Annotated in this window: 108 protein-coding genes and 1 pseudogene (2 of these 109 only partly in view); 47 read left to right on the top strand and 62 right to left on the bottom strand. The window is 66.4% G+C overall.

Annotated features, from left to right (window positions below):
• From ACV7JP_RS13075 to ACV7JP_RS13065, 3 genes are all read right to left on the bottom strand, one after another.
• Positions 1–253: the 5' portion of an NADH-quinone oxidoreductase subunit A gene (locus ACV7JP_RS13075; RefSeq protein ID WP_457796110.1), read on the bottom strand. The gene continues 113 nt to the left of window position 1, outside the view; only the first 253 of its 366 coding nucleotides appear in the window; it begins with the start codon at positions 251–253; its stop codon lies beyond the left edge, outside the window.
• 177 nt (positions 254–430) lie between these two features.
• Entirely contained in the window at positions 431–1,255 is an 825-nt protein-coding gene (locus ACV7JP_RS13070; protein WP_457796109.1) for an ATP12 family chaperone protein, read from the bottom strand.
• 143 nt (positions 1,256–1,398) lie between these two features.
• Positions 1,399–2,457 (bottom strand): RluA family pseudouridine synthase, encoded by a 1,059-nt coding sequence (locus tag ACV7JP_RS13065; protein WP_457796108.1) that lies wholly within the window; start codon positions 2,455–2,457, stop codon positions 1,399–1,401.
• A gap of 284 nt (positions 2,458–2,741) precedes the next feature.
• Here ACV7JP_RS13065 and ACV7JP_RS13060 point away from each other — a divergent pair, with 284 nt between their 5' ends.
• The gene (locus ACV7JP_RS13060; protein ID WP_457796107.1) at positions 2,742–4,517 is read left to right on the top strand and encodes a sodium:solute symporter; all 1,776 of its coding nucleotides are present in this window, start codon (positions 2,742–2,744) and stop codon (positions 4,515–4,517) included.
• A gap of 4 nt (positions 4,518–4,521) precedes the next feature.
• On the opposite strand, the gene ACV7JP_RS13055 is transcribed toward ACV7JP_RS13060, so the two are convergent.
• Positions 4,522–5,088, bottom strand: a complete 567-nt coding sequence (locus ACV7JP_RS13055; protein ID WP_457796106.1) for a hypothetical protein — start codon at positions 5,086–5,088, stop codon at positions 4,522–4,524.
• 458 nt (positions 5,089–5,546) lie between these two features.
• Here ACV7JP_RS13055 and rpsO point away from each other — a divergent pair, with 458 nt between their 5' ends.
• From rpsO to ACV7JP_RS13025, 6 genes are all read left to right on the top strand, one after another.
• A complete protein-coding gene (rpsO, locus tag ACV7JP_RS13050) occupies positions 5,547–5,816 on the top strand; it encodes a 30S ribosomal protein S15 (protein ID WP_457796105.1) in 270 nt (89 codons plus the stop codon).
• 206 nt (positions 5,817–6,022) lie between these two features.
• On the top strand, positions 6,023–8,176 hold the full coding sequence (pnp, locus tag ACV7JP_RS13045) for a polyribonucleotide nucleotidyltransferase (protein WP_457796104.1): 2,154 nt from the start codon (positions 6,023–6,025) through the stop codon (positions 8,174–8,176).
• Between the two features lie 169 nt (positions 8,177–8,345).
• Positions 8,346–9,419 (top strand): AI-2E family transporter, encoded by a 1,074-nt coding sequence (locus tag ACV7JP_RS13040; RefSeq protein WP_457796103.1) that lies wholly within the window; start codon positions 8,346–8,348, stop codon positions 9,417–9,419.
• Between the two features lie 109 nt (positions 9,420–9,528).
• Entirely contained in the window at positions 9,529–9,759 is a 231-nt protein-coding gene (locus tag ACV7JP_RS13035) for a hypothetical protein (protein ID WP_457796102.1), read from the top strand.
• 20 nt (positions 9,760–9,779) lie between these two features.
• Complete coding sequence (gene thiD, locus ACV7JP_RS13030; protein ID WP_457799085.1) at positions 9,780–10,583, top strand: bifunctional hydroxymethylpyrimidine kinase/phosphomethylpyrimidine kinase; 804 nt, start codon at positions 9,780–9,782, stop codon at positions 10,581–10,583.
• An 81-nt stretch (positions 10,584–10,664) separates the two neighbouring features.
• Positions 10,665–11,387, top strand: coding sequence for a hypothetical protein (locus ACV7JP_RS13025; protein ID WP_457796101.1), 723 nt, complete (start codon positions 10,665–10,667; stop codon positions 11,385–11,387).
• Between the two features lie 37 nt (positions 11,388–11,424).
• Here ACV7JP_RS13025 and ACV7JP_RS13020 read toward each other — a convergent pair whose 3' ends face one another.
• Positions 11,425–11,874 carry a GatB/YqeY domain-containing protein gene (locus ACV7JP_RS13020; RefSeq protein WP_457796100.1) on the bottom strand — a complete coding sequence of 150 codons (450 nt, stop codon included), beginning with the start codon at positions 11,872–11,874 and terminating at the stop codon, positions 11,425–11,427.
• A gap of 246 nt (positions 11,875–12,120) precedes the next feature.
• Between ACV7JP_RS13020 and carA the strand changes: the two genes are divergently transcribed.
• A complete protein-coding gene (gene carA, locus ACV7JP_RS13015) occupies positions 12,121–13,311 on the top strand; it encodes a glutamine-hydrolyzing carbamoyl-phosphate synthase small subunit (RefSeq protein WP_457796099.1) in 1,191 nt (396 codons plus the stop codon).
• 365 nt (positions 13,312–13,676) lie between these two features.
• On the opposite strand, the gene ACV7JP_RS13010 is transcribed toward carA, so the two are convergent.
• Entirely contained in the window at positions 13,677–14,294 is a 618-nt protein-coding gene (locus tag ACV7JP_RS13010) for a hypothetical protein (protein WP_457796098.1), read from the bottom strand.
• 143 nt (positions 14,295–14,437) lie between these two features.
• On the opposite strand from ACV7JP_RS13010, the gene ACV7JP_RS13005 reads away from it, so the two are divergent.
• Genes ACV7JP_RS13005 through ACV7JP_RS12995 form a run of 3 tightly spaced genes read left to right on the top strand, consistent with a single transcriptional unit; the run spans position 14,438 to position 16,135 of the window.
• Positions 14,438–15,013: a DUF2975 domain-containing protein gene (locus ACV7JP_RS13005; RefSeq protein WP_457796097.1), complete on the top strand. Its 576-nt coding sequence runs from the start codon at positions 14,438–14,440 to the stop codon at positions 15,011–15,013.
• Complete coding sequence (locus ACV7JP_RS13000) at positions 15,013–15,249, top strand: helix-turn-helix domain-containing protein (RefSeq protein ID WP_457796096.1); 237 nt, start codon at positions 15,013–15,015, stop codon at positions 15,247–15,249. Before ACV7JP_RS13005 ends, ACV7JP_RS13000 begins: the two co-directional genes overlap by 1 nt.
• A 16-nt stretch (positions 15,250–15,265) precedes the next feature.
• On the top strand, positions 15,266–16,135 hold the full coding sequence (locus ACV7JP_RS12995; protein ID WP_457796095.1) for a hypothetical protein: 870 nt from the start codon (positions 15,266–15,268) through the stop codon (positions 16,133–16,135).
• On the opposite strand, the gene ACV7JP_RS12990 is transcribed toward ACV7JP_RS12995, so the two are convergent.
• From ACV7JP_RS12990 to ACV7JP_RS12980, 3 genes are all read right to left on the bottom strand, one after another.
• Positions 16,120–17,748: a copper resistance D family protein gene (locus tag ACV7JP_RS12990; RefSeq protein ID WP_457796094.1), complete on the bottom strand. Its 1,629-nt coding sequence runs from the start codon at positions 17,746–17,748 to the stop codon at positions 16,120–16,122. The genes ACV7JP_RS12995 and ACV7JP_RS12990 overlap by 16 nt on opposite strands.
• 1 nt (position 17,749) lies before the next feature.
• Positions 17,750–18,109, bottom strand: coding sequence for a copper resistance CopC family protein (locus tag ACV7JP_RS12985; RefSeq protein ID WP_457796093.1), 360 nt, complete (start codon positions 18,107–18,109; stop codon positions 17,750–17,752).
• 98 nt (positions 18,110–18,207) lie between these two features.
• Positions 18,208–18,906: a GyrI-like domain-containing protein gene (locus ACV7JP_RS12980; RefSeq protein ID WP_457796092.1), complete on the bottom strand. Its 699-nt coding sequence runs from the start codon at positions 18,904–18,906 to the stop codon at positions 18,208–18,210.
• Positions 18,907–19,044: 138 nt separating this feature from the next.
• Here ACV7JP_RS12980 and dapF point away from each other — a divergent pair, with 138 nt between their 5' ends.
• Together dapF and ACV7JP_RS12970 are read left to right on the top strand one after the other, a co-directional pair.
• On the top strand, positions 19,045–19,905 hold the full coding sequence (dapF, locus tag ACV7JP_RS12975; RefSeq protein ID WP_457796091.1) for a diaminopimelate epimerase: 861 nt from the start codon (positions 19,045–19,047) through the stop codon (positions 19,903–19,905).
• Positions 19,906–19,967: 62 nt separating this feature from the next.
• Entirely contained in the window at positions 19,968–21,086 is a 1,119-nt protein-coding gene (locus ACV7JP_RS12970; RefSeq protein ID WP_457799084.1) for a MiaB/RimO family radical SAM methylthiotransferase, read from the top strand.
• On the opposite strand, the gene ACV7JP_RS12965 is transcribed toward ACV7JP_RS12970, so the two are convergent.
• Positions 21,070–21,273, bottom strand: a complete 204-nt coding sequence (locus ACV7JP_RS12965; protein ID WP_457796090.1) for a hypothetical protein — start codon at positions 21,271–21,273, stop codon at positions 21,070–21,072. The genes ACV7JP_RS12970 and ACV7JP_RS12965 overlap by 17 nt on opposite strands.
• 214 nt (positions 21,274–21,487) lie before the next feature.
• Between ACV7JP_RS12965 and ACV7JP_RS12960 the strand changes: the two genes are divergently transcribed.
• Positions 21,488–22,192 (top strand): S24 family peptidase, encoded by a 705-nt coding sequence (locus tag ACV7JP_RS12960; protein WP_457796089.1) that lies wholly within the window; start codon positions 21,488–21,490, stop codon positions 22,190–22,192.
• A 150-nt stretch (positions 22,193–22,342) separates the two neighbouring features.
• Here the strand turns inward: ACV7JP_RS12960 and ACV7JP_RS12955 are convergent, their stop codons facing one another.
• The 3 genes and pseudogenes from ACV7JP_RS12955 to ACV7JP_RS12945 all read right to left on the bottom strand — a co-directional run bounded on the left by ACV7JP_RS12955 (position 22,343) and on the right by ACV7JP_RS12945 (position 25,013).
• Positions 22,343–23,518, bottom strand: a complete 1,176-nt coding sequence (locus tag ACV7JP_RS12955; RefSeq protein WP_457796088.1) for a PQQ-dependent sugar dehydrogenase — start codon at positions 23,516–23,518, stop codon at positions 22,343–22,345.
• A 130-nt stretch (positions 23,519–23,648) separates the two neighbouring features.
• A pseudogene (locus ACV7JP_RS12950) lies at positions 23,649–24,408 on the bottom strand (IS5 family transposase).
• Positions 24,409–24,608: 200 nt separating this feature from the next.
• The gene (locus ACV7JP_RS12945) at positions 24,609–25,013 is read right to left on the bottom strand and encodes a PRC-barrel domain-containing protein (protein WP_457796087.1); all 405 of its coding nucleotides are present in this window, start codon (positions 25,011–25,013) and stop codon (positions 24,609–24,611) included.
• 216 nt (positions 25,014–25,229) lie between these two features.
• Here ACV7JP_RS12945 and ACV7JP_RS12940 point away from each other — a divergent pair, with 216 nt between their 5' ends.
• Both ACV7JP_RS12940 and ACV7JP_RS12935 read left to right on the top strand, forming a co-directional pair.
• Positions 25,230–25,937: a TerC family protein gene (locus ACV7JP_RS12940; RefSeq protein ID WP_457796086.1), complete on the top strand. Its 708-nt coding sequence runs from the start codon at positions 25,230–25,232 to the stop codon at positions 25,935–25,937.
• 100 nt (positions 25,938–26,037) lie between these two features.
• Positions 26,038–27,237, top strand: a complete 1,200-nt coding sequence (locus ACV7JP_RS12935; RefSeq protein WP_457796085.1) for an integrase core domain-containing protein — start codon at positions 26,038–26,040, stop codon at positions 27,235–27,237.
• 167 nt (positions 27,238–27,404) lie between these two features.
• Here the strand turns inward: ACV7JP_RS12935 and ACV7JP_RS12930 are convergent, their stop codons facing one another.
• The 3 genes from ACV7JP_RS12930 to ACV7JP_RS12920 form a co-directional block, all read right to left on the bottom strand.
• Positions 27,405–28,274 carry a tetratricopeptide repeat protein gene (locus ACV7JP_RS12930; protein WP_457796084.1) on the bottom strand — a complete coding sequence of 290 codons (870 nt, stop codon included), beginning with the start codon at positions 28,272–28,274 and terminating at the stop codon, positions 27,405–27,407.
• A gap of 93 nt (positions 28,275–28,367) precedes the next feature.
• Entirely contained in the window at positions 28,368–28,601 is a 234-nt protein-coding gene (gene rpsU / locus ACV7JP_RS12925; RefSeq protein ID WP_457796083.1) for a 30S ribosomal protein S21, read from the bottom strand.
• Between the two features lie 243 nt (positions 28,602–28,844).
• Positions 28,845–29,108 (bottom strand): ribbon-helix-helix domain-containing protein, encoded by a 264-nt coding sequence (locus ACV7JP_RS12920; protein ID WP_457796082.1) that lies wholly within the window; start codon positions 29,106–29,108, stop codon positions 28,845–28,847.
• Between the two features lie 98 nt (positions 29,109–29,206).
• Between ACV7JP_RS12920 and ACV7JP_RS12915 the strand changes: the two genes are divergently transcribed.
• From ACV7JP_RS12915 to ACV7JP_RS12890, 6 genes are all read left to right on the top strand, one after another.
• Positions 29,207–29,404, top strand: a complete 198-nt coding sequence (locus ACV7JP_RS12915) for a hypothetical protein (protein WP_457796081.1) — start codon at positions 29,207–29,209, stop codon at positions 29,402–29,404.
• Positions 29,405–29,406: 2 nt separating this feature from the next.
• Positions 29,407–30,174 (top strand): metal ABC transporter ATP-binding protein, encoded by a 768-nt coding sequence (locus ACV7JP_RS12910; protein ID WP_457799083.1) that lies wholly within the window; start codon positions 29,407–29,409, stop codon positions 30,172–30,174.
• Positions 30,164–31,033 carry a metal ABC transporter permease gene (locus ACV7JP_RS12905; RefSeq protein WP_457796080.1) on the top strand — a complete coding sequence of 290 codons (870 nt, stop codon included), beginning with the start codon at positions 30,164–30,166 and terminating at the stop codon, positions 31,031–31,033. The genes ACV7JP_RS12910 and ACV7JP_RS12905 overlap by 11 nt, the downstream gene beginning before the upstream one ends.
• Before the next feature lie 4 nt (positions 31,034–31,037).
• The gene (locus ACV7JP_RS12900; RefSeq protein ID WP_457796079.1) at positions 31,038–31,910 is read left to right on the top strand and encodes a metal ABC transporter substrate-binding protein; all 873 of its coding nucleotides are present in this window, start codon (positions 31,038–31,040) and stop codon (positions 31,908–31,910) included.
• A 171-nt stretch (positions 31,911–32,081) separates the two neighbouring features.
• Positions 32,082–33,155, top strand: coding sequence for a CobW family GTP-binding protein (locus ACV7JP_RS12895; RefSeq protein ID WP_457796078.1), 1,074 nt, complete (start codon positions 32,082–32,084; stop codon positions 33,153–33,155).
• A gap of 166 nt (positions 33,156–33,321) precedes the next feature.
• Entirely contained in the window at positions 33,322–33,873 is a 552-nt protein-coding gene (locus ACV7JP_RS12890) for a YqhA family protein (RefSeq protein ID WP_457796077.1), read from the top strand.
• Between the two features lie 203 nt (positions 33,874–34,076).
• Here the strand turns inward: ACV7JP_RS12890 and ACV7JP_RS12885 are convergent, their stop codons facing one another.
• On the bottom strand, positions 34,077–34,601 hold the full coding sequence (locus tag ACV7JP_RS12885; protein ID WP_457796076.1) for a DUF6101 family protein: 525 nt from the start codon (positions 34,599–34,601) through the stop codon (positions 34,077–34,079).
• Positions 34,602–34,821: 220 nt separating this feature from the next.
• Here ACV7JP_RS12885 and ACV7JP_RS12880 point away from each other — a divergent pair, with 220 nt between their 5' ends.
• From ACV7JP_RS12880 to lpxK, 4 genes are all read left to right on the top strand, one after another.
• A complete protein-coding gene (locus tag ACV7JP_RS12880; protein ID WP_457796075.1) occupies positions 34,822–35,646 on the top strand; it encodes an inositol monophosphatase family protein in 825 nt (274 codons plus the stop codon).
• On the top strand, positions 35,643–35,885 hold the full coding sequence (locus ACV7JP_RS12875) for a DUF4170 domain-containing protein (protein WP_457796074.1): 243 nt from the start codon (positions 35,643–35,645) through the stop codon (positions 35,883–35,885). Before ACV7JP_RS12880 ends, ACV7JP_RS12875 begins: the two co-directional genes overlap by 4 nt.
• Positions 35,886–36,023: 138 nt before the next feature.
• A complete protein-coding gene (locus tag ACV7JP_RS12870; RefSeq protein ID WP_457796073.1) occupies positions 36,024–37,301 on the top strand; it encodes a 3-deoxy-D-manno-octulosonic acid transferase in 1,278 nt (425 codons plus the stop codon).
• Complete coding sequence (gene lpxK, locus ACV7JP_RS12865) at positions 37,302–38,459, top strand: tetraacyldisaccharide 4'-kinase (protein ID WP_457796072.1); 1,158 nt, start codon at positions 37,302–37,304, stop codon at positions 38,457–38,459.
• On the opposite strand, the gene ACV7JP_RS12860 is transcribed toward lpxK, so the two are convergent.
• Positions 38,443–38,664: a DUF2093 domain-containing protein gene (locus ACV7JP_RS12860; RefSeq protein ID WP_457796071.1), complete on the bottom strand. Its 222-nt coding sequence runs from the start codon at positions 38,662–38,664 to the stop codon at positions 38,443–38,445. The two genes, lpxK and ACV7JP_RS12860, sit on opposite strands and share 17 nt — an antisense overlap.
• 321 nt (positions 38,665–38,985) lie before the next feature.
• On the opposite strand from ACV7JP_RS12860, the gene ACV7JP_RS12855 reads away from it, so the two are divergent.
• On the top strand, positions 38,986–40,059 hold the full coding sequence (locus ACV7JP_RS12855; protein ID WP_457796070.1) for a DGQHR domain-containing protein: 1,074 nt from the start codon (positions 38,986–38,988) through the stop codon (positions 40,057–40,059).
• On the opposite strand, the gene ACV7JP_RS12850 is transcribed toward ACV7JP_RS12855, so the two are convergent.
• Complete coding sequence (locus ACV7JP_RS12850) at positions 40,060–40,695, bottom strand: glycosyltransferase family 2 protein (RefSeq protein ID WP_457799082.1); 636 nt, start codon at positions 40,693–40,695, stop codon at positions 40,060–40,062.
• A gap of 62 nt (positions 40,696–40,757) precedes the next feature.
• On the opposite strand from ACV7JP_RS12850, the gene ACV7JP_RS12845 reads away from it, so the two are divergent.
• Positions 40,758–41,240 (top strand): hypothetical protein, encoded by a 483-nt coding sequence (locus ACV7JP_RS12845; protein ID WP_457796069.1) that lies wholly within the window; start codon positions 40,758–40,760, stop codon positions 41,238–41,240.
• Positions 41,241–41,246: 6 nt separating this feature from the next.
• Here ACV7JP_RS12845 and ACV7JP_RS12840 read toward each other — a convergent pair whose 3' ends face one another.
• From ACV7JP_RS12840 to ACV7JP_RS12830, 3 genes are read right to left on the bottom strand one after another with little or no spacing between them, the layout of a single operon-like run.
• The gene (locus ACV7JP_RS12840; protein ID WP_457796068.1) at positions 41,247–41,390 is read right to left on the bottom strand and encodes a hypothetical protein; all 144 of its coding nucleotides are present in this window, start codon (positions 41,388–41,390) and stop codon (positions 41,247–41,249) included.
• 37 nt (positions 41,391–41,427) lie between these two features.
• Positions 41,428–41,958 carry a hypothetical protein gene (locus tag ACV7JP_RS12835; protein WP_457796067.1) on the bottom strand — a complete coding sequence of 177 codons (531 nt, stop codon included), beginning with the start codon at positions 41,956–41,958 and terminating at the stop codon, positions 41,428–41,430.
• 32 nt (positions 41,959–41,990) lie between these two features.
• Complete coding sequence (locus tag ACV7JP_RS12830; RefSeq protein ID WP_457796066.1) at positions 41,991–42,959, bottom strand: IS1595 family transposase; 969 nt, start codon at positions 42,957–42,959, stop codon at positions 41,991–41,993.
• Positions 42,960–43,130: 171 nt separating this feature from the next.
• Between ACV7JP_RS12830 and ACV7JP_RS12825 the strand changes: the two genes are divergently transcribed.
• Complete coding sequence (locus ACV7JP_RS12825; RefSeq protein ID WP_457796065.1) at positions 43,131–43,322, top strand: hypothetical protein; 192 nt, start codon at positions 43,131–43,133, stop codon at positions 43,320–43,322.
• Between the two features lie 214 nt (positions 43,323–43,536).
• Here the strand turns inward: ACV7JP_RS12825 and ACV7JP_RS12820 are convergent, their stop codons facing one another.
• The gene (locus ACV7JP_RS12820; RefSeq protein ID WP_457796064.1) at positions 43,537–44,004 is read right to left on the bottom strand and encodes a hypothetical protein; all 468 of its coding nucleotides are present in this window, start codon (positions 44,002–44,004) and stop codon (positions 43,537–43,539) included.
• 549 nt (positions 44,005–44,553) lie between these two features.
• Positions 44,554–45,882 carry a glycosyltransferase gene (locus tag ACV7JP_RS12815; RefSeq protein ID WP_457796063.1) on the bottom strand — a complete coding sequence of 443 codons (1,329 nt, stop codon included), beginning with the start codon at positions 45,880–45,882 and terminating at the stop codon, positions 44,554–44,556.
• A gap of 108 nt (positions 45,883–45,990) precedes the next feature.
• Between ACV7JP_RS12815 and ACV7JP_RS12810 the strand changes: the two genes are divergently transcribed.
• Entirely contained in the window at positions 45,991–46,845 is an 855-nt protein-coding gene (locus ACV7JP_RS12810) for a transporter substrate-binding domain-containing protein (RefSeq protein WP_457796062.1), read from the top strand.
• Positions 46,846–46,857: 12 nt separating this feature from the next.
• Here ACV7JP_RS12810 and ACV7JP_RS12805 read toward each other — a convergent pair whose 3' ends face one another.
• Positions 46,858–47,262: an Hpt domain-containing protein gene (locus ACV7JP_RS12805; RefSeq protein WP_457796061.1), complete on the bottom strand. Its 405-nt coding sequence runs from the start codon at positions 47,260–47,262 to the stop codon at positions 46,858–46,860.
• A 273-nt stretch (positions 47,263–47,535) separates the two neighbouring features.
• Here ACV7JP_RS12805 and ACV7JP_RS12800 point away from each other — a divergent pair, with 273 nt between their 5' ends.
• Positions 47,536–55,323, top strand: coding sequence for an apolipoprotein A-IV repeat region-like domain-containing protein (locus ACV7JP_RS12800; protein WP_457796060.1), 7,788 nt, complete (start codon positions 47,536–47,538; stop codon positions 55,321–55,323).
• Between the two features lie 234 nt (positions 55,324–55,557).
• On the opposite strand, the gene ACV7JP_RS12795 is transcribed toward ACV7JP_RS12800, so the two are convergent.
• A complete protein-coding gene (locus ACV7JP_RS12795) occupies positions 55,558–57,087 on the bottom strand; it encodes an FAD-dependent oxidoreductase (RefSeq protein ID WP_457796059.1) in 1,530 nt (509 codons plus the stop codon).
• A gap of 355 nt (positions 57,088–57,442) precedes the next feature.
• Between ACV7JP_RS12795 and ACV7JP_RS12790 the strand changes: the two genes are divergently transcribed.
• Positions 57,443–58,918, top strand: a complete 1,476-nt coding sequence (locus ACV7JP_RS12790; RefSeq protein WP_457796058.1) for an outer membrane beta-barrel protein — start codon at positions 57,443–57,445, stop codon at positions 58,916–58,918.
• Between the two features lie 96 nt (positions 58,919–59,014).
• Here the strand turns inward: ACV7JP_RS12790 and ACV7JP_RS12785 are convergent, their stop codons facing one another.
• A complete protein-coding gene (locus ACV7JP_RS12785) occupies positions 59,015–60,001 on the bottom strand; it encodes a hypothetical protein (RefSeq protein WP_457796057.1) in 987 nt (328 codons plus the stop codon).
• 37 nt (positions 60,002–60,038) lie between these two features.
• Positions 60,039–60,710, bottom strand: a complete 672-nt coding sequence (locus ACV7JP_RS12780; RefSeq protein ID WP_457796056.1) for an aldolase/citrate lyase family protein — start codon at positions 60,708–60,710, stop codon at positions 60,039–60,041.
• Between the two features lie 186 nt (positions 60,711–60,896).
• Here ACV7JP_RS12780 and ACV7JP_RS12775 point away from each other — a divergent pair, with 186 nt between their 5' ends.
• Positions 60,897–62,147: a DUF2336 domain-containing protein gene (locus ACV7JP_RS12775; protein WP_457796055.1), complete on the top strand. Its 1,251-nt coding sequence runs from the start codon at positions 60,897–60,899 to the stop codon at positions 62,145–62,147.
• Positions 62,148–62,445: 298 nt separating this feature from the next.
• On the opposite strand, the gene ACV7JP_RS12770 is transcribed toward ACV7JP_RS12775, so the two are convergent.
• Positions 62,446–63,234, bottom strand: coding sequence for an NAD kinase (locus tag ACV7JP_RS12770; protein WP_457799081.1), 789 nt, complete (start codon positions 63,232–63,234; stop codon positions 62,446–62,448).
• A gap of 190 nt (positions 63,235–63,424) precedes the next feature.
• On the opposite strand from ACV7JP_RS12770, the gene ACV7JP_RS12765 reads away from it, so the two are divergent.
• On the top strand, positions 63,425–63,583 hold the full coding sequence (locus tag ACV7JP_RS12765; RefSeq protein WP_457796054.1) for a hypothetical protein: 159 nt from the start codon (positions 63,425–63,427) through the stop codon (positions 63,581–63,583).
• On the opposite strand, the gene ACV7JP_RS12760 is transcribed toward ACV7JP_RS12765, so the two are convergent.
• The 7 genes from ACV7JP_RS12760 to ispH all read right to left on the bottom strand — a co-directional run bounded on the left by ACV7JP_RS12760 (position 63,584) and on the right by ispH (position 70,047).
• A complete protein-coding gene (locus ACV7JP_RS12760; protein WP_457796053.1) occupies positions 63,584–64,492 on the bottom strand; it encodes an ROK family protein in 909 nt (302 codons plus the stop codon).
• The gene (locus ACV7JP_RS12755) at positions 64,489–65,265 is read right to left on the bottom strand and encodes a pentapeptide repeat-containing protein (protein ID WP_457796052.1); all 777 of its coding nucleotides are present in this window, start codon (positions 65,263–65,265) and stop codon (positions 64,489–64,491) included. Before ACV7JP_RS12755 ends, ACV7JP_RS12760 begins: the two co-directional genes overlap by 4 nt.
• On the bottom strand, positions 65,262–65,960 hold the full coding sequence (locus ACV7JP_RS12750; protein ID WP_457796051.1) for a hypothetical protein: 699 nt from the start codon (positions 65,958–65,960) through the stop codon (positions 65,262–65,264). Before ACV7JP_RS12750 ends, ACV7JP_RS12755 begins: the two co-directional genes overlap by 4 nt.
• A 22-nt stretch (positions 65,961–65,982) precedes the next feature.
• Complete coding sequence (locus ACV7JP_RS12745; protein ID WP_457796050.1) at positions 65,983–67,392, bottom strand: OmpA family protein; 1,410 nt, start codon at positions 67,390–67,392, stop codon at positions 65,983–65,985.
• A 265-nt stretch (positions 67,393–67,657) separates the two neighbouring features.
• Complete coding sequence (gene rnhA / locus ACV7JP_RS12740) at positions 67,658–68,107, bottom strand: ribonuclease HI (RefSeq protein WP_457796049.1); 450 nt, start codon at positions 68,105–68,107, stop codon at positions 67,658–67,660.
• Entirely contained in the window at positions 68,104–69,051 is a 948-nt protein-coding gene (gene thrB / locus ACV7JP_RS12735; RefSeq protein ID WP_457796048.1) for a homoserine kinase, read from the bottom strand. Before thrB ends, rnhA begins: the two co-directional genes overlap by 4 nt.
• A 27-nt stretch (positions 69,052–69,078) precedes the next feature.
• The gene (gene ispH / locus ACV7JP_RS12730; RefSeq protein ID WP_457796047.1) at positions 69,079–70,047 is read right to left on the bottom strand and encodes a 4-hydroxy-3-methylbut-2-enyl diphosphate reductase; all 969 of its coding nucleotides are present in this window, start codon (positions 70,045–70,047) and stop codon (positions 69,079–69,081) included.
• A gap of 270 nt (positions 70,048–70,317) precedes the next feature.
• On the opposite strand from ispH, the gene ACV7JP_RS12725 reads away from it, so the two are divergent.
• Positions 70,318–71,184 (top strand): DUF937 domain-containing protein, encoded by an 867-nt coding sequence (locus ACV7JP_RS12725; protein ID WP_457796046.1) that lies wholly within the window; start codon positions 70,318–70,320, stop codon positions 71,182–71,184.
• 53 nt (positions 71,185–71,237) lie between these two features.
• Here ACV7JP_RS12725 and ACV7JP_RS12720 read toward each other — a convergent pair whose 3' ends face one another.
• Positions 71,238–71,402, bottom strand: coding sequence for a Flp family type IVb pilin (locus ACV7JP_RS12720; RefSeq protein ID WP_457796045.1), 165 nt, complete (start codon positions 71,400–71,402; stop codon positions 71,238–71,240).
• Positions 71,403–71,697: 295 nt separating this feature from the next.
• Between ACV7JP_RS12720 and ACV7JP_RS12715 the strand changes: the two genes are divergently transcribed.
• A complete protein-coding gene (locus ACV7JP_RS12715; RefSeq protein WP_457796044.1) occupies positions 71,698–73,086 on the top strand; it encodes a glutamate--cysteine ligase in 1,389 nt (462 codons plus the stop codon).
• A 308-nt stretch (positions 73,087–73,394) separates the two neighbouring features.
• The gene (locus ACV7JP_RS12710) at positions 73,395–74,138 is read left to right on the top strand and encodes a class I SAM-dependent methyltransferase (protein WP_457796043.1); all 744 of its coding nucleotides are present in this window, start codon (positions 73,395–73,397) and stop codon (positions 74,136–74,138) included.
• A 61-nt stretch (positions 74,139–74,199) separates the two neighbouring features.
• Here ACV7JP_RS12710 and ACV7JP_RS12705 read toward each other — a convergent pair whose 3' ends face one another.
• Entirely contained in the window at positions 74,200–74,499 is a 300-nt protein-coding gene (locus ACV7JP_RS12705; protein ID WP_457796042.1) for a hypothetical protein, read from the bottom strand.
• A gap of 240 nt (positions 74,500–74,739) precedes the next feature.
• On the bottom strand, positions 74,740–75,492 hold the full coding sequence (locus tag ACV7JP_RS12700; RefSeq protein ID WP_457796041.1) for a 16S rRNA (uracil(1498)-N(3))-methyltransferase: 753 nt from the start codon (positions 75,490–75,492) through the stop codon (positions 74,740–74,742).
• 153 nt (positions 75,493–75,645) lie between these two features.
• On the opposite strand from ACV7JP_RS12700, the gene ACV7JP_RS12695 reads away from it, so the two are divergent.
• Together ACV7JP_RS12695 and ubiA are read left to right on the top strand one after the other, a co-directional pair.
• Positions 75,646–76,098 (top strand): hypothetical protein, encoded by a 453-nt coding sequence (locus tag ACV7JP_RS12695; RefSeq protein ID WP_457796040.1) that lies wholly within the window; start codon positions 75,646–75,648, stop codon positions 76,096–76,098.
• Positions 76,095–77,045 (top strand): 4-hydroxybenzoate octaprenyltransferase, encoded by a 951-nt coding sequence (ubiA, locus tag ACV7JP_RS12690; RefSeq protein WP_457796039.1) that lies wholly within the window; start codon positions 76,095–76,097, stop codon positions 77,043–77,045. The genes ACV7JP_RS12695 and ubiA overlap by 4 nt, the downstream gene beginning before the upstream one ends.
• A gap of 260 nt (positions 77,046–77,305) precedes the next feature.
• Here ubiA and ACV7JP_RS12685 read toward each other — a convergent pair whose 3' ends face one another.
• From ACV7JP_RS12685 to ACV7JP_RS12665, 5 genes are all read right to left on the bottom strand, one after another.
• On the bottom strand, positions 77,306–78,700 hold the full coding sequence (locus ACV7JP_RS12685) for a cytochrome B6 (RefSeq protein WP_457796038.1): 1,395 nt from the start codon (positions 78,698–78,700) through the stop codon (positions 77,306–77,308).
• Between the two features lie 157 nt (positions 78,701–78,857).
• Positions 78,858–79,070, bottom strand: coding sequence for a hypothetical protein (locus ACV7JP_RS12680; protein ID WP_457796037.1), 213 nt, complete (start codon positions 79,068–79,070; stop codon positions 78,858–78,860).
• 54 nt (positions 79,071–79,124) lie between these two features.
• Positions 79,125–80,306 carry an ABC transporter permease gene (locus ACV7JP_RS12675; protein ID WP_457796036.1) on the bottom strand — a complete coding sequence of 394 codons (1,182 nt, stop codon included), beginning with the start codon at positions 80,304–80,306 and terminating at the stop codon, positions 79,125–79,127.
• The gene (locus ACV7JP_RS12670; protein ID WP_457796035.1) at positions 80,303–81,244 is read right to left on the bottom strand and encodes an ABC transporter ATP-binding protein; all 942 of its coding nucleotides are present in this window, start codon (positions 81,242–81,244) and stop codon (positions 80,303–80,305) included. The genes ACV7JP_RS12675 and ACV7JP_RS12670 overlap by 4 nt, the downstream gene beginning before the upstream one ends.
• An 85-nt stretch (positions 81,245–81,329) precedes the next feature.
• On the bottom strand, positions 81,330–82,316 hold the full coding sequence (locus ACV7JP_RS12665; protein ID WP_457796034.1) for an HlyD family secretion protein: 987 nt from the start codon (positions 82,314–82,316) through the stop codon (positions 81,330–81,332).
• 233 nt (positions 82,317–82,549) lie between these two features.
• Between ACV7JP_RS12665 and ACV7JP_RS12660 the strand changes: the two genes are divergently transcribed.
• Complete coding sequence (locus ACV7JP_RS12660) at positions 82,550–84,229, top strand: electron transfer flavoprotein-ubiquinone oxidoreductase (RefSeq protein ID WP_457796033.1); 1,680 nt, start codon at positions 82,550–82,552, stop codon at positions 84,227–84,229.
• Between the two features lie 167 nt (positions 84,230–84,396).
• Entirely contained in the window at positions 84,397–85,194 is a 798-nt protein-coding gene (locus tag ACV7JP_RS12655; RefSeq protein ID WP_457796032.1) for a YdcF family protein, read from the top strand.
• A gap of 34 nt (positions 85,195–85,228) precedes the next feature.
• Here ACV7JP_RS12655 and ACV7JP_RS12650 read toward each other — a convergent pair whose 3' ends face one another.
• A complete protein-coding gene (locus ACV7JP_RS12650) occupies positions 85,229–85,996 on the bottom strand; it encodes a LuxR C-terminal-related transcriptional regulator (protein WP_457796031.1) in 768 nt (255 codons plus the stop codon).
• 839 nt (positions 85,997–86,835) lie between these two features.
• Here ACV7JP_RS12650 and ACV7JP_RS12645 point away from each other — a divergent pair.
• Complete coding sequence (locus ACV7JP_RS12645) at positions 86,836–87,234, top strand: DUF1190 domain-containing protein (RefSeq protein ID WP_457796030.1); 399 nt, start codon at positions 86,836–86,838, stop codon at positions 87,232–87,234.
• A gap of 179 nt (positions 87,235–87,413) precedes the next feature.
• On the opposite strand, the gene ACV7JP_RS12640 is transcribed toward ACV7JP_RS12645, so the two are convergent.
• Positions 87,414–88,244 carry a DUF3108 domain-containing protein gene (locus tag ACV7JP_RS12640; protein WP_457796029.1) on the bottom strand — a complete coding sequence of 277 codons (831 nt, stop codon included), beginning with the start codon at positions 88,242–88,244 and terminating at the stop codon, positions 87,414–87,416.
• A 49-nt stretch (positions 88,245–88,293) separates the two neighbouring features.
• Positions 88,294–88,977: a hypothetical protein gene (locus tag ACV7JP_RS12635; RefSeq protein ID WP_457796028.1), complete on the bottom strand. Its 684-nt coding sequence runs from the start codon at positions 88,975–88,977 to the stop codon at positions 88,294–88,296.
• On the opposite strand from ACV7JP_RS12635, the gene sseA reads away from it, so the two are divergent.
• The 3 genes from sseA (at position 88,964) to glnA (ending at position 91,865) form a co-directional block, all read left to right on the top strand.
• A complete protein-coding gene (gene sseA / locus ACV7JP_RS12630; protein WP_457796027.1) occupies positions 88,964–89,824 on the top strand; it encodes a 3-mercaptopyruvate sulfurtransferase in 861 nt (286 codons plus the stop codon). The genes ACV7JP_RS12635 and sseA overlap by 14 nt on opposite strands.
• A gap of 187 nt (positions 89,825–90,011) precedes the next feature.
• Positions 90,012–90,350, top strand: a complete 339-nt coding sequence (locus ACV7JP_RS12625; protein WP_457796026.1) for a P-II family nitrogen regulator — start codon at positions 90,012–90,014, stop codon at positions 90,348–90,350.
• Positions 90,351–90,455: 105 nt separating this feature from the next.
• Positions 90,456–91,865, top strand: a complete 1,410-nt coding sequence (gene glnA / locus ACV7JP_RS12620) for a type I glutamate--ammonia ligase (protein ID WP_457799080.1) — start codon at positions 90,456–90,458, stop codon at positions 91,863–91,865.
• Positions 91,866–92,047: 182 nt separating this feature from the next.
• Here the strand turns inward: glnA and ACV7JP_RS12615 are convergent, their stop codons facing one another.
• Positions 92,048–94,390: a sulfatase-like hydrolase/transferase gene (locus ACV7JP_RS12615; protein WP_457796025.1), complete on the bottom strand. Its 2,343-nt coding sequence runs from the start codon at positions 94,388–94,390 to the stop codon at positions 92,048–92,050.
• 192 nt (positions 94,391–94,582) lie between these two features.
• Between ACV7JP_RS12615 and ACV7JP_RS12610 the strand changes: the two genes are divergently transcribed.
• Positions 94,583–94,906: a polyhydroxyalkanoic acid system family protein gene (locus tag ACV7JP_RS12610; protein ID WP_457796024.1), complete on the top strand. Its 324-nt coding sequence runs from the start codon at positions 94,583–94,585 to the stop codon at positions 94,904–94,906.
• A 7-nt stretch (positions 94,907–94,913) separates the two neighbouring features.
• Here ACV7JP_RS12610 and ACV7JP_RS12605 read toward each other — a convergent pair whose 3' ends face one another.
• The 5 genes from ACV7JP_RS12605 to ACV7JP_RS12585 form a co-directional block, all read right to left on the bottom strand.
• A complete protein-coding gene (locus ACV7JP_RS12605; RefSeq protein WP_457796023.1) occupies positions 94,914–95,348 on the bottom strand; it encodes a hypothetical protein in 435 nt (144 codons plus the stop codon).
• 104 nt (positions 95,349–95,452) lie between these two features.
• Positions 95,453–96,133: a response regulator transcription factor gene (locus ACV7JP_RS12600; RefSeq protein WP_457796022.1), complete on the bottom strand. Its 681-nt coding sequence runs from the start codon at positions 96,131–96,133 to the stop codon at positions 95,453–95,455.
• Positions 96,134–96,268: 135 nt separating this feature from the next.
• The gene (locus ACV7JP_RS12595) at positions 96,269–97,192 is read right to left on the bottom strand and encodes a prephenate/arogenate dehydrogenase family protein (protein WP_457796021.1); all 924 of its coding nucleotides are present in this window, start codon (positions 97,190–97,192) and stop codon (positions 96,269–96,271) included.
• The gene (locus ACV7JP_RS12590; RefSeq protein ID WP_457796020.1) at positions 97,185–98,297 is read right to left on the bottom strand and encodes a pyridoxal phosphate-dependent aminotransferase; all 1,113 of its coding nucleotides are present in this window, start codon (positions 98,295–98,297) and stop codon (positions 97,185–97,187) included. Before ACV7JP_RS12590 ends, ACV7JP_RS12595 begins: the two co-directional genes overlap by 8 nt.
• 4 nt (positions 98,298–98,301) lie before the next feature.
• Positions 98,302–99,180, bottom strand: coding sequence for a chorismate mutase (locus ACV7JP_RS12585; protein ID WP_457796019.1), 879 nt, complete (start codon positions 99,178–99,180; stop codon positions 98,302–98,304).
• Between the two features lie 463 nt (positions 99,181–99,643).
• On the opposite strand from ACV7JP_RS12585, the gene ACV7JP_RS12580 reads away from it, so the two are divergent.
• A complete protein-coding gene (locus ACV7JP_RS12580) occupies positions 99,644–100,084 on the top strand; it encodes a cupin domain-containing protein (protein WP_457796018.1) in 441 nt (146 codons plus the stop codon).
• Positions 100,085–100,178: 94 nt separating this feature from the next.
• Here ACV7JP_RS12580 and ACV7JP_RS12575 read toward each other — a convergent pair whose 3' ends face one another.
• The 9 genes from ACV7JP_RS12575 to ccoN all read right to left on the bottom strand — a co-directional run.
• Positions 100,179–101,300, bottom strand: coding sequence for a hypothetical protein (locus ACV7JP_RS12575; protein ID WP_457796017.1), 1,122 nt, complete (start codon positions 101,298–101,300; stop codon positions 100,179–100,181).
• Positions 101,297–101,452, bottom strand: a complete 156-nt coding sequence (ccoS, locus tag ACV7JP_RS12570) for a cbb3-type cytochrome oxidase assembly protein CcoS (RefSeq protein WP_457796016.1) — start codon at positions 101,450–101,452, stop codon at positions 101,297–101,299. The genes ACV7JP_RS12575 and ccoS overlap by 4 nt, the downstream gene beginning before the upstream one ends.
• Positions 101,449–103,803 (bottom strand): heavy metal translocating P-type ATPase, encoded by a 2,355-nt coding sequence (locus tag ACV7JP_RS12565; RefSeq protein ID WP_457796015.1) that lies wholly within the window; start codon positions 103,801–103,803, stop codon positions 101,449–101,451. Before ACV7JP_RS12565 ends, ccoS begins: the two co-directional genes overlap by 4 nt.
• 411 nt (positions 103,804–104,214) lie before the next feature.
• Positions 104,215–104,748 (bottom strand): FixH family protein, encoded by a 534-nt coding sequence (locus ACV7JP_RS12560; protein ID WP_457796014.1) that lies wholly within the window; start codon positions 104,746–104,748, stop codon positions 104,215–104,217.
• Positions 104,749–104,769: 21 nt separating this feature from the next.
• Positions 104,770–106,221: a cytochrome c oxidase accessory protein CcoG gene (ccoG, locus tag ACV7JP_RS12555; protein WP_457796013.1), complete on the bottom strand. Its 1,452-nt coding sequence runs from the start codon at positions 106,219–106,221 to the stop codon at positions 104,770–104,772.
• Between the two features lie 162 nt (positions 106,222–106,383).
• Complete coding sequence (gene ccoP / locus ACV7JP_RS12550; RefSeq protein ID WP_457796012.1) at positions 106,384–107,283, bottom strand: cytochrome-c oxidase, cbb3-type subunit III; 900 nt, start codon at positions 107,281–107,283, stop codon at positions 106,384–106,386.
• On the bottom strand, positions 107,267–107,455 hold the full coding sequence (locus ACV7JP_RS12545; protein WP_457796011.1) for a cbb3-type cytochrome oxidase subunit 3: 189 nt from the start codon (positions 107,453–107,455) through the stop codon (positions 107,267–107,269). Before ACV7JP_RS12545 ends, ccoP begins: the two co-directional genes overlap by 17 nt.
• A 4-nt stretch (positions 107,456–107,459) precedes the next feature.
• The gene (gene ccoO, locus ACV7JP_RS12540; protein WP_457796010.1) at positions 107,460–108,215 is read right to left on the bottom strand and encodes a cytochrome-c oxidase, cbb3-type subunit II; all 756 of its coding nucleotides are present in this window, start codon (positions 108,213–108,215) and stop codon (positions 107,460–107,462) included.
• Between the two features lie 11 nt (positions 108,216–108,226).
• Positions 108,227–109,222, bottom strand: the 3' portion of a protein-coding gene (ccoN, locus tag ACV7JP_RS12535) for a cytochrome-c oxidase, cbb3-type subunit I (RefSeq protein ID WP_457796009.1). 660 nt of this gene lie beyond the right edge of the window; 996 of the gene's 1,656 nt are visible here — the last part of the coding sequence; its start codon lies beyond the right edge, outside the window; the stop codon is at positions 108,227–108,229.

Below are 109,222 nucleotides of genomic sequence, written 5' to 3'. Positions count from 1 at the left end.
CGGCCCAGGGGAAGAGGAAGGCCACTTCCAGGTCGAACACGATGAAGAGCAGCGACACCAGATAGAAGCGCACGTCGAATTTCATGCGCGAATCGTTGAACGGGTTGAAGCCGCACTCATAGGCGGAGAGCTTCTCCGGATCCGGCGCCTTGAAGGCGAGCAGGAAGGGCGCGACGAGCAGCGCGCCGGCGATGACGGCGGAGAGCGCCATGAAGATCGCCAACGGCATATATTGTTCGAGCAGCATCGGCATTGGGTCGTGTCCGGTCGGTCCGACGTTGCGGCGGGGCGAAGGCCGCTTTCGCGGGAGCTTGCAAACTTGGAAAAGCTCCAGGCCGCGCGTTCCGTAACGCAGCCCCTTGTGCAAAGCAAGAGACAAGGACGGCCGGGCTGGCGTTATGCGTGGATTCATCCGGAAAATCGCGGATGATCAGGCGTCGCGCCGCCTGGCCGCCACGCAGTCGGAGAGAAAGGCCGCCGCCGCCATTTCCTTGAAGCGCGCGTCGCGGCGCGCCAGCGCCTCCGCATCGGCGCCCCAGGCCCGCATCTGGAAATCCTCGTCAATGTGGGCTGCCGCCCAGGCGGTCGCAAGATCTATTTCGTTCAACGACTTGGCGAGAGCGAGAATCAGCGACCCGGTCAGCGACGTCATCACATGGAGGGATGCGAGCCGCAGCGGCGCGCCCGGCCCCTCGCCCGTCTGGGCGCGGATCGCCGAAGCAAGCGCCTGGATGGCCGCCTCCGGCTGGGCCGCGAACATCACGCCCTCCGCCAGGATCAGCCTCGCGCCGAGCTTGTCGCGCGCAAAGGCGAGGAGCGGATCCCATGCGGCCCTTTGCGCCGCAGCAAGGCTCTCGGGCTCGCCAGCGCGGTAGCAGATCATGTCGGAGCCCGCATATTTGACCAGCTCCGCCGCGACCTCGTCCATCCGCTGGGCGACGCCGTCGATCGCCGAGTTCACCAGCCTGGCGAGCGGCATGGCGGCGGGGTCGATCGTCTCCCCCTGCCCCGCCCATTCCGCCGCGAGGGCCTCGGCGAGCGCCCGCGAGGGGACGACGACCCGGCGCCTGGCGGGGGTGTTGACCGGACGGCCGTCGAGCAGGACGGAGAAGCCGCCCTCGCTCTCTTCGACGGCCGCTTCCTTATAAAATCGCTTCGGCGGCCGCCGCGCGGGGTCGCGCGCGGCCTTGACGGGATCGCGCTCGCTCTCCGGCACAAAGAAGTCGGCTCCGAAGCCGGTGGGTTCATTGGTCATTCTATCATCCCCACGTCATGCCCGCGCTTGTCGCGGGCATCGACGCGATGCGGCGCCGGCGGTCTCGCCGATCATCCCCAAAACGTCCCGGCGTGGACGGCCGGACAGGCCCGGCCATGACGCCCGAGAGGCAACGGGCGCGCTCATTCGTCGGGCGCGTCCTCGATCGGGTCATATTGCTTGACGTCGAAGCCGAACGTCTCCCAACTCTTCTTCATATGGTCCGGCAGCGGGGCGGTGACGTCCAGCACGCCGCCCTTGGGGTGCGGCAAGACGAGGCGGCGCGCCAGAAGATGCAGCTTCTTCTCCAGCCCCTCCGGCATCGCCCGAAGCGGGTCGCGGCGGCGAACGTCGTCCTCGGGGCGGCGGCCATATTTCGGATCGCCGAAGATCGGATGGCCGATGGCCTCGGCATGGGCGCGGAGCTGATGGGTGCGGCCGGTGAGCGGCTTCATGGAGAGCCAGGCGCATTTCGGCGCCACCTTGTCGACGATGGCGTAATAGGTCAGCGAATGCTGGGCGTCGGCGTCGCCATGCTTCGCGACCCGCATCCTCTCCAACTCCCGGCCGCCTCCCCGGGCCTTCTCCATCCCCGCCCCCTTGGCGAGATAGAGCGAAATCCGGCCCTGCGCGGGCCTGGGCACGCCCTCGACGAGCGCCCAATAGATCTTCTTCGCCTGACGCGAGCGGAAAATCTCGCCGAGATCGGCCGCCATGCGCCGCGACTTTGCGATCAGCAGCACGCCGGAGGTGTCGCGATCGAGCCGATGAACCAGCACGGGGCGCGAATCGCCTTTCGCGAGCGCTTCCAGCATGCCGTCAATGTGCCGATTCTGGCCGGAGCCGCCCTGCGTCGCGAGTCCGTAAGGCTTGTTGAGGACCATCAGCTCCTTGTCCTCGAAAAGCGTCATGGCCTTGACGGCCTCGGCGTCCTCCGGGCTCGCGCGCTTCACGGCCGGGCTCGCGGGCGCCTCAATCTTCAAGGGCGGCACGCGGACCTTCTGGCCTTCCTTCAGCCGCGTCGATGTCTCGACGCGCCCGCCGTCGACGCGCACCTCGCCCTTGCGGCAGATTTTGGCGAGGTGGGAGAGCGCGAGCGCCGGGTAGCGCCGCTTGAACCAGCGGTCGACGCGCATCCCCGCCTCGTCTTCGCTGACGATCGTCGTGGTGACGCCCACGCCCTTGGCGTCGGACGCGCTCATGCGGCGCCTCGCGGCGGCGGAGAGATAAGAAGAAACGGCATACGGGCCTTATGAACCAAAGGACGCCTCCTTGTCGATGGCGGGCCGCCCTTCCGGGAGCGAAAGGGGAAACAGGGCGGAATCAGGACAATCGGGTGAAGGTTTCCTCATCCTGAGGAGCCGCCGGAGGCGGCGTCTCGAGGACGAGGAAACCTTCACCCGATCGCCCTGGAGGCGGAACCCTCCTCTCTTCCCCCCTCTCCCGCCCTCCGTTAATGTCTCGCGCAACGATCCCAAGAGGCCCCATGCGAGAGCGTTCCGGCGAAGCCTTTCTGTACGACCGCGCCATTCTCGACGCCCGCATCGCCTTCGTCTCGGCGAGCTTTCTGCTCGCCTATGGCTTTACGGCGCTGCTCGACCGCATCGGCGCGCCGGAGCGTTTCGTGGCGGCGGCGCCGCCCTGGTTCACGCTGCTGGCGCTCGCCACGATCGGCTTCCTCCTGCATTCGATGCGGGTCTCCTTCTATTACGCCGGCGCCCGCGCCGTGCCGGCGGCCTATTCCGGCTTCGCCAACGCCGCCATCGCCGTCGCGCTGCTATTGCCTTTCGCGACGCGGCTCGCCGGCCGCTCCTGGGGAATCGGCGTCGTCTGCGGCGCCTTTCTCGGCCTCGCGGCCGCGGCGCTTTTCCTCGCGCCTCTGCTGCGCAGGACGGGCGCCTTCTCGCTTTCGGGGCTTCTCGCCGCGCGCTTCCCCAGCGCAGCGACCCGTTTCGGGCTCATCGCCGCCGTCGCCGTCGCTTCGGGCCTTCTCGCCGTCGCGGGCGGACAGATGGCGGTCGACGCGCTTGTGGACCTCACCGGCGCGGGCCGCGCCTTCGCGGCTTTCGCGGTGGCGGCGGCGGGCCTTGTCATCGCCGGCCCCGGCGGGCTTGGCGGCGCGGTCTGGGTGGCGGCCGCCGCGGCGGGCGTGGCGCTGCTCGGCTTTGGCTGGCCCATCGCCGCGCTCGGCTTTCAGGGGGAGCTGCCCGTCGGCCTGCTCGGGGGCCCCGGCTGGCCGGAGGCGGCCGGCCTCCTCGCCGGCTGGCGGCTCATGCCCGACCCGATGGGGCTCGAGGTCGAGATCGGGGCCACGCTCGCCATGGCGATGGGCGTCGGCGCCCTCGCGCCCATCCTCGCCCCCGCCGTGACGACGGAAAGCGCCGCCGGCGCGCGCGCCTCGGGCGTCGCGACTCTGGGATGGAGCGTCGTCTTCTCCCTGCTCATCGCCGCCGCGATTGCGGCCTCGGCCATGAGCCTCGCCGCCTCCGTCTCCGGCCAGACGGCCGAGCGCCTGCCGGAGCCGATCTATGCGGCGAGCGGGCGCGGCCTCGTCGCCGTCTGCGACGCCAAGGCGCGCACGCCGTCACAAGCCCAGCGCGCCTGCGCGGCGCAAAAAATCGCGCCGGGAACGCCGCTGCGTCCCGTCGACGTGCGTCCAGCGGACGGCTTCTATCTGCTCGGCGCGCTCCCCGGCGCGACCGATCTCGGCGCGGCGGCTTCCGGCCTTCTCGCCTCGGCCATCGTCGCCTTCGGCCTCGCCCTCGCGGCGATGGGCCTGCAGGCCTGCAGCGCGGCCGTGGGCCATGACGCCCTCTATCGCCTGCGCGGCGAGATCGACCTCACCAGCCGGCGCCTCGCCATCACGCGGCTCGCTCTGGTCGCCGTGGCGACGGCGAGCTATGCCGCGAGCGTCACGCAGATCGTGACCCCGGGCGGGCTCATCGCGCTCGCGCTCGCCGTCTCCGCCGCCTGCGTCGCGCCGGCGCTCGCTTTGGCCTTCTGGAATCGCGCGGGCGACAGAGAGGCGCTCGCGGCGCTCGCCGCCGGCCTGGCGGGCCTTGCGGCCGCGCTCGTCATGGCGGGGCCGGCGCGCAAGATCGAGGTCTACGGGCTCTCGGCGCTGGCGGGCGCGACGCTGGGCGTCGCGGCGGGCGTCATGTCCGGCCTGGCGTCGAACGGCGTAAAGCCGGAGGCCGAGGCGTTCGTGCGCCGCCTGCTGCATGGCGACGGCGAGATCGTCGCGCCCGACAAAGGCGCCTGACCGACTATTTCAATTCCGGCCCCGCCTTGCCGAGGACGACCGCCTTGTCCTTGCCGCAGACGAAATTCTTCGCATGCTGATCGGCGATCTCGCGCGCAAGTTCGTTGGCGTTGGGATTGGCGCGCGCATCGACATAGCCGACATGGCAGACCGCGCCGGGCGGCAGCCGCGTGACGACCAGCGCCCGGCCGCTCGTCGTACGCTTGTCCATCTCCGCCGGCGTCTTGTAGTTCCAGCGCATGATCGTCGCGAAGGGCTTCCCGTCCAGGAGCCGCCATTCGATTACGCCCTCGTAGAAATCGTTGAACGGCCCGAGCGTCTCGCCCGCCGCCGGCTCGTCGGCGGCCTTTTTGCCGAAGCTCACATACATGCGCTGGTCGCCGGCGCCGAACCATATGGGAACGCCCACATGGCCCCGGCAGCGCCAGTCGCCATAATCCTCCTCGGCGCGGCCCGCGCGATGCGTGCAGTCCTTGCGGATGTCGATCCGGGTATAGGCGGAGGAAAGGTCCTGGGCGCGGGCCGCCAAGGCGACGAGGCAAAGCGACAGGCTGAACAACAGGCGTTTCATGATCCTCTCCTCGCGGCGGGGGACCGCGAGAATAGAATGCCAAAAGCCACACAGGCGCTAAATGCGCCGGCTCACATGAGGGAATTTTCTCCGGGGCGTAACAGCGCCCGAAGGTTCTGGAGGAGGCGCAAACGCTGGGCGTGAGCTTATCACCAACGCCGTCATGGCCGGGCTCGTCCCGGCCATGACGGCTCCTGGAGAGTGTGACCTCCTTAGCGCCCGACGGTCTTCGACCGCCGACCTCCCCGTAAAGGGGAGGTATGGGGCGCTGGCCATCCGAGATTGTCGTTCGCCCGATTCCTCTCGCGCGACGGCCCCTATCCTTCCCTGCGATTTCTGCTATAAGGCCCTCGCACGCCCGGCCCCGCCGGGCGGCGCCGCTTTGGGGCGACCTCGCTGGACGACATCCCGGCCTTGGCCGTTCCTCGCGGAAAACTCCCAATCATAAGGAAGAACGGATGTCGATCACGGCCGAGCGCAAGCAGGCGCTCATCAAGGAATACGCCACGAAATCCGACGACACGGGTTCGCCCGAGGTTCAGGTCGCGATCCTCACGGAGCGCATCGTCAACCTCACCGAGCACTTCAAGACGCATGTGAAGGACAATCACTCGCGTCGCGGCCTGCTGAAGCTCGTCTCCCAGCGCCGCCAGCTTCTCGACTATGTGAAGAAGCGGGACGAAGCCCGCTACAAGACCCTGATCGAGCGGCTCGGCATTCGCCGTTAGGCAAGCCTTACGAAGGCGGCGCGACGCAAGCGCCGCTTTCACTTTTTGACGGGGCGCTCAGACGCCCGCAACGAAAGACCCGACGCGAAAAAACGTCATGGCAGGATCGCCGGACGCTGCGTGGACGATAACGAGAATCAACGCTTCCGCAGCCTCTCGCCGTCTTGCTCATGGCGAACCGCCGGGTTCCCCGGAGAAGACCGAACATGTTCCAAATCCATCGCGAAGAACTCGACTGGGCCGGCCGCAAGCTCGTCCTCGAGACCGGCAAGGTCGCCCGCCAGGCCGACGGCGCCGTCGTCGCCACCTGGGGCGAAACCACCGTGCTCGCCACCGTCGTCTCCGCCAGGGCCCCGAAGCCGGGCCAGGACTTCTTCCCCCTCACCGTCAACTATCAGGAGAAGGCCTTCGCCGCCGGCCGCATTCCGGGCGGCTATTTCAAGCGCGAGGGCCGTCCTTCGGAGCGCGAGACGCTCGTCTCCCGCCTCATCGATCGCCCCATCCGTCCGCTCTTCCCGGACGGCTACCGCAACGACACGCAGGTGATCGTCACCGTGCTGTCGCATGATCTCGAGAACGATCCGGACATTCTGTCCATGGTCGCGGCCTCCGCCGCCCTGACGCTTTCGGGCGTTCCCTTCATGGGCCCCATCGGCGGCGCGCGCGTCGGCTATGTCAACGGCCAGATCAAGCTCAATCCGACCATCGAGGAGATGAAGCTCTCCGACCTCGATCTCGTCGTCGCCGGCACGCATGACGCGGTGCTGATGGTCGAATCGGAAGCGAAGGAGCTTTCGGAAGAAGTCATGCTGGAGGCCGTGATGACTGGCCATCGCGGCTTCCAGCCGGTGCTCGACGCGATCATCCGCCTAGCCGAGCGCGCCGCCAAGGACCCGCGCGAGCTCGTCGCGCCGGATCGCTCGGAGGTCGCGGCGCTCGTCTCCAAGATCGCCGAGGCCGAGCTGCGCGAGGCGTACAAGATCACCGTCAAGCAGGATCGCTACGCCGCCGTGGACGCGGTGAAGGCCAAGGTGACGGCGGAAATCTTCCCCGAAGGCGTCGAGGCGGAGTTCACCAAGGAAGAGGTCGCCGAAGTCTTCAAGGAGCTGCAGGCCAAGGTCGTCCGCTGGAACATTCTCGACACGGGCGTCCGCATCGACGGCCGCGACGTGAGGACCGTGCGCCCGATCGTCGCCGAGGTCGGCGTCTTGCCGCGCACCCACGGCTCCGCCCTCTTCACCCGCGGCGAAACGCAGGCGCTTGTCGTCGCGACGCTCGGCACGGGCGAGGACGAGCAGTTCGTCGACTCGCTCGAGGGCACCTATAAGGAGCGCTTCCTGCTCCACTATAATTTCCCGCCCTACTCGGTGGGCGAGACGGGCCGCATGGGCTCGCCGGGACGCCGCGAGATCGGCCATGGCAAGCTCGCCTGGCGCGCCATCCGGCCGATGCTGCCGGCGGCGGCCGAGTTCCCCTACACGCTGCGCGTGGTCTCCGAGATCACCGAATCGAACGGCTCGTCCTCGATGGCGACGGTCTGCGGCACGTCGCTCGCGCTGATGGACGCCGGCGTGCCGATCAAGGCGCCGACCGCCGGCATCGCCATGGGCCTCATCCTCGAAGGCGACCGCTTCGCGGTTCTCTCCGACATTCTCGGCGACGAGGACCATCTCGGCGACATGGACTTCAAGGTGGCGGGCACGTCGAACGGCGTGACCTCGCTGCAGATGGACATCAAGATCGCCGGCATCACCGAGGAGATCATGCGCGTCGCCCTCGGCCAGGCGAAGGAAGGCCGCCTGCATATCCTCGGCGAGATGGCCAAGGCCATCACTTCCTCGCGCGCCGAGCTCGGCGAGTTCGCGCCGCGCATCGAGACGATGAAGATCCCGACGGACAAGATCCGCGACGTCATCGGCTCGGGCGGCAAGGTGATCCGCGAGATCGTCGAGAAGACCGGCGCCAAGATCAATATCGAGGACGACGGCACGGTGAAGGTCGCCTCCTCCGACGGCAATTCGATCAAGGCCGCGATCAACTGGATCAAGTCCATCGCCTCCGACCCGGAAGTCGGCATGATCTATGAGGGCACCGTCGTGAAGACCGCCGATTTCGGCGCCTTCGTAAACTTCTTCGGCGCCAAGGACGGCCTCGTCCATATCTCGCAGCTCTCCAAGCAGCGCGTGGCGAAGACGACCGACGTGGTGAAGGAAGGCGACCGCGTGAAGGTGAAGCTGCTCGGCTTCGACGATCGCGGCAAGGTGCGCCTTTCCATGCGCGCCGTCGACCAGGAGACGGGCGAGGATCTCGAAGCCAAGGAAAAAGCCGAGAAGGAGGCCGCCGCCGCGAATGGCGAGTGAGGCCGCCGCATATCAGAAAAACCGAGCCGCCCGCCTTTGTCGGGCGGCTTTTTCATTTCCAGCCGCGCGCCGCTCCGGACGCGAGGCTGCGTCTTATAGCGCCTTGCGCGCGCCGCGCTATCTGTGACTTGCTCCAGCTTATCGAGACGCGCGACGCGACGGGGGACCCATGACGGAACCGAAGAAGTCCGAGAACGCGCCGGCGGGCGCGCTTTTCGCGCCGCCTCAACCGGTGGACATCTTCCTCGTCGCGCGGCTCGGCTTCACCTTCATCTTCGTCGTCCTCACCGCGCTCATCGCGGAGCCTTATCTCGCAAGCCTCACTTGGGCCCTCGTTCTCGCCGTGGTCTTCATCGATCCGCATCGCTGGCTCGAAGCGCGCATCGGGGCCAACGCGGCCGCGGCGATCTCGGTTTTTCTCATCGCGGTCATCATTGTCGGGCCGCTCCTCTTCGTCTCGGAACGGTTGATCAACGAGGCCCTTTCGGGCGTCGGCTATCTCCAGAACAGCATATCGGACGGTAGATGGAGCGCCTTTCTGCAGGCGCATCCGTGGCTGAAATGGATCGGCGGCCAGGTGGACCTGCGCGCCCTCGCCGGCCGCTTGGGGGAATTCGTCACCAATCTTGGCGGCGCCGTGCTCCGACAGTCGACCGGACAGGCCATCACGGTCCTTCTCGCCTTCTACATGCTGTTCTTCTTCCTGCGCGACCGCCGCGCCGGGCTCGACGCGATCGTGCGCCTGTCGCCTTTTTCGCCGCTTGAAACGGGCAAGCTGATGGTGCGGGCGCGCGACACGATCTACGCGATGATCTACGGCATGCTCGCCGTCGCTGCGCTGCAAGGCGCGCTCGGCGGCCTCATATTCTGGTGGCTCAACTTCCCCTCGCCGGTCTTCTGGGCCCTCGTCATGGGCGTGCTGGCGATCGTCCCGGTGCTGGGCACATTCGTTATCTGGGTGCCGGCGACGATCTATCTCGCGATCGAGGACCGCTGGGCCGACGCGATCACGCTCGGCCTGTGGGGCGGCGTCGTGATTGCGTCGGCGGACAATCTGGTGCGCCCGCTCCTCGTCGGCGAAACGTTGCGCCTGCACACCGCGCCGGCCTTCATCTCCATGCTGGGCGGGCTCCAGCTTTTTGGTCCGTCCGGCCTGATCCTCGGTCCGCTCGCCTTTACGACGACGACCTTGATGCTCGAATTCTGGCGCCGCCGAGCGGAGCCGGATCCGCAATCCAGGTAAGCGGCCGTCCGGTCGCGAGGACCAAGTCACAGGCGGGCCAGGGAACGCCCTCGCTTCTATCGGGTTGAAGAGCCATCCGTTGCAATCGGCGACGAGCGCGAGTCGATCCATGACCAACAAAGCCGAAAACGATCCCCACCAGCATGTCCACAAAATGGCCGCCTATCTTCAGGAGACGATCAACCGCCTCCGCGAGGATATAGAGAAGGTTGACGAACCGCAGCTCAAGGCCATGTTCGAAACCTCGGCGGAAGTGTTGAGCGGCCTCAAAAAGGCCTATCGCGACTACGAAGAGAAGAAGGAGCCGGCCTGGCCCGGCGGGCGCGAATTGCATAGCTGAGTCGAGAGAGGAGCCGCGAGATCGCGACGAAAATCCCCAAGCTTCTCTCCATCGCCGGCTCCGACCCCTCCGGGGGCGCCGGAGCGCAGGCGGATCTGAAGACCTTTTCCGCCTTAGGCTGCTACGGCATGGCGGCGCTCACCGCGCTGACCGCTCAGAACACGCGCGGCGTGACCGCCGCCTACCCGCTCGCGCCCGACATTGTCGCGGCGCAGATCGCGGCCGTCCTCTCCGACATTCCGCCGGACGCCGTCAAGATCGGCATGGTCGCGACGCCGGAAATCGTGGCGGCCGTCGCCGGCGCGCTGGGCGGCGCGCCGCGCAATGTGGTCCTCGACCCCGTGCTCGCGCCCACCCAAGGCGCGAGCCTCGCCTCCGCCGGGCTGGAGCGGGCGCTGATCGCGACCCTGCTGCCCCTCGCGCGTCTCGTCACGCCCAATCTCCTCGAGGCGGCCGCCCTCACCGAGACGCCGCAAGCGAAAGCGGTAGAGGAAATGGCCGCTCAGGGGGCGCTCCTCGTGGAAGCCGGGGCCCGGGCCGCGCTGGTCACGGGCGGCGATCTCGCGGGCGATCCTGTCGACGTGCTCGTCGCGGAGGGCGAGACCCGCCTCTTCCACGGCCGCCGAATCGAAACGCGCCACACCCATGGCACGGGCTGCGCGCTTTCCGCCGCCATCGCCGCCGGCCTCGCCAAGGGCGAGCCGCTCATCGACGCCGTCGCGGCCGCCAAAGCCTGGCTGGAGGGTGCGCTCGAAGCCGCCGAGGCGCTGGAGATGGGCGAAGGCCGCGGCCCGCCGCATCATTTTTATGCGCTTTGGCGGTGAGCGCACGGCCCGGCTTGGACGCAAAGCGAAATTTGTATTATCTGGCCTAGCGTTACGATTAAGACGCTTGGAGGGCTGGATATGAGCTTGGCGACGCCGACGCTTGCGGTCGGCACCGGCGACAAGGACAAGATTTTTTATGTCGCCATGGCCGTCGCGATGGCGGCGACCGTCTTCATCGGCTTCGGGCCGACCTTCTTTTTCAAGCTCTTCTCCGATTCCCCGCCGCTTCCGCCGCTGCTGCATCTCCACGGCGCGGCCTTCGCGGCCTGGTATGCGCTCTTCTTCACCCAGGCGGCGTTGATCTCCAACAACCGGCCCGACCTGCATCGCAAGCTCGGATTCGCCGGCTTCGGCCTCGCCATCGTCATGGCGGTCCTCGGCGTGCTGGCGGCGGTCCACGCCATCCGCGCCAATCACACGCCGCCGGGCCTCGACCCGCGGTCCTTCCTCGTGCTGCCCTTCTTCGGCATCTCCGTTTTCGCGACTCTTGCGGGCGCGGGCTTTCTGACGCGCAAGCGCCCGGAGACGCATAAGCGGCTGATGCTGCTCGCCAGCATCGCCATGCTCGACGCCGCCATCGCCCGCATTCCCGGCGTCTTCATGGTTGGCGGCCCCCTCGCCTCCTTCGGGCTTCAGGACCTCTTCGTGATCGCCTGCATCGGCTACGACTTCGCCTCGCGCCGGCGCGTCCATCCCGCCTATCTCTTCGGCGGGCTGTTCATCCTGGCCATGCAACCCATGCGGATCATCGTCTCGACGACTCCCTGGTGGCTCGCCTTCGGGGATTGGCTGAAAGGGTGACGACGCCCCCTCTTCCCGCCTGCGGGGAGAGGGAAAATCACGCGTTCAGCGCCGCCTTCACCGCCGCGCTCGCCTTCGCGAAATCCATGCGGCCGGTATATTTCGCCTTCAGCGCGGCGACGACCTTGCCCATGTCCTTGATCGACGCGGCGCCCGTCTCGGCGACCGCGGCCTTCACGACCTCGGCGACCTCGGCCTCCGAGAGCTGCTGGGGCAGATAGGCGGAGATGACCGCGATCTCGCCCTTTTCCTTCGCGGCGAGATCGGCGCGGCCGGCCTTCTCATAGATGTCGAGCGATTCCTGCCGGCTCTTGATCATCTTCTGCAGCAGCGCCAGCACGTCGTCCTCGGTCAGCGCCTTGCCCGCGCCGCGCGCCTCGATGTCCTTGTCCTTGAGGGCCGCGTTGATCATCCGCAACGCGTCGACCTTGGCGCTGTCGCGGGCCTTCATGGCGTCCTTGAGGTCCTGGTTGATCTTCTCGCGCATGGGGTTCCCTTTTTGCGGCGGAATGGTCTAAAGCATGGGGACCGTCATCAATCGACGAGGCTTTCCCTCACCTTCCCCTTGAGGGGGAGGGTCGAACCGCGCCAGCGGTTCGGGGTGGGGTGAAGCCTCTTGGTGCGATGGCGTCACCCCCTCCCGATCGCCTTCGGCGATCGATCTCCCCCCTCGAGGGGGAGGTGGGCGCGCCTCGCCAATGGCGGCGGCCGATGCAACGGGCATAGAACGGACATGACCCTCGATCAAGACAATGGCTGGACCAAACCCGTTCACACCGGCCTGCTGGTGCTCGCGAGCGGCGAGGCGATCGCGGGCTACGGCCTCGGCGCCGTGGGCGAGGCCGTGGGCGAGGTCTGCTTCAACACCGCCATGACCGGCTATCAGGAAATCCTGACGGACCCCTCCTACGCCGCGCAGATCGTCACCTTCACCTTCCCGCATATCGGCAATGTCGGGACGAATGACGAGGATATCGAGACCGTCGATCTCGCGCATGGCGCCGGCGCCGTCGGCGCGATCTTCGGCCAGAAAGTGACCGAGCCTTCCAATTTCCGCGCCGAGACGACGCTGACCGACTGGCTCGCCAGGCGCGGCGTCGTCGCGCTCTACGGGATCGACACGCGCGCGCTGACGGCGCTGATCCGCGAACGCGGCATGCCGAACGCCGTCATCGCCCATTCGCCCGAGGGCAAGTTCGACATTCCCGCGCTCAAGGCGAAGGCCGCTGGCTGGCCGGGGATCGACGGCATGGATCTCGTGCCGAGCGTCGGCGCCAGGGAGCGCTATGACTGGAAGGAGACGCCCTGGAAGCTCGGCGCCGGTTACGGCGCGCGCGACGGGCAGGCGAGATTCCGCGTCGTCGCGATCGACTACGGCGTAAAGCGCAATATTCTGCGCCTTCTCGCCGATCAGGGCTGCGAGGTGATCGTCGCTCCCGCCACGGCGACGAGCGCCGAAATTCTGGCGCTCGAGCCCGACGGCGTCTTCCTCTCCAACGGCCCCGGCGACCCGGCGGAGACCGGCAAATACGCCGCGCCGGTGATCCGCGAGCTGCTCGCGAAGAAAGTCCCCACTTTCGGCATTTGTCTCGGCCATCAGATGATGGCGCTGGCCGTCGGCGCGAAGACCCGGAAGATGCCGCAGGGCCATCACGGCGCGAACCATCCGGTGAAGGATTTCACCACCGGCAAGGTCGAGATCGTCTCGATGAATCACGGTTTCGCGGTCGATCGCGACAGCCTGCCGGAAAACGCCGTCGAGACGCATCGCTCGCTTTTCGACGGCTCCAATTGCGGCATCGCGCTCACCGACCGGCCGGCTTTCTCGGTCCAACACCACCCCGAGGCCTCGCCCGGCCCGCAGGACAGCCATTATCTCTTCCGCCGCTTCGTCGAGATGATGGAAAAGGCGAAGGCGGCGTAAAAATCGGCCGCGCGCCTTCAGGCGCGCTCAGGCTGCTTACAAAGCCGGTTGACGCCCCTCGTGCTTCGAGAAGCCTGCGCAAGTCGGGCAAGAAGCCCGACTTGCGCGCGCTCCTCAGCATGAGGGGCTCTTCTTCTACGCGAGACACTTATACGGTTTCCGCTTGATCACTTCGTTCGCGCGTCCCGTCATTGCAAGCCGAAGGCGAAGCAATCCAGAGCGTCGCCGCGGCCCTGGATTGCTTCGCTTCGCTCGCAATGACGGCCAAACGGAACCGGTGTTAGGCCTCATCCCGAGGAGCGCGCGCGCAACGCGCGTCTCGAAGGACGAGGCCGCCTCGGAGGCTTGTCAAAGCGGCGCGCGCTTCAGGCGCGCTTCGCATGTTTTTCGCAACGGGGAACGCTCCGCGCGATTTCCTCCCAGCTTTTTGTTTGCGTCAACTGCGGCTTGACGTCGAATCCCTCCAGGAGGGGCAGCCAGCCGATCTCGTCCGACGCATGGAGATAGGCGTCAAGGACGACCGGCCCCTCGGGAATCTCGTCCTTGCGGCACGCGAGCTCGCCGCCGATCTCGACCCCACCCTTGCCGTGACGGCCGGCGGCCTTGGCGCTTTGCGTTTCAGCCTGAAAGGCGCGCACCGCCGCAAGATCGCGCGGGACGACCTCATAGACGACAAGCGCCGACGACGGCGCCGCGAGACGCGCCAGCGCGTCCCGATCCTGCTCGCGCTCGGCGCGCTGCAGATGGATGTCGAGCGTTCGTCCCGCGCCGCCATCCTCGGACGCGTATTTCGCCAGCAAGATCGTCTTTTCGGGCGTCAATGTCGCCCAGTCCGGCGCCCGCACCGCGACCCGGATTTGCGCGACATCCGCTGTTCCGAGATCGAAGCTGCGCAACTTCCATTGCGTGGAGAAGGGCGCGCCATTGCAGCCCGCAAGGGCGACAGCCGAAAAGAGACCGGAAATCCACATGGTCCTGCGCATGATTTGATTCATCCTCTGCTATATTTTTTTAATGTGTTGCATTAAAATTTTTATGCGTCAATATTGGCGCGGTCGCTCGCCGGCATGGCGAAGCCGGCCAGATCATCCCGCCTTCGGCGCTAGAGCCATTTTGGAGACGCACAATGACCCATTCCGCCGCATTTCCTTTCGCGGAAAGCCCCCGTTTCGCCGCCTTGCGTGCGAAAATAGGCTGGCTTTGCCATGCGATCCGAACGCTTGCGATCGGCTACGCCATGCTCACGCTGTGGGGCTTCTATCACTCCTGGGCGGCGCGCTCGCCCTATGAGCTCACGACGATGCGCCTCTTCGGGCTCGACGTTTCGGGCGCGTCTGCGGCCCAATGGAATGCGGTGCTGGCGATGAGCCTCGTCTTGTGGCTGTTCGTCGCCGCGCTCGCCTTCTGCGTCTGGCGGCTCTTTTCAACCTACCTCAAGGGCGCCGTATTCTCGCTGGAAGCCGCCCTTTGGCTGCGTCGGACGGGCATTGCGGGCCTCATGGCGATCGTCGCCGATTTCGTCGAGCGCTCCGCCGTCGTCTATACGCTCGCCGCGCATCTGCCGGAGTCGGCGAAGGCCAGACACATGTTCATCGGAACCGAGGACTTCGTGCACATCATCCTCGCCCTCATGCTGCTCGCCCTCGCCCACATCCAGAAAACCGCAGCCGAGATCGCCGACGACAACGCCCAGATCGTATAATGCCGATCATCGTCAATCTCGACGTCATGCTCGCCAGGCGCAAAATGCGCTCGCGCGACCTCGCCCAGCAGATCGGCATCGCCGAGCAGAATGTCAGCCTGCTGAAATCCGGAAAGGTGAAAGGCGTTCGCTTCGACACGTTGGAGAAAATCTGCGAGGCGCTCGATTGCCAACCGGGCGATATATTGGAATATCGCCCAGAGGATATGTCGAAGCGTCAAAACCTCGGCGAATAGTTTCGGAGAAGATCAAATGAGCGCTTCGAGGGTCATGAAAGCCGTCGCCCTCGGCGCGCTCGTTCTCGTCTCCGCCGCCGCCTTGTCCTTCACCATCCGGCCCCAGCTCCGCGCGGCGCTGCTGGCGCAATTGCACGATCCGGTCGATCTGCCTGCTCTCGCGGCCGATTCGCGGATTCATTACGAGCCGAAGGCCCGGGCCTGCGCGGAAATCGTCGCGGCCGTCCTGCCCGCCGCCATCGCCAAGATCGAGGCCGGGCACGGCCGCCCCTTCGGCAAGCCGCCCATCGTCGGCGTCTATGACGAATATGACGCCTATTCCCGCGCCAACGGCCTGGGCGATCCCGACATTGTCGGCGTCTCCCGCGCCGGACGCGCCATGCTCTCGCCTGTCCTCTGCAAGGATGAAATCTACCGAATGACCGGCGTGCTGACCCACGAATTGTCGCATGTCCACTTCTTCGGCTGGCGTCCGCGCAGCGCGGCGCGGCCGCCGCAATGGTTCACCGAAGGCCTCGCCGTCATGGCCTCCGACGGCGGCGCGGCCGAAAGCGTCGGCGACAGGGAGGCGGCGGAGGCGATACGAAAGGGCTATGGCGTCATTCTCGACGCGACGCCCTGGTCGAACTTCATGGCCATTCCCTTCGCCGCGGAGCCCCCTTGCGACAAAGGCTGCGATCTGAGGAGCTTCCGCCAGCGCATGGCCTATCGGCAGGCGGCGCTTTTCGTCGCCTGGCTTCGAAAAAGCGACCGGGACGGCTTCTCGCGCCTGATGCGGGCGCTTGAAGGCGGAGAGAGTTTCGGCGAAGCCTTCAAGGCGGCCCTCGGCGGCACGCCTTGGGAGCGCTGGAAAGACTTCTCCCTTGGTCTTCAGGCCTCGCGATAGAAGACCAGCGACAGGCCAACGACCATGAAGGCGACCGGCCAGACGAAGCCCGCGATCTTCCGGGCGTCGCCGTCGAGCCGCAGCTCCAGCCAGCGCGACCAGCCCGCCGCCACGCCCGCGAGCGCCAAGGGCGTATGGGTGATTTCGATCAGCGTCTCTTCCTTGAGATTGCTGAGCGCATGGGAATGGGTGAGCAGAAAGGCCGCCGCCGTCGCCACGCTGATGGGGAAGACATAGGCCGCCCACCGCGCCTTGACGCGCCCGAGCCGCACCCGCCACTCGAACAGGCCGAAGGCGACGATGAGCAGCGTCAGCAAACGGTGCTGGGCGATCTCGGGATCGCGCAGGCTCTCGATGAGGCCGAGGCGCCCGAGCGGCCAGACCGTCTCGTCCGCGCGCAGGAAGAGGAAGCCGGCGAGTCCCACAAAGACGAGCGGCCAATGCCGCATATAGGGGGCAAGACGCCGGCTGGCGCGCTCGAGCAGCGCCATCGCGCCCATGACGAAAACGAAGATCCCCGCCCAGTGATGGTTATATTCCGACCAGGCGATGTCCGCGGGAGAGCGCGGCGGATAGGCGCCGGGCGGCAGCTCCTTCAAGGCTTCCGGCGGCAGCGCGGCGGAGAGCGCCTCGAAATCCGGGCTGTCGAGACGGATGGGCAGGCGCGGCTCGAGCCGGTCGACGATCTCGGCAAAGCTCGCGCGGTCGTTTTGAAGATCACGCGCCGGCGGCAGCGAGGCGAGCGACGCCGCGCAAAAGATCACGGTGAGGCCGACGCCGATCTCCGTCTCGGCGAAGCGGCGCGTGCGCAGCAACGGGCCGGCGGGCTCGTTTTCGAGCTTGCGTACGGCCAGGAAATTCAGGCCGCCCAGGAAAAGCAGTCCCAGCAGCAGCATGATCTTGGCGCCGAGCATGACGCCGTAAGACGTGCCGTACAGGGCCGGGGGCGTCCCGACATAGAAGACCGCCATCAGCACGCCGCCCAGGAGCAGCGCCGCGACCGCGCCGACGGACATATGCGAGAAGCGGCGGGCGACCCGCGCCCGCGCGCGCGGATCCGGGACGTCGGTCAGCGCCATCAGAAAATAGGGGATGCCGCCGATCCAGACGGCGGCGCCCAGCATATGGAGAAACTCGGCGGCGGCCAGCGCGGCGGCGCCGTCGAGCTGGCTGACGGCGTGGGTCGATCCGGCCTGCACGCCGAGGAGCAGCGCCGACAGCACCGGCGCCGCCGAGCGGATGGCGACGCCGCCGCGTTGCGCGCGCCAGGCGGCGAGCGCGATGGCGGCGGCGAGCGCGCCGGCCATGAGATCGACCGCGACGGCGCGCGCCCCCGCGGCCTCATGGACAGGAATTTCCAGCGTGCCGGCCAGCATGACGGTGAGCGAGGCGGCGGCGAGCGCCTCCGCCGCAAGGAGCGCGCAGGCCGCGCGGCATACGAGCCGCAATACGCGGCGCTCCAGCGTCTCGGCCGCGCCGGCGAGCCGCGGCCGGAGCGGCCAGACCAGCATCAGCAAGAAGGCGAGGCCGCCCGCCGTGACGCTCTGCGCGGCAAGGATGAGTCCCCGCAGCACGACGCTGAGGAAGCCGTAAATATCGACGAAGAGCTGCATGTCAGCGGCTCACCGCGAAGGGAATGTCGCCCTGCGTGATGTGGCCGTCCGGGCTCAGAGTCTGCCAATGCAGCCGGTAGCGCCCATTGGTCAGGCCCGTCGCCCTGGCCCTCAGCGTGTCCGCGCCGCCCGCGTCGAGAATGGGGAGGAGGATGACGGCTTCGCCGTCGATCTTGAAGAGCTTCATGCTCGACCGCTCGGCGTCGATCCGGCTGTTGAAGCGGATTTGGATCGCGAGATCGTCGCTCTTGACGACGTCCTCGGGTCGCGGCGTCGAGCTGAGCGCCAGAGCGTGGGCCCAGACGGCCTCACAAGCGACAGTCGCGAAGGCGCAGACGCCCAAAAGTCGGAAAAGCTTCATGAGTCGACCCGTGGCCCGCCCGGATGGGCTCAGGTCTCGCCGATTAGCCGATTCCGCGGCATATTAGCAATGGCTGAACCCTTGCCGCATTTTGCCGCTCACTTCAGAAAGACGTAGATGTCGACGTCGACATTGGCGTCTTCACCTTTGAAATCAGTTAGATATTCTTCGATGATCAGGTCCTTGGTGTCGAGGCCCTTCTCATCGAGATAGGCGGCGATCGCCTCATAGGTGGCGTCGATCTCGTCATAGGCGCCGCGGTGCTGGAATTTGAGCGCCTTGCCGGCGGGCGAAGCGCCGATCTCCACGCCGTCGGAGAGTTTCGGCTTGCCCTCCGGCGCGGCGGCGAGCGGCGCCATGGCCTCGAAGGTAAAGCCCGCATCGTCCGTCTTGGTGAAGACCGCGACCGGGCGGCCGTTGACGGTCAGGCCCGACTTTTTCACGGCGGCGTTGAGCTTGGCCAGGGCTTCGGAAAGCGTCTTGGCCGCGTCCTCCCACTTCCCCTGTCCCTTCAGCACGGCCGCCGGGCGCGCGTCGACATTGACCGTCTCGCTCATGACGGACGGCGCGGCGTCCGGCGTCGCCGGCTTCGCGGCTTCGTTCCTTTCATCCGGCTTGGCGGCCTCGGGCGCGGCGGGAGCCGGAGCGCTCCTCGCGGGCTCGCCCTCATCGGCCGGGGCGCCGGGGAACATTCGGCGCTCGGCGATAATGGCCGCCGAGGCGACGAGAAGCGTGAATATCGCCAACGCGCGCCAATGGGTTCGCAGGGCGTCGATCAGACCCGGTTCCTCGTCCATTCCTCGTGCGTCCCTATATTCGGCAAGCGATTCCCTAAGCGACGATTGGCGCGCAATTGCGACAGCCGTCGCGCGCGGCCAAAGTAGCGCCGAAGCGGCGCAGTCTCTATATACGAGCGCGCCTTAATGGAAAGACGAATGCCGCATCCGCTCGAAAATCATCCGATCCTCCGCATGAACGGCGCGGGCAACGAGATCCTCGTGCTCGACCTGCGCGGAACGGGCCATGTGCTCGCCCCGCAGGAGGCGCGCGCGATCGCGGCGGCGCCCGGGCTGCGATTCGATCAGCTCATGGCGCTGCACGATCCCCGCGAGAAGGGCGAGGACGTCTTCATGCGCATCTATAATATCGACGGCACGCTGTCGGGCGCCTGCGGCAATGGCGCGCGCTGCGTCGCCTATGCGCTGGCGCGCGAGGGCAAGGAGCGACTGTCGCTCGCGACCGACGCCGGCCGGATCGAGACGCGGCGCGAGGCGGAGACGGTCTTCACCGTCGATATGGGAGTCCCGCGCCTCGGCTGGCGCGAGATCCCCCTATCGCGCGAAGCCGACACGCGCGCCGTGGCGCTGGAGCCGGTCGTGGAGGGCGCGCCGGCGCAATTTTCGGCCGTCGGCATGGGCAATCCGCACGCCGTCTTCTTCGTTGACGACGCATTGGCTATCCCGCTCGAAGAGCTGGGACGGACGATCGAGCGTCATCCTCTTTTTCCTGAGCGGACGAATGTCTCCTTCGCGCAAATTTTCGCGCGCGACGATATTCTGCTGCGCGTCTGGGAGCGCGGCGCGGGCGCGACCAGGGCTTGCGGCTCGGCCGCCTGCGCGACCCTCGTCGCCGCCGCCCGCGCGGGCCTGGCCGAAAGGCGCGCGCGTCTGCGCTTGCCAGGCGGCGACCTCCATATCGAGTGGCGCGCCGACGATCACGTCATGATGACGGGGCCGGTGGAATTCGAATTCGAGACGCGCCTGACCTCGAGCATCCTCGAAGGCGCGGCCGCGTGAGCCCGGCGGTGGGAGAGCCGGCGCAAAAGGCGGAAGTTTTCACCTTCGGCTGCCGGCTGAACATGGTCGATAGCGAGGAGCTGGCGCGCCGGCATCCAGGCGCCGTCGTCGTCAATACCTGCGCCGTCACCAATGAAGCGACGCGGCAGGCGCGCCAGGCCATTCGCCGCCTGCATCGCGAGCGGCCGGAGTCGAGAATCGTCGTCGCCGGCTGCGCCGCCCGCATCGATCCGCAAAGCTTCGCGGCCATGGACGGCGTGGCCCGCGTCGTCGCCGAAGCGCAGCCCAATCGCGCGCGCGCGGCGGAAGAAGGCACGCGCGGTTTTCTCGCCGTGCAGAATGGCTGCGATCATCGCTGCACTTTTTGTATCATTCCCGCGGGCCGCGGCGCGTCCCGCTCCGTTTCGCCGCAAGAGGCGGTCGCGCAGGCGCGCGCGCTGGTCGAGCGCGGCAAGCACGAGATCGTGCTCACCGGCGTCGATCTCACGAGCTACGACGCCGACGGATTGAAGCTCGGCGGACTCGTGCGCCTGATGCTGCGCGAGCTGCCCACGCTTGCGCGGCTCCGCCTCTCCTCCATCGATTGCATCGAGGCGGATGGCGATCTCGTCGCCGCGCTCGCGGAGGAAGAGCGCCTATGCCCGCATCTGCATCTTTCCTTGCAGGCCGGCGACGATCTCATCCTCAAGCGCATGAAGCGGCGCCATTTGCGCGAGGACGCCATCCGCTTCTGCGCCGCGCTACGCAAGGCGCGGCCCGACATCGTCTTCGGCGCGGATTTCATCGCCGGCTTTCCCACCGAGACGGAAGACATGTTCGCGCGGACGCTTGCGCTCGTCCAGCAATGCGGGCTGACGCATCTCCATGTCTTCCCTTTCTCGCCGCGCCCCGGAACGCCGGCCGCGCGGATGCCGCAAACGCCGCGCGAGATCGCCCGGGAACGCGCGGCGCGATTGCGCGAACTGGGCGATCGCGCGCTCGCCCGTCATCTCGACGCGCAGATGGGAAAGACGCTGCGCTTTCTGACCGAGCGCGGCGGCGGCGCCCGCGCGGCGGATTTCACCCTCGCACGCATGCCGGGCGTCGAGGCGGGGCGGATGATCGACGCATGCGTCAAGGGACATGATGGGCGAGCGCTGGCCGTCACGCCTGTTTCGCCCACGCCTATTTCGTCCTTGTGAGCGCGTTGGTGCGGTTGCGGATGACTTCGAGCAGCGCTTCGCAGAGCGTCGCCGCGACGGCTTCATCGTCGGGCTGCGCCAGCGCGCAGCGAAAGGCCGCGACGATCTCGCCATAGGCCTCGGCGCCATAGAGGTTCATCACCGCGCTCAATGTGGCGATCGCGGTCTCCTCGACGGAAGCCTGCATTCCAATACTTCTCCCTGAAAATCGAGCAGAGACAAACGTGGCCGCCCACCCGCCACATGGACGAATGGCCGCCAAAAAGGATAGGCTTCAGAACATGTTGGCCGCTTGAGGGATTCGACCAGGTTTTCCTCGATGCGGCCGGGACACGCTATCGACCACCAATGGTAGAAATACGCCGATTCCGACCGCTCGTCAACCATGAATGGTTGACAGAATGAGCGAGCCGCGCCCCGAACATTTGCGGGATTTCGCGGAGCGCGTGCGCGCGCTCCTCGGGCCGTTCGGCACCATTGCGAGAGCGGCGAAGGAATTGGAAATTCCCGAAAACACGCTGCGCCGCGCCTGTGCGGGAAGAAACGAGCCGCAGGCGCCGCTGCTCATGGCGCTCTCGACGAAGCTCAATGTCTCGATGAGCTATCTGCTCGGCCTGTCGGACGACCCCGCCGTCGCGACGGCGCCCGGCGCCGCCGGCGATCCCAGGCTGGAGCTCCGTCGCATTCCGAGCCTCGACGCGCGGGTCGCCGCGGGCTCCGGCGTCGCGGCCTCCGTCGTCGCCATTGGCGAGATGCTGGCCTTTCCGCAATGGATGCTGCGCAAGCTCGCCCCGCCTGGCGCGAAGCTCTCTTTCATGCGCGCGCAAGGCGACAGCATGCGGCCGCTTTTCGGCGACGGCGCGCTGCTGCTCGTCAACGAAAGCGACGTGCGCCTTTCGGACTCGACGGACGGCCCGGAACCGAAGGACATATATGTCTTCGAGCAATCCGGCGCGTTGCGCGTGAAGCGCCTGCGCCTCAAACCGAATGGCGACGTCATCGTGCTGAGCGAGGATCCGGCCTGCGATCCCGAATTCCTGCGGGCGTCCGAAGCGAGGCGCGTCAAGGTGCTCGGCCGCGTCGTCTGGTGGGACGACCGGCTGTGACGTTTCCGATATCGGCTCCGTTTGATTCGTTTGCGAGTCTCTCATTGCGAGGAGGCGAAGCCGGCGCGGCGATCCCGGCGCTCGGACTGCTTCGCCTTCGGCTCGCAATGACGCCGGGAGCAACGCCGCGAAGCCGAGTCGGAAACCGTCTCACCTGTCATGATAGGCGATGCGATAGATCGCGCCGTTCTGATCGTCCGTGACCAGCAGCGATCCGTCGGCGAGCTCGGCGACGTCGACGGGCCGGCCGAGATAGCTCCCGCGCCCCGTGTTCCAGCCCTCCACAAAAGGCGTCGTCGCTCCGCCCTCTCCGTTCGGGCCGAGCGCCGTGAACATCACGCGGGCGCCGATGGGAACGCTGCGATCCCACGATCCATGCTGCGCCGAGAAGACGCCGCCGCGATATTTCTCGGGAAACATCGTCCCGCGATAGAAGGTCAGGCCGAGATCGGCGGCGTGCGCGGCTTGCTCCACCTGCGGAAAGACCACGCCCTCCGGCGGCGTGTCCTTCGCATATTCCCGCGTGCGAACATGGCCGCCGCCATACCAGGGAAAGCCGAAATTGAGACCGGCTTTGTCGGCGCGGTTGATCTCGCCGGGCGGGATGTCGTCGCCCATGCTGTCGACCTGATTGTCGGTGAACCATAACCGGCCCCGGTCGTCGAAATCGAGACCGACGGAATTGCGTATGCCGGTCGCGAAGACCTCGCGCCCGGAACCATCGGGATTCATCCGGATGATTCCGCCCATGCCGGTCTTTTCGTAGAGAGCGAGCTTGTCGCGCGGCGTGACGTTATGCGGCTGGCCGAGCGCGATATAGAGCTTGCCGTCGGGGCCGACCTTGCAGACGCGCGCGGAATGTCCGCTGCTTTCCTCGCCGCGCGGAATGAGATCGCCCGCCTTCACGATGATCTTGGCGACCGCCGCGGCGTCGCGCCATTTGTTCTCCGCATCGTCGATTCGCGTCACGCGATTGCGTTCGACGAGAAACAGCGCGCCGTCCTTCGACAGGCACACGCCGTGCGGCATGACGAGGCTGGCGGCGGGCAGCAGAAGATCGACGGACTTGGCCTTCTCCGCGCCGGGCGCGATCACGTAAGCGCGCTTCTCGTCCGTGCCGACGAAGATCGCCTTGCCCTCGCCGCCGATGGCGAGCGTCCTCGCGTTCGGCGCCAGGGCGTAGAGCGAAATGGTGAAACCTTCCGGCAGCTTGAGTCGCCGCAGCGTCGCTTCGATCTCGCGCCGCCGCGTTTCGGAAGCCGGCGCCCGCGCCCGATCCGCCAGCACGTAAACCGCCGCCGCGACGCCGAGGAAAATGATGGCCAATCGCGCAAGCCTGGGCTTCGTCATCGCAAGACACCCGTCGAAAACGTCGTCACATACGAATAAAATGCGGCAAGCCGAATATGAGGCAAGGCGGGAGATCGGACGCCTCCCCTTTAGGCTGTGTGGACAGTTATCTGAGCCATAGGACGATTGCGGCGAGGGTTACGACCGCTCGATAGTTTCGGGCGGTTTTTCGAAGCGGGTTGCAACGCGGCGGAACTGCTTGAGTTTTGAGAAGCAGCATTCGACGAGATGGCGCTGAGTATAAAGATGCTTGTCGAGCGGATATTTGAGCGCACGTGACGGGTTGTTTGGGATGACGGCAAGCGCGCCCTTCGCGGCGATGGCTTGGCGCAAATAATTGGCGTCATAGGCGGTATCGGCCATGACGACCTCTGCGGGCAGTCCCTCGATCAACGCCACGGCTTGCGGGGCGTCGCCCTTCTGACCGGCGGTCAGCGTGAACCGTCAGGACATCCCAAGCCGCGAACGGCCAGATGTATCTTGGTGCTCAGGCCGCCGCGCGAACGCCCGATCGCCTGATCTTCAGGCCCCCTTTTTCGCCCCGGCAGCGTGCTGATGCGCCCGGACGATCGTGGAGTCGACGATCAGATATTCGAAGTCAGAATCGTCAGACATCGCCTCGAAAACCCGATGCCAGACCCCTTGGCGCTCCATCGACTGAAGCGCCGAAACACACTGTTCCACTCCCCAAACGCTTCCGGAAGATCGCGCCAGGGGGAACCCGTGCGCACGATCCACAGCACGCCCTCCACAAACATCCGGTTGTCGCGGCCGGTCGAGCCCTTCTGGTCAGGCCGGCCAATGATCAGCGGAGCCATCCGCTCCCACGCCGTGTCCGTCAAAACCAATCGATCCATCACACCCAAGGCCGCCTCCCCAAAAGAAGTCTTGAATCTGATTTGCGACCAAATGGGAATCCCTTAGAGTCCACAGGACCTAGGGGAGATCGCCGGGCGAAGTTCCCGCCGTTGCAATATTGCTTGGGCTTTACCCCTCCCGACCCTGCTTCGCAGGGCGCCCTCCCCGTAAAGAGGAGGGATTCGGCCCTGCTTTTCCTTCGCGCGAATTAGAATCCGGCGGTCTGGTCGGTTCCGCGACCCTGAGCGCCCATGCCCTCTTCCCAATAAGGCGCCGAGCCGAAGTGCCGATGCAATCGCGTTTCCCAATCGCGGTTGGACCAGCTCGTCTCGTCGAATTCCGGCGCGTTCTTGAGCTGCTCGGCGGTGACGTTCGTCACATAGCCGCCCAGATTGGTGTCGTATTTGAACGCCTTCCAAGGCAGCGGATATTCGCCTTCGCCGATGCCCAGGAAGCCGCCAAAGCTCATGATCGCGTAGCGAATGACGCCCGAGACCTTGTCGATCATCAGATGGTCGATCTGGCCGATCTTGTTGCCGGACGGGTCATAAACGGCCGTGCCTTCGACGTTCTCGCTGGAAATCAGATTGCTGCCTTGCGTCGCCATTCCCATCGTCGCCTCCTGAAGCGCGTCGCGAACCTTTTCTGCGGGCTCGCTGAGCCCAGTGAACAAATCTTCGCAGCAAATGTTCCCTGAAGACGACGCAGGCGCGCGCATCGGGCTGCGCGGAGGACGCGGCGCCATGCGGCCGAAACGCGGCTTCCGCCGGGGCCGAAAACGGTTTAATGCAGCGCCACGGCTCGCAAGGGGCGCGCAGGAAAAGGACAGATGGGCTTGGAATACGCGGTCGGCTGGGAAGTCCTCGAAATCATCTGGATCAATATTCTGCTTTCCGGCGACAACGCCATCCTCATCGCCCTCGCCTGCCGCGGATTGCCTGTGAAGCAACGGCGCTGGGGCGTGTTCTTCGGCGCGCTCGGCGGCGTGATCCTGCGCGTGATCTTCACGCTGCTCGTCGTTCAGATGATGAGCATTCCCTATCTCAAGGGCTTCGGCTCGCTCCTCCTGCTGCTCGTCGCCGTCAAGCTGCTGATCGACGAGACCGAGCATTCCGACGTGAAGGCGAAGCCGGACCTGATCGGCGCCGTCATCGCCATCATCATGGCCGACGCGGTGATGTCGCTTGATAATGTTCTCGCCATTGCGGCGGCGGCGCGCGGCTCGACCTCGCTCATCGTCTTCGGCCTCGCGCTCTCCGTGCCGATCGTGATGTTCGGCGCGGGCTTCCTGCTCAAAGTGCTGGAGCGCTTTCCGGTTCTGGTCTGGGCCGGCGCGGGCCTGCTCGGCTGGGTCGCGGGCGAAATGGCCGCGTCCGACCCGGCCCTGCTCGAGCGCCTGCATGGAATCGACCATGCGACGCTGGAGCGCACGCTCTCCGTTGGCGGCGCGGCTTTCGTGCTCGCCGTCGCCTTCGCCGTGAAGGTCTATCGCCAGTGGCGGGAAGACCGGCGGGACGAGGAAAAGCGGAAGAAGTGACGCTTCAACGAGGTGGTATGAACCGGCGAGATAGCTGACAGATTGGACCAGCGACATTCCTGACAGTCAGGCTTGTTTCTCCATTTGGGAGATTTGAGCGATGCCTTTCAGGGAGCATGGGGTCGTGGAAGAGCGGATCGCGTTGTTTCGGGATTTTGATACGGGGGTTTTCACGGCGTCGGATCTGTGCCGCCGCTATGGCGTCAGCCGGGAGACCTTCTACGTTTGGAAGCGTCGGCGTGAGAGCGGCGAGGAGCGCTGGTTTGAGGAGAGGAGCCGTGCGCCCGGGCGCTCTCCGCAGGCGACGCCGCCCGACGTGGCCGCGTCCATCCTCGCCTTGCGTCGCCGCTTTCCGCGTTTTGGGCCAAAGAAGATCCGGGCGCGTCTCCTGCTTGACGCGCCGGACGTGGCGTGGCCCGCCGCCTCGACCATCGGCGACATTTTGAAGCGCGCGGGGCTGATCGACGCGAAGGCGCGCCGTCGGCCCGCGCTCGATCGCGGCGAGATCGTCGCGGGCGCGGACGCCCCGAACGGCGAATGGGCGATTGATTTCAAGGGCTGGTTCCGCACGCGCGATGGCGCGCGCATCGACCCGCTGACGATCTCCGACACGGCGAGCCGCTACCTCGTCGGGATCCACATCACGCGGCCGACGCATGACGGCGTGAAGGCCGCGCTGACGCGCATTTTCAGCGAGGTCGGCCTGCCGGAAGCGATGCGCTCCGACAATGGCGCGCCGTTTGGCTCGACGGGCGCGGGCGGGCTCTCGCGGCTTTCGGTGTGGCTTTTGAAGCTCGGCGTCGAACCGCGCTTCATCCCGCCGGCGTCGCCGCAGGACAATGGCCGTCACGAACGCATGCATCGCACTTTGAAGGACGAGACGGCGAAGCCCCCGGCGGCGGACGGGATGGAGCAGCAGATGCGTTTCGACCTGTTCCGCCGCCTCTACAACGAGGAGCGCCCGTACGAGGCGCTCGGGCAGACGACGCCGGCGAGCCGCTGGTGGCCGCCCCGGCGGGCCTTGCCGGCGCGGATCGAGGAGCCCTGGTATGACGCGCATCACGAAGTGCGCCGCGTGCGCTCCGAAGGATCGATCCGATGGCGCGGCGACAATGTGTTCGTCGGAGAGGCCCTGACAGGAGAAACGGTCGGCGTCGCCGAGCTCGAAACCGGCGGCCATATCGTCCGTTTCTGCAACCGCGATCTCGGCGTCATCGATCGCGCGCTTCGGTTCCACCGCTTCGCTCCGCCGCGCGCGCGGCTGCGCTGCGCACTGGAACCGAACCGCCAAAAGCCGTAGGAAAGCGTCAGGCATGCCGCCGGTCTAAACTGTCAGCAATGTCCTCGGTCGTTCAGGTGAAGACCCCCTCCCTGCCCTCCCCCAGGGGGCGGAAATTGCCGGCTTTGCTCCCTCCCCCCGAAAGGGGGAAGGTTGGGGTGGGGGGTCGCGCCGCCCGATATAAGGACTCAGCCGCGCAGGCCCTGCTTGGCGACCGGCTGCTGCGGATCGAGCTGAAGCGCGCGCTGATAGGATTCCTGCGCCTTCTGCCGGTTGCCGCTCTTGTCGTAGGCGACGCCGAGCCACGCCCAAGCGAGCGCGCTCTTATTGTCGACATTGAGCGCGGCGTTGAAATCCTCGATGGCCTTGTCGTATTTGCCGAGCGCCACAAGGCTTTCGCCGCGCGCCTGATAGGGCGCCGCCGCGAAGGGATCGCGATCGATGGCGTTGTCGAAATCCGTGACGGCGCGGGCGTGGTCGCCGCGCTTCTGATGGATCAGGCCGCGCGAATGAAAGGCCTGCGCATTCTCGGGATTGAGCCGGATCGCCGCATTGAGGTCATCGAGCGCCTGATCGAGATTGCCCTGCGCGCGCAGCAGATTGGCGCGACCGAGATAGGCCGGCGCGTGATTGGGATTGGCCTGGATGGCGCGGTCGAAATCGGCGCGGGCGACGTCGTTCTGCCCGGCCTGGCGGCTCGCCAGCGCGCGATTGGTGTAGGCGGCGGCGTTGTTGGGGTCGATCTTGATCGCCTGGGAGAAGTCGGCGACGGCCTCGCCGAAGCGGCCGACGCGGGCATAGGCGACGCCCCGCGTATTATAGGCCTCGGCGCTGCTGGGATTGCGCCGGATCACTTCGGTGAGCGAATCGAGATTGGCCGAGGCCGCCTTGGGGTCGGTGTCCGTGATCTCGGCGATGCCGCGCCCGGGCGGGCGAATGCCGCTCGCCGTCTCGCAGCCTGCGAGCAGCAGCGCGGACAGGGCCGCGCCGCTCAGGAGCCAATCGCGCAGCGAGGGAGGAGACAAGCGAAACGACGTCGCCGCAAGGCGGAAGCCCATGCCTGAAAATCCTCTCGATGCGACTTGAACCCAGCCGATTTCTTGCCGGACGCCGTTAAAAAAGCGTCTCCATATGGCAGGAATTCGACAGAATCAGCGGCCGGCGGCCTTGGCCTTCACCGGGAGCAGGCCCTCGCGCTGCAGCTTCTTGCGGGCGAGCTTGCGGGCGCGGCGCACGGCCTCGGCCTTCTCGCGGGCCCGCTTCTCGGACGGCTTCTCGTAATGGCCGCGCAGCTTCATCTCGCGGAAGATGCCTTCGCGCTGCATCTTCTTCTTCAGCGCCTTCAGAGCCTGATCGACATTGTTGTCGCGAACGAGAACTTGCACGAAGCCATCCTGCCTGTCTGTGGGGCGGCCCAGCGGGATTTGATTCCCGTGAGTCTGTCCGAATTGGGAATAGGTCGCCGGGCGCTGACGGAGCGCCTGACCCGTGAATGGGGGAAATAGCAGAGTCGCCACGCCCTGTCCATGCCGCGGAAGTGGAAAATCGCCTCTCTAAAGCATTTCGGAAAGGTCGCGCCTTCCATCAGCCACGCGGACGATTTCTACCCTCTCCGCCGGCATGCGCGCTCAGGCCTTCTGCGACGCTTCCAGCCGTTCCCGCGCTTCACGACGCAGCGCATCCATGTCGACCGGGCCGGCGGACCCGCTCGCCAGTCCCTCGTCCCATAATTGACGCAGGCGCTGGATGTCTTCCCGGCGCCACTCTCTCTTTTGCCGCCAGTCGCGAATGGCCTCGCTCGTGATGGCGTATTCGCCGCGCTCGACCGCCGCGCGAATGGCGGCGGCCTGTTCAGAGGTCAGGGCGACGCTCAGCTTCTCGATATTGGACATCGCGTTTCCCGGAGAAGAAAGTAGTAAAAAGCAGCATATTCCAAGCAAGCCGCAAAGGCGGACTTGCCCTGGCGTCGCGTTATATTATAACGTCCGGTATGACCGACGCGACTACCGAGGCTCACCGTCACGCGCATGACCATGCGGTTGGCCGCGCGCATGACCGTATCCTTATCCCTCGCCCGATCGCCCCCGTCCCCGCCTCGCTGATGGAAAGCTCGGCGGCCGCCCGGCTTCTCAAAGTCTCCATCCTCCTCGCCGCGCTCTGGGCCGGCGTCTATTGGGCGCTCCATTGACCATGGCCGCCGCGCCGGGGCCGATCCGCCTCGTCAATCTCACGCTCGGCTATGACCGACGCCCGGCCGTCCATCATCTCGAGGGCGAGATCGCGCCGGGCGCGGCGCTCGCCGTCTGCGGTCCGAACGGCGCCGGCAAATCCACGCTCCTTAAGGCGCTGGCCGGCCTGTTGCCGCCGCTCGGCGGCCGGATCGACCGGGCGAGCGCCACGGCGCAGGACGTCGCTTATCTGCCGCAGCTCGTCGAGGTCGACCGCTCCTTCCCGATCAATGTGCGCGATTTCGTCGCCATGGGCGCCATGCGCCGCATCGGCCTTTTCGGCCGCCTCGACGCCGCCGAGCGCGCGCGGACGGGGGAAGCGCTCGAGCGAGTCGGCTTGGCCGGCATGGAGGACCGCCCGATCGATACGCTGTCCGGCGGGCAGATGCAGCGCGTGCTCTTCGCGCGCCTCATCGTGCAGGACCAGCGCGTGATTCTGCTGGACGAGCCCTTCGGCGCCATAGACGAAGCGACGACGCACGACCTTCTCGGGCTCATCGTCCATTGGCGCGGCGAAGGGCGCACTGTTATCGCCGTGCTGCACGAGCTCGACCTCGCCCGCCGCGCCTTTCCCGAGACGCTTCTCCTGGCGCGCGAGCCGATCGCCTGGGGCGAGACGCGCGCGACGCTCTGCGGCGAAAATCTCGCGCGGGCGCGCGCCATGTCCGAGGCCTATGACCGCCTTGCGCGCGAGTGCCTCCGGGACGAAGAAGCCGAACATGCTCACTGACGTCTTCGTCGCGCCTTTCGTCGACTATGAATTCATGCGCCGCGCGCTGGTCGGTTCGCTGGCGCTCGCCATTTCCGGCGCGCCGCTCGGCGTCTTTCTCATTTTGCGGCGCATGTCGCTCGCGGGCGACGCGCTCTCCCATGCGGTCCTGCCGGGCGCCGCGATCGGCTATCTCGTCGCTGGCCTCTCTCTGCCGGCCATGACCTTTGGCGGCCTCGTCGCCGGCCTCGTCGTCGCCCTCGCCACGGGCGCCGCCTCGCGCTTCACGACATTGCGCGAGGACGCTTCGCTCGCCGCCTTCTATCTCGTCTCGCTCGCGCTCGGCGTCACGCTCGTCTCGCTGAAGGGCTCGAGCGTCGACCTCCTGCATGTCCTTTTCGGCTCGGTCTTCGGACTCGACGACGCCGCGCTGCTCATGCTCGCGGGCGTCTCGACGCTGACGCTCGTCACGCTCGCCGTCTTCTACCGCGCGCTGGCGATGGATACGCTCGATCCGCTCTTCCTGCGCCAGACGAGCCCGCTGGGCGAATTCATCCCCTTTCTCTTCCTCGGCCTCGTCGTGCTCAATCTCGTCGCGGGCTTCCAGGCGCTCGGGACGCTGATGGCCGTGGGCCTCATCATGCTGCCCGCCGCCGCCGCGCGGCTGTGGACGCATGAGCTTTCCGTCGCGCTTCCGCTCGCGGCCGGCGTCGCCGCGCTTTGCGTCTATGCGGGCCTCGTCTTTTCCAACGAGACCGGCGCGCCGACCGGCCCCGCCATCATTCTGGCGGCCGGGCTCTGCTATTTCGCCTCGCTCATATTCGGCCGCGCCGGCGGCGTGCTGCGCCTCAAGCGGCCGCGCCGGCATCTCGAAGGATGACGTCATGCTGACACGCCGCGAATTCCTCGCGACCGGCGCCGCGGCGCTCGCCGCGCCCGCTCTCGCCGGGGAGAGGCTCCCCGTCGTCGCGAGCTTCTCCATCATCGGCGATCTCGTGACGGAAGTCGGCGGCGACCGAATTTCCGTGACGACGCTCGTCGGCGCCGACGGCGACGCCCATGTCTATCAGCCTACTCCCGCCGACGGCCGCAAGATCGCGCAAGCCAAGCTGATCTTCATCAACGGCCTCGGCTTCGAGGGCTGGCTGGAGCGCCTCGTCGCCGCCGCCAAAAGCAAGGGGACGGTCGTCACGCTCGGCAAGGGCGTCGCGGCGCGGCCCGGCGAGGAAGGGACGGACCCCCACGCCTGGCAGGACGTCGCCAACGCCAAGATTTATGTGGCCGAAATCCGCGACGCCCTCGCCGCCGCCGACCCGCAGGGCGCCGAGGCCTATCAGGCCCGCGCGAGCGCCTATCTCGACCGGCTCGAGGCGCTTGACGCCGAGATCGTCAAGGCGCTCGACGCCATTCCGAAGGAGCGCCGGCGCGTCGTCTCGACCCATGACGCCTTCGGCTATTTCTCGGCGCGCTACGGCGTGGAGTTCATCGCGCCGCAGGGCGTCTCGACCGAGGCCGAGGCCAGCGTCCGCGACATCGCCCGCATCATCGACGCGGTGAAACGGAACAAGGTCGGCGCGGTGTTTCTGGAGAATGTCTCCGATCCGCGGCTGGCGAAGCGCATCGCGGCCGAAGCGGGCGCCAAGGTGGGCGGCACGCTCTATTCCGACGCGCTGTCCGAGCCCAAGGAGGGCGGCGCGAATTATATCGACATGATGCGCCACAATGTTAGAGAATTGACCAAAGCCCTGGCGCCGTAGTCCCCTCTCCCCGTGAAACGGGGAGAGGGTTAGGGTGAGGGGCAAGGGGCCGCCGCCAACGCTGCATTCGGGGCCGACCCATATGTAGTTCAACGATTACCTGCCCCTTTGCCCTCGCCCTCACCCCGCGAGCGGGGAGGGAGAGCGCCGAGGGGGGAGAACCGAAGACACATGACCGACAAAATCCCCGTGACCGTCATCACCGGCTATCTCGGCGCCGGAAAGACGACTCTCCTCAACCGCATCCTCACTGAGCGGCATGGCCGCCGCTACGCCGTCATCGTCAATGAATTCGGCGAGATCGGCATCGACAACGACCTCGTCGTCGGCGCGGACGAGGAAGTCTTCGAGATGAACAATGGCTGCATCTGCTGCACGGTGCGCGGCGATCTCATCCGCATCATCGAGGGGCTCATGCGCCGGCGCGGCAAGTTCGACGCCATCATCGTCGAGACCACGGGCCTCGCCGATCCGGCGCCCGTCGCACAGACCTTCTTCGTCGACGCCGACGTGAAGGACGCCGCGGCGCTCGACGCGGTCGTCACCGTGGCCGACGCGAAATGGCTGAGCGACCGCCTGAAGGACGCGCCGGAAGCCAAGACGCAGATCGCCTTCGCCGACGTCGTGATTCTCAACAAGACCGATCTCGTGTCGCCGGAAGCGCTCGAGGAAGTCGAGGCGCGCATTCGCGGCATCAACCCCTACTCGGCGCTGCACCGCGCCGTGAAGGCCGACGTGCCGCTGGCGGCCGTGCTGGAGCGCAACGCCTTCGATCTCGACCGCATCCTCAAGATCGAGCCGAACTTCCTCGCCGCCGAAGCGCATGATCACGACCATCATGACCATCACCATGATCACGACCATGAATGCGGGCCGGATTGCGGCCACGACCATCACGACCACGACCATGGCCATGATCACGGCCATCTGAAGGCGATCCACGACTCGGAGATGCAGTCCGTCTCGCTGCGTCATGCCGGCGAGATCGATCCCGAGCGCTTCGTGCCCTGGCTGAACGAGCTTGTGCAAAAGGAAGGGCCCGACATTCTGCGCTGCAAGGGCATCGTCGCCTTCAAGAACGAGCCGCGCCGCTTCGTCTTCCAGGGCGTGCACATGATTCTCGACGGAGATTTGCAGCGCGAGTGGAAGGACGGCGAGAAGCGCGAATCTCGCCTGGTCTTCATCGGCCGCAGGCTGAAGGAAGAGGCGATCCGGAAGGGATTCGAGGGCGTCGTTTCCTCATAAGAAGACCCGGAGGTTTTCTCTCCTCCCGCCTGGATTACGCTGGCGTGGCGCGCAATCGCCGCGCGCTCGAGGGGGGAAGGGCGCCGGCCCGTCGCAACGAAAGCTTGCCGCTCTTCTCGCCGCTCCTAAATCGTTAGGCGAGCGGCGCGGGCCGCCGGACGCGGCCATGCTCCAGCGCATCTTCGAAACCTATCTGTTTCTCGCACGGTGGCTTCTCGCGCCTTTCTCGGTGATGATGACGCTCGGCATTTTCGCCTTGATGGTGAATGCGGGCCGCCATCTCGCTTCGATGCTGCTTTCGATCGGCTCCAGCACCGAGGATCGCATCATTCTGGAGCTCCTGCGGCTCATCGACCTCACCTTGACAGGCGCGCTCGCGGTCATCGTGACGATTTCGGTCTATGAGAATTTCATTTCCGGCGTACGCGGCGCGCATCGGAGGGGCTGGCCCGACTGGATGGGCGGCATAGACTTCACGCAGCTCAAATTGAGGGTCCTGAGCACGATCGTCGCCATCTCGGCGATCAAGTTGCTCGAAGTATTCATGGACGTGCCGAAAACCGACGAACGCGACCTGAACTACTATATCGCGATTCATCTGACCTTCGTGCTCTCGACCTTCCTCTTCGCCTTCTCCGACCGGGTGACGATCGCGGGCCAGGCGGAAAAGAAGGCGACGCCCGCCGAAGCGACAAAAGGCGAAACCGCCACGGATTAAATCCACCGTCATTGCGAGCGCAGCGAAGCAATCCAGAGCCGTGATGACGCCCTGGATTGCTTCGTCGGCGGCGCCTCCTCGCAATGACGGAGGCGGCGATACGTCTTGCTGAGGCAAGGGGGAATCGCCGTCATGACCACCCGACCCGCCGTCATAGCCGAGCGAAGCGAAGCAAGCCAGAGCCACGGCGACCACGCCGCGCTTCACTCGTAGCAGATGATCTCGCGCTCGCCGGCATGGATTTCCGTCATGCGGGAGGCGACGCCGAGCTTGCGGCGCGTCAGGAAGCGCGGGCGGCGCCGGCGCAGGGCGGAGGCGCCCCGGCGCGGATGGCCCGCGAGAAGCGCGCCGGCGACGTCGACCTCGGCGAGCTCGCCATTCTCCGCCGCGAGGCGCGGCAAGCCGAGCCAGCTCGCCCAATATTTCCAGTCCGCCGCGGCGTCGCCGCTATCCTGCGTCTCGGCGAGCACCACATCGAGATCGCGGTCCCGATGGGCGAGCGAGAGGCGGTAGCAGGGCGCGCCGTCGCGGCCTTCCACGACGTCGAGCGCCACGCCGTCATAGGCGGGAACCGGCACCGAGATTATCATGTCGACGCCGCTGAAGCGGCGCGAGATCAGGATGTCGCTGCGGGTGACGCGCACCCGGCGCGCGCCGCCATCCGCCCGCCAATCGCGCTGAACGAGAAGCGCCTCCCCGGTCTTGCGCGCATTATTGGCTTCGAACATGGACCCCTCCTGTCTCGAACGCTTTTGTCCGGACGATCTTGGCGCGGCGGCGACGGCGAAAGCGCTAAAAACCCTGGTGAATCGCGCGTAAACCATTGGCTTGTCGGGGTAATTGCTCCGCCAGGGTAAATGGACGGAAATGGAAAAATTCAAATTGTCCGCGTTTCGCATCTGCGAACGTCTTGCGGGCGGGCGGCGCGTCCCCTACTGCTTTCGGACAATGCCGCTTGCCGACTCCGCCCTCTCTGCCTTCCTGACGCGCCTCGAAGCGGTCGCGCGCGAGGCAGGCGACATCGCCATGGCCTATTTCCGTCCGGGCGCGCGCACCGCGGCCGCGATCTCCTACAAGGGCGGCGGCTCTCCCGTCACCGAGGCTGATTTCGCCGTCGACCGTTTCCTTTTCGAGAAGATGCGCGGGCTGGCGCCGGAGGCCGGCTGGCTCTCTGAAGAGACGGCCGACACGGACGACAGATTGACCCGGGAGCGCCTGATAATCGTCGATCCCATCGACGGCACGCACGCCTTCACCCGCGGCGACGAGCGCTGGGCCGTCTCCGTCGCGCTCGTCGAGGGCGGACGACCCGTCGCGGGCGTGGTCCACGCGCCGGCGCGCGGGGAGACCTTTACCGCGGCGCGCGGCCTCGGCGCCTTTCTCAATGGCGCGCGCCTCGCGCCGGTGAGTCGGGCCGCGCTTACCGGCGCCCTGGCCATCGCGCCGCGCCCGCTGCATTCGCGCATCGCCGCCCTGCCGCAAAACATCGCCATCGCGCCGCGCACGCCATCCCTCGCCCTGCGGCTTGTGGATATCGCCGCCGGGCGCCACGATCTCGTCATCTCCTCGCCCAACGCCCGGGATTGGGACATTGCGGGCGCCGACGTCATCCTGCGCGAGGCCGGCGTCGCGCTGGAGGAGGTCGAGGGCGGCGAGATCACCTATAATCGCAGCTCCTCGAAGCGCGGCATGCTGGTCGCCGCGCCGAAATCGCTCATCGAGGAGACCCGCAACATCGCCCGCGCCGTTTCGGAAGGAATTGACTGGTCATGACAAAGCACGCGAAGGATAAGCAACTGCTGCATCTCGTCTTCGGCGGCGAACTCCAGGCGCTCGACGGCGTGGCCTTCCGCGACCCGGCGAAACTCGACATCGTCGGCATCTATCCCGACAATGACAGCGCGCTCGCCGCCTGGAAGGCGAAGGCGCAATCGACCGTCGACAACGCCCATATGCGCTATTTCGTCGTGCATCTTTACAAGCTGCTCGATCCCGATCACGACAAGCTTTGAGCCGGGCGTTTTGACGCCTTCCAAAAATCGCCGGTTTCGAGAAGAATAAATGGACCCGTCCCGCCCGCGCGGCCGTGTCGCGCGTCGCGGCGGGCGCCGCCTCGGAGCGAAGCGCGGCCGCTTGAGCGACAAGGAAACATGCCGCTTCTGAAGCTCTATCGATTGGCGACCATCGCGGCGACGCCCCTTGCGGGCGCCATGTTGAAATGGCGCGCGTCCGAGGGCAAGGAAGATCCCGCGCGCCTCGACGAGCGTATGGGAATCGCCTCGCGGGAGCGGCCCGAGGGGCGGCTGGTCTGGCTTCATGGCGCGAGTCTCGGCGAGACGGTGTCGCTCTTGCCGCTGATCGACCGTTTCATCCAGCGCGGCGCCGAAGTGCTGGTGACGAGCGGCACGGTGTCCTCGGCGCGCCTGCTGCAGGCGCGCCTGCCGGCGGGCTCCTTTCATCAATACATGCCGCTCGACGCGCCGAAATTCGTCGATCGCTTCCTCGATTACTGGCGGCCCGACATCGCCATCTTCGCCGAATCGGAGCTGTGGCCGAACATGGTCTCGAGCGTCCGCGCCCGTGGGATCGCGCTGGTGCTCGCCAACGCCCGCATCTCGCGCAAATCTGCCGAGCGCTGGCGCAGCGCGCCGGGCCTCGCGCGCGGCGTGTTCAGCCTCATCGATCTCTGCCTGGCGCAGGATTCCGAGAACGCCGCGCGCTTTCTGGCGCTCGGCGCGCCCTGCGTGCGCATTGCGGGCAATCTGAAATTCGACGTGCCGCCGCCGCCGGTCGACGCCGCGCGCCTCGCCGAATTCAACGGCGCCGTGGGCAACCGCCCGATCTGGGCCGCCGTCTCGACGCATGCGGGCGAGGAGGCGATCATTCTCGACGCGCATGCCGAGCTCGCAAAGCAGATTCCGTCGCTCCTCACCGTCATCGTGCCGCGCCATCGCGAGCGCGGCGCCGAGATCGCGGAGCTGGCGCAGGCCAAGGGCCTCCCCGCCGCCTTGCGCGCGCGAGACGGCGAGCCGCGCCGCGACATCGGCGTCTATGTCGCCGACACGATCGGCGAGCTCGGCCTCGTCTTCCGGAGCGTGGGCGTCGTTTTCATGGGCAAGTCGCTCATTCCCGGCGGCGGGCAGAACCCGATCGAGCCGGCCAAGCTCGGCTGCGCGGTGCTCTACGGGCCGCATATCGACAATTTCAACGAAGTGTACGGCGAACTCGCCGCCGCCAAGGCCGCCGCGCGCGTCGCCGACGGAGCCGCGCTCGCGCGCGCCGTGCAATATCTGCTCGCCGAGCCTTCGCGCATGCGCCGCATGGGCCGCGCCGGCGCCGAGGCGGTGGAAAAGCTCGGCGGCGCCTCGCGCGGCATCATGACGGCGGTGGAGCCCTTCCTCGCGCAGATCGCCATCACGGAGCGCTGAATGCGCGCGCCCGGCTTCTGGCGGGCGGACGGGGTCGTTCCGCGGCTGCTGTCGCCGCTGGGCGCGCTTTACGGCGCCGTCGCCGCGCGGCGGCTGCGCGGAGACCCGCCCCGCGCCGTCCTACCGACGATCGTCGTCGGCGGACTGACGGCGGGCGGAGACGGCAAGACGCCGACGGCGATCGCGCTCGCGGAATTGCTCGCCGCTCAAGGCGAGAGGCCCGCGCTCCTCACGCGCGGCTATGGGCGTGCGCAAGATCGGCCCGCTTTCGGCATGGTCCCCCCATACCTCCCCTTTACGGGGAGGTCGGCGGTCGAAGACCGCCGGGTGGGGCGCCCGAATGAGCTTTTGCCCCACCCGGCCCTGCTCCGCAGGGCCACCCTCCCCGTAAAGGGGAGGGATTCGCTCGCGCCCAGCGTTGTCGCGGAGCCTTTCGCCGTCGACCTTGCGCGACACGACGCGGATTCCGCCGGCGACGAAGCTCTTCTCCTCGCACGTCACGCATTGACGATCGTCGGCGCGGACCGCGCCGCAAGCGCCGAACTCGCGCACATGCTCGGCGCGACGGTTCTCGTGCTGGACGACGGCCTCCACAGCCGAAGGCTCGCCCCTAATCTTTCATTGCTGATCGTCGACGCCGCTCACGGCGCCGGCAATGGCCGCTGCATTCCCGCCGGCCCCCTGCGCGCGCCGCTCGATGCGCAATTCGCCGCCGCCGATGCGCTCGTCGTCGTCGGCGAGGGCGCGGCCGGGCGAGAGCTGGCGAGCCGATGCAAAAAGCGGGTTTTCGACGCGCGCATCGTTCCGGACCCGGAGATTGCGGGACGGCTGCGCGGCGCGCGCGTCGTCGCCTTCGCCGGAATTGGCCGGCCGGAGAAGTTTTTCGAGAGCATGAGAATGATTGGAGCGGAGGTCGTCGCGACGCGCGGCTTCCCGGATCACCATCGCTTCAGCGCCAAGGACGCCGCCGACCTCGCGGCGCTGCAGCGGCGCCACGGCGCGCGGCTCGTGACCACCGAAAAGGACGCCATGCGCCTGGCCGGAAGCGCCCTGCCCTTCGAGTTTCTGCCGATCCGTCTCGCCTTCGCGGAGGCGGACGCCGTCTCCGCGGCGCTCGAGGCGGCGCTTCAATGCGCCCGCGTCAATCGGGCTTCTTGAGGCCGAGCTTCATCAGCTTGGCGTGAGGCCCGGCATAGGGCTCCTGCAGGTCGACGTTCCAGTAGCGCAGATCCTCGAGCGGGATCGGTTCGCCGGTGACGGCGCAGCGCACATAGGCGCCCGGCTTGCGGACGCGATATTCGCCGTCGAGATATTCCAGCTCGGCCTCGCCGGCCGGCTGCGGTGTGCGTTCGTAGCGGTTCATACGAAATCTTCTGTTGAAGCGCCGCGAGAGCGGCTGTCCTGTCCATCGTCTGATCGACGAGATGATCGACCTCATGCGATGCGCGCCTCCGGCCCGCAGAGCCGCTCTGACCGAAATATTACAACCCGGCGGGCGTCAAAGGAAGGCCCATCGACCAGCGCCCGGGGCCATGCCCGATCGCGCCTTGCGCTTTGGCTTCGCGTTTTCCCGTCTTGTTCTCGTCTTTATTTCCTGCCTACTCTGCGCCGGAGTGCCGATTTTGATTCGTCGAGTCAGCTTTCGCGAACGCTGTCAAGTTCGCGCTTCGATGGGATCACGAGAATGGATCGGGACACGATGGGCGATCTCGCCGACTCCGCCCTCCTCTCCGGCGACGACGCCGAATATTCCGACCGCCGGTCGGAAGCGTCAAAAATCAAGACGGTCAGCGAGAAGGCCTTCGTCGTCGCGCAAGGCAAGCACCGCTTCTTTTCTCTCGTGCTGCCGAGCGATCTTCTGGCGCAGACCTGCACGGTGGAGGCGCGCGCCGAAAACCCCATCGACGGCTTTCAGCGCCTTCTCGACGAGCGCCGCGCCAAATCGATCGCCCGCTATATCGACGCGGGCTTCGGCACGGTGCCTGGCGCCGTCGTGCTCTCGGCGCAGACGCGGGCGCATCTCTCCTTCGACAAGGAGACGGGCGCGCTCGCCTTCCGCAACGATCCCAAGGCTTTTCTCATCATTGACGGGCAGCATCGCGTCTACGGCTTCAAGCTCGCCAAATCCTCGGTGAGCGTGCCGGTCGTGATCTACAACCGGCTGACGCGCGCGCAGGAATGCCGCCTGTTCATGGACATCAACACCAAGCAGCGGCCCGTGCCCAACGAATTGCTGCTCGACATTCGCCGCCTCTCCGAGGTCGAGACGGAGACGGAGGCGCTGCTGCACAATGTCTTCGACCTTTTCCATAAGCGCAAGGACAGCGCGCTCGCCGGCTTTCTCAGTCCGGCCGAGCGCAAGAAGGGCATGATCTCCCGCGTGACCTTCAACGCCGGGCTGCGCTCGATCAAAAGCGCCTTCGTCGGCGCGCCGGCCGAGGAAGTCTACGCCGTCCTCAACGCCTATCTGCGCGCCTGCCGCCACGGGCTGGGCCTGCACGCCATCGACGAGAACATCGCCAATCCGGCCCTCTTCAAGGCGCTGATGCTGCTCTTCACCAATGTGGCGGAGCGCGTCTCCGATCGCCATGGCGGCAAATATACGGTCGGGAATTTCGAGGACGTGCTCATCCCCTTCTTCCGCCGCCTGAAGAAAAGCGATCTGCCGCGCGCCGGCATGACGCATATCGTGCTGCACGAGCATTACAGCAAGGCGTTGAGCGCCGGCTTCATGCTCAAGCAGTGGCTGTTCGCCTGATTACGGATCGGAATGGCCGCGCATGGTGAGGCCATGCTCGGTCTTTTCCCAGTGAAAGGGCTTTCGCCAGAGCTCGAAAAAGGCGCGCCAGCAGGCGAAGCTGAGCATGAGAAGCCAAAGCGGCAAGCCGAGCAGCGCCGCGCGGCGCCCGGCGAGCTTGCGCCGCGCCATGCCGACGAGCAACGGCCAGATCAGCGCCGCCGCGCCCGAAACGGCGACCGAGCACCACAAGGCGCTGCAGGCGGTTTCGAAAGGCGTCCTCGGCGCCAGCAACGCGCCGAACAGCGCGTCGCAAGCGAGACGGATCGTCAGCAGCGGGCCGAGCAACGGCCCCAATACGCCGCCCGCGAACATGGCGAGGACGGCAAGCGCGCGCCTCGCGCCGAGATCGGCGAAGAGCCGGGCCGGATGGCGGCAATGGACGATCGCCGTCTGCATCCAGCCCTTGAACCAGCGCGTGCGCTGTCTCACCAGCGCGCGGAACGCCGCCGGCGCCTCCTCGAAAGTATGCGAGTCGAATGTGCGCACGCCGTAGCCCGCTCGGGCGAGGCGCAGACCGAGATCGGCGTCCTCGGTGACGTTGTAGGCGTCCCAGAAGCCGATCTCGCGCAGCGCGCCGAGCCGGAAATGCGGTATTAGGTAGCAAGCACACCTAGCGGAATCTGCCGGTTTTCCGGGGATTTTGCAAGAATGGCGGGATGACCGACGCCATCCGCCTCTCCCGAACCGAAACCTACGAACACACCATCTCAGGCTTGCTCAAGAAGCGCGCCGACCTCTTTAACGAGGCGGAGCGGCTACGGGACCGGCTGGCGGAGATAAAGAACGACGTGGCGGCGCTGGACCGCGTGCTCGGCACTCTCGGCTACCAGGGCGATCTAGACGCCGCAATGCCGCGCCAGAAGCGTCAAGTGCTATTTGGCAGGGGTGAGCTAACGCGCGCCATCCTAGACGTGCTCAGGGGCGCTACAGAGCCCATGACGACGCGGGAGATCGCGCTGGAGATTTTGGCGGTCAATGAGCAAGACCCGCGAGACAGGAAATTGCTCACTGAGCATACGCGGCGGGTGAGTAAAGCATTGCGTACGCTGAAGCGCGACGGAGCGGCTAACTCCATCGGCGCGATGAACAATTTGCAATGGGTTGCCCCGCGCCATTTGGCGCGGGCGGTCTGCGCGTAGAAAAAATTAGGCAGCTTTTTTCTGAGGCTTCTTGGCAACGGTAACGTTGGAAACAAAGAACGAAGTTTCCTTGAAGCGATCAAGGCCCATTTCGTTCAATGCTTTCCTGACGGCCGAAGCGATAGCCTCCCGAATTGCCTTATCAGACATTGCTTCTCTCCTCACTCAGGTTCCTATCAGCGACCCATTAAGCTTGGGTTTCTTTTTTTGTTATATGGAGCCACGAGCCAACCTTTCCAACTTCCTGGAAGGCTCCGGCTGCGTCCAGAGCACTGCCAAGTATCGCGAAAAACTGAAGATCGGCAGGGCTACGCAAGTGGAACTTTATATAACGAGCAGCCATTTCGCAATCGGAAATCCCTATGACGCCATTGAAGATCTCTATAAGGAGGTCGCTGTAATCATCTAAGCTGTAATCTCCAAACTCATAATGCGGGGACAGATACATCATTCTGACCCGCAGAACTTCACTTGGGAAACCTGGTAGGCATGTGCAGTTTACTTGGCAGATTGCCGCGTAGCGCACTCCGTCATGGAGCGCGAATGCAGCTGCGTCTTTTCGGCGCGGTCCCTCAGCCAGTGCTCGCACGACGCCAATCGGCTCGTTTTCGTAGGCGCAAAAATCTTCGCCAAATGCGGCGCATTGAGCCTTCCAGTCGTCAATCAAGCCGTCCCAGCTGCCGGTTTCCTTTTCGAGGCGGACAAATTGTATTGCCATGATTACTCTCTGCTCAGGCTAAGAATCACGCCTTATGCTGCGTTTTGACGGCGCTGCCAATACCCCTTCCACTGGCGCGATACAGGATGTGCCAGCGCCGCCGCCGTCACCATCAAATATTGCTCGCCATTGCTGACGCGGCGGTGATCCTCGCGCCAAGCCATCTCGCGGGCGTAGGCGTTCAGATGGGGGCCGCTCAGATGATGGTGATGGCCCATCTCCGCGCGGCGGATGCGGGAGAAGAAGCTCTCGGCCTGATTGGTGCACGCGCCTTCCGTCGAATAGGCATACTGGTGGTTTATCCGCTTCGTCAGGAAGATGGCGTGGAGCTTGTCCCAATGCGCGGCTTCGTCGGCATGAACGACGGCGTTCGGAGCCACGCGCTCCGCAATCGTCTCGACAGCTTCGCCCTCTGACTTGAAGACGAAGGGGAGCGTGCGGCCCTTGCGCTCGCGCATGACAACGACAACGCGGCGCTTGCCGTTCTGGTTCTTGGCCAGACGGCGGTCAATGCGGTTTTCCTTGTAGTTGGCGGGGCGGAGATGACCGCCGACATAGCAGCCGTCAACCTCGACCTCGCCGGCCGGCTGGACATTCTCGACTTCGGCGGAAAGCGCCTCGCGGATTTTGTGGGCGAGGACGAAGGCCGTCTTGTATTGCACGTTTAGATCGCGGGAGAGCGCCAGCGCGCTCTTGCCCTTCACCTCATTGACGAAGATCGCGATGGCCAAGAGGTAGTCGCGAACGGGAAGCTTGCGGCTGGCGAAGATGGTCCCGCTCGTCACCGAGAACTGGCCTTCACAGCCCTTGCACTTGAAGATCGGGCGCGACTTGTAGGCATAGACGGCCATGCAGCCGCAATGCGGGCAAACCGGCTGGCCTTCCGTGGCGCTCCAACGGATCAGGCGGAAGGCGTCGCGGGCTTCTTCCTCCGACATGCGCGCGACCTTCGCCAGCGAAAGCGAGCGGGCGGCGGTGGAAAGGAGGAAGTGCTGAGCCATTTGCGTCTGTCAAACGATTTTCGTTAGACATGACGATAAGCGTCATGGTTTTAGGTGTCAATAACGATTTTCGTTCGTCTTGACGTTTTTCTCCTATGGCGCTATCTGTGTCGCATGACTCCTGCACAGTGCCGCGCAGCTCGCGGATTTCTCGATATTTCGCAAGACGACTTGGCGAAAGCCGCGAACGTGGGGCTTTCGACGGTTCGGAATTTTGAAAAAGGCCGGAGCGTTCCGATCGGGAATAATCTAGCGGCAATGAAAGCTGTTCTGGAGGCACGCGGCATTCTCTTCGTGAATGGAGATGAGGCAGACGGCGTGCTGCTCAACCACGGCCCGACCGAAAAGGACGCCGTGCACTAGACGGAATCGCTAGATTCCTGTAAGGAAAACGGTGGAGACGGGGGGAGTCGAACCCCAGGGGGAGACGCTGCAAATCGTTCCCTGGCCCGGCCAACCGTCCCCAAGTGGTGGAGATGGAGGGACTTGCACCCTCGGGCCGACAGGTGGGTAGCCGACAGCCCGCACTATGCCATCCCCGGAAGTGGGCTCAGACGTTCATTCGTCTGAGCCCTTTTTAATTGGCTTTGTTCATCTCGCCCCCATCGGTTATCGGCGGCCCAAACACCTCATACGCTGACGGCGCATATCTTCCGTCAGGATATTGCTGCAATCGACCTCCCTTGGTAATGTTCATCAGAGTCGTGTGGAAGGCGCGCCCATCGCGATAGCCCGCCTCTTCTGCGGCGGCGCGAAGCTCTTCTTTTTCGAGCGCGCCGCAGGTTCGGACCTTCGCAACTAGGAAATCACCAAGCGGGATTGTCGGGGCGGAGCGCGCCGTAAAAAGCGGCAGCGCGCTTGCACGATGGTCTTCGATTGAGAGAAGCTGCTTCAGCGCCGCCCGCTCCGCCGCGATGCTGCGTAGCGCACTATTATGAGCGGAATCCAGCCGCTCCCGCTCCGCTTGGTAGCTCATCATCTGATCAAGTTCAGCGCCGTCTAAAGCTGCGAGGCGCTCCCGCAAGTCATTCCGAATGTCGCGCAAGTTCGCGAATCCCGTTCTCGTCGTCTGATTGGACTCATAGCGCCATTCGTCCAAAATGGGAAAGGCGAATGGGCCCCATTCCTGTGGACAAACTCCGTCTGAGAGAAGAACGTATTCAAAAGCAAGATGATACGCATAGGTGAATGGCTGTGGATTTGGCTAGGCCATTGCTCGCGTTGGGGAGATCGGCGAAGCGCTGGGATTAACGCCACGCATCGCCTCGACCGCAGCCGGCGGAGCTTGCATAGATCGCGGGGGTAGCTAAGCTTATGAGCGCAAGCATTGCTGCTTGCTTTCATAAGGAGAATTAAATGAAAAAGATTGCGATCATTCTGGCGTGCCTCTTCGCCTCAACAGCTGTTTCCTTCGCTGCGTGCGACCACGCGGAGGACCGGGCTAGCGATGGATCACGTTGTGGCGGGCGCGCGGCCGACCAGCGAAGCGGCGGCCGCTAATAAAAGCGAAAGGGGGTGGGCATAGGCCCACCCCCCTGCTCTTAATATAATACCGAGCCTGATAAGAGCTTGAAATTGTTACCAGGTGTGTTTGCTACCTAATACCGCGGAAATGGTTCGACGTGCCGCCGAGGAAGATCGGCAGGCCGAGCGCCGCCAGGCCCTTGTTGTAGACGTCGAAAAGCGCCGCATATTCCAGCGCGAACAGCCCCGTCATCCAGTTCAGCGCGCCATTGTCGATCACAAGGCTCGCCTGCAGGCAGGCGACGCTTTCGGGCGCGGCGGCGAAGAGCGCAGCGGCGCGGCGGAGTTGGCGCCCGTCGGGAATGTCTTCCGCGTCATAGACCGCGACGAGCGCGCCGCGCGCAAGCGGCATGGCGATGTTGAGCGCGCGCGGCTTGGTGCGCGGCGCTCCTTCGGGCGCGACGACGATCTCATGGGGCGCGCGCGGCGGAGAAGCGCGCAGCGCCGCCGCCGTCGCCTCGTCGTCGCATTCGACCACGAACTTCACATCGAGCTTGGCGCGCGGATAGTCGAAACGGTCGATGGCGCGCGCGAGCTGGCGCGCGACCGCCGCCTCCCGGTAGAGCGCGATCACCACCGTATAGACAGGCAGCCGCGCATCCTCGATCCAGCCGGGCGGCTCGTCTCGCGCGAAGCTTGCCGCGCAGGCGCCGAGCCGCAGAAGGACGCTTGCGAGAAAAGCCCCCGCAAGCGCGAAGGCGACGGCGAGGCGCGCCGGTTCGAAAGGCGCGAAGACGCAGGCGACCGCGCCGGCCAGAACCGCCGTCGCGACCGCAAGCGGACCTCGCCGCAGCGAGCCGCGAACGCAGAGATCCCGATCGACGCGCTCGGCCGAAAAGCTTGCGGCGCGGGCGATCTCGGGCGGATAGGCGGCGCGCAGCGTTTCCGAAAATCTGGCGCGGGTCGTCACCGCAAAGAGCGGCCGTCCCTTGGCGGCGCGCGCGACGCTCATCAGGCGGAAGATTTCCGTGCCGGCGGGCGCGAAAAGCCAGCGCAGGCCGTCTTTTTCGTCTCGCAGCCGCACATAGCCCGCGCTCGCCGTCGCGAAGGCGCCCGGCGCGAGCGCGATGTCCGAGTCCAGGTAATCCACGCGCAGATGGTCGGCGAGCGCGCGGTAGAAGATCTCCTCCGCGACGACGCCCTCGGCGATCAGCACGGCGTCGGCCGAAACGCCCTGCCGGCGCGCGACCGAAGCGGCGTAATGCAGCGCCTCGACGGGAACGCCGTAATTGGCGAGAAAGGCGATTTCAACCGGCGGCGGGCGCGGCGCGCTCTCACGGACATCGGCGGAGCGCCGCGCCGATAGGGATTCACCCGAGCCGCGCTGACGAAAGCTGCGCGCCGCGCGCCCACGAGGGGAAGGATCGACGGGAAAAGGGTCGACCGGCGCCATGCTCATGAACTAAAAACTCGACGAAGGAATGCGCAGCTCGAACGTGACTATTCACCCGAAGCGGCGATTTCGCAACAACCGAATTGACGGCCCGTCCAGCCTTCGGGAGCGCCCATGCGTCGATTTCATCAGAGCGCCCGCGCCGCCGGTTTCGCCCTTCTCCTGACGACCGCCGCCGCCGCGGCCGATCCGGCCGCCACCCAAGCCCCGTCGCCGCCGTCCTTTTTCGATCCGCATCACCCGTTGCAGAAACCGGATCTGTCGCGCGTGAAGCAGATCCGCTTTCTGACGGAAGACGATTTTCCGCCCTTCAATTTTCTGCTCGGGGACGGGCAGCTCGCCGGCTTCAACGTCGATCTCGCCCGCGCCATCTGCGCGGAGCTCGATGTGCCCTGTAGCATTCAGCGGCGGAGCTGGGAGCTTCTGATCCCGGCGCTCGACGACAATAGCGGCGACGCGGTCATCGCCTCGCTCGCCATCAATGCGGAGACGCGCAGAAAGGTCGATTTCTCCGCGCCCTATTTCATGACGCCCGGCCGTTTTGCGATGCTCGCGGACACGACGCTCGCCTCCGCCACGCCGGAGGCGATCGGCGACCGCAAGGTCGCCGTGGTGGCGGGCTCGCGCCACGAGGCCTTTCTCGCGGCCCTCTATCCGAAAGCGGAGCGCGTGACCTTCGAAACCCCCGGGCTTGCGCGCAACGCGCTCAAGAACGGCAAGGTCTCCGCCCATTTCGGCGACGCGATCGGCCTCGCCTTCTGGCTGAACGGCGCCGAGGCCGGCGGCTGCTGTCGCTTCAAGGACGGGCCCTTCACCGATCCACGCTTCTTTGGAGAGGGCGTCGGCGTCGCGGTCAAAAAAGGCAATGAGCCGCTGCGGCGCGCGCTCGATTTCGCCCTCGCGCGGCTCGACCGGCGCGGCGTCTTCGGCGAGCTCTATCTGAAATATTTTCCGATCGGGCCGTTTTAGGGCGCGCCGACGCTAAGCCCGCTCGAGCAGCTCCGCGATCGCGGCGCGGACCGCGCCGATCGCGGCGATCAGCCCCGCTCGAAGCTCCGCTTCATCCGACCCGCGGCCCCGTAACGCGGCTTCATAGGCGTCGGCCGCCGCGCCGAGACCGAACGCGCCGATCGCTCGCGCCGAGCCTTTGAGCGTATGCGCGAGATCGGCCCGGGAAACAATGTCGGAAGGGCGCCCGGGCTCGGCGAGCCGCGCCGCGAATTGTCCCGCTTGCCGATCGAAAAGCGACAAAAGCTCCGTTTCGAGGGCGTGATCGCCAAAGGTCTGCTGGGAGAGATGAACGAGATCGAGAACAGGCGCCCGGCCCCGCTTTTCGCCCGGACCTTGCCGATCGCCCGCATGGTTAACAGCCCCGGCCTTCGCCATTTCTCCGCTCCAGTCTTGCGCAACGAGGCTCGCAACCCTTGAAATCGCCGCGCTTACAAAGTTATGTGGCAGGCGCTCGGGCGCCGTCGAGCCTGTTGCGCGATAAGAATCCCCCGCACTTCTGAAGCCCGCGTTAACGAAGTTTCGGATTACGCCCCGCGCCCGTGTTTCAATTGCAAGGCATGGGCTGTAAGATTTGGTTAATCTTTTGGCCGCCCGCATCTTCGGGGCGATTGGTGCGGCGCGTCGCGTGGCCGCTCGGAGAGTTTGGCGATGTCGAAATCGGGCAAGATTCAGGACGCGGCCTCGGCCGCTCTTTCCGCCATCGAGGAGGCGCTCGACCTCGGCGCCCCCCCGGCGGCGGAGGGCGGCGCGCCCAGGACCGAGGAGTCCTGGGCCGATCCCGCGCCCGCAACCGCCGATTCCGAGACAAAGGCCCTCAATATGGGCCAGGCCATGTCGCGCAAGGCCGAAGCGCGCGAGACGCCCAAGCCGCCGCCGCTGATGCCGCCCTCCATCGCGCCCGCCAATGACGACCGCCGCACCGTCGGCGAATTGCGCGCCGCGCTGCAGATCGCCCCAAATCGCGGCATCATGGCGATGACCTTCGCCTCGATCGCCTTGTGGGCGGTATGCTGGATTCTCTATGTCTATTTCCACCAGGGCGAGATTCTCGACGCCGACGGCTCCTTCCTGGCGCCGAAGCCCATACTGACCATCGCCGCCCTCGTCGGCCCGACCATATTTCTCTTCATCACGGGCCTGATGGCGCGGCGCGCGCATGAGATGCGCCTCATCGCCAATTCGATGACGGAAGTCGCGATCCGCCTGATCGAGCCCGAGACCATCGCCACGGAACAGGTCGTCTCTCTCTCGCAGGCGATCCGCCGCGAGGCGGCGTCGATGGGCGACGGCATCGAGCGCGCTTTGTCGCGCGCCGGCGAGCTCGAAGTAATCGTTCGCACCGAAGTCACCAATCTCGAACGCTCCTATACGGAGAATGAGCGCCGCATCCGCCTGCTCATCGACGAATTGACGCGCGAGCGCGAGGCGATCGTCGTCAACGCCGACAACGCCCGCTCGGCGCTGTTCGGCGCGCGCGACGCGCTCTCGCAAGAGCTCGCCGCGACCTCCGCCCATCTCGCCGAGGCGGTGAGCGACGCGGGCGCCCGCGTCACCTCGTCGCTCGGCACGAAGGGCGAGGAGATCAAGCTCGCATTGGAGAAAGCGGGCGACAATTTCGAATCGACCCTCGCCTCTCACGGCGACAGGGTCGTCGGCGTCCTTACGCAGACGGGCGACGCGGTCGCGCAGCAGATCGCCGGCGCGAGCGACGACGTCACGCGGCGCTTCACCGACGGCGTGACCGAGGTCGGCGCCAAGCTGCAGGCTGCGGGCGACGCGCTGTCGGTCGATTTCGGCATGCGCGGCGCGACGATCCTCGAGCGCTTCGAGGAGCTCGGGTCGACCTTCGCCGACTCCATCGGCAGCCAGGGCGACCGCCTCGTCGTGCGCCTCGCCGAGACGGGCGGCGTCATCAACGAAGCCATCTCGACGCATGGCGGCGCGCTCGACAAATCCCTCGCCGAAACTTCGAGCCAGCTGGCGACGAACGTCGCCGAACAGGTCGCAAAGGCCCGGAGCACGTTTGACGGCGCCGAAGCGCGCCTCCTGGGCCTCATGGAGGAAAGCAATCTCAGGGCGCATCAGGAATTCGAGGAGCGCGGCAAGGCGATCCACGAGTCGCTCACGCGCAGCCTGAGCGAAACGGCCTTTTCTCTCGTCGAGCAGGCCGACACGCTGCAGCAGCGTTTCGCCAATCTCGCGAGCGACGCCGTTTCCGCCCTTGGCTCGCACAGCGACCGCGTGAACGAGACGCTCGCCGAACGGCTCGATAATTTCGAGCGCATGGTGTTCAAGCGCGGCGAAGCCATGATCGACCGCGTGACCGAGCGCGGCGGCCAGCTTGAGACGACGCTGGCCGAGCGCCTCGCCGCCTTCGAGGACGCCGTGGTGAAGAACAGCGCCGATGCGGCGCTGCGCGTCGCCGAGCATGGCGACCGCGTGAGCGCGGCGCTGAGCGAAGGCCTCGCAATATTCGAGGAAACCTTCACCCGCCAGGGCGCCGAGATGGCCGTCCGCGTCGCCGAGCATACGGAGAAGACCTCCGCCGAGCTGACGGGACGGCTCGCCGAATTCGAGAACGTCTTCGCCTCGCGGGGCGACGAACTCGCGGCGCGCGTCACGGAGCATGGCTATCGCGCGACCAACACGCTCAATTCTCGCCTCGCCGAATTCCAGGAGGCGCTCGCCCGCAGCACGGAGGACGTCGCCTCGCGCGTATCGGAGCACGCCGAACTCGCCGCGACGGCCGTCATGAGCCGCCTCGCCGCCTTCGAGGACGCGCTCGCGCAGCGCAGCGACGACATCGGCGCGCGCGTCGCGGAGCATAGCGAACGCGCGACGACGACTCTCGCCGAGCGCCTCGCCGCTTTCGAGACCGCCATGCTCTCGCAGACCGAGGCCGTCGCGTCGCGCGTCGCCGAGACCGGCGAGCGCGCGGCCGGCGACATCGCCGGGCAGGTGGCGGCCTTCGAATCCGCCGTGGCCGTCCGGAGCGAGGATATCGTCGCGCGCGTTTCCGAGCATGGCGCGCGCGCCGCCGCGAATTTCGCCGAACAGCTCGCGAATTTCGAGGCGACCGTCGCGCAGAGGGGAGACGAGCTGACCGCGCGCGTCGCGGAGCATGGCGAACGCTCGGCCTCGACGCTTACGGAACAGCTCGCCGCCTTCCAGGAAGCGGTCGTGTCGCATACCGAGCAGGTCGCGAGCCGCGTGGCGGAGGAAAGCGCCAGGGCGACCGGCGAGCTCACGCGCCATGTCGAAGCTTTCGAGACCGCCGTCGCGCGGCGCGGCGACGAGGTCGCGGCGCGCGTGGCGGAACATGGCGACCGCGCGCTCAACAATCTTTCGGTCGGCCTCGCTTCCTTCGAGGACGCCGTTCTCCAGCGCAGCGAATCCGTCGCGGCGCGCCTCTCCGAGCAGGGCGACCGCGCTTCTTCGGAGATCCTGCAGCAGATCGCGGCGTTCGAAGCCGCCGTCGCGCGCCACGGCTCGGACATCTCCTCCCGCGTCGCGGAGCATGGCGAGCGCGCCACGACGGTCCTCGCCGACCGCCTCGCCGCCTTCGAGGAAAGCTTCACCCAGCGCGGCGCCGACGTCGCGGCCCGCGTCGTCGCCGAGGGCGCGCGCGCCGCCGCGCTCGTCTCCGATCAGCTTTCGGCTTTCGAGGGCGCCGTCGCCGAACATGGCGAGGAGCTGTCGAACCGCGTCTCGGAACAAGGCGAGCGCGCGCGCATCCTGCTCGCGGAGCAGCTTGCGGCCTTCGAGGAGAACGTCGTCCGCCACGCCAGGGACGTCGCCGAGGCGGTCGCGCGCCATGGCGACGGCGCGGCCGCGGATCTCTCCGGACGGATCGCGGCCTTCGAAGAGACCGTCGCGCGCAGCCGCGAAGAAGTCGCCGCGCTCGTCTCGACCCATGGCGAGCGCGCGACGGCCGAGCTCACGCGCCAGATCGCCGCCCTGGAAGAGACCGTCTCGCGCAGCAGCGAGGAAGTCGCCAATCTCGTATCCTCGCATGGCGAACGCGCGACGGCGGAGCTTTCGCGCCAGATCGCGGCTTTCGAGGAGACCGTCGCGCGCGGCAGCGAGGACGTCGCCAATCTCGTCTCCTCGCATGGCGAGCGCGCGACGGCGGAGCTTTCGCGCCAGATCGTGGCTTTCGAGGAGACCGTCGCGCGCGGCGGCGAGGAAGTCGCCAATCTCGTCTCGACTCATGGCGAGCGCGCCACGAATGAGATCACGCGCCAGATCGCCTCGCTCGAAGAGATCGTCGCGAAGAAGAGCGAGGAGGCCACGGCCCGCGTCGCCGAGCAGGGCGACCGCGCGCTCAACAATCTTTCGGTCGGCCTCGCTTCCTTCGAGGACGCCATTCTGCGCCAGAGCGAAACCGTCACATCGCGCGTCGCGCAACATGGCGAGCAGGCGATGGCCGCGGTTACGGAAGGCCTTGCGGCCTTCGCCGAGGCGGTCGCCCGGCATGGCGGCGAAGCGGCGGCGCGCGTCGCGTCCAAGAGCGAAGAGGTCAACGCCGCCTTCGCGCAAGGCCTCGCGGCCTTCGAAGACACCTTCCTGCGCCAGGGCGACGAGATCGCCCAGCGCGTCCTCGACCAGACGATGTCGACCGGCGAGGATCTCGCCGCGCGCCTGCAGGCTTTCGAGAACGCGGTGAAGCAGCTCAACGCCGAAACCGCGCGACGCATCGAGGACGAGAGCGCGCGCATTTCCGGGACGCTCACCACCGGCGTCGGCGCCTTCGAGGCGTCGGTCCGCCGCCATAGCGAAAACGTCTCCGCGCTCGTTTCGGAACATGCGAAGCGCGTCGACGACCTGCTCGGCGAGCGCATGACCGCGCTCGAAAACGCCGGCATGCTCGTCGCCCAAACCGTGGAGGAGACGCGCGAGCGCGCCTTGCAGGAATTCGAGACGAGCGGCGCCGCTTTGCGCGAGACGCTGCAGCGCAGCGTCGCCGAAGCGACGACCGCTCTCGCCCAGAATTCCGAGACGATGCAGGAGCGCTTCGCCACGACCGCGGGCGATGCGGTGGTGGCGATCGCCACGCAGGGCGAGCGTTTGAACGAAGCCCTCGCCGAGCGCCTCGTCGCCTTCGAGAACGCCGTCCTCGAACAGGGCAAGGACGTCGTGGTGTCGCTCGCGGAGCATGGCGAGCGCATCGCCACGACGCTCGGGACTCAGCTCGGGCAGTTCGAAAACGCGCTGCTGCGCGACGGCTCGGCCATCGCCGACCGCGTCGCCCAGCACGCGTCGCAGCTCAGCGCCGACGTCGCCCAGCGCCTGGACGTCATCGAAGAGGTGATCGGCGGACGCGGCGGCGAGCTCGTGCAGAATCTCGCCGCGCGCACCGACGACGCGGATGCGCGCATCGGCGCGCAGGCGGAAAAATTCGTGGCGAGCGTCGACGACCGCCTCAACGCCATCGACCAGACGCTGGCGACGCAGGGCGGCGCGCTGGTCGAGCGCCTCGCCGCGCAGGCGGATCATTTCGTCTCGCGCATCGGCGACAATTCGCGCCACTTCGCGCAGGAGGTCGACGCGCGCCTCTCGGCGCTCGACGACGCCGTTTCCTTGCGCGGCGCGACGCTCGTGGAGCAAATCGCGGCGCAGACCGATCAATTCGCCGACCGCATCGGCGCGAGCGCGCAGCAGCTCTCCGCCGAGCTCGAGACAAAGATGGACGCGCTCGACCGGACGGTGAACGTGCATGGCGGCGCGCTCGTCGACAAGCTCGCCGAGCAGGCCGACCATATCGCCACGCGCATCGACGATCGCTCGCAGCAGCTCCATGCCTCGCTCGACGCAAAGCTCGAGTCGATCGATCAGACGATGAACGCTCAGGGCGGCGCCTTCGTCGACAAGCTCGCCGAGCAGGTCGACCAGTTCGCCGCGCGCATCGGCGACAATTCGCGCCACTTCGCGCATGAGATCGACACGCGTCTCGAGACCATCGACGACGCGATCTCCGTGCGCGGCGGCAGGCTGGTGAGCGAGCTCGACGCAACGACCGTCGCCGCCTTCTCGCGTCTGAGCGAGCAGGTCGGCAAGCTGGCCGGCGAGGTCAGCTCCAAGCTCGACGCCATCGACCATACGATTGGCGAGAAGGGCGAGCGGCTCGTCGAAAAGCTCGGCGCGCGCGCCGACGACATCGCGGCCGTCATGTCGAGCAAGATCGAAGCTTTCGAGAATGTCAGCGACGCCCGCACGCGGGAGGCGGCCGAGCGCATCGAGGCGCTGGTGCGGCACATGGACGCCGGGCTCGGCGCCGGCGGCCAGAAGCTGCAGGAGTCGCTCGCCAGTCACGCGCTCGAAGTGGCGCGCGTCATGGGCGAAGGCGGCCGCGAGGTCGTCCAGACGCTCGAAGAGAAGCTCAAGGACGTCGACTCCGTGCTGCTCAACCGCTCCACGGAGATCGCGCGGACGCTCGACTCCAAGGCGGCCGAGATCAACGACACGCTCGGGGGTCGCGCCAGGGACCTGGCCGACACGCTCGACGGCCGCATCGAGCTTTTCGAGAAGAATGTCGTCGAGCGCCTCGGCGCCGTCTCGACGGAGATCGACGAGCGCGGCCGCAACGTCATCGACTCGGTCAGCGCGCGCCTGCAGGACATCAACCACACGCTGGCCGAGGCGCGCCGCGAGCTGGACACGACTCTCCACGCCCGCACCGGCGATCTCGGCCAGGCGCTCGCGGAGCGCGTCGGCGAGATCAGCGGCGCGCTGGACTCGCGCCTGTCACAGATCCAGACCGCGCTGGACGAGCGGCTCGCGCAGATCGAGACGACCCTCGGCGAACGCGGCGGCGCGGTGACGAGCGAGCTCACCAGCGTCGGCGAATTGATCGCCAAGACGATCGAGACGCGCGGCGCGGCGATCGTCCGCCATCTCGGCGACAAGCGCGAGGAGCTGTCACAGGCGGTCGACCGGTCGACGGCGTCCCTGACCGAGGCGCTCGACGCCGGCGCGCAGACTTCGATCGGCGCGCTCGTCGCGATGAACGACAAGATCCGCGCGGAGCTGCCGACGCTGCTCGACAAGCTCGGCCAGACCAATACGTCGCTGCACGCCGTCATCGACAAGACGGGCGGCAATCTCGTCAATCTGGAGCGCGAGCTCGGCAGGCGCCTCGCCGACTTCCAGGAAGCGATCCGCATCGTCTCGGAGCAGGTGCGGCAGATCAGCGACGTCGCGAGCGGCACGGTCAGCGATGCGCACAACATCGCCGACGCGCTGGGCGAGCGCCAGCAGACGCTGGCGCAGAGCGCGGCGCAACTGGCGCAGAGCCAGCAGGCGCTGGACGCCGCCTTCGAGGCGCGCCGCCACACGCTCGAAAAGCTCGTCTCGCTCGTCGAGGGCAAGCGCTCCGAGGTCGAGGACGTGCTGGCGGGCTTCACGCAGCGTATGGAGGATACGTTCCGCGCGATCGAGACGCGCTCCTACGACATTGGCGGCGCGCTCTCGGCGACCACCGAAGAGACGGCGAATATGGTCGAGACGCGCTTCGCCCATATCCGTTCGGCCGCCGAAGGCCAGCGCGCGCAGACCGAGCAGGCGCTGCGCGCCGCCTTCTCCCAGGCGAATGAGGAGATCAACCGCCTGTTCAACGAGGCGAGCGCGCGCTTCCAATCGACGGCCGAGGAAATTCGCGGCCTCTCCCGCGAGATTCATCGCGAGCTGGAAGAGACCCGCGAGGAGGTGCGCCGCGGCGCCACCGAGCTGCCGCGCGAGACCGCCGAACAGGCGGCGGCGCTGCGCCGCGTCGTGGGCGATCAGGTGAAGGCGCTGAACGAGCTCACCGACATCGTCGCCCGCTCCGGCCGCGTCTATGACGTCGCCGAGCAGGCGCCGCCTGTCGCGCGCCGCGCGTTCGAGCCGGCCCCGCGCGCCGAGCCGCCGAAGCCGCGTCTCGCCGCCGCGCCGCCTCCGCCGCCCGCCCCCGCCCCGCGCATTGTCGAGCCCGCGCGCGATGCGCAGGGCGGCTGGCTGAGCGACCTGCTGGCCCGCGCCTCGCGCGACGAGGCGCCCCAAAAGCCCGCGATGCAGCCCGCGCCGCAAGGGCCTGCGCGTCCCGCCCGCCAGGCGAATGCGGGCGCGCTGGACAGCCTCACGCTCGACATCGCCCGCATGGTCGACAACGCCGCCGTGGCGGAGCTGTGGCGCCGCTATCAGCGCGGCGAGAAGGGCGGGCTCTTTGGCCGCCGGCTCTACACCGCGCAAGGTCACCAGACCTTCGAGGAAATCCGCCGCCGCTATCGCATCGATCCGGAGTTCCGCGCGACGGTCGACCACTATGTGCGCCACTTCGAGGATCTGCTGATCGAGACGAGCCGCGGCGACCGGGATGGCTCCAAGGCGCTCGACCTGCTGACCGGCGACGCCGGCAAGGTCTACACCATGCTCGGCCACGCCGCCGGCCGCTTCGACTGATCGACGGCGACGCAACGGGCGCGGGACTTCCCCGCGCCTTCAGACGGCTGACGCCCCTCGCGCTTCGAGACGCCTGCTGCGCAAATCGGGCCTCAGCATGAGGGGACTCTACATCTGCGCCAATCACTTAGGCCTCATCCTGAGGAGCGGGCGAAGCTCGCCTCTCGAAGGACGAGGCCGCCCTCGGAGGTTGTCGACAAACCGTGGGCGCGGGACTTCCCGCGCCCTTCTCGTTTACGCCAGCGCGTCCATCGCCTTCTCGAAGGCCTCTTCGGCTTTCAAATTTTCGAGGTCCCGGCCGAGCGTCGCGACGGCGAGCTTCCGGTCCCCCTTGTAATAGGCGACCGTGCAGGCGCCCGACGCCGGATCGCCGGAAATTTCATGGCGATCCCATCCCGGCGCATGGCCGACATAGGCGATGGTCTGATCGTAATGCTGGCTCCAGAAGAAGGGCGCGGCGTCGAAGCGCTCTTTGCGGCCCAGCATGTTGCGCGCCGCCGTCTGCCCCTGGCGCTCGGCCACGACCCAATGCTCGACGCGGATGGCTTCCCCCGTGATCTTGTCCGGCCAGCGGGCGATGTCGCCCGCCGCATAGACGTCCGGCGCGCTGGTCATGAGATATTCGTCGACCAACACGCCCTTGTCGGTCGCGAGCCCCGCCGACTCCGCCAGCGCCAGATTGGGCCGCACGCCGACTCCGATCACAACGAAATCCGCCGGCAGCGCGCCGCCCTTTCCGAGCGTGAGGCCTCCCTCCCCGATCTCGGTCGCCGTATCTTCAAGATGGAAGACGACGCCGTGATCCTCATGCAGCTTCTTCACATGGGCGCCGAGCTCGGGCCCCAATATGCGAGCCATTGGAACGGCCTCCGGCGCGACGACATGGACTTCGAGTCCGCGCCCGCGCAGCGAGGCGGCGACCTCGAGGCCGATGAAGCTCGCGCCGATCACGGCGGCGCGTCTCGCCCCCGCGCTGGCGGCGATGATGCGGTCGGCGTCGGCGACGCTGCGAAGGTAAAAGACGTTTGGCCGGTCCGCGCCCGGAATGGGCAGGCGCACGGGTTCGGCTCCGGTTGCGAGCAGCAGCGCGTCGAAGGAGATCGCCTCGCCCCCGTCGAGCGTCAGCCGCTTGGCGACGGGATCGAGCGATTCGACCTTCCGCCCAAGGCGCAGCAGCACGCCATGGTCGCGATACCAGGCGGGATCGCGCAAAGGCAGCCATTCGGGCTGGGCCGTTCCCGCGAGATAGTCCTTGGAGAGGTTCGGCCGGTCATAGGGCGGCGCCACATCGGCGCCGATCACCTCGATCACCCCGTCATAGCCCTCGGCCCGCAGCGAATGGGCGGCGGCGAAGCCCGCGGCGCCCGCCCCGACGATGGCGACCGATCTCGGCGCGCGCGCCGGCGCGGGCTTGGCCTCGGCGGCCTCGATCTTCTCGCGGGCGTAGATTTTCCCGTCGGCTTGCTCCGCCCGCCATCTCTGGAGCGCGTCGAAGGCCGGGGCGCGCAGGGCCTCGCCGCTGCGCAGGCTGAAACAAGCGTGATGCCAGGGACAGCGAACCGTCTCGCCGACGATCAAGCCCTCATTCAGCGGCCCGTGATAATGCGTGCAGAAGGCGCCGACCACAAAGACCTCGCCGCCGATGCGAGCCATGATCGCCGCCTCGCCCCCGACATGGCCGAGCAGCGGCGCGCCCGCCGCCAGCGCCGCCAATTCCACCCCCAAGGCGAAATCCTGTCCCCTATCTTGTCCGTTTTCCGACATTCCTGTCTCCCGCCCATTTTGCGGTCGTGAGCGCGACCGCCTCTCGTCAAGGTGGGATAAGGAAGGCGACGGGCAAGCGCCAGCCGGGCTGACCTCAGCGAATCAACCCTTCATGGCGTCAAGGCTCCGCTCCCTCTCAGGGCCGCCTTCGCGCCGGGGATGGTTAACAGAGAGGAAATCTAGGACCACCGGAGGCTCGCCAAATTGTGACATTACCGCCACATCCGCGGACACAAATAGGCTAAAAGCCCAGTTTTGCTCACTGAATAGGCATTTGCGTCCGAGTTGAGCTTGAATGAGCGCGGCCGTGAGTTTGATATTCTTCCAGGTTTCGCCTCCAAATGGAGTTCCTGGCATGAAGTGGTACTATCTCCCCGTCGTGACCGCGGCGTCCCTCGCAGCCAATATGGCTATGGCGGCCGACATCGCCGCCAACAAGAAAGCGCCTGCGGCCCCGCCGCCGCCGCCGGCCTGGATCGATACGCTGACCGTCGACGGTTACGTCGAGGGCGGCATCGCCGTGAACTTCAATCAGCCCTTCAACAAGCTGAACTGGGGCCATCTTTATACGGACCGCGCCAACTGGCCGACCTTCAACGGCTTCGTCATCACCGCGCAGCGCCCGATCGACCCGAAGTCGGCGAATTACGATTTCGGCTTCAAGGCGCAGCTCCAGATCGGCGAGGACATGCGGTATAACCACTATACCGGCACCCTCGAATATGCGATCGCGGACCGCACCCAGATCGGCTTCCTGGAGGCGAACCTTCAGGCGCATCTTCCCTGGACGAGCTTCATCTCCGAGGGCGGCGTCGACCTGAAGGTCGGCCAATTCCCGACGTACAATGGCGCGGAAGTCATGTACGCCAAGGACAACCTCTTCTACAGCCATTCCTATATCTTCAATTTCGGGCCCTTCATTCACACCGGCGCGATGGTCACGACCCATGTCCGCGACTGGCTCGACATCTATACCGGCGTCACCACCGGCGTGAACACGGGCTTCCCGGGCTGGCCGGGCGACAACAACTCCTCGCCCTCCTTCCATGGCGGCTTCGGCCTCAACCTTCTGGACGGCAATCTGACCGTCATGGGCATCGTCCACCATGGTCCGGAAAACCCCGTCCAGCGCGGCAATCCGTTCCTGCCCTTCGCGCCGTTCCCGGGCGCCCTGGCGCTCACCTGGCCGAACACGCCGCTGGCCTGCGTCTGCGACCCGAACACGGCGAACCGCACCTTCACCAACCTGACCACGACCTGGAAGGTGACGGAGAATCTCACGCTCATCACCGACATCGCCTATAACCGCGAAAGCGGCTCCAACCCGATCTCGCAGACCGGCCTGTCGGCGGCGACGATCGCGGCGCTCGACGGAACCTTCGGCACCAACCTCGCCGGCGTGCCGCTGAAGCCGCAGGGCGCCGACTCCTACGCGGTCGCGCAATATGCGTCCTACAAGGTCAACGATATCTTCAAGATCAATGGCCGCGTCGAATATTATCGCGACAACAAGAACTTCTTCGTCGCCGCCTTCCCCGGCTACTATGACGCGGTCAACGCCTTCCACGGCTTCCCCTGCTACTCCTGCATCTTCCGTCCGGGCGGCCAGGGCACGAGCTATCTGGCGCTCACCGCCGGCGTGACGATCACGCCGGAGCTGCCGAAGCTGCCGATCATCACCGGCCTGATCATCCGTCCGGAATTCCGTTGGGATACGGCCGTCAACGGCACGACGCCCTTCTTCCGCGGCGTCAATGGCGCGGGCAACGGCCTGAGCCGTTCGCAGGGCATGTTCAACATGGACGTGATCATCCCCTTCTCGCTGCTCTGAGCGTAAGAAGATCGGGCCGCCCGCGGGCGGCCTCCCAAGCGAAAAAGCCGGCGGTTTCGACCCGCCGGCTTTTTTTCGTTTCGGCTCCCGACAGGATTATTGCGGCTGCTCCTCCGGCGGAGGCGCCTCGTCTTTCATCAGGATCTCGACATCCGCGTCCTTGGTGGACTGGACGCGGAATGTGTTCTGATAGGTCTTTCCCTCATGGCGGGCGATGGCGACATATTCGCCCTCCGCCAGAACGAGCGAGGGAAAGGCGCCGATCAATTCGCGGATGACGTCGCCGCCGGGCGTCAGCACGGAAAAGCTGGTGTTGGCGAGCGCCTCGCCGCCGGGCGCCTTGACCAGCTTCAGCGTTATGGCGGCGGCGTGATGCTTGAGCGTCGCCTCGATCAGCTTGCCGGCCGGCACCTTCAAATCGGCCGTGACCACCGAATTGGTGGCGTTGGCGCCGCCCTGCGCGCCCTGCCCGGTGTCGAGCAGCGTCGATACGATGTGATAGGCGCCCTCGGGCAGGCAGATCACCTCATCCGCCTTGGCGTTGGCGAGAACGAGCTTGGCTTCGGCATTGCCGCGCTCGGGCACATAGATCGAGATCGACAGGCGCTGCGCGGGAATCTTGCTCTCGCCGAGCATGTCCACGAGCTTGAGCCCGCCGGCGTTGAGCGGCAGCCGCTCCGAGACGTTGTGACCCTCGAGAACGATGCGGCGCGTGGCGCCGGCGAGCCCGTAGGCGGCGTGCACGATATAGGAACCGTCCGGCAGCGGGAAAGTGGGCGTCGCGTCGTCCGATTGCGCGACGAGCTTGTGGGAGCCGTCGGGCTGCGCGGCCTCCTCGAAGACGCGCCAGAGGACGCCTGAACGCACGGGCTGCGAATCGGCGGCGCCCAGCGTCGCGCCAAGGCGCAGGCTCGACATGCCTTCCGTATCGGCGGGAGCGGCCGGAGCGGACGGGCCCGATTGCGCGGGACCCGCCTGCGGAGCCGCCGGGTGGCCGCGCCGCGCGAGCGCAGGCGTCGCCGGCAGCGTCAACAGGGCGACGAGGAAGGAGGAGCCGGCCTTGCGGAGCGTTCTCTTGTTCATCGCCAGTTCTATGGCGCGGATCGTGGCCTTTTGTCGATCACGTCCCATGAAAGGCGCGCTCTACGGCGTCCATCTGCGCCGCCGATCGGGCGATCATCCCCGCAAAGCCCTCTCGCCGGGCGGCGGCGCAAGCGGCGTCCAGCGCCGCGCCCGCAAGGTCGGGCGCAAAGTCGAACGCCGCCGCGCCCGCGGCGGCGGCGGCGAGCAAAAGAAGCCCGCGCGCCATCCGCCGCGCCCCCTCGCCGCCGGGCAGCGGCGTCGCATCCATCGCCAGACCGATCAGCCGCGTCGAGGCGCCCTTATAGCCGCCGAGCGCAAAGACCGACGCGGGAGTCTGCGCCGCGAGCGCGACGACCCCGACCGCCCCCGCCGGAAGCCCCGCCTCCGCCTCGTGAACGGCGAGCTTGGCGGAAACCCGCTGCAGATGCGCGCGCCCCTCGCAGGCTTCGAGAAAGACGCCGTCGAGCCCGGGACGGACGAGCGCGGCGAGGTCGGCGTCGATCGCGACGTCCGACGCCGGCGCGACCTGGACAAACAGGCGCGGCCGATCGCTTGAAGCGCGCGCGCGCTCGATGACGCCGCGCGCCCATATCCTGTCCGCCGCGCGCGCCTCGCCTTCTCCCAGGCGCAGGAGCAGCGCCGGGGCGCCGCTCGTCGGCGCGTCGCACGATCCGCGCATGTGCGGAGAAAGAACGAGAAAAGAACGCATGCCGCTCCGCTTTTCCCAAGCGCCGCCGCGCCCCCTTAAGTCAGAATTTACCATAAATCGCCATAATCCTTTTACGTAAGCGGGGCGGGCGCCGGATGGGATAAGGCCCGGCCAACGCGGCCGCGGCGGGAATCCCGCGCCCCTTGTTACGTAAGCCGGTGCGTTAACGGAGGTCGAAGGCGTCCCATGATCGTGCGTAATTTCCTGTCTTGGGCGCAGACGGCCAATGCGGCGCAGCGCGCGGAAGGCGCCGGCGCGCTGGCGCGCGCTTATCTCTACTCCGAGCTCGAGTCGCAGGAGCGGCGCGCGGCCGAAATCGCGCTGATGTCGCTGCTCGACGACCCGTCGCCGCTGGTGCGCCGCGCGCTCTCGGATAATTTCGCCAGCGCCGTCGACGCCCCCCGCGCGCTCGTCTCCGCGCTCGCCAGCGACCAGTCCGACGTCGCAACCCCCATATTGTCGCGCTCGCCCCTGCTCAGCGAGGCTGAACTCATCGACTGCGCCGCGATCGGCGACGCCTTCGCGCAAAGCGCCATCGCGCTGCGCGCCCGCGTGCCGGCCGGGGTCTGCGCGGCCCTTGCGGAGATCGGCGGACGCGAAACGGCGATCTCGCTCGCGGTCAATCCCGGCGCCGACCTTCCCGAATTCTCCATGCGCCGCATGATCGAGCGCTTCGGCGACGATGGCGAGATGCGCGAGGCGCTGCTCTCGCGTCCCTGGCTGCCGGCCACCGTGCGCAACGATCTCGTCAATGCGGCCGCCGCCGCGCTGTCAGCCTTCGTGGTCGATTGCGGCTGGCTCGCCAATGAGCGCGCCGAACGCCTCTCGCGCGAGGAGCGCGACAAGGCCAATGTCATCATCGTCGCGGAAGCCGCCGAGCATGACGGCCGCCACGGCGTGCGCGAACTCGTCGCGCATCTGCGCGCCTCGCGCCAGCTCACGGCGAGCCTCGCGCTGCGCGCGCTGCTCTCGGACAATCGCGATCTCTTCGAGGCGGCGCTGGTCGAGCTGTCGGGCCTGCACGAGGACAAGGTGGCGGGCCTTGTGCGCGACTTCCGCGGCGCCGGCTTCGCGGCGCTCTACCAGCGCGCCGGCCTGCCCGAAAAATTCCTGCCCGCCTTCCGCGCCGCGCTCGAAGCGCAGCGCGAATATGGCGATATGCATGAGAGGGAAGCGCGCCTCTCGCTCGTGATGATTGAACGCGTGCTCACGGCCTGCGAGGAGATCAATGGCGGCGAGCTCGACAGGTTGATGGCGCTGCTGCGCCGCTTCGAGATGGAGGCCGCGCTGGAGGAAGCCCGCGCCGAGGCCGCCCGTCTGGCGGCGGAGGCGCAAGCGCCCTCCGTCTCGGCGCCCGCGACCCACATCGTGATCGACACGGCGCCGATCATCGACATGGCCGCCTTCGAGGCGGAGCTGATGCAGGCCGCGGCGTAGCGGCGCGACCCACGCCAGCGCCCGCCGTCATTGCGAGCGAAGCGAAGCAATCCAGAGCCACATCACGGCCCTGGATTGCTTCGTCGCTACGCTTCTCGCAATGACGGGAAATAGCCGGGCGAGCGCGCTCAATAGCGGAGCCGATGCGGGCGGGCGTAGCGGGGCGAACAGGCGCGACCGCACAGGAACGACCACCGTCATTGCGAGCGGAGCGAAGCAATCCAGAGCCACATCGCGGCCCTGGATTGCTTCGTCGCCGCGCTTCTCGCAATGACGGAAAATAGACGGGCGATCACGCTCAATATCCGAACTGCTCCCGCAAGATCCGCTCTTCCAGAGAGTGCCCGGGGTCGTGCAGCAGCACGAGATCGGTCCCGTGGTCCATTTCGATATCCACGAAAGCGAGGTCGCGGAATTCATCGTGATCGGCCACCACCGACACGGGCCGCTTTGCCGACTCCAGCACTTCGATTCTGATCTTCGCCGCGTCCGGCAGCAGCGCGCCGCGCCAGCGGCGGGGGCGGAAGGCGGAGATGGGGGTGAGCGCCATTAGCGGGCTGTCGAGCGGCAGGATCGGGCCGTTGGCGGAGAGGTTGTAGGCGGTCGAGCCCGCCGGAGTCGAAACGAGCACGCCGTCGGTGATGAGCTCCGGCAGGCGCTCATGGCCGTTGATCAGAATGCGCAGCTTCGCCACCTGCGAGGTCTGGCGCAGCAGCGACACTTCGTTGATCGCATGAGCGGAGAATTCATCGCCGCGCACATTGGTCGCGTTCATCAGCAGCGGGTGGATGATCGAGGCCTTGGACTCGGCGATGCGCTTGCGCAACCCCGTCTCGCGATACTGGTTCATCAGAAAGCCGACGGAGCCCCGGTTCATGCCGTAGATGGGCTTGCCGGAATCCATATAGTTGTGCAGCGTGCGCAGCATCAGCCCGTCGCCGCCCAGCGCCACGATGCAGTCGGCCTCTTCCGGCGGGACGTCGCCATATTTCTCGGCAAGGCGCTGCCGGGCCTCCTCCGCCTCCGGCGTGCCGGAGGAGAGAAAAGCCAGCTTCTTAGCGTTAGGCGGATCGCCCGAGGCGCCCATCGGCGGAGGTCCCATGCTTGCGGCGCCGAGCGCCCTTCCTTCGCATACACCGGCCGGCCGCCGCTGGAAACGAGCGCGCGCATTTCCCGCCGATGCGCGCGATTTTAATTGAATTGGAAAAACACTCGCAAACCCGTTTCGCTATGACTTCATGGATCCACATGAGGAGGGGTTCGCAGCCCGAAGCGGCATGGCCAGAATAGGTTTCATCGCGAGCTTTCTCGCCGCCTTCATGACCATGGACGGCCATTTCTTCCATGGCGAGACGACCCGAACCGTGTTCGAGGGCCTCAGCCTGACGGCGAAAGCCGCGCAGACGCAGATCATGCGTCTCGCAAATCGGCGTTAGTCATTCGCGCCACAACCAGGCGGCGCCCCGCACGCCGCCGGAATCGCCGTGAACATTGCGCAGGATTTTCGTGTCCAGCGCATCGGTGAAGGCGTGCGCGGCCACGCGATCGGTCAGCCCGTCATAAATGGGCGCGATGTTCGACAATCCCCCGCCGAGCACGATCACGTCCGGATCGAGAATGTCGACGATCATGGCGAGGGCGCGGGACAGGCGGCCCCGATAGGCGTCGAGCGCGGCGAGCGCGCCGGCCTCGCCATTGGCCGCGCGCGCGACGATGTCCGGGCCGCCGGCCTCGGCGCCCGTCCGGCGCCGGTATTCCCGGGCGAGACCCGCGCCGCACAGGAACGTCTCGATGCACCCGTCATGCCCGCAGAAGCAGCGCGCGCCGGGATATTCCTCGCGCGTCATCCAGGGCAGCGGCGTATGCCCCCACTCGCCGCCAACATGATTGCGGCCCGAGATCGCCTTGCCGTCCACCACGACGCCGCCGCCGACGCCCGTGCCGAGGATGACGCCGAAAAGGACGCGCGCCCCCCGCCCCGCGCCGTCGACCGCCTCCGACAAGGCGAAGCAATTGGCGTCGTTCTCGACGCGCACGGGGCGGCCGAGACGCGCCGCGAGATCGGCGTCGAGCGGCTTGCCGTTCACGACCTGCGTGTTGGAGCCCTTGATCAGGCCGGTATGGGTCGAGAGCGAGCCCGGCGAGCCGACGCCGACCGAGCCGCGGCGCCCCGTCTCGGACTCGATGTCGCCGACGAGCGCGACGATGGCGCGGAGGATTTCCTGATAATCATGGGCCGGAGTCGGCAGGCGGCGGCGCGCGAGAACGGCGCCGTCGCGACCGAGCGCGACGGCCTCGATCTTGGTGCCGCCGAGATCGACGCCGATCCGGATCGAATCGCTCATTGACGGCGGGCGCGGTCGAGATGCCGCGCCTGCTCCAGCGCCTGTTCCGAGCCCGCGTCGATCCGCGCGGAGTCGAGATCGAGATCCTTCGCCGTCGCGCCCGAGAAGAGCGCGCCGGTCAGATCCGCGCCGGACGCATCCGCATTCGCGAGATTGGCCCGCGAGAAGTCGGCGCCCGCCGCATGAGCGAAACGCAGATCGGCGCTCATGAGATTGGCCCCTCGGAACTGCGCGCCTTCGAGGATCGCCGAGCGCAGAACGGCGCGCATCAGCCCCATCGACTGGTTCTTCATGTCGGCGGAAAGATTTGCGTCGTTGAATTTCGCGCCGCGCAGCGAAGCGCCGGACATGTCGCCCGCAAGCCGCGCGCCGGAGAAATCCGCGCCGTCGCCGCGCATCTTCTGCATCTGCGCCGCGAAAGCATGGGCGTTTCTGAGCGAGGCGCCGGTGAGCTCGGCTTGCAGCAGCCACGCCTGATCGAGAACGGCGCCGTCAAGCTTCGCCCCGGAAAGACGCGCCTTGTTGAGACGCGCGGCGCGGAAATTGGCGCCCGAAAGATCGAGGCCCGAAAGATCGAGGCCGTTGAGGCTCCGTCCGGAGAAATCCGCCTTGCCGGCTTTTACCGCCGCCTCCACCTCCGCGCGGGTCATCTCCGATTGCGAATAAGCGGGCTGCAAAAGATCGACGCCCTGCAGCATGTCCTGCGCGCGCGGCGCGGCCGGCGAGAGAAACAGCGCGGCGAAAGCGGCGCGCGCGAGAAGACGCACATTCATTCCTGTTCCGCTCCGGCGCCGGCCAGCGCCCGCGCCTGTTGTATCCATTTGTCCCGCTCGACGCGGCCCGGCGCGCCGATGGCGGCGCCGATCCATTTGGCGTTGTCGAGATTCCACGCCGCGATCTGATCATAATGGAAGACCCCGAGCGCGTAGAGCTTTTCGCGGCTCTTGGGACCGACGCCCTTGATGCGCGAGAGATCGTCGGGCGCGCCGTTGCGAGGCTTTGCGAGAGTCTCGGGCTTGACCCCGGGCGGCGCTTTCTTCGCGACGGAGGCCGGCGCGAGGACCGCCTCGGAGGCCGCCGCCGTCACGACGGCCGCCGGCTGCGACGCTTGCGCAATGGCGGGCGTCCGCGCGACGCCGATCGGCTCGGGCGGCGCGATTTGCGCGATCCTCGGCCTCTCGACCTCGACGCCGCCGAGCGACTTCATCCAGCCGCCGAGCGGAAGCCCCGCCGCATAAGCGAGACTGAGCGCGAGGCCGATATCGAAAGCGGCGGCGGCCCGCCCGTCGAGCGTTTCGGCATAGGAGACGGCGGCGCCCGCGCCGAGCGCGATAAGGCCGAGGACGACGGCCCAGCCGCCGGAGAATATCGCGTCCTTCGCCCGCGAGAAGGTAACGAAGCCGACCAGCGCGCCGAGCGCGAGCGCCGCCGCGAGCCAGGGCCAGCCGAGCGTGAGCAGATGGATCATCTATTCTCTCCTTCGCCCGCCGTCATTTCACGTTGAATTCGATGCGCCAGTTGCGCGCGCGGTTGTCGTCGCCGTCATTGGGCGCGATGGGTCGCTCGCCGCCATATCCCATCGGCCAGACATGGAAGGAATCGGCGCCAGCCTTCAAAAACCGGTCGACGACGAGACTCGCGCGGCGCTTGCTGCGATCGCGATTGAGCTCGGCGACGCCGCGGTCGTCGGTATGCCCCGCGACCTCGATCGGAACGGCGCGGCAGCGCAGCGCCGCGACCGTCAGCGCGTCGAGAAGCGCGGCCGACTCGTCCGAGATCGCGTCGTCGGCTTCGAAGCGGATCGGCGTCTTCGACAATTCCGAGAAGGCCGAGCGGCAGCCCGCCGCATCGAGCGGCGCGCCGGGCGTGCGCGCGACAAGGCGCGTTTCGCCCTTGAAGCCCTTGGGCAGACTCGACTCGAAGGTCTTCTCGATCTCGACCCGCGCGCCCTCGTAACGCGCCGCGCCGGCGAGCGACATGCTCCCGTCGCCGATCAAGAGATTGCCGCTATCCATCCGCGCCAGCGCGGCGAGCCCCGCGCCGGCCGCCTCGGCGAATTTGTCGGGCGCGCCCTTTGCGAGGGTCAGCCGATCCTCGACGATCGAATCGAAGAACCGCCGCCGCGCATTGTCGACAATGCGGTTGCGCGTGGCCTCGTCGGGGACGAAGCCGGCGAGGACCGTCTTGTGGCCTTCGCGCATCGCCTGAAAAACGTAAGGCGACACGGGTCCCGGCGCGACATCGGCCCGGGCAAGCTCGAAGCCCTGCGGGAGGCGCGCTTTGATCTCAGCGGCAAGGGTCTCGGCGCGCACATTCTCGCGGCCTTCGCCCTCAATGGCGAGCTTGCTTCCGGCGAGCGAAACCCTGCCGGTCGCAAGACGCCGCAGCGCGTCAAGCGCCGTCTCGATCGCCGCGGCGTAGTCGCCCTGGGGCGCCGCCGCATCGATCTTCGTGCCGTCGCTGACCGCAAGGCCCGCGCCGGCGGCGGCCGCGAGCGCGACGGCCCGCTTTTGCAGCGACTCGCTCGGCAATTTGCCGTCGAGCGCGACGAGGCTTTCGCCGAGCGTCGCGGCGAAAACATAAGGCTCGCGGGGCGGCGGCGGAGGCTCCGGCGCCGCCGGCGCGATGGACGGCTCCGCCGGCGAAACCCCGCCGGCCGCGTCGATTTTCCGCACGCCGTAATCAGCGCGCAAGGCCGCCATCTCCTTCAGGCCGGGCGCGGCTCCCGAAATCGTCACGTCGCGGCCCGCCACGGCGATCCGCGCGGGGTCGATGGAAAGACGCGACGAAACGTTCGCCTTGAGCGCCGCCTCGATCTGCGGCGTCAGCGATTGCGCGGCGACATAAACGAGCCCCGCCAGGACCGGCGCTCCGATCCACCACTTCTTGGGCTGGTGCATGAACGTCCCGCCCCCTTCGGGTGAGAATCAGCAAAGACGCGCATCTTGCGCGCATGGTTGCTTGGCGGGCGCGGGTGTCAAGACGATAACGCAAAAAGGGGCGCGGTCGCTCCGCGCCCCATAGGCTGAGAGAAGAGAGTCCTGGGTCTGTTGTTTGAGATAGGCGCGATGGAGCCGCTTGCAAGGGGCGCGCGGTCCAAGCGACGCCGCTCCGATTTCCGGCCGACGGGTCGGACGGAGGACCGCCCCCAAAGAAGCGTTGGCGCTATCGGCGAGAGGAAAGAAAAGGCGCCATGCCGGCGCGCGCCAGCGCGTCGGCGCGTTCGTTCATCTCGTCGCCGGCATGACCTTTGACCCAATGCCAGGCGACGTCGTGCCGCGCTTCGGCCGCCTCGAGCCGCCGCCACAGCTCCTCATTCTTCACGGGCTTGCGGTCCGCCGTCTTCCAGCCGCGCGCCTTCCAGCCCTTGATCCATGACGTCACGCCGCCGCGCACATATTGCGAGTCCGTGTAGAGATCGACGGCGCAAGGCCGCGTCAGCGCCTCGAGCGCCATGATCGCGGCCGTCAGCTCCATGCGGTTGTTGGTGGTCGCCGCCTCGCCGCCGGTAAGCTCCTTCTCGCGGTCGCCGAAGCGCAGAATGGCGCCCCAGCCGCCGGGGCCGGGATTTCCGGAGCAGGCCCCGTCGGTCCAGATCGAGACGCGCTTCGTCATAAAAGGGCGCCGGCCGTCTGGTGGAAGCGCAGCTTGGCGAGATATTCGCGCGGGTCCTTCGGCTTGACCAGCGCCCCTACGGGCACGTTCAGCCAATCGACATAGCGCGTCAGCAGGAAGCGGATCGCCGCGCCGCGCGCGAGCGTCGGGAAGGCGTCAAGCTCGGCCGGGATCAGCGGCCGCACGCGCCGATAGGCGTCGAGCAGCGCGGCGCCCTTCTCCGTCTCGAAGCGATGCGCGTCGTCGAAGCACCAGGCGTTGAGGCAGATCGCCAGATCGTAGGCGTAGGCGTCATTGCAGGCGAAGTAGAAGTCGATGACCCCCGACATCCGGTCGCCGAGAAAGAAGACGTTGTCGGGAAAGAGATCGGCGTGGATGACGCCGTTCGGCAGATCGCGCGGCCAATGCTTTTCGAGATAAGCGAGTTCGGTCTCGACGGTCTCGCGCAGCCCCGCCTCCACCTCGTCGGCGCGCGCCGCCGAGGGCGCGAAGAGCGGGCGCCAGGAATCGACGGAGAGCGCATTGGCGCGGCGCGACTCGAAATCGGCGCCGGCGAGATGGAGCCGCGCCAGCGCTTCGCCCAGCGCCGCGCAATGGGCGACTTCCGGGTGATGAACCGAATAGCCGTCGAGAAACGTCACGATCACGGCGGGCCGTCCCGCGAGCCGGCCCAGCGGCGCGCCGGCCCGGTTGCGCACCGGCTGCGGGCAGGTGACGCCGCGCCGCGCGAGATGCTCCATGAGGCCGAGGAAGAACGGCAGATCGGCCTCGGCGACGCGCTTCTCGTAAAGCGTGAGGATGAAGCTGCCGCCGCTCGTATGCAGATAATAGTTCGAGTTCTCGACCCCCTCCGCAATGCCTTTGCAGGAGAGGAGGTCGCCAATGTCGTAGGTCGCGAGAAAAGCGATCAGCTCCGCGTCGTCGACCTGGGTATAAACGGCCATGGGCGTCTTTCCGAGAGCAACGCCCCTTCAGGCCATCGCCCGCAGCTCCTTGGGCAGCGGGAAGGACACGCTCTCATCCGCGGTCGAGACGGTTTCGACGGCGATCTCGTAACGCTCGGCGAAGGCGTCCATGATCTCCTCGACCAGAACCTCGGGCGCCGAGGCGCCCGCGGTGATGCCGAGCGCGCTGATATTGCCGAAGAGCGACCAGTCGATCTCGCTCTTGCCCTGCACGAGCTGCGCCGGCGCGCCCGCGCGCTCCGCCACCTCGCGGAGCCGCTGCGAGTTGGACGAATTGGGCGAGCCCACGACGATCACCGCGTCGACATGCGGCGCGACTTCCTTAACCGCCGCCTGGCGGTTCGTGGTCGCGTAGCAGATGTCTTCCTTGTGCGGGCCGACGATCGCCGGGAAGCGCTTGGTCAGCGCGCTGACGATCTCCTGCGAGTCGTCGAGCGAAAGCGTCGTCTGGGTCACATAAGCGAGATTGTTCTCGTCCTCGAGGCTCAAATTCTTGATGTCGTCGACGGACTCGACGAGCACCACGGCGCCCTCGGGCAACTGCCCCATGGTGCCGACGACCTCCGGATGGCCGGAATGGCCGACGAGCAGCACGCGGCGCCCGCGCTTCCAGTGGATCTCGGCCTCGCGATGCACCTTGGTGACGAGCGGGCATGTCGCGTCGATCGCGAGCAGATTGCGCTCCTGCGCCTCCGCCGAGACGGATTTGGCGACGCCATGCGCCGAGAAGATCACCGGCGCGTCCGTCCGGGGAATCTCCTCGAGCTCCTCGACGAAGACCGCGCCCTTGGATTTGAGCGATTCGACCACATAGCGATTGTGAACGATCTCATGGCGCACATAGACCGGCGGGCCGAATTTTGCGAGCGCCCTTTCGACCGCGTCGATGGCGCGGACGACGCCCGCGCAGAAACCGCGCGGCGAGCAAAGAAGGATCCTGAGCGGCGGCTTGACGCCGCGGGGCTGAACATTCATTGGGGCGCCTTCGGCACTGGCGCCGCGCGGCTTCGCCGGCGGCTGTATCGGCGTCTCGCCCATAAGGGACGTCCGCCCATTTGTGGCGTCGATCGGCTGGAAGCAATGTCGTGGCCGCCGGAGTCTGTCAAGCGGCCCCAAACGCCCTCGATTGCGCGCACGCGCCCTCCGCCGCGACGGGCTATCGATTCGGCCGGCGTTGCGCTAGCATCCTTGACCGATGAAGAGACGGGAGGCGAACTCCCCTCATTTCCAGCGGGAGAGAAGCGAATGTCCGATCTCGAGTCCATTCTGTCGTCCGCGCAGGGCGGCCAGCTCGTCGCCAATCTCGCGCAGCGCTTCGGCCTCAGCGACGAGCAGATCGACGCCGCCATCAAGGCGCTCGCGCCGGCGCTGGCCATCGGCCTGAACCGCGCCGCCGAGGAGCCGCAGGTCTTTGAAAAGACGGTCGGAGCGCTGGCGACCACGACGCGCTACTCCTTCTTCGAAGATCCCGACGCCGCCCAAGGCGCCGATTCGGTCGAGTTCGGACGGGACCTCGTCTCCGAACTTTTCGGCTCGCCGACGGCGACGGGACAGGTGCTGCAAGCGGCGGCCCGCGAATCCGGCGTGCGGGCGGACATTCTGAGCCAGCTCCTGCCGATCCTGGCCTCGGTGCTGCTCAGCGGCCTGACGAAATCCATCAATGAGAAGGGTCTTGGCGGCGTTCTCGGGCAACTCGCCAATTCCGGCGCGCTCGGTCCGATCCTCGAACAAATTCTCGGCGGCGGCGCCCCCGCCCCGCAGCCGGGCCCGACGCCGGCTCCGCGCGGCGGCGCGGGCGGCGGCCTTGGCGGTCTCCTCGGCGGCATTCTGGGCTCTCTGCTCGGCGGCCGTCGCGCCCCTCCCGGCGGCGGAACGGCGCCGCGCGGTCCCGGCGGCGGCTTCGATCGCGGCGGCCCCCTCGACGTGGACGCCGGCCCGGCCGGCTCGGGCCCGGCGGGCCTGCCCCCGGGACTCGACCAGGCTTCGCTTCAGGAAGCGATCGAGCAGATCAAGAAGACGCTGCAGGTCGGCCAGAACGCCGGCGGTCGTCCGACCGGGCAGGCGCCGTCCGATCTGGAGGCCATTCTGGGCCAGATTCTCGGCAAGCGCTGAAATTCCGCCATCGCATGATCGGCGCGGCCGCGGAAGTCTCGCCGCTTTCGCGGTCAGAAGGCGCCGATCAGCTTGCCGAAATACATTATCGAAAGAGTCGTGCCGGTCGATTTCGCGCCCGCGATGATCAGCACCGAGACCATGATTGCGATCATGGCGTATTCAACCGCCGTCGCGGCGCGCCTGTCGTCGAGAAATCGGCGAATAGAACTGCGCATTTATCCTCCACCGCCGAATGATAAAGCCGAAACTTCTCTAAAGATTTAATTGCGACGCCGACGTTTTCGGCTCCATCTGGCGCCGCTTTTGAAAGGCTTGGCGGGCGCCGCCGTGGTCCCCGTTTGGCGGCGCTCTTGCGTCCCGTCGGCTTTTCCGGCAATCCATCCTCGCCGTTCGCGAGGAAGCGGCGTCGGCGTCGCAGGAAAATTGAGCGGCGCGGCGCGCGATCCCGCGCCCCGCCGGCGCCCGCCTCTGGTCTTTCCGACCCTATCTTATGGAAAATTCTGGCTAAACATGGCTCGCGACGTAACAGATACGACTCCGATCGCGTCCCGGGACGCGCTCGTGGAATGGCTCGCAGCCGGTTGCAAGACCTCCGGCGCGCCGCTGCGCATCGGCACGGAGCATGAGAAGATCCCGTTCTATGCGGACACGCTGGCGCCGGTTCCCTATTCCTGCATTGACGGCCGCTGCGGCGTCGGCCGCCTCCTCGAAGGCGTCGAGGAGGAGACCGGCTGGGCGCCGATCATGGACCGGGACGCGCTGATCGGCCTGGCGCAGACCGAAGGCGGCGGCGCCATCTCGATCGAGCCGGGCGGCCAGTTCGAGCTCTCCGGCGCGCCGCTGATCGACATCCACGCCACGGCCGAGGAGCTTGGCGCGCATCTTTCGGCCCTCGCGGGCGTCGCCCACTCGCTCGGCGTCCAGTTTCTCGACCTCGGCGCGAGTCCCAAATGGTCGCGCGCCGAGACGCCGGCCATGCCCAAGCAGCGTTACAGGATCATGGCGGGCTATATGCCGAAGGTCGGCTCGCGCGGCCTCGACATGATGTTCCGCACCGCGACCATCCAGGCCAATCTCGACTTCACGAGCGAAGCCGACATGGTCCAGAAGGTTCGGGTCGGACTCGCCTTGCAGCCGCTCGTCACCGCCCTCTTCGCCAATTCGCCTTTCCTCGACGGCAAGCCGACCGGACGCCTGTCGCAGCGCTCCTATATCTGGCTCGACACGGACGCGGACCGCACCGGCATGCTGCCCTTCGCCTTCGAGGAGGGCTTCGGCTTCGAGCGCTATGTCAATTACGCGCTCGACGTGCCGATGTATTTCGTCAAGCGCGGCGAGGTCTATCACGACGTCGCGGGCGCGAGCTTCAAGGATCTGCTCGACGGCCGCCTGCCGCAGCTTCCGGGGGAGCGCGCGGTCATGTCGGACTGGGCCAACCACCTCTCCACCATCTTCCCGGAGGTGCGGCTCAAGACCTATCTCGAAATGCGCGGCGCCGATGGCGGCCCGCGCGAGCATATGACCGCCCTGCCCGCGCTTTTCGCCGGCCTCTTCTATGATTCGGCGGCGCTCGATCAGGCGCGCCAGATCACCCGGGGATGGGACGCGGCGGCGCGGCAGAAGCTGCGCGAGGACGTTCCTTCCCTCGCGCTCGACGCGACGATCGAAGGCCGCAGCCTGCGGGAAATCGGGCGCGACATTCTCGATCTCGCGCGCGATGGGCTGAAACGCCGCGCCTATCGAAACGCGCGGGGCGAGGACGAGACGATCTATCTCGCGCCTTTGGATAAGATCCTCGACGAAGGCCGCACGCTCGCGCGGCGGCGGCTCGATCTCTATCACGGCGCCTGGGGCGGCTCGGTCGACGGCGCCTTCAGGGATTGCGTGATCCCCCTGTAATTTCAGGCGGCCGTCGGACCTCCTATATCCAAAGATGCATTGCCCTATAATCATAGCCCGCTATTTTCGCTCGGTCTGACGCCCGAGAGCGTCGCGCCCTGCGAGCGTATATGCGAGAAATATTGAGGTTGCTCCAATGTCCCCGTTGCCGGGGCGAGCTTCGACTGGTCGAAGGAAACATCAAGTGCCGCAATGCGTCCTGCGCATACGCAGTAACGGGCTTTCCCAATGCTGACGGGCAGCGGGTTCTCATTGACTTCGAACGAAGCGTTTTCGACCGCTCCTCCTATCATCAGGGAAGCGGGTCCGTGCTCGCCCGCAACGATAACGGTCGCGATCTGCGGGCGCTCATTGGCGGCGCCGTCATTGGCGGCCGGAATCTCGTCGCGGAGAGGATAGCCGCCTCCTTCCGGGCGCGCCTGAAACGACGCGGCTCGCGCCCCGTCATTCTGGTCATCGGGGGAGGCGCGATCGGATCCGGCGCGGAGGACTTATACTCCGATCCGGACGTCGAAGTGATCGGCGCCGACGTTTATGCCTCGCCGCATACGAAACTGGTTGCCGACGGACATTCCCTTCCCTTCCGCGACGCTGTTTTCGATGGCGTCTGGATACAAGCCGTGCTGGAGCACGTGCTCGACCCGCCTGCCGTGGTCGCCGAGATATACCGCGTCTTGAAGCCGTCCGGCCTGGTCTATGGCGACACGCCCTTCATGCAGCAGGTTCACGAAGCCGCCTATGATTTCACAAGATTCACCTTGAGCGGGCATCGCTGGCTGTTTCGCCGCTTCGAGGAGATTGAGTCGGGCGCGGTGGGCGGCGCTGGGACGGCGACGGTTTGGTCGCTTCTTTATTTTTTTCGCGCTTTGGGCGTGAGAAGGCCGCTGGCGACGGCGCTCGTCGCCCCGGTCTTCTGGATACGGCTCCTGGACCGATTCATGAGAGGACGAGCCAATGAAGACGCGGCTTGCGGCGTATTTTTCTTCGGATCGAAGAGCGAGCGGCCAATGACGCAAAAGGAAATCGTGGCCTATTACGAGCTCCGCTCATAAGCCTGCTTGCATAAAAAAACCGCGCCGAGCGCGGTTTTTTTAAAGCGAACCCGCCTTGAATTCAGCGCGGGAAAAGATCGTTCAGTCCGAAGGGCGCCATCGGCTGGAGATGGGAGGTGCGCTGCACGCCGTCGGCGACCGCCGCATAACCCATGGGCGCAGCCGGCGCGCGAGCGATGTTGTCGACGCGGACATGACCGCCGATCTTCACGCAGCCATTCGACCCCGCGACCGCGACATAATCGGAGCCATAACGCGCGCAGTGGTTTGGCGTCTCGGCTTTGGCGGCGGACACGGAAAGCGACGCGGCGAACGCGACGGCTCCCGTCAGGGCGAGGGGACGGAAATCGGCAAACATCATGTGGCGGTCAGCCTCTGTTCCGATCGCGGCGCCACACGGAGCGCCGAAATCTCGAACCCAATTCCTTTGCGAAAACGCCCCCGGCGACATGTCGTCCGACTCGTTTCCGCGATTTGGGCACTAGACCCAAACATCGTGGCAGGATCGTGTCCCGATATTCGGGAACGCATCCGGTGTTGTGGAATAGCAACACGATCCGATTTATTTTCGGTAAACGAGAAAGAACTGGTTAAGCACGCCTTACAAAGGGTTACGGCTCCAGTCTCCAATCGTGGCCTGCAATATGGCGAGAGCTGCGACGGCCGCCGTGTCGGCGCGGAGCACGCGCGGTCCGAGCGAGAGCGTCACGACGTTGGGCGCGCGCGCGATGGCGGCGCGTTCGGCGTCGTCAAATCCGCCTTCCGGCCCGACGAGCAGGCTGACGCCCTTGCCCCGTCGGCCCGACAGCGCCTGCAACGGATTGGCGATCGGCGCGTCCTCGTCGCAAAAGACGAGGAGTCGCTCCGCCGGAAAACGGGCGAGGAAATCGGGCAGCTCCACCGCCTCGGCCGCCTCCGGCACGGTCAATATGCCGCACTGCTCGGCCGCCTCGACGGCGTTGGCCCGCAGCCGCGCCGGATTGACGCGGCGGACCTGAGTCCGGCGCGTGATGACCGGCGCGAGGCGGCCGGCGCCCATCTCCGTCGCCTTCTGCGCCATATAATCGAGCCGCGCCTGCTTGAGCGGCGCGAAGCAATATTCGAGATCGGCGGCGGGCGTCTGCGCGCGCAGGAGCTTCTCGACGCGCAATTTCGCCGAGCGCTTCGTCGTCTCGGCGATATGCGCCAGAAACTCGCCGTCGCGCCCGTTGAAGAGGAGGATCGAATCTCCCTCGCGCAGCCGGAGCACGTTGAGGAGATAATTGAGCGACTCGGGCGGCGGCGCGAAAGCGAGGCCGGGAGCGAGCGCAACCTCCACGAAGAGCCTTTGCGCGGAAAAATCGTAATGTGGCAAGATGAAGCCCAGTCTGGCGGGACGGGACCCGCGGGTCCGCCTCATTTTGGCCGTCATGACGCGGCCGTGTTCGCGGACAGGTTGGCCAAAACTTGCGTGGGCGGCAAGCCTGCTGTTAACAGAAAAGCCCCATTGGAAAGCGGATCGTGCCTTATGAAGATCAGCGCCGTCTCTTTCTCGCGCTTCGTCGCGGGCCTGTCGCTAACGGCGATCGTCGCCGGCGCGGGCGTCGCCCATGCGCAGTCCTGCCAGGAGGACTTCCAGAAGCTGACGGAGCGGCGCATGGCGCAGATCCAGGCGCTCAACAGCCTGGGCAAGGCCGGCAAGGGCAAGATGGACCCGAACGCCGCCTGCCCCGCCGCCAGAAAGCTCGTCGGCATCGAGAACGAGATGCTGGCCTATATGAACAAGAACAAGGACTGGTGCGCCATTCCGGACAATGTCATTGACGGCTTCCGGCAGGCGGGCGCCAAGACGAAGAATTTCGCAAGCCAGGCTTGCACCGTCGCCGCCAAGATGAAGCAGATGCAGCAGCAGCAGCGCGAGCAGGCGGCGAATGGCGGCGGCATGGGCGCTCCGCCGAAGCTTCCCTCCGGACCGCTGTGAGCCTCGCGCGGGAACGCGGCGACGACGCCGCCCTCCCCGATTCGCAATCGGACCATCCGCTCTGGCGCCACGCGCCAGCGGGATTGCGCCCCTATATCCAGCTCGCGCGGCTCGACCGCCCGATCGGCTGGTGGCTGCTGCTCCTCCCCTGCTGGGAATCGAGCGCCCTCGCCTCGGCGGCGCTGCATCAGGGGCCGAAACCGTGGCATCTGACTCTCTTCTTCATCGGCGCCGTCGCGATGCGCGGCGCCGGCTCCACATATAACGACTATGTCGACCGCGAAATCGACGCGAAGGTCGAGCGCACGCGCAACCGTCCGCTCGCGAGCGGCCGGATCGCCCCGCGCGCGGCGCTGTGGTTCATCGTCGCGCAATGCCTGATCGGCCTCTTCGTGCTGCTCTCCTTCAACGGCTACACGATCGCCCTCGGCTTTCTCTCGCCGCTGATCGTGCTGGTCTATCCCTTCGCCAAGCGCTTCACCTCCTGGCCGCAGGCGATCCTCGGATTCGCCTTCGCCTATGGCGCAATGCTCGGCTGGACGGCGATAACGGGCTCGCTCGCCGCGCCGGCCTTGCTGCTTTACGCAAGCTGCATTCTCTGGACGATCGGCTTCGACACGATCTACGCGCTGCAGGATGTGCGCGACGACGCCATCGCCGGCGTGCGCTCCACGGCGCGCCTCTTCGGCGCGCAGGTGAAGCGCGCCGTAAGCGCGCTTTACGCCGGCTCCGCGCTTTGCGCGGCGCTCGCAATTTACATGATCGGCGGCGGATTTTTCTGCTGGCTGGGCGTCGCGGCCTATGCGGCGCATCTCGCCTGGCAGGTTTCGCTCACGCGCGCGGACGCGCCGCCGGAAACGGCGCTGGCGTTGTTTCGCTCGAACCGGGACGCCGGCCTGCTGCTCTTCGGCGGGCTCTTTCTACAGAGCGCGACTTACCTGTTCTGACAGAACCGCCCGCGCCATCATTGCGAGGAGCGTAAGCGACGAAGCAATCCAGGGCCGTGATGTGGCTCTGGATTGCTTCGCTCCGCTCGCAATGACGGGAGCAACGCCGCCGCTCTTCGGCGGGCTCTTCTACAAAGCGCGGCTTCCCTACTCCGACAGAACCGCCCGCGCCGTCATTGCGAGGAGCGCAAGCGACGAAGCAATCCAGAGCCGTGATGCGGCTCTGGATTGCTTCGCTCCGCTCGCAATGACGGGGCAGATCATAGCGCGAGCATGTAGGCTACGAGCGCGTCCTTCTCTTCCTGCGTCAGCTTCACGCCCAGCACGAGGTTGAAAAATTCGACCGTATCCGCGAGCGTGGGCAGGCGGCCGTCATGCAGATAGGGGGGCGTGTCCTTTATGCCGCGCAGCGTGAAGGTCTTGATCGGGCCGTCGGGCGCGACGGCCAGCCCATTGATGGTTTGGCGAGGCTCATAAAAGCGCTCGAGCTTCAGATCGTGCATATTGTTGTCGAGGAAGCTCGTCTGCGGAAGGTGGCATTCAGCGCAGCGGCCTTTGCCCAGAAACAGTTTTTCCCCGGCGAGCTCCTTTTGCGTCGCCTTTGCCGGATCGAGACGGCCTGTCGGATCGAGTTTCGGCGCAGGCGGAAAATCGATGATATTCTGCATCTGCGCCATCATCGCCACCTGGTCCGCGCGATTGGGCAGATGGACGCCCTTGCGTTGCGCGCTGACATGGTCGCCATTGAAATAGGCGGTCCGCTGTTCGAACTCGGTAAAATCCTCGACCGAGCGCAGAGAACGCTTTGAGCCGTGAATCTGTTGGTTGAACATGCCTCTGAGGCTGACCGTATCGAGGCGGAAGCGCGAAGCCTGCGGCCGTATGTCCGGCGTCAGGTGGAAAGCCGCGTTGGTGTTGAAATTGGAGTGACAGTCGAGGCACGTCACGCCGAGCGATTGCTCGGCGACCTTGCGGTCTTCCGTCTGATTGAATTCCTCCTGAGGGAAAGGCGTCAATAGCAGGCGCAATCCTTCGAGCTGCACCGGCGTGAGAATCCCGACCATCAATTTATAGTGGTTTTTGATGGTCAGAAGCTCGCCTCGGGAAACGTCGCCGAGATCAGGGCGGGTCGTCAGAAAAATCGGCGGAGGAAACTCGGGCGTGAACTGGCTGGGCAAATCGAAATCGACGTCGAAGCGCTTGAGGTCCCGCTTCTCCTGCCGGTTGATTTCGTCGATTTGTTCCTTCGGAAACACCTGTCCGCCCGTCTCCTGCTTAATATGCGGCAGGGGCATGAAACCGGCGGGCAGCAGCTTTCGCTGACGAATTTCTTCCGGGGCCAGCGCCGCGAGACTATCCCACGTGGCGCCCCGGGGAAGTTTGACGCGCACGCCGGCCTGCACCGCCTTGCGTCCCCCGGACATTTTCACGCCAGGCGCGGGCCGGTCCGACAGATCGTAGCGTTCCTGCAACAAGCTCTGCTGCTGGCGCGTTATTTCCTGCTTATGCGCTTCGTCCTCGGCCTTCACGGTCTCGAAAGGTTTGGCGGGGAGCGGCCGATAGGTGGAGTCAGGCGGCAGGGACTGAGCGAAAACGGAGGATACGGAAAGAAAAACGAGCGCCGGTGAAAGAAATGCGATCGCGCGCTGCGACATGGGTCTTCTCCTGGGACGGAAGCCCGTCTGCGGGTTCGAACCGCCCGCTCGACTTGCGACGACATGCCTTTCTTGAACGTCGATAGGCGCTATTGGTTCCTGCCCCAGGCGCGTCGTCGCGGCGACGGCGCTTTCGTCACGGTCGCCGCCCTTGCGCTCATTTTCCGTCTTCGAGACTGCGTTTCTGATCCAGGCAGGCGTCGAGCTGCGAGCGGCTGAGCTCCCAATAAGAGGCGCCGCACAGAGCCTGATAGCGGCTGCTGCTGAAAAAAGACCAGAGATTGTAGCTCATCAGCGCCAGCGCGAGGATGGCCGCCACTTTGAGAATATTGTTGAAGCGCGTGATCGGATCGGAGTCGGGCTCGGACATGGCTGCCTCCATTTGCCTCGATGTTAAGCGTTGGCCGCACGCCGTCAACGGCGCCTAATCCAGCGTCTGGCGGAACCGCATCACGGCGACGCTCATGGCGACGACCGTGAAAAGCGCCAAGGCGCCGGCGTCCGTCGTCAGTTCGAGAAAGCCGGATCCTTTGAGCATCACCGAACGCACGATGCGCAGATAATGGGTAAGCGGCAGCGCCTCGCCAATATATTGGGCCCAGATCGGCATGCCGTAGAAGGGAAAGAGGAAGCCCGAGAGCAATATGCTCGGAAGAAAGAAAAAGAAGGTCATCTGGATCGCCTGAAGCTGGTTCGCGGCGACGGTGGAGAGCGTATAGCCCAATGACAGATTGGCGACGATGAAAAGCAGCGTCAGCGGCCCGAGCACGAAAAGCGAGCCGACGACCGGCACGCCGAAGAGAAAGCGCGCGACGATCAGGATCGTCGCCATCTGGACCGCGCCCACGAGAATATAGGGCGCGATCTTGCCCAGCATGATCTCGACGGGCTTCACCGGCATGGCGAGCAGCGCCTCCATCGTCCCGCGCTCGATCTCGCGCGTGACGGAAAGCGCCGTGTAGATCAGCATCGTCATGGTCAGGATCGTCCCGATAAGGCCCGGCACGATGTTGCGGCGCGTCTCGCCCGCGGGGTTGTAGCGGCGCTGCACCTGCAAATCGAAAGGCGGCGCATTTTGCGCGAGCGTGGCGAGCGGCCCGGTCAATTCCCGATCGAGCGCCTGACTGGCCGCGCCGAGCGCCGCCGCGACCGCGCCACCCGTCGCGGTCGGATCCGTGGCGTCGGCGACGATCAGGACCGAGGGGCGCTCGCCGCGCACGAGCCGCCGCGAGAAATCGGGCGGGATCTGGATGACGAACTGCGCCTTGTTGGAGAGGATCAGCTCGTCCGCGTCAGCCTCTCCCTTGGCGAAATATTTGATGTCGAAATAATCGGTCGCGCGCAGGGCGCCGATCATTGCGCGCGCCATGGGGCCGTCGTCGGAGACGAGCGCCGCGGTCGGCAGATGCTTGGGATCGGTATTGATGGCGTAGCCGAAGAGCAGAAGCTGGATGAGCGGAATGCCGACGATCATGCCCAGCGTCGGACGGTCGCGGCGGAGCTGGATGAACTCCTTCACGAACATGGCGACGAGCCGCTGCCAGGATTGCGCGGCGGCGCCCCGCCGCGCGGGCCTGACCGGCGAATGTCCCGGCGCATCCGTCATTGACCGCTCCGACCGTTGCGGGTCATCAAATCGATGAAGACGTCTTCGAGCGTCGCCTCGTCATGCGCCCAGCGCTGCGACGGGCTGGCGTGGCGCCGCGCGATCGCCTCCATCGCGGCGGCGTCGCGCCCGCCGACATGCAGAGCGGCGCCGAAGCGCGCCACCATGTCGACGCCCGGCGCATGCCGGAGCGCTTCCGCGAGCGCGTCGAGGCCCTCGCCCGAAACGACATAGGTGGTGAGGCCGGCATTGGCGACGATCTTCTCGATCGTGCCGGAGACGAGCAGCCTGCCGTCGAGAATATAGGCGATCTCGTGACAGCGCTCGGCCTCGTCCATGTAATGCGTCGAGACGAGGACGGTCAGGCCCTCATTGGCGAGATGATGGATCTCGTCCCAGAAGTCGCGCCGCGCCTTGGGATCGACGCCCGCCGTCGGCTCGTCGAGCAGGAGCAGCGCCGGGCCGGGCAGAATGCAGGCGCCGAGCGCGAGCCTCTGCTTCCAGCCGCCGGAGAGTTCGCCCGCAAGCTGGCCGGCGCGCGCCGTGAGCCCGAGCCGCTCCAGCGCCGCCTGCGCGGCTTCCTCCGGCGCCTCGAGCCCGTAGATGCGCGCGACGAATTCGAGATTCTCGCGGATGGTGAGATCGCGATAGAGCGAAAAGCCCTGCGTCATATAGCCGACATGACGCTTGATCTTCTCTTGCTCCTTGCGGATGTCGAAGCCCAGGCACCGCCCCTCGCCGCTATCCGGCGTGAGGAGCCCGCAAAGCATGCGGATCGTCGTCGTCTTGCCGCTGCCATTGGGGCCGAGAAAGCCTTGAATATGTCCGCGCGCGACGGTGAGGCTGAGATTGTCCACGACCTTCTTGGTCCCGAAGACCTTGGTAAGGCCTTTGACGTCGATGGCGATGTCGGGCGCGCGCGGGGCTTCCTCCGTCATGGGCGACCCGCCTCCCGTCGCTTTTTTCGAAGTCGGGTATGCCCGACTCCGTCATATGCTCCTCGCAATGACGAAGCTGCGGCTTTCATCTTGAGGCCTCGCCGCTCGCCTCGATCGGCGTCACCGCAACCGGCATGCCGAGCGGCAGTTCCCGCGCCTTGCCCTCGAGCCGCGCCTCCGCCTTGAAAACGAGCTTCGCGCGCTCAATATCGCTGAAGATCACTGGCGGCGTATATTCCTGCCGGCTCGCCACAAAGGAAATGAGGCCGAAGAGATCGTCCGGGCAGCCGTCGCAGGCGACCTTGACCCGCCCGCCGACGCGCACGCCTGCGAGCCTCGGCTCCGGCACATAGAAGCGCACCTTGCGGTTCTCGGGCGGCAGCAAGGCGACCACCGGCTGGCCGGCGTTCACCACCTCGCCGGGGCGGAAGAACACGTCCTGCACGACCCCGTTCGCCGGCGCTTTCACGCTTTGGCGCGAGATGCGGATGTCGATCGCCTGCAATTGCGCGCGCGCCTGGCCCAAGGCCGCCTCCGCCGCCTCGATCTCCTGCGAGCGGCCGGACATGCGCGCCGCCTCCACCTGCCGGCGCGCCTCCTTCACGCTCGCCTCGTCGCGCTTGAGCGCCATCTCCGCGCGATCGAGCGCGGCTTTCGCGACATGTCCCTCCGAGAAAAGCTTGCGCTGGCGCTGATAGTCGTTCCGGGACAGGACCAGCGCCGCTTCCGCCCGCTCCAGCCCGGCCTGCAGGACGGCGATCTGCTCCGGCCGGTTCATGGCGGCGCGCAAATTCTCGACCTGCGCCTCCAATTGCCCGATCCGCGCCGTCGCCTCATCGCGACTCCGGTTGAGGAGCGGCGTGGCCATGGCGAAAAGCGGATCGCCCGCCTTGACGACGGAGCCGGCCGAGACCCGCAGCAAGGCGAGCCGCTCGCCCTCATTGGGACCGATATAGAGCGTCTCGCCCTCGACATAGCCGAGAAACGCATCCGATGCGGCGGGCGGTTCGCGGAAGCCGAACCAGGCGAAGGCCAAGGCGAGCGCGGCGACGATCAGAGCCAGCCGCATCATGCCCGCGACCTTTCGACGGCGGAGCCGGCCGAGCGCAAGTCGAAAAGGCCGGCGCGGGCGAAGGCCTCAAGCCCAAGGGCGACAGGCCGGGAGGAGCAGGACATCAAGGGACAGGTCTCCGAAGCGCGGCGCCGCCCGGCCGAAGGCTTTGGCGTCCAGTTTTGGCGCGCCGGAGGGAAAAAGGCTACAGTGCTTTGACGCGTGTGCGAAGAGGACGCGAAAAAGGATCGGAAATGTCTGAAGAGATCACGGAATTGCCTGAGCGCGAAGGGATGGACTATGACGTGGTGATCGTGGGCGCGGGCGCCGCCGGCCTCGCCGCCGCGATTCGCCTCAAGCAGGTCGCGCCCGACCTTTCCGTCGTCGTCATCGAAAAGGGCTCGGAGCCGGGCGCCCATATTCTTTCCGGCGCGGTCATCGATCCGATCGGCCTCGACCGCCTCCTCCCCGATTGGCGCAAGCGGGACGATGCGCCGCTCAAGACCCAGGTCCATGACGACCAGTTCTATCTGCTCGGCGAAAAGGGCGGCGTCCGCCTGCCCAATTTCCTGATGCCGAAGCTGATGAACAATCACGGCAACTTCATCGGCTCGCTCGCCAATGTCGTCCGCTTCCTGGCCTCCGAGGCCGAGAATCTCGGCGTCGAAATCTATCCGGGCTTCGCCGGCGCCGAGATTCTCTATGGCGAGAATGGCGAAGTGACGGGCGTCGCCACGGGCGACATGGGCGTCGGCCGCGACGGCAAGCCGAAGGACAGCTTTACGCGCGGCATGGAGCTGCGCGGCAAATACACGCTCTTCGCCGAAGGCGCGCGCGGCTCGCTCACAAAGCAGATTCTCGCGAAATATGATCTGTGCAAGTCGAGCGACGTGCAGAAATTCGGCATCGGCTTCAAGGAGCTTTGGCGCATTTCGAAGGAGCGGCACAAGCCCGGCCTGGTGCAGCATTCCTTCGGCTGGCCGCTGCAATCCGACACGGGCGGCGGCTCCTTCCTCTATCACTTCGAGGACGGCCTCGTGTCGATCGGCTTCGTCGTGCATCTCAATTATTCGAATCCGACGCTCTCGCCCTTCGACGAGTTCCAGCGCTTCAAATGCCATCCGATGATCGCGCCGACGCTGGAAGGCGGCGAGCGCCTCGCCTATGGCGCCCGCGCGCTGACCGAAGGCGGCTGGCAGAGCGTGCCGAAGCTCGTCTTCCCCGGCGGCGCGCTCGTCGGCTGCGCGGCGGGCTTCATGAACGTCCCGCGCATAAAGGGCTCGCACAACGCCATCCTCTCCGGCATCCTCGCCGCCGATCATGTCGCGGCGGCGATCGCCGAGGGCCGCGCCCATGACGAAGTGGCCGCTTATGACGGCGCCTGGCGCGCCTCCGACATCGGCCGCGATCTGAAGCCGGTGCGCAACGTCAAGCCGCTCTGGTCGAAATACGGAACTTATATCGGCGCCTCGCTCGGCGGGCTCGACATGTGGACCAATTCGCTCTTCGGCTTCTCCTTCTTCGGCACGCAGCCGCATGGCAAGCCGGATTACGCCTGCCTGAAGCCGCTCTCGGAAGTGACGCCGATCGTCTATCAAAAGCTCACGCAGAAGCCCGCCTTCGACAAGCTCTCCTCGGTCTTCGTCTCGAACACGAATCATGAGGAAGACCAGCCGGTGCATCTGCTGCTGAGCGACACGTCGATTCCGATCGAGAGGAATCTGCCGATCTATGGCGAGCCGGCGCGGCTCTATTGTCCGGCGGGCGTCTATGAAGTCGTCTATGGCGACGAAGCGACGAAGCGCGATCCGCGCTTCGTGATCAACGCGCAGAACTGCGTGCACTGCAAGACCTGCGACATCAAGGACCCGGCGCAAAACATCACCTGGGTCCCGCCGGAGGGCTCGGGCGGGCCGAACTATCCGAATATGTAAGCCTGTTCCCTCTCCCCGTGAAACGGGGAGAGGGTTAGGGTGAGGGGCAGGGCGGCATTAACGCATGCTGGTTTTTTCGACGTCCGTAATTTGGCTCGCCCCTCACCCCTACCCTCTCCCCGCATGCCGGGAGAGGGGGCGACGCCCGCCATAGCCTGCGAGCCCGCATGTTCTTCGTCCTCTCCAAAATCTTCGAGTTCCTCGCCACGCCCACCCATCTCGCGCTCTTCATCGGCGCGCTGGGCGTTCTTCTCTCTTTCACGCGCTATCGACGCGCGGGTTGCGCGCTTTCCGGCGGCGGGATCGCGCTGCTGTTGATCCTCGGCTTCTCGCCGCTTCCCGGCCTCGTCGCCGTGCCGCTCGAGGCGCGCTTCCGGCCGTCGCCCGATGACGCGCCGGCGCCGGACGGAATCGTCGTGCTCGGCGGCTCCGTCGACGAGAATCTGAGCGGCGCGCTCGGCCGCGTCACGCTTGCCGACGCCGCCGAGCGCCTCACCGCCCCCCTCGCCTTGCGGCGCCTCTATCCGAAGGCGCGCATCGTCTTCACCGGCGGCACGGCGGCGTTGCGCGGCTCGCAATATACCGAGGCGGGCACGGTGCGGAAATTCTGGCGGGAGGTCGGCCTCGATCAGGGCGACATTCTCTATGAGGACAAATCGCGCAACACATTCGAGAACGCCATTTTCACGCGCGACCTCGTCAAGCCGCGGCCAGGCGAGCGCTGGCTGCTCGTCACCTCGGCGATGCACATGCCGCGGTCGATCGGCATTTTCCGCAAGGCGGGATTTCAGGTCGTCGCCTATCCCGTCGACTATCGCACGACTGCGGATTTCAGAAACGGCTTCGGCCTGCCGCGCCACGCCTCGCGAAATTTCACGCTCGCGGAATTCGCCGCGCATGAATGGGTCGGCCTCGCCGCCTATTGGCTGACAGGCAAGACCGACGCGCTGTTTCCGGCGCCATAGCGACACGCGTTAAGGCGCGGATGGGCGGGCGCCGCTATTCGGAACGCCGCCGCCCTCTGGTCGTGGTCGTCGGCTCCATGCTGCGGCCGCCGGAGCCGCCGGGCCAGCTCCCATGCTTCATCTCGAGAAAGAGCGCGATGGCCTGGGCACGGTTGCGCACTTCGAGCTTCTCGAACAGATTGCGCAGGTGAAACTTGATCGTGTTGATCGAGACGCCGAAATCCTTGGCGAGCTGGCTGTTGGTGTGGCCCGAGCCCAGCGCCGACAGGAGGCTTCTTTCGCGCAGCGTCAGATTCTCCAGCGGATCGCTGCGCATCTTGCGGATGTCGACGAAGGGAAAGACCATGTCGCCGGCGGCGACGGCGGCGAGCACGTCAAGCAGGCGCTCCGGCGGAGCGCGCTTGGAGACGAAGCCGGCGCCGCCGAGTTGCAGCGTCTCGGCCGGCGCGGCGGGATCGTTGGTGCCGCTATAGACGACGATCTTGGGCGCGGAAACCTGACGCGAGAGCGCGCGCAGCACGTCGCGCGCATGCAGCGTCGGCAATTGCCAGCCAATGACCGCGATGGCGAATTTCTGCTGCCGGGCCGCTTCAAGAAACTCTTCGCCGTCCGTGACCTTGAGAACGAGATTGAAGCGCTTGTCGTCGGAAAGAAGCTTGTCGAGCCCCGCGAGGATCAACGGGCTCTTGTCGGCGATGGCGACATCGATGCGGCCGGCGGCCCGAGCGGCGGCGCCGTCGTCATTCTCGGGCCAAGACCGCGCCTTGGACTCGCCCTCGCCGGTCGCCCGGACGATATCCATTCGATCTTCGCTGGCCCTAATCGAAGAGGTAGGCGCCATCATCTCCTCCAGGCTCGCGCGAGCCTTCCGCGAGAGCCATAAAAACCTGAATAACGTCGTCTCTGCGCCCGTCATGGGCGGCGTTTGCCGAAAACGACTTAGACGATCCACCTACCCGTTGGTGGTGGACGTCGCGCTAGAATACTCGGGAAGCGGGATGACGCAAGCCTTCTTCCGCAAGGCGACGAATCAACTTTTGAACGAGCCAAAAAATTAGGCGCGTCGCATCGGCAAGGGCCGACGCGCCGCGCCTCTAACAGGATGCTGGGTGCGCTGAATTAGTCCGTGAAGATCCAGCGAGCAGCGAAGTAAGCAGCCGCGCCGATGACGATGATCGCGATCATGCCGACCGGGGTCGCCGCATAGCTGGTGAGTTCGAGAATAGCGCCCATTATCTCCTCCTTCTGTCACACTTATACTGTCGGTTCTAACCATTAGCCGACATGCTGCCATCTGGTCCGCCGTCGGAGACGGACTTGTCAGATTCACGATTTAGGATCGCATCGCGGACATGTTCCCATCGCGTATGAACGCGAACCTCGAAAGGGCGGGCGCATATCTGTTCGGCCCTGTCCGCGCCCGGTGAGCCAAATTGCTCCACAGCTTGTCGTCTGTGGTTCCCAAATGCGGTGAGCCAACGAACTATTGTAGTCGCTGACCCTTGTCAAGCGACATGCGGGATGCGGCGCGGCGCCCTCCGGCGACGAGTTGTCGCGGCGCGGCGCCGATCGGCCGAGTTTGCGCTTGCCGCGCATCATGGCGGGCGACTAATGTCCGCGCAGTTAACAATGCGAGCGGTCATGGCCAATACGCCCTTGAAAACTATCGTCGCCCTCGTCGCGCTGGCGGCCGCCGGATTCTCCTTCTTCTATGCGCGGCGTGCGGCGCCCGCCTGTTCGGAAGACGGCAAATACATGTCGAGCGTCGCCGATTGCCAGGCCTGGGGGCTCGACGCCGCGCTCTGCAAGGGGGCGGTGGCGACGGCCCGGGCCGTCGCCGCGCGCGCCGCGCCGACGACCGAAACCATGTTCCAATGCGAGCTGCGCTTCACCGATTGCTTCGAGAACCCGGCCGGCGGCTTCTCGCCGCGCCCGGCCTTCTGCCTGCGGGGCGACGGCGAGCCGCGGGAAATCCGCTACCTCGAATATGAGGCCGACCGCCGCAACCGGAAGACGACGAAGGAAGTCCGGATCGACTGAGCGGCCTTTCCGCCGATATTTCCGCCGTCATCGCGAGGAGCGTGAGCTCCGAAGCCATCCAGAGGCCGCCATCGCCGCTCTGGATGGCTTCGCTCCGCTCGCAATGACGGGGAGGAACGCCTGCCGCTCTTCGGCGGGTCTTCTACAAAGCCAACTTCCCTATCCGAACGGAACCGCCGCTAACGCGCCGAATCCGCGTGCCTGGAGCCGATCTGGAAGTCCGAGGCCTCGATGACGAGCTCGCCCGCGCCCGTCTTGATGTCGATATGGATCGGCACGACGACATGGGCCTCGGGCAGCGGCGCGAGCCAGACGTTGATGTCGCGATTCTCGGCCATGTAGCGCGTCGACCGGCTGTCGGGACGGTGGCCGGCGATCGGCGTGTAGCGCGCCGCGCAGACCGCGACGGGCCCCGAATAGCCTCGCGTCTGCGCCGTATGCGCGCCGGCGTAGGAGAGCGCCACGTCGAAACGCGTCACGCCGTCGAAAACCGCGATGGTGCGGTTGCAGGCCGCGGGCCCGGCAAGATCCTCGCCCTGCGGCACGCTCATGATGAGCGCGCTCACGGGATCGACGACGCGCTTCTTGTTTCCGTCGGTCACCGGCACGCGCTGATCGACGTCCCAGGGCTCCGGCTTCACTTCGACGGCGCGGACGGCGTTGCTCGCGAGCGCCATGCGGACCGTGCGCGTTTCCTCGCTATTCGTCGTCGTATTGGCGTAGGAGGTCGGCGACGGGCCGACCGGCGTCAAACCGCCGCTCGCGGTCGCGGCGCCCTTGGTGTTGTTGACGAGATTGGCGAGGCCCGAGGTGCGCATCGTGATGTCGACGCGGTAGTTCTGCGGCTCGAGAACGCCTGCGGCGTAGGCGCTGCCGATCGAGAGCCCCATCAGGCTCAGCGCGTAATGCGCCTTGATCGTCTCGGCGCGGACGCCGCCGGCCGCGCAAAGCGCCAGCGCGGCGACGGCGGAGCCGACCGCAGGCGAAGCGCGCGTCGAATTCGAACTCATATCCGCTCCATGCCGATGCTGGTTGCGCCGCGCGCCGCGGAAGGAAGCGTCACGCCGACTCCTGCCAATGTCCGTCCGCATAAATGCGCCAGGCGCGCAGGCCCGCTTTCGCGACAACCATGCGGCCGGCCTTCGCCTCCGCGACGAGATGCTTGAATATGAGAGGATTGCGCCAGGAAAACGGCTTTTCCGGGTCGCAGACGGCGTGGTACTCGTCGCTGTCGGGGTCGTCCATCAGCAGCGTTCCCACCTTGTCGGGCCGCATGGTCGCGGGCAGGCCGCGATCTTCCTTCCACTGACAATGATAGTCGCGACAGACTTGCGGACGCGTGGCGTAGATCCCGCAGCCGCCCGTCGTCACGCAATGCGCGCAGAGCTTGCCCGCGGTTTTCTTCATCTCCTCGATTTCGAGAACCTTGCAGCAGAAATAGCAGGCGCCGCAGGCTTTGCCGGGGATTTCGAGCATGACGACCTTGAGCCCGAGACAGTGAGAATCGAATCGGCGTATTGTCACTGTGGCGGCGTTGGATGCAAGCAGCGCCTGAACGGCGAACGACGACGCGACAGGAGCGCGCGCCAACGCAACATATCGCGCCGACATTTGTCCGCCGAGCCGAGCGCGGAGGAAATGCGGCGGCGCGCCGTCGCAATGACAATCGGCGTCATGCGCGCCCGCATGACGCGCGAGCGAAGACCCAAGGACGAAAGCAACAGACGCAATGCCCCAGGCCATCGACCCCGCCACTCTTTTCGTCTCCACCCAATGGCTCTCGGAGAATCTCGCCTCGCCTGACATTCTCGCATTCGACGCCTCCTGGCACATGCCGGCGGCGAACCGGAATGCGCGCGCGGAATATGAGGCCGGGCATATTCCCGGCGCCGTCTTCTTCGACATTGACGGCGTCGCCGATCATTCGACCGGCCTGCCGCATATGCTTCCCTCGCCGGAGGCGTTCGCCGAGGAGATGCGGCGCGCGCGTTTCGGCGACGGCATGCACGCGATCATTTATGACAGCATCGGGCTTTTCTCGGCGCCGCGCCTGTGGTGGACGATGAAGGTTTTTGGAGTCGAGAAGGTCTCCATCCTCGCCGGCGGCCTGCCCGCCTGGACGGCCGAGGGCCGCCCGCTCGGCACGGGCGAATTCGCCCGGGAGCCGCGCCCCTTCACGATCAAATTCGATCCCGGGCTCGTCGCCGATTGGGCGAAGGTGAACGCCGCGCTCGACAGCGGCGCGGCGCAGGTGGTCGATGCGCGCTCCGCCGAGCGCTTCATGGGGCGCGCGGCCGAGCCGCGTCCCGGCCTGCGTTCCGGCCATATGCCCGGCGCCTATAATCTGCCTTTCGGGAACGTCGTCGAGAGCGGAAAGATGAAGGACAGGACCGGCCTGGAGGCGGCCTTCGCCGCGGCGGGCGTCGATCCCGGGCGGGCGACCATTGCGAGCTGCGGCTCCGGAATGACCGCGTGCATCCTCAGCCTCGCTTTCGCGGCCGCCGGCCATCCCATGGCGGCGGTTTATGACGGCTCCTGGTCGGAATGGGGCGCGCGGCTCGACCTGCCGGTCGTCGCCTATGTCGATTAGCGCCTAATTATTAGGCATATACAGCCTATTTTTTAGGCTGCCGGTTCGGAAAGGCGGCGCCGAAGGCGATTTCGGCGCCAACCGATTGGCCATGGCGTGGAAATCGCTCAGATGGTAGAAGCTCGGCGGCGTCGGTGGAAGCGAAGCGCGCGTGCGGGCGGTAGCTTAGGCGCAGCGGGGATAAGCGATGAAGAAAATCGAGGCGATCATCAAGCCTTTCAAACTCGATGAAGTGAAAGAGGCGCTGCAGGCGGCGGGGCTGCAGGGCATCACCGTCACCGAGGCGAAGGGCTTCGGCCGCCAGAAGGGGCACACCGAACTTTATCGGGGCGCCGAATATGTCGTTGATTTCCTGCCGAAAGTGAAAATCGAGATCGTTCTTGCGGACGAGGCCGTGGATCGCGCCGTCGAGGCCATTCGAACGGCCGCCCAAACCGGCCGCATCGGAGATGGCAAGATTTTTGTTTCGAACGTCGAAGGCGCGATCAGAATCCGCACCGGGGAAACCGGCGTGGACGCCATCTAGCTTTTCGAGCCCATCATCATGAGCTTCCTCGAGAGACTGTTTCGCCGCGCCGAAACGCCAAAGACCAACGCCGCCAACAAAACCAGGGAAGAGGCAAGGATCGACATGACAACGGCCAAGGACGTAATCAAGCAGATCAAGGACAACGACGTAAAATACGTCGACTTCCGCTTCACCGATCCGCGCGGCAAGTGGCAGCATGTCACCTTCGACGTGTCGATCGTCGACGAGGACGCGCTGACGGACGGCATTGCGTTCGACGGCTCCTCGATCGCCGGCTGGAAGGCGATCAACGAGTCGGACATGCTGCTGATCCCCGACCTCGACACCGTCACGACGGATCCGTTCTTCGCCGCTTCGACGCTGGTCATCGTCTGCGACGTCGTCGAGCCCACCACCGGCCAGCCCTATCCGCGCGATCCGCGCTCGATCGCCAAGAAGGCGATGGCGCATATCAAGACGCTCGGCATTGGCGACGTCGCCTATTTCGGTCCCGAAGCCGAATTCTTCGTCTTCGACGACGTGCGCTTCTCCGCCGACCCCTACAATACGGGCTTCCAGCTCGATTCGTCGGAGCTGCCGTCGAACTCCGACACCGCCTATGAGGGCGGCAATCTCGGCCACCGCGTCCGCACCAAGGGCGGCTACTTCCCGGTCCCGCCGGTCGACTCGGCGCAGGACATGCGTTCCGAGATGCTCGCCGCCATGGCGGCCATGGGCGTCGCGGTCGAGAAGCACCACCACGAGGTCGCTTCCGCACAGCACGAGCTCGGCCTGAAGTTCGACACGCTGGTCCGCGTCGCGGATCACCTGCAGGTCTACAAATATGCGATCCACCAGGTCGCGCATTCCTACGGCAAGACGGCGACCTTCATGCCGAAGCCGGTCTTCGGCGACAACGGCTCGGGCATGCATGTCCACCAGTCGATCTGGAGCGAAGGCAAGCCGGTGTTCGCGGGCGACAAATATGCCGGCCTGTCGCAGGAGTGCCTGTGGTATATTGGCGGCATCATCAAGCACGCCAAGTCGCTGAACGCCTTCACCAACCCGTCGACCAACTCCTATAAGCGCCTGGTCCCGGGCTATGAGGCGCCGGTGCTGCTCGCCTATTCCTCGCGCAACCGCTCGGCCTCCTGCCGCATCCCCTTCGTGAACAGCCCGAAGGCGAAGCGCATCGAGGTTCGCTTCCCCGATCCGACGGCGAATCCCTATCTCGCCTTCGCGGCCATGCTGATGGCCGGCCTCGACGGCATCAAGAACAAGATCGATCCGGGCGCGCCGGCCGACAAGGACCTTTACGACCTGCCGCCGGAAGAGCTGAAGGCGATTCCGACCGTCTGCGGCTCGCTGCGCGAGGCCCTCGACTCGCTGAAGGCCGACCACGCCTATCTGCTGGATGGCGGCGTCTTCAGCGAAGACTTCATCCAGGCCTGGATCGACCTGAAATATGCCGAGCTGATGCGTTACGAGATGACGCCCCACCCGGTCGAGTTCGACCTGTATTACTCCTACTAAGGCGTTCGGGGCTTTCCGTCGTCGCGGCTTGATCTCGAGCCGCGGCGCGGCGGAACGCAAATCGGCCCGGAAGCGCGGCGCATCGCCCGCGCTTCCGGGGCCTTTTTCGTTTGCGCGCGGCCTCTCGGCGGCTCGGGAGCCGCCGAGGATCGCAACCGGCCGAGGAAGCCGGCTTTGGCCGATCACTTCATCGGGCCGGCCGAGGTCGGCGCGGAGGCGCCGCCGGGCGAATTGGCTGGCGCGGCGGGACCGTTGGCGGGCCTGGACTGGCTGACGGCGGGCGCGGCGACCGGCGCGGTCGCCCCGCCATTCACCCAGATCCCGGGAGCGGCGGCGGTTCCGCCGGCGCCCGCCGCGCCGCAGACCGCGCCCATATGCCCCTGAACGATCGCCAGATCCTGCGAATTGGTCAGCCCGTTCTGGTCGAGGTCGTACCAGCTCGAGCCGCCGCCGGAGAGGCTCGCCATCCAGTAATAGTCGCTCACATCCTGCTGGTTCACCACGCCGTCGCCATTGCCGTCGCCGGGACAGGCGGGCTGCGAAGCCAGGATCGCGTCCAGCTCCTTCGACAGGGCGTCGTGCATGTGCTTTTGCCGCTCGTCATAGGGCCTGGAAATCAGCCGGTCCGACGTGTCGATCTGCGGAACCGGCACGGCCTCGTCGACATGATAGAGTTCGTCGGTCGTCCTCTGATGGCAGCTATTGGTCGCCTCGATATAGTCGTTCATGCTGTTGCGCACGAGCTTGTAGCCGAGCGTGTTGCGCAGGGCGACGCCGATTTCCGGATTCACCTTGGTCGGAGTCATGCCGTTGTCATGCAGCCAGATCTGCACCTGGCAGCAATAAGTGAAGCCCGCCGGCGGAATCGACTTTCCTCCATAGGTTCCCGTCGCGCCCGTCCCGAACCAGACGCCGCCATTGTCCTCGCAGACGCTCTTGGTGACGGGAATCTGCGAGCAGCTATTGGCGAACTGGCAGGGGCCGTTCATGCCGCCATTCGCCTGAACATTGGGCCCCACCTGGGTGAAATTGGAGCCGCGTATCTCGGCCTGCTGCGGATTGCGCAGATAAGCGAGCATGGGCCGCGAGTCGAGCTTGCGCGTCACGACGGCATGCACGTTCAGCCCGGCGATCTCGCCGAAAAGCTCGTAGAGATCGGCGATGTTCACCATCGACGTCACCGAGCGTCCGGGGTGATTGACCAACGGCCCCGCAATGGCGAGCGGCGTCCACACGCCCGTCTGATAGGGCGTTCCCTTGGCGCGGGTCGGGTCGAAGGGCCATCTCACGGTCGAGCCGAGCGAGCCATTGTCGTTGACATAGACGACCATGGTGTTGGCGAGATCGAGCTGGAGCCGCAGCCCGCCGGCCTCCGTCCTGACCGCGAGCCCCGTTTCGGTGAGCAGCCGTCCGACGTCGGCGTCCATCGCCTCGATCATCTGATTGGAGAGAATGAAGCCGGTCGTCGGATTGCTGGGATCCAGCCCGTTCGTGTCGAGCGCGTCCGCCGGCAGGCGCGATATGGGCGGCGCCTGGAGCGGCGTGTGGACGGTCGCGACGGCGAGGGTCGCCATCCACGGACGGCCGCTCCCCTGCTGCTGCCGGATCCAGTTGATCGCGTCGTTGGTCGCCTCGATGTTTCGGTAGGTGCGCGCCCGATGATCAGTGCTCGGCGGCTGCTCGACGATCTGGCCGCGATTGATCACGAGCGGAGAGACGTAATGGGCGCTGAGCGTCGAGAAGTCGAGGGCCGGCGCCGGCCCCGCGCAGCCTTGACCGGGCGCGAAAATGCCGCCGCTGTCGCGGCAGGCGCGGCCCGGCGGATTCTTGTCCCCATAGGCCGCGCTCATCGCCCGGCAGGTCATATTGGGCGAATAGCAGGCGCCGAAATCCGCGCCGCCATTCTTGGAGCCGGGCACATAGCCCCAGACATATTGGCCCTGCGCGCCGACGCCGCCGGCGGTCGTGTCGATGGACGAGGGGTCGCCGGTCTCGTCGAGCCAGCCGGAAAAATAGTCCCATCCGAGCGCGTTGGGCATGGCGAGCCTGAAGGGATTGTTGCCCTGCAGGCCCACATGGAACTTGCCGAAGAGCGCGCTCGTATAGCCGGCGCGCCGCATCAGCTTGGGCAGCGTCTCCTCCCAGGGGGAGATCATGGCGTTGGCGAGGTCGGCTGGCCCGAGCGCGGCGTAGAGGCTCGTCCGCAGCGGATAGCGGCCGGTATAAAGCACGCCGCGGCTCGTCGAGCAGGCCGGCATCGCCCACATGTCGCGGAAGCGAACGCCCGCATTGGCGATCGAGTCGATGTTCGGCGTGGGCGGCGCCGTCGCGCCGCCATAGCCCATGGTGCGAATCTGATCGATGCCCACGTCGTCCGTGAGGATCATGAGAATATTCGGCAGGCGCGACGCCGACGTATAAAGGCTGCTCCCGCCGCCTTGCGCCGCCGCCTCGCCGGCGAGGCAAAGCGCCGCGGCGCAGAAACCAATCGAACCAAATTGAAAACCGCTCTTGAGAAAGCCCATGGGTTTGCTCCCCGAATCGGCTGGCAGGCCGGCAAAGACTGTGCTGAAAAAACTATGAAATTCAAACGGCTTAACCGTCACGCCGCGCGAAAGCCGCCACGGCGGACGAAAGCGGTTGAAAGCGCCGGCCCGGCCGGCGCTTTCTTTTGCCGGCGGCGGCGCCTACATCACACGTTGAGCGGAGAGCAAGCCATGTCGAGCACGATTACGATCACGGTTCCGCATAATCTCGGAGTAGAGACGGCCAAAAAGCGTCTCGCCGAGCGGATCACGGCGCTACAGCGGGAATATGTCGATAAGATCGCGAAATCGGAAGTGACGTGGTCGGGCGACGTCGCGACGATCCGCGTTGCGGCCGTCGGCCAGACCGCAACGGCTCAGATGACCGTATTGCCGGAAGTGGTGCGCATCGACGTGCAATTGCCCTGGCTTCTCGCCAAGCTCGCCGGCGGGCTCCAGGGCTTCATTTCGCAAAACGCCAACGACGCGCTGCGCATCGACGCAAAAAAGAACTGAAACGACTTCAGACGCGCTCTTCCTCATCGACCGTTTCGCATCGGCCGTCGGGCGCGACGAGCCTCAAATTCGGCGGATGCGCCTTCGCCGGAGCGTTGGGCCGCTTGCCGACGGCGTAATGCGCGCGCGTCGCGCCGCGCCAGCGCTGGAGCGCGATGGCGTCCCGATGACGCCGGGTTGCGAATGTCAGGCGGCGGCCGCAGCGCGTCGACTCGCGCATGAAGAGCGCAAGGACGATGAGGAGGTCCGTCGCGCGGTCCAGCGCGCCGAGATCGAGGAAATTGCGAAGGTCGTTGACGATGAGGTCGCGCGCGGAATCCTCTCCCCGATGCGCATTCATCCGGTAGCTTGCGAGCAAGGTCCGATGCATGGGGGTCACAGACGCGCTGAGGGTAATTTCATTCGATGCGAGCGCGATCCCAAATTTACCGAGTTCGGTCATGCCTGATTCCCCCGAAACGCACTGGACGCCACGCCGCGGCGACGCCGCGAAACTGGCGGAAAACCTAGACTCTGCGGGCTTTCCGCTCAATTGAGGGAAACTACCTAATCGCCTCGGAAAGTCATTTCGCAGCGCGTTTCCGAGTGTTGGAATCTCGCATCGAGATGCGCGCTTCGACGCGTCCGGCCGGCGTCGAGATTGAGCCAGATACGCACGAGATCGGGGAGCGTGCGCGCGCCCAATTTGCTCATCGCATTGGAACGATGGGTTTCAACCGTGCGCGGCTTGATGCCGAGCTGCGACGCGACTTCCCGATTGCCCCGCCCGCCGAGCACGGCGTCGACCACGTCCCGCTCGCGCGCGCTCAGCGTTCGAAAACGCGCGGCGAGCTCCCGCTTGCGGCGCGTCTCCTCGGCGCGCGCATGGCTCAATTCGAGCGCCTCCCGCACCGCCCGGATCAGGCGCGTCTCGTCGACGGGCTTTTCGATGAAGTCGGCCGCTCCCCGCTTCATCGCCTCGACGGCGAGCGACACCGCTGCGCGCGGGGAAAGGACGATGACGGGCAGAGCCTCGCATGACTCCTCCCGCAAGCGGGAAGTCAATTCGACGGCGGAATCGTCCGTGGGAGCGTTCAGGACAATGCAGCCGGCGCCGTCGAAATCGCGCCGGGCGAACAGGGCCGTCACGTCGGAAACGGATTCGACGACGAGGCCTTCGCGCGCGAGCAGCGCCGAGAGCGCGTCGAGCTCCCGCAAATTCTCCGAGGCAATATGGGCAGTCGGCATGTCACACCTTGAACGCCGCCCTCAACGCCAAGATTCTAGCATATGGCCCCGTTCTAGTTGAAGGGCGATTTTGTCGCTGCGGGAGCGAACTTAGCGCGGCTCCAGAGAAAGCGCTCCGAAGCGAAGGAGCGCAATCTAAGCCGATTCTCCCCGGCGCCCGAAATCCGGCGCGGCGGTGTCCTGCCCCTGCTCGACGATCGTGCGGCGTATGCCGCGCGTGCGGGTGAAGAAGTCGAAGAGGCCCTCGCCGTCGCCGCGACGGATCATGCGCTGAAGCGCGCTCAGATCCTCGTTGAAGCGGCCGAGCATTTCGAGCACCGCTTCGCGATTGTTGAGGAAGATGTCCCGCCACATCGTCGGGTCCGACGCGGCGATTCGCGTGAAGTCGCGAAAGCCCGACGCGGAGAACTTGATCACTTCCGAGCGGGTCTGCTCGCCGAAATCGTCGGCCGTCCCGACAATATTGTAAGCGATGAGATGCGGCAGATGGCTGGTGAGCGCCAGCACCTTGTCATGATGGTCGGCGCTCATCGTCTCGACCTTGGCGCCGATCCGCGTCCAGAAGTCGGCGAGTTTCCGCACCGCATTGGCGTCCGCATTCTCGGGCGGCGTGAGAATGCACCAGCGATTTTGGAAAAGCGTCGCGAAACCCGCGTCGGGACCGGAAAATTCGGTGCCCGCGATCGGATGCGCGGGGATGAAATGCACATGCGCCGGCGCGTGAGGCGCGACCTGCGAGACGACCGCGCCCTTCACCGAGCCGACATCGGAGAGAATGGCGCCCGCTTCGAGATGCGGCGCAATCGACCGCGCGACCGCGCCGCAGACGCCGACGGGCGTGCAGATCACGACGAGATCGGCGCCTTTCAAGGCCTGCGCCGGATCGCCGCTCGCCTCGTCCGCGACGCCGATCTCGCGCACGCGGGCCATCACGGCGGGCGACGCGTCGAGAATGGCGATTTCGCGCGCGGCGCCGTATTCGCGCGCGGCGCGGGCGATGGAGGAGCCGATGAGGCCCGCGCCGATCAGCGCGACGCGGTTGAAGATCGCCTCAGCCATTCGCGACGGCTTTCGCGTCCTGCATGAAGTCGGCAAGCGCGGCGACGACGCGTTCGTTCGCCTCCTGCGGGCCGATGGTGAGGCGCAGGAACTCGCCCATCCCGTAAGCGCCGATGGCGCGCAGCACCAGGCCGCGCGAGGTGAGGAAACGATCGGCGTCGGCCGATGTGAGGCCGGGCGCGCTGGGGAAGCGGATGGCGATGAAATTCGCGACGCTCGGCAGCACGTCGAGCCCCAGCGCGGAAATCTCGCCGGCGAGCCAGGGGAGCCATTTCGAATTATGCGCGATGGCCGCCTCTATATGGGCGACGTCGTTCACCGCGGCGATTCCGGCGGCCGAGGCGGCGGTCGAGACATTGAAGGGCGAGCGGATGCGGTTGAGCGCGTCGATGACGTGCGGGGAGCCATAGCCCCAGCCGAGCCGCAGGCCGGCGAGGCCGTAGATCTTCGAAAAAGTGCGCGTCATCACGACGTTTTCTTGCGCGTCCGCCAGCGCGACCCCCGCCTCATAGTCGGCGTTCGTCACATATTCCGCATAGGCCGCGTCGATGACGAGCAGAGTCCGCGGCGGCAGGTTCTGCGCGAGCCGCGCGACTTCGGACGCCGGCAGATAGCTGCCGGTCGGATTATTGGGGTTCGCCAGAAAGACGATCTTCGTCCTTTCCGTCACCCGATCGAGCAGCGCATCGACGCTCGCCGTGTAATTCGTCTCCGGCGCGACCACCGGAACGCCGCCGGCCGCGAGCGTCACGATCTTGTATTCGAGGAAGCCGTACTGGCTGTAAAGCCCTTCGTCGCCCGGCCCGATATAAGCGAGCGCCAGCAGCTCCAGAATATTATCCGAGCCCGCGCCCATGATGATGCGCGCCGGATCGAGCCCCTGGCGCGCGCCGATCGCCTCGCGCAGCTTGCGCGACGACCCCTCCGGGTAGATGGCGATCTCATGCGCCATGTCGCGCAGCGCCTGCACGGCGGCGGGCGACGGGCCGAGCGGCGTTTCATTGGCCGAGAGCTTGTAGACGCGGCCGGCGCCGGGCGCGGCGCTCTTGCCGGGCACATAGGGGTCGATCGCGAGCACGCCGGGGCGGGGAACGGGGCGCGTCATATTCTCAGCTCCTTGGCGCGAAGACGCCGCTGCGCGCTTCATTGAGTTCGTATCGCTCGGCATGGCTTCCGATCGGCTCCACACCGGCGTCGTTCACGCCCGCCGCGGCCAGTTCCTGCGCGAAGCGCTCGGCGGCTGTCCGGCCCGGCGCGGCGACCATCAGCGACAGGCCGCCGGCATGGGGCGCGCTGGCGAGGATCTCGCCCTCGAGCGTTGAAATGACGGCGGGAATGGAATGCGACCAGCGCGGGAGGTTGATCGCATGGAGCATGATGTCGCGCGACGCGGCGTCGGCGGCGGGACGCGCCACGATGAAGACCGGCAGTCCGGCCGGATGATCCGGCCGCTCGACGAAGGGGAGCCGCGCGATGATCTTCGGCCTGTCCTCGCCAATGAGCCGCACCCACCAGGCGCCGTCGGCGAGCGCGCCGGTCGCGCGCAACATGCCGAGGTCGCCGCCCGACGCCGCGACCGCGTCGATCACCGCCCCGGCGCCATGATGCGGCATGTAGGGGACAGTGAAGCCGAAATGGAAGCGCGCGCTGTCGCGCATCTGCGCGTCGCCGCCCGAATCGTCGGCGTGGACGGAATAATTCGCCTGCACATAGGTGAAGGTCGAGACGATGACGCGCCAGACGCCCTCGACCGCGTCGACCGGCAACAGGCCGCGATGGCGCTCCACCAGCGCCCGCATCATCTGCGCCTCGCGGTCCGGCCGGAAAGCGCAGCCGCCGCCCTGGGCGCGCTTGACCGCGATCAGCCGGTCGATGATCTCGCCGCGCTGCATGAGCAGCCGGTGCATTTCGAGATCGATGCGGTCGATCTCGCCGCGCAATTCGGCAAGCGCATCGACGGCGAGGGTAGGCTGGGGCGTGTCGCGCATGGCGCATCTCTTAGGACAGCGGGGCCTAAGAGTGAAGGGGGCGGCCCCCAAGGCAGGGTATCGGGTGAACGATAATCCCGGAGGGGTCGGCGCCCATGCCTCCCCGGTCGGCGAAGACCGCCGGGCGGGGACGTCTTTCAGACATCCCAGTTTGCCGACAAACCTCCGAGGGCGGCCTCATCCTTCGAGCCGCGAGCTTCGCTCGCTCCTCAGGATGAGGCCTAACTGTTTGGCGCCGGGAAAGAAGCCCCTCACGCTGAGGAGCCTGCGCAAGTCGGACTTGCCCGGCGCATTTAAGGATCGATCTCGGGCAAGCCCCGTCGCGGCAGGCGTCTCGAAGCGCGAGGGGCGTCGGCGCCATTTTATCAACAATGCCCGGCTCCCGTCTTTCGACGAAAGTGACAACGTCGCTTATCAAAGGCTGCGACCGGGCTATTGTGGCGCAAAATATGAGAGGGTCCCCATGCTCGACAAGCTCGCCGCCTTCCTCGCCCTGCTCTGCCTCCTGCCGTCCGGCCCCGCCCGCGCCGACGGGGTCGATCTCAGGGGCTTCCACGCCAAGGTGAAAGCCGAGCTTCTGGATCTCGGCCATCTTTCCGAGCTCAACGGCAAATATCGCATCCGCGTCACCGAGGTGACCATGGATCCCGGCGGCTACATGCACGCCCACCACCATCTCGGCCCCGGCCTGCGCTGCATCCAGTCCGGCGAAATGAAATATGAGATCGAAGGCAAGACCACGATCTACAAGCCCGGCGACTGCTTCACCGAGACGGGCGGGGTGACGCATGAGTCAAGCAATATCGGGACGACGCCGGTCGTATTGCTGAATTTCGAGCTGCTGCCGGCGGCGATGCCGGAAGGCAAGGGTTCGCTGATCCCCGTCCCGAAAGAGAGCAGATAAGTCGTACGGTTTCCGCTTGATTGCTTCGCTATGTGGTTCCCGCCGTCATTGCGAGCGGAGCGAAGCAATGACGGCGAAACAACTGGAACCGGCGTCAGACGATCAGCGCCCCGGCGGCGGCCGCGCCGAGCAGGCACAGGTCGTGAAAGGCGAGGGCCGCGCGCGACGGGCGCGCGCCTTCGTGCAGAAGGCGCAGGGCGCCGACATTGACCACGCCCCAGCCGGCCCCTATGGCGACAAGGCCCATGGCGACGCTCGCGGCCGAGGCGCCGAGGCGAACCGCGCCCCAGCCCGCGAGCAGGATGGCGAGGCCGGCCCCCAATGAGGGCGCCGGCGGGAAAAGCCCCGGCAAGCGCGCGGCGAGCGCGGCCGGGCCATACATCGACAAGAGATGCCAGCCCATCGCGCCGCCGATGAAGGCGGGCGTCGCCGCGCAGACGGCCAGGGTCAGCGGGCCGTGCAGCATGCCGGCGGACATCCCGAGCCAGGCGAACGCGCCGCCAATGGTGGCCAGCGCGAAGCTCCGCGACAAACGCCATTCGTCCCTGCCCGGTGCGCGCGCGACCATATGCGGCATCCGAACGGAAAGCGCCAGGCCGCCGACATGCAGGCCCGAGGCGACGAGCAGCGTCGCGCCGGGCGACCCGGCAAGCGAGACGAGGAACGGCGCCAGCAGCGCGGCGCCCGCGCCGCCCGCCAGCACGATCAGTCCGTCGCGCGGCGCGCCCTGCGCGGCGATGTGACGATAAAACAGCGCAAAGCCCTGCGCCAGCCCGAGCCAGAAGGCGCCGAGACAAAGGCCGAAGAAATTGGCCTTGGCGACGGAAAAGGCCGCAAGCGCCCCGCCCGCCGCGCCGAGCGAGGCGCCAAGGCCGAAGGCGGCGCGCCGGCCGAAGCCGTCGACGAGCAGCGCAGCCGGAAAGCTCGCCAGCGCCGCGCCGACGAGAAGCAGCGCAAAGGGCCAGCCGACGCGCGCAACCATCGGCGCCATCAGCCGGCTCTGCTCCGGCAGCACGGTGAGAACAAGCGCCTGCGCCAGCACGGCGAGCCCGAAGCCCGTCGCAAGCGTCAGCCGATTATCGGTGCTCTGCGCGCGCGGAAGAGAAGCGGGACAAGCGCAGACGATCTGACCGGCGCGCATGCCGTCTTCATCTTGCGCCGCCGATGCGTCCTTGGCGAGCGCGTCGATAAATCCGCGCTCCATCCGAGAGCTCACTTGTCGTCCTCCACGTCGTCATCCATCAACACGCGATGCGCCGCGCCGTCGAGATCGTCGAACTGGCCGCTTTTGAGCGACCACATGAAAGCGACGAGCGCGGCGAGGCCGAGCAGCAGCGCGAGCGGGATGAGGAAAAGAAGGACGGTCACTCAGCCGCCTCCAGTTTCGCCGCTTGATCCCGCAGGTCGTCGACAGCGGCAATTCGCTCTCTCTCCCGCGAAGCGGGGGAGAGGTGGAGAGGGGGCGCTTCGATAGGCTGCCGCATTGTAGCGCTGGCGTTCCCCCTCCCTAACCCTCCCCCGCTTTGCGGGAGAGGGGACTGGAGGCGCCCGGACGCCGCCCCCGCCCGCAACGCGTTCAGCGTCACGAGGACGGACGAGCCCGACATCGCCGCCGCCGCGATGAGCGGCGTGAGCCATCCCGCCATGGCGAGCGGCACGGCGAAGACATTGTAGATCACCGACAGGGCGAGATTCTCGCGCATCCGCGCGCGCGCCTTGCGCGCGAGCTCCAGCGTCGCGACGACAGGCGCCAGGCGCTCGCCGAGGAACACCGCGTCGGCCGCGGCTTGCGTGATCTGCGTCGCCTCGATGGGCGAGATGGAGACATAAGCCGAGGAGAGCGCGGGCGCGTCGTTGAGGCCGTCGCCGACCATCAGCGCCTTGCGTCCCGCCGCGCGCAGCGCATCGAGCCGCGCCACCTTGCCGGCGGGCTTGAGCGCGCCGGACCATTGTTTGACGCCGAGCGCCTGCGCGATTTCTTCCACCGCCTCCGCGCGATCGCCGGAGAGAATCTCGATCGAATAGCCGAGCGCCTTGAGCGCGCCAATCGTCTCGACCGCGTCGCTGCGCAAGGTCTGCCGCACCTGAAAGAGCGCAAAAGCGTCGCCATGGCGGAAGGCGACGAGCGACACATCTGCGTCGAGCGCGCCGAGACTGGCGGCCTGTTCTTCGAGCCCGCAGAAGCGCGGCGAACCGAGCCGCGCTTCGACGCCGTCGATCATCGCCGCGACCCCGAGGCCATGTTCCTCTTGCGCTTCGAGCGTCACCGCAGTCGGGCGCTGCTGCGCGACGGCGCGCGCCAAAGGATGATTGCTTGCGCGGGCGAGCCGAGCCGCGAGATCGATCACGCGCGAGTCGATCTCCGCCATATTCACGACGCGCGGCTCGGGCGCGGTCAGCGTGCCGGTCTTGTCGAAGACGATCGTGTCGGCCTCCGCCAGACGCTCAATGGCGTCGGCGCTGTTGAGCAGCACGCCCGCGCGGAACAGCGCGCCGCTTGCGACGACCTGCACCGCCGGCACGGCGAGCGCGAGCGCGCAGGGACAGGTGATGATGAGCACGCAGATCGCCGTGACGAGCGCGTCGTGCAGGGTCGCGCCGCGCCACATCCAGAAAAGCGCCGTGGACAGCGCCGCGAGATGCACCATGGGCGCATAGAGCCGCGACACGCGGTCGGCGAGGCGCACATAGCGCGAGCGGGCGTTCGTCGCCTTTTCCAGCAAGCGTTCGATGTCGTCGAGCAAGGTCGCGCCATTGGCCGCTTCGACGCGGATCGTCAGCGCGCCGTCGTAATTCAGGCTGCCGGCGAAAACCTGATCGCCGCAGGCGACGCTGCGCCGCTTCGTCTCGCCGGTGATGAGGCTCTCGTCGAGCTGCGAGGAGCCCGTCGCGACAACGCCGTCGACCGGCAGGCGCTCGCCGGGCCGCACGAGCACAATGTCGCCCGGCGCGATCCTGGCGAGCGGCGTGAGCGTCTCGGCGCCGTCGGCGGACAAGCGGCAGGCGAGCGGCGCGCGCAGCGCGGCGAGATTGGCAGCGACGGCGCGCGTCTTGCGGCGCATGGCGTCATCGAGAAAGCGGCCCAGCAGCAGGAAGGACAGCAGCATGGTCGCGCTGTCGAAATAAGCGTGCTCGGCATGCGTCAGCGTCTCATAGACCGACATGCCGAGCGCGAGCAGCACGCCGAGCGAGATCGGCACGTCCATATTGAGACGCCCCCCGCGCAGCGCCGCGAAGGCGCTCCTGAAGAAAGGCTGGCCCGCAAAGGCCGCCGCCGGAAGCGCGATGAGCGCCGAGACGCCATGGAAGAGGTCGCGCGTCGAGGGCTCGATGTCGACGCCGAACCAGACGCCGACCGACAGCAACATGATGTTCATCGCCGCGAAGCCGGCGATGGCGAGGCAACGCAGCAGCCAGCGCGAGGTCTCGATTTCCTCTCGCTCGCTTTCGGCAAGCTCGAAGGGATGCAGCGTATAGCCCATGCGGCGCAGGCGCTCGAAAGCCGCCGCAAGATCGAAGCGCTCGTCGCGCCATTCGAGCGCGAGTCGCCGGTTGGTGTAGTTCACCCGCGCATGGTCGAGTCCGGGCAGATCGGCGAGGCCCTGCTCGATCTCGCCGATGCAGGCGGCGCAGGTCATGCCGTCCACCGCCGCCTCGAAGCGTCGAGCGCCGTCTTCGCCGCGCGTCACGAGCGACTCAAAATCGAAAGCGGCGGTCATGCGCTCCCCCTTTTTGGCGCCGGCGATCGGCGAATAACCATCTGGCGGGAGGAGCCCCCATACCTCCCCTTTACGGGGAGGTCGGCGGTCGAAAGGCCGCCGGGTGGGGTTCTCGCCGTAGCGACTTTAGATGGGCTTTACCCCACCCTAACCCGCCATAGCCCGTCGCTTGACGGGCGTCTTCCAGACGCCCTCGGCTCGCCGACAAACCTCCGAGGGCGGCCTCGTCCTTCGAGACGCGAGCTTCGCTCATTCCTCAGGATGAGGCCTAAGCGCTTGGCGCAGATGTAGAAGCCAATCATGCTGAGGAGCCTGCCCAAGTCGGGCTTGCCCGACTTGGGCAGGCGTCTCGAAGCACGAGGGGCGTCAGGCCAACTTTGCCCCCGGCTCGAGCGTCGCCCTGGCGGCTCTCTATTCAATCTCGATCCTGTTCCTCGAGCGAAACACTTCCTCGCCCCCGCGTAAAGCCGTCAGCACCAGATCGCGCTGGCCCGCCGGGACCTTGACCCTGCCCGTGAATCGGCCGGGCGCCGTCTCGGCGAGCGTCAACTGCACGTCCTTCGACAGATCCGCCGGGGCGGCGAGCGCGGCGCGCATTTCCACGCCCGCAATCTCCACGCCCTCCGCGTCTCGCGCGGCGACGCGAATTTCCGTCTCGCCGGTCGGCAGGCGCGTCAGGCGGACGCCCACCTTCCAATCGCGCATCGTCTGCTCGCGCGCGCGGGCGATGTCTCGGTTATAGGCGAGGCCGCGCTCGTAAGGATGCGGCGTGACTTCCCCCGAGAAGGTCTTCACCGCCTTGTAGATCATGACGCCGTTGACGGCGCCGACAAAGAGGAAGAAGCCGACGATCATCGCCAGCACCTTCCAGCCGTTGAGCGGCTTGCCGCCGGCTTCGTAGTCGGAGAAGCGTTCGGTTTCCGGCAGAGGTTTGCGCGTGCTCATGATCATGCTCATGTCTTGCCCTCACGGCCAGATGAAGACGTCCTTCACGGCGGTCGACGCGCCTGTCTCGGCGTCGGTCGCGGTGAAGACGACGGGCGTCTGCCCCTTGCTGGCGGCCGCGCCGTGGGCTGACAGCAGAACGCGCGTTTCGCGGGTTTGATCCGGCCCGACCTCGATCACCTCCTGGCCCTTATCGTCAGGCGAGACGCCCACAATCTCGGTCTGCGCGCCGGAAAGGCCCGCGACGGCGACGACGAAGCGCCGCGTCTCCGGCTTCTTGTTGGAAAAGCGGATCGTGTAGCCGTTGCGCGCGCCGCCATCCTTCAGGCGCACGGTCAGCGGGTTGCGATCATGCAGCACGCTGACATGCATGTCGCCGCGCGTCATGAGCGTGATCGACATGAAGCCGCCAATGGCGACGATGAGCACGGCGTAGAAAACCGTGCGCATGCGGAACGGCTTGTAGACCGCGGCCTCGCCGCATTCGCGACGCTTGACGTTCATCTCCGTGTCGTAGCCGATGAGGCGCGGCGGACGATGGATCTTCTCCATCACCGCGTCGCAGGCGTCGATGCACAGGCCGCATTGAATGCAGCCGAGCTGCGCGCCCTTTCTAATGTCGACGCCCGTCGGACAGACCGCGACGCACTGCCCGCAATCGACGCAATCGCCGGAAGGCTGGCCGGCGGCGCGCGTGGCGGTCGCCTGCTTCAAGGACATGCGCGGCTCGCCGCGATCGTATCGGTAGGTGACGTTGAGCGCATATTCGTCGGTCAGCGCCGCCTGAATGCGCGGCCAGGGACAGGCGTGGAGGCACAGCTTCTCCCGCATCCATCCGGCGAAGACATAGGTCGTGAAGGTGAGAATGCCGATCCAGAGATAGGCCTCGCTCACGCCCCGCTGGAAAGTCGCAAGATTATAGACGAGCGTCGGCGCGTCCGCGAAATAGAGAACCCAGGCGCCGCCCGTCCACCACGCGATCAGCAGCCAGACGAAGTGCTTGGCGATTTTCTTGCGGATCTTCGCGGCGGTCCACGGACCTTCGTCGAGCTTGATGCGGTCGCGGGCGTCGCCCTCGATCCAGCGCTCGGTCGTCATGTAGAAATCGGTCCACACCGTCTGGGGACACATATAGCCGCACCAGATGCGGCCCGCGACGGCGTTCATGAGAAAGAGCGCGAGGGACGCGAGAATGAGAAGACCCGTGATGTAATAGACTTCCTGCGGCCAGATCTCGATGAAGAAGAAGTAGAAGCGCCGATGCGGGAAATCGACGAGCACGGCCTGGCTCGGCGCGTCGGGACCGCGATGCCAGCGCACGAAGGGCAGGAAGTAATAGATCGCGAGCGTCGCGAACTGAATGCCCCATTTGATGCGGCGGAAATGTCCGTCGACCTTCTTGTTGTAGACCTTGTGCGCGGCCTCGACGAAAGGCTCGTCGAGGATGGCGTGCTCTGCGTCAGCGCTGGACATCGTCGAACTCGTTTCCCGTTTCCCGCGTCATCGGCGCGACTCCCTCTCCCGCTTGCGGGAGGGTGGCCCCCGCGTCAGCGGGGGTCGGGTGAGGGCCGCCCTCATCCGTCACGCCTTCGGCGCGATACCTTCTCCCGCACGCGGGAGAAGGAGAGTCCTCCCCTACTGCCCGCCGCCGAGGGAATGCACATAAACGGTCAGCGCCTTGATCGTCGTGTCGTCGAGCCTGTCCTTCCAGGCCGGCATCACGGCGCCGCCGCCATTGGCGATGCGCGCGACGATGGCGGGCTTGTCGGAGCCGTAGAGCCACACCTGATCGTAAAGCGCGGGCGCGCCCATCTCCGGATTGCCCTTGCCTTCGACGCCGTGACAGCTCGCGCAATTCTCCGCATAGAGCTTCTCGCCTTCCGGCGTCGGCGCGTCGGAGTCCGGCGTCTCCGCATAGGTGCGCACGTGATCGGCGACGGCGGAGATCTGTTCGGGCGTCAATATGCCGTCGCGGCCGAAAGCCGGCATGGCGGAGGAGCGGGTCGCCTTGTCGGCCTCCCAGCGCACGCCATGCTCGATCGTCTGCTTGATGTCGGCGAGCTTGCCGCCCCAGATCCAATCGTCGTCATTGAGGTTCGCATAGCCTTTCGCGCCCTGCCCGCCGGCGCCGTGGCAGGCGGCGCAATTCGTCGCGAAGGCGGTCTTGCCGATCATGCGCGCCGCCGCCAGAAGATCGGGATCGGATTCGATGCTTTCGAGCGGCGCCGCATTGATCTTGTCGAGCACCGGACCGCGCGTCGTCTGCAGATCGGCGACCTCGTTCGCCACCTGCATGCGCGAATTCCAGGCGAAGAGGCCCTGCGTGCCGCCGCCCGCAGTCGGCCACGCCGGATAGACGATCGTGTAGCCGACGCCCCACAGAATCGTGATCCAGAAGGTCCATACCCACCAGCGCGGCAGCGGCGTGTTCAGCTCCTCGATCCCGTCCCACTCATGGCCCGTGGTCGGCACGCCGCTGACGTCGTCCACTCTCACTTTGCCTTTGTCAAACGCGCCCTCAGACATCGTCGTCATCCTCTCGGAAAGGGATTTGGGCGTCCTGCTCGAACTGCTTCCGGCGCGACGGCCAGAAGGCGTAAGCGACGACGCCCAGGAAGATCAGGCCGAAGAAAATCAGGCCCCAGTAGCCGGCGAAGGATCGCCAGCTTTCATAGGCCGAGGCCGCTTCGGCGGCTTGAACATTCATCGCGTCACCTGATGTTGGCCTTGTCGTCATAGAGCTTGAAGTCGACCGAGACGCCCAGGTGCTGCAGATAGGCGACGAGGGCGTCTTCCTCCGTCACGCCGGCTTTCGACGGCGAGTCGGCGAAGACGGCGTTGGGGTAGCGCTTCTGCATGTCCGCGCCGCCGGGCGCGTCGGGCGAGGCCTGCGCCAGCAGGTCTGCCTGGGCGTTCTCGATCTGCTCGTCCGTATAGGGCACGCCCACGATGCGCAGCGTCTTCATCTGCTCCTCAATATGCTCGGCCTTGAGCGGCGTCTGCGAGAGGAAGGGATAGCCCGGCATGATCGAGGGCGGCGCCACCGCGCGCGGATCGCGCAGATGGTCGCGCTGCCAGTCGTTCGAATATTTGCCGCCGACGCGCGCGAGGTCCGGCCCCGTGCGCTTCGAGCCCCATTGGAAGGGATGGTCGTACATGCTCTCCGCCGCGAGCGAGTAGTGGCCATAGCGCTCCACCTCGTCGCGCAGCGGGCGGATCATCTGCGAATGGCAGGTGTAGCAGCCCTCGCGGACATAGATGTTGTAGCCCGCGAGCTCCAGCGGCGAGTAGGGACGCACGCCCTCCACCTTCTCGATCGTGTTCTTCAGATAGAAGAGCGGGACGATCTCGACGACGCCGCCGATCGACACCAGCAGCAGAATGCCGACGATGAGCAGGATCGAGTTGGTCTCGAGGATCTTCTGAAGCCCGCCCCCGGCGGGCGCATGTTGAGAGGATTGCGACATGTCTTTCGTCCTCACTCGGCGGGCATGGGCGACACGGCGACGTCTTGCGACGGCTCGACGGCGGGCGAGGCGATGGTTCGCCAGATATTGTAGACCATGATCAGCGCGCCGATGACGAAGAGCCCGCCGCCGATGGCGCGGATGACATATTCGGGATGCAGCGCCTCGGTGGTCTCGATGAAGGAATATTCGAGGAAGCCCTGCGGCGTGTAGGCGCGCCACATGAGGCCCTGCATGATGCCGGCGACCCACATCGAGGTGATGTAGAAAACGATGCCGATCGTCGAGATCCAGAAGTGCCAGTTCACGAGCTTCAGCGAATAGAGCCGCTTGTTGAACGCCCAGGGGATCAGGCAATAGAGCGCGCCGAAGGATACGAAGGCGACCCAGCCGAGCGAGCCGGAATGCACATGGCCGATGCCCCAGTCGGTATAGTGGGAGAGCGAGTTCACGGCCTTCACCGACATCAGCGGACCCTCGAAGGTCGACATGCCGTAAAAGGCCACCGACACGACGAGCATGCGCAGCACGGGGTCCGTGCGCAGCTTGTCCCACGCGCCCGACAGCGTCATCAGGCCGTTGATCATGCCGCCCCATGAGGGCATCCACAGAACGACCGAGAACACCATGCCGAGCGTCTGCGCCCAGTCGGGCAGCGCGGTGTAATGCAGATGATGCGGTCCGGCCCAGATATAGAGGAAGATCAGCGACCAGAAATGCACGATGGAGAGCCGGTAGGAATAGATCGGCCGCCCGGTGCGCTTGGGGATGAAATAATACATGATGCCGAGGAAGCCGGTGGTGAGGAAGAAGCCGACGGCGTTGTGGCCGTACCACCACTGGATCATGGCGTCCTGCACGCCAGCCCACACGATCACGGACTTTGGCGAGAAGACGGAGATCGGAATTTCGGCGTTGTTGCCGAGCACGAGCACGGCGACGGTCACGATGAAGGAGAGATAGAACCAGTTGGCCACATAGATGTGCGGCTCGGTCCGGCGCGCCAG

This window comes from Methylocystis sp. S23 (assembly GCF_054106005.1).
This window is presented reverse-complemented; position numbering and strand designations above follow the sequence as displayed.

What these genes read in the sequence shown, in the direction of transcription:
- ACV7JP_RS13070 (WP_457796109.1), bottom strand. Translation starts at nt 1,255, where the DNA reads ATGACCAATGAACCCACCGGCTTCGGAGCCGACTTCTTTGTGCCGGAG.
- ACV7JP_RS13065 (WP_457796108.1), bottom strand. Translation starts at nt 2,457, where the DNA reads ATGAGCGCGTCCGACGCCAAGGGCGTGGGCGTCACCACGACGATCGTC.
- ACV7JP_RS13060 (WP_457796107.1), top strand. Translation starts at nt 2,742, where the DNA reads ATGCGAGAGCGTTCCGGCGAAGCCTTTCTGTACGACCGCGCCATTCTC.
- ACV7JP_RS13055 (WP_457796106.1), bottom strand. Translation starts at nt 5,088, where the DNA reads ATGAAACGCCTGTTGTTCAGCCTGTCGCTTTGCCTCGTCGCCTTGGCG.
- rpsO (WP_457796105.1), top strand. Translation starts at nt 5,547, where the DNA reads ATGTCGATCACGGCCGAGCGCAAGCAGGCGCTCATCAAGGAATACGCC.
- pnp (WP_457796104.1), top strand. Translation starts at nt 6,023, where the DNA reads ATGTTCCAAATCCATCGCGAAGAACTCGACTGGGCCGGCCGCAAGCTC.
- ACV7JP_RS13040 (WP_457796103.1), top strand. Translation starts at nt 8,346, where the DNA reads ATGACGGAACCGAAGAAGTCCGAGAACGCGCCGGCGGGCGCGCTTTTC.
- ACV7JP_RS13035 (WP_457796102.1), top strand. Translation starts at nt 9,529, where the DNA reads ATGACCAACAAAGCCGAAAACGATCCCCACCAGCATGTCCACAAAATG.
- ACV7JP_RS13025 (WP_457796101.1), top strand. Translation starts at nt 10,665, where the DNA reads ATGAGCTTGGCGACGCCGACGCTTGCGGTCGGCACCGGCGACAAGGAC.
- ACV7JP_RS13020 (WP_457796100.1), bottom strand. Translation starts at nt 11,874, where the DNA reads ATGCGCGAGAAGATCAACCAGGACCTCAAGGACGCCATGAAGGCCCGC.
- carA (WP_457796099.1), top strand. Translation starts at nt 12,121, where the DNA reads ATGACCCTCGATCAAGACAATGGCTGGACCAAACCCGTTCACACCGGC.
- ACV7JP_RS13010 (WP_457796098.1), bottom strand. Translation starts at nt 14,294, where the DNA reads ATGCGCAGGACCATGTGGATTTCCGGTCTCTTTTCGGCTGTCGCCCTT.
- ACV7JP_RS13005 (WP_457796097.1), top strand. Translation starts at nt 14,438, where the DNA reads ATGACCCATTCCGCCGCATTTCCTTTCGCGGAAAGCCCCCGTTTCGCC.
- ACV7JP_RS13000 (WP_457796096.1), top strand. Translation starts at nt 15,013, where the DNA reads ATGCCGATCATCGTCAATCTCGACGTCATGCTCGCCAGGCGCAAAATG.
- ACV7JP_RS12995 (WP_457796095.1), top strand. Translation starts at nt 15,266, where the DNA reads ATGAGCGCTTCGAGGGTCATGAAAGCCGTCGCCCTCGGCGCGCTCGTT.
- ACV7JP_RS12990 (WP_457796094.1), bottom strand. Translation starts at nt 17,748, where the DNA reads ATGCAGCTCTTCGTCGATATTTACGGCTTCCTCAGCGTCGTGCTGCGG.
- ACV7JP_RS12985 (WP_457796093.1), bottom strand. Translation starts at nt 18,109, where the DNA reads ATGAAGCTTTTCCGACTTTTGGGCGTCTGCGCCTTCGCGACTGTCGCT.
- ACV7JP_RS12980 (WP_457796092.1), bottom strand. Translation starts at nt 18,906, where the DNA reads ATGGACGAGGAACCGGGTCTGATCGACGCCCTGCGAACCCATTGGCGC.
- dapF (WP_457796091.1), top strand. Translation starts at nt 19,045, where the DNA reads ATGCCGCATCCGCTCGAAAATCATCCGATCCTCCGCATGAACGGCGCG.
- ACV7JP_RS12970 (WP_457799084.1), top strand. Translation starts at nt 19,968, where the DNA reads ATGGTCGATAGCGAGGAGCTGGCGCGCCGGCATCCAGGCGCCGTCGTC.
- ACV7JP_RS12965 (WP_457796090.1), bottom strand. Translation starts at nt 21,273, where the DNA reads ATGCAGGCTTCCGTCGAGGAGACCGCGATCGCCACATTGAGCGCGGTG.
- ACV7JP_RS12960 (WP_457796089.1), top strand. Translation starts at nt 21,488, where the DNA reads ATGAGCGAGCCGCGCCCCGAACATTTGCGGGATTTCGCGGAGCGCGTG.
- ACV7JP_RS12945 (WP_457796087.1), bottom strand. Translation starts at nt 25,013, where the DNA reads ATGGGAATGGCGACGCAAGGCAGCAATCTGATTTCCAGCGAGAACGTC.
- ACV7JP_RS12940 (WP_457796086.1), top strand. Translation starts at nt 25,230, where the DNA reads ATGGGCTTGGAATACGCGGTCGGCTGGGAAGTCCTCGAAATCATCTGG.
- ACV7JP_RS12935 (WP_457796085.1), top strand. Translation starts at nt 26,038, where the DNA reads ATGCCTTTCAGGGAGCATGGGGTCGTGGAAGAGCGGATCGCGTTGTTT.
- ACV7JP_RS12930 (WP_457796084.1), bottom strand. Translation starts at nt 28,274, where the DNA reads ATGGGCTTCCGCCTTGCGGCGACGTCGTTTCGCTTGTCTCCTCCCTCG.
- ACV7JP_RS12920 (WP_457796082.1), bottom strand. Translation starts at nt 29,108, where the DNA reads ATGTCCAATATCGAGAAGCTGAGCGTCGCCCTGACCTCTGAACAGGCC.
- ACV7JP_RS12915 (WP_457796081.1), top strand. Translation starts at nt 29,207, where the DNA reads ATGACCGACGCGACTACCGAGGCTCACCGTCACGCGCATGACCATGCG.
- ACV7JP_RS12910 (WP_457799083.1), top strand. Translation starts at nt 29,407, where the DNA reads ATGGCCGCCGCGCCGGGGCCGATCCGCCTCGTCAATCTCACGCTCGGC.
- ACV7JP_RS12905 (WP_457796080.1), top strand. Translation starts at nt 30,164, where the DNA reads ATGCTCACTGACGTCTTCGTCGCGCCTTTCGTCGACTATGAATTCATG.
- ACV7JP_RS12900 (WP_457796079.1), top strand. Translation starts at nt 31,038, where the DNA reads ATGCTGACACGCCGCGAATTCCTCGCGACCGGCGCCGCGGCGCTCGCC.
- ACV7JP_RS12895 (WP_457796078.1), top strand. Translation starts at nt 32,082, where the DNA reads ATGACCGACAAAATCCCCGTGACCGTCATCACCGGCTATCTCGGCGCC.
- ACV7JP_RS12890 (WP_457796077.1), top strand. Translation starts at nt 33,322, where the DNA reads ATGCTCCAGCGCATCTTCGAAACCTATCTGTTTCTCGCACGGTGGCTT.
- ACV7JP_RS12885 (WP_457796076.1), bottom strand. Translation starts at nt 34,601, where the DNA reads ATGTTCGAAGCCAATAATGCGCGCAAGACCGGGGAGGCGCTTCTCGTT.
- ACV7JP_RS12880 (WP_457796075.1), top strand. Translation starts at nt 34,822, where the DNA reads ATGCCGCTTGCCGACTCCGCCCTCTCTGCCTTCCTGACGCGCCTCGAA.
- ACV7JP_RS12875 (WP_457796074.1), top strand. Translation starts at nt 35,643, where the DNA reads ATGACAAAGCACGCGAAGGATAAGCAACTGCTGCATCTCGTCTTCGGC.
- ACV7JP_RS12870 (WP_457796073.1), top strand. Translation starts at nt 36,024, where the DNA reads ATGCCGCTTCTGAAGCTCTATCGATTGGCGACCATCGCGGCGACGCCC.
- lpxK (WP_457796072.1), top strand. Translation starts at nt 37,302, where the DNA reads ATGCGCGCGCCCGGCTTCTGGCGGGCGGACGGGGTCGTTCCGCGGCTG.
- ACV7JP_RS12860 (WP_457796071.1), bottom strand. Translation starts at nt 38,664, where the DNA reads ATGAACCGCTACGAACGCACACCGCAGCCGGCCGGCGAGGCCGAGCTG.
- ACV7JP_RS12855 (WP_457796070.1), top strand. Translation starts at nt 38,986, where the DNA reads ATGGATCGGGACACGATGGGCGATCTCGCCGACTCCGCCCTCCTCTCC.
- ACV7JP_RS12845 (WP_457796069.1), top strand. Translation starts at nt 40,758, where the DNA reads ATGACCGACGCCATCCGCCTCTCCCGAACCGAAACCTACGAACACACC.
- ACV7JP_RS12840 (WP_457796068.1), bottom strand. Translation starts at nt 41,390, where the DNA reads ATGTCTGATAAGGCAATTCGGGAGGCTATCGCTTCGGCCGTCAGGAAA.
- ACV7JP_RS12835 (WP_457796067.1), bottom strand. Translation starts at nt 41,958, where the DNA reads ATGGCAATACAATTTGTCCGCCTCGAAAAGGAAACCGGCAGCTGGGAC.
- ACV7JP_RS12830 (WP_457796066.1), bottom strand. Translation starts at nt 42,959, where the DNA reads ATGGCTCAGCACTTCCTCCTTTCCACCGCCGCCCGCTCGCTTTCGCTG.
- ACV7JP_RS12815 (WP_457796063.1), bottom strand. Translation starts at nt 45,882, where the DNA reads ATGAGCATGGCGCCGGTCGACCCTTTTCCCGTCGATCCTTCCCCTCGT.
- ACV7JP_RS12810 (WP_457796062.1), top strand. Translation starts at nt 45,991, where the DNA reads ATGCGTCGATTTCATCAGAGCGCCCGCGCCGCCGGTTTCGCCCTTCTC.
- ACV7JP_RS12805 (WP_457796061.1), bottom strand. Translation starts at nt 47,262, where the DNA reads ATGGCGAAGGCCGGGGCTGTTAACCATGCGGGCGATCGGCAAGGTCCG.
- ACV7JP_RS12800 (WP_457796060.1), top strand. Translation starts at nt 47,536, where the DNA reads ATGTCGAAATCGGGCAAGATTCAGGACGCGGCCTCGGCCGCTCTTTCC.
- ACV7JP_RS12795 (WP_457796059.1), bottom strand. Translation starts at nt 57,087, where the DNA reads ATGTCGGAAAACGGACAAGATAGGGGACAGGATTTCGCCTTGGGGGTG.
- ACV7JP_RS12790 (WP_457796058.1), top strand. Translation starts at nt 57,443, where the DNA reads ATGAAGTGGTACTATCTCCCCGTCGTGACCGCGGCGTCCCTCGCAGCC.
- ACV7JP_RS12785 (WP_457796057.1), bottom strand. Translation starts at nt 60,001, where the DNA reads ATGAACAAGAGAACGCTCCGCAAGGCCGGCTCCTCCTTCCTCGTCGCC.
- ACV7JP_RS12780 (WP_457796056.1), bottom strand. Translation starts at nt 60,710, where the DNA reads ATGCGTTCTTTTCTCGTTCTTTCTCCGCACATGCGCGGATCGTGCGAC.
- ACV7JP_RS12775 (WP_457796055.1), top strand. Translation starts at nt 60,897, where the DNA reads ATGATCGTGCGTAATTTCCTGTCTTGGGCGCAGACGGCCAATGCGGCG.
- ACV7JP_RS12770 (WP_457799081.1), bottom strand. Translation starts at nt 63,234, where the DNA reads ATGGGCGCCTCGGGCGATCCGCCTAACGCTAAGAAGCTGGCTTTTCTC.
- ACV7JP_RS12765 (WP_457796054.1), top strand. Translation starts at nt 63,425, where the DNA reads ATGGCCAGAATAGGTTTCATCGCGAGCTTTCTCGCCGCCTTCATGACC.
- ACV7JP_RS12760 (WP_457796053.1), bottom strand. Translation starts at nt 64,492, where the DNA reads ATGAGCGATTCGATCCGGATCGGCGTCGATCTCGGCGGCACCAAGATC.
- ACV7JP_RS12755 (WP_457796052.1), bottom strand. Translation starts at nt 65,265, where the DNA reads ATGAATGTGCGTCTTCTCGCGCGCGCCGCTTTCGCCGCGCTGTTTCTC.
- ACV7JP_RS12750 (WP_457796051.1), bottom strand. Translation starts at nt 65,960, where the DNA reads ATGATCCATCTGCTCACGCTCGGCTGGCCCTGGCTCGCGGCGGCGCTC.
- ACV7JP_RS12745 (WP_457796050.1), bottom strand. Translation starts at nt 67,392, where the DNA reads ATGCACCAGCCCAAGAAGTGGTGGATCGGAGCGCCGGTCCTGGCGGGG.
- rnhA (WP_457796049.1), bottom strand. Translation starts at nt 68,107, where the DNA reads ATGACGAAGCGCGTCTCGATCTGGACCGACGGGGCCTGCTCCGGAAAT.
- thrB (WP_457796048.1), bottom strand. Translation starts at nt 69,051, where the DNA reads ATGGCCGTTTATACCCAGGTCGACGACGCGGAGCTGATCGCTTTTCTC.
- ispH (WP_457796047.1), bottom strand. Translation starts at nt 70,047, where the DNA reads ATGAATGTTCAGCCCCGCGGCGTCAAGCCGCCGCTCAGGATCCTTCTT.
- ACV7JP_RS12725 (WP_457796046.1), top strand. Translation starts at nt 70,318, where the DNA reads ATGTCCGATCTCGAGTCCATTCTGTCGTCCGCGCAGGGCGGCCAGCTC.
- ACV7JP_RS12720 (WP_457796045.1), bottom strand. Translation starts at nt 71,402, where the DNA reads ATGCGCAGTTCTATTCGCCGATTTCTCGACGACAGGCGCGCCGCGACG.
- ACV7JP_RS12715 (WP_457796044.1), top strand. Translation starts at nt 71,698, where the DNA reads ATGGCTCGCGACGTAACAGATACGACTCCGATCGCGTCCCGGGACGCG.
- ACV7JP_RS12705 (WP_457796042.1), bottom strand. Translation starts at nt 74,499, where the DNA reads ATGATGTTTGCCGATTTCCGTCCCCTCGCCCTGACGGGAGCCGTCGCG.
- ACV7JP_RS12695 (WP_457796040.1), top strand. Translation starts at nt 75,646, where the DNA reads ATGAAGATCAGCGCCGTCTCTTTCTCGCGCTTCGTCGCGGGCCTGTCG.
- ACV7JP_RS12685 (WP_457796038.1), bottom strand. Translation starts at nt 78,700, where the DNA reads ATGTCGCAGCGCGCGATCGCATTTCTTTCACCGGCGCTCGTTTTTCTT.
- ACV7JP_RS12680 (WP_457796037.1), bottom strand. Translation starts at nt 79,070, where the DNA reads ATGTCCGAGCCCGACTCCGATCCGATCACGCGCTTCAACAATATTCTC.
- ACV7JP_RS12675 (WP_457796036.1), bottom strand. Translation starts at nt 80,306, where the DNA reads ATGACGGATGCGCCGGGACATTCGCCGGTCAGGCCCGCGCGGCGGGGC.
- ACV7JP_RS12670 (WP_457796035.1), bottom strand. Translation starts at nt 81,244, where the DNA reads ATGACGGAGGAAGCCCCGCGCGCGCCCGACATCGCCATCGACGTCAAA.
- ACV7JP_RS12665 (WP_457796034.1), bottom strand. Translation starts at nt 82,316, where the DNA reads ATGATGCGGCTGGCTCTGATCGTCGCCGCGCTCGCCTTGGCCTTCGCC.
- ACV7JP_RS12660 (WP_457796033.1), top strand. Translation starts at nt 82,550, where the DNA reads ATGTCTGAAGAGATCACGGAATTGCCTGAGCGCGAAGGGATGGACTAT.
- ACV7JP_RS12655 (WP_457796032.1), top strand. Translation starts at nt 84,397, where the DNA reads ATGTTCTTCGTCCTCTCCAAAATCTTCGAGTTCCTCGCCACGCCCACC.
- ACV7JP_RS12650 (WP_457796031.1), bottom strand. Translation starts at nt 85,996, where the DNA reads ATGGATATCGTCCGGGCGACCGGCGAGGGCGAGTCCAAGGCGCGGTCT.
- ACV7JP_RS12645 (WP_457796030.1), top strand. Translation starts at nt 86,836, where the DNA reads ATGGCCAATACGCCCTTGAAAACTATCGTCGCCCTCGTCGCGCTGGCG.
- ACV7JP_RS12640 (WP_457796029.1), bottom strand. Translation starts at nt 88,244, where the DNA reads ATGAGTTCGAATTCGACGCGCGCTTCGCCTGCGGTCGGCTCCGCCGTC.
- sseA (WP_457796027.1), top strand. Translation starts at nt 88,964, where the DNA reads ATGCCCCAGGCCATCGACCCCGCCACTCTTTTCGTCTCCACCCAATGG.
- ACV7JP_RS12635 (WP_457796028.1), bottom strand. Translation starts at nt 88,977, where the DNA reads ATGGCCTGGGGCATTGCGTCTGTTGCTTTCGTCCTTGGGTCTTCGCTC.
- ACV7JP_RS12625 (WP_457796026.1), top strand. Translation starts at nt 90,012, where the DNA reads ATGAAGAAAATCGAGGCGATCATCAAGCCTTTCAAACTCGATGAAGTG.
- glnA (WP_457799080.1), top strand. Translation starts at nt 90,456, where the DNA reads ATGACAACGGCCAAGGACGTAATCAAGCAGATCAAGGACAACGACGTA.
- ACV7JP_RS12615 (WP_457796025.1), bottom strand. Translation starts at nt 94,390, where the DNA reads ATGGGCTTTCTCAAGAGCGGTTTTCAATTTGGTTCGATTGGTTTCTGC.
- ACV7JP_RS12610 (WP_457796024.1), top strand. Translation starts at nt 94,583, where the DNA reads ATGTCGAGCACGATTACGATCACGGTTCCGCATAATCTCGGAGTAGAG.
- ACV7JP_RS12605 (WP_457796023.1), bottom strand. Translation starts at nt 95,348, where the DNA reads ATGACCGAACTCGGTAAATTTGGGATCGCGCTCGCATCGAATGAAATT.
- ACV7JP_RS12600 (WP_457796022.1), bottom strand. Translation starts at nt 96,133, where the DNA reads ATGCCGACTGCCCATATTGCCTCGGAGAATTTGCGGGAGCTCGACGCG.
- ACV7JP_RS12595 (WP_457796021.1), bottom strand. Translation starts at nt 97,192, where the DNA reads ATGGCTGAGGCGATCTTCAACCGCGTCGCGCTGATCGGCGCGGGCCTC.
- ACV7JP_RS12590 (WP_457796020.1), bottom strand. Translation starts at nt 98,297, where the DNA reads ATGACGCGCCCCGTTCCCCGCCCCGGCGTGCTCGCGATCGACCCCTAT.
- ACV7JP_RS12585 (WP_457796019.1), bottom strand. Translation starts at nt 99,180, where the DNA reads ATGCGCGACACGCCCCAGCCTACCCTCGCCGTCGATGCGCTTGCCGAA.
- ACV7JP_RS12580 (WP_457796018.1), top strand. Translation starts at nt 99,644, where the DNA reads ATGCTCGACAAGCTCGCCGCCTTCCTCGCCCTGCTCTGCCTCCTGCCG.
- ACV7JP_RS12565 (WP_457796015.1), bottom strand. Translation starts at nt 103,803, where the DNA reads ATGACCGCCGCTTTCGATTTTGAGTCGCTCGTGACGCGCGGCGAAGAC.
- ACV7JP_RS12560 (WP_457796014.1), bottom strand. Translation starts at nt 104,748, where the DNA reads ATGAGCACGCGCAAACCTCTGCCGGAAACCGAACGCTTCTCCGACTAC.
- ccoG (WP_457796013.1), bottom strand. Translation starts at nt 106,221, where the DNA reads ATGTCCAGCGCTGACGCAGAGCACGCCATCCTCGACGAGCCTTTCGTC.
- ccoP (WP_457796012.1), bottom strand. Translation starts at nt 107,283, where the DNA reads ATGACGACGATGTCTGAGGGCGCGTTTGACAAAGGCAAAGTGAGAGTG.
- ACV7JP_RS12545 (WP_457796011.1), bottom strand. Translation starts at nt 107,455, where the DNA reads ATGAATGTTCAAGCCGCCGAAGCGGCCTCGGCCTATGAAAGCTGGCGA.
- ccoO (WP_457796010.1), bottom strand. Translation starts at nt 108,215, where the DNA reads ATGTCGCAATCCTCTCAACATGCGCCCGCCGGGGGCGGGCTTCAGAAG.